110 protein-coding genes, 1 tRNA gene and 1 pseudogene (2 of these 112 running past the window's edge) are annotated in these 114,348 nt (G+C 69.7%); 67 read left to right on the top strand and 45 right to left on the bottom strand.

Annotation, left to right across the window (positions count from 1 at the left end; genetic code table 11):
* Window positions 1-311, top strand: the 3' end of a protein-coding gene (locus KILIM_RS02115; protein WP_051988601.1) for a hypothetical protein. 1,042 nt of this gene lie to the left of the window's left edge; 311 of the gene's 1,353 nt are visible here — the last part of the coding sequence; its start codon lies beyond the left edge, outside the window; it ends in the stop codon at window positions 309-311.
* 1 nt (window position 312) lies between these two features.
* Here the strand turns inward: KILIM_RS02115 and KILIM_RS02120 are convergent, their stop codons facing one another.
* The 5 genes from KILIM_RS02120 to KILIM_RS02140 form a co-directional block, all read right to left on the bottom strand.
* The gene (locus KILIM_RS02120) at window positions 313-1,242 is read right to left on the bottom strand and encodes a hypothetical protein (protein WP_006590962.1); all 930 of its coding nucleotides are present in this window, start codon (window positions 1,240-1,242) and stop codon (window positions 313-315) included.
* Window positions 1,239-2,945 (bottom strand): N-6 DNA methylase, encoded by a 1,707-nt coding sequence (locus KILIM_RS02125; protein WP_051988595.1) that lies wholly within the window; start codon window positions 2,943-2,945, stop codon window positions 1,239-1,241. The genes KILIM_RS02120 and KILIM_RS02125 overlap by 4 nt, the downstream gene beginning before the upstream one ends.
* Before the next feature lie 461 nt (window positions 2,946-3,406).
* Window positions 3,407-3,778 (bottom strand): nuclear transport factor 2 family protein, encoded by a 372-nt coding sequence (locus KILIM_RS02130; protein WP_006590964.1) that lies wholly within the window; start codon window positions 3,776-3,778, stop codon window positions 3,407-3,409.
* Complete coding sequence (locus KILIM_RS02135; RefSeq protein WP_006590965.1) at window positions 3,775-4,425, bottom strand: response regulator; 651 nt, start codon at window positions 4,423-4,425, stop codon at window positions 3,775-3,777. Before KILIM_RS02135 ends, KILIM_RS02130 begins: the two co-directional genes overlap by 4 nt.
* 4 nt (window positions 4,426-4,429) lie before the next feature.
* Window positions 4,430-5,584, bottom strand: a complete 1,155-nt coding sequence (locus KILIM_RS02140) for a sensor histidine kinase (protein ID WP_006590966.1) — start codon at window positions 5,582-5,584, stop codon at window positions 4,430-4,432.
* Window positions 5,585-5,717: 133 nt separating this feature from the next.
* On the opposite strand from KILIM_RS02140, the gene KILIM_RS02145 reads away from it, so the two are divergent.
* Both KILIM_RS02145 and KILIM_RS02150 read left to right on the top strand, forming a co-directional pair.
* Entirely contained in the window at window positions 5,718-6,581 is an 864-nt protein-coding gene (locus KILIM_RS02145) for a CPBP family intramembrane glutamic endopeptidase (RefSeq protein WP_006590967.1), read from the top strand.
* A gap of 136 nt (window positions 6,582-6,717) precedes the next feature.
* Window positions 6,718-7,155: a DUF6326 family protein gene (locus KILIM_RS02150; protein WP_006590968.1), complete on the top strand. Its 438-nt coding sequence runs from the start codon at window positions 6,718-6,720 to the stop codon at window positions 7,153-7,155.
* A gap of 205 nt (window positions 7,156-7,360) precedes the next feature.
* Here the strand turns inward: KILIM_RS02150 and KILIM_RS02155 are convergent, their stop codons facing one another.
* Both KILIM_RS02155 and KILIM_RS02160 read right to left on the bottom strand, forming a co-directional pair.
* Window positions 7,361-8,017 carry a response regulator gene (locus tag KILIM_RS02155; RefSeq protein WP_006590969.1) on the bottom strand — a complete coding sequence of 219 codons (657 nt, stop codon included), beginning with the start codon at window positions 8,015-8,017 and terminating at the stop codon, window positions 7,361-7,363.
* On the bottom strand, window positions 8,014-9,156 hold the full coding sequence (locus tag KILIM_RS02160) for a sensor histidine kinase (protein ID WP_006590970.1): 1,143 nt from the start codon (window positions 9,154-9,156) through the stop codon (window positions 8,014-8,016). Before KILIM_RS02160 ends, KILIM_RS02155 begins: the two co-directional genes overlap by 4 nt.
* Window positions 9,157-9,290: 134 nt before the next feature.
* Between KILIM_RS02160 and KILIM_RS02165 the strand changes: the two genes are divergently transcribed.
* The 5 genes from KILIM_RS02165 (at window position 9,291) to KILIM_RS02185 (ending at window position 12,910) form a co-directional block, all read left to right on the top strand.
* Complete coding sequence (locus tag KILIM_RS02165) at window positions 9,291-10,205, top strand: ABC transporter ATP-binding protein (protein ID WP_006590971.1); 915 nt, start codon at window positions 9,291-9,293, stop codon at window positions 10,203-10,205.
* 65 nt (window positions 10,206-10,270) lie between these two features.
* Window positions 10,271-10,993, top strand: coding sequence for an ABC transporter permease (locus tag KILIM_RS02170; RefSeq protein WP_217997029.1), 723 nt, complete (start codon window positions 10,271-10,273; stop codon window positions 10,991-10,993).
* A 3-nt stretch (window positions 10,994-10,996) separates the two neighbouring features.
* Entirely contained in the window at window positions 10,997-11,497 is a 501-nt protein-coding gene (locus KILIM_RS02175; protein WP_006590973.1) for a hypothetical protein, read from the top strand.
* 142 nt (window positions 11,498-11,639) lie between these two features.
* Window positions 11,640-12,275, top strand: coding sequence for a hypothetical protein (locus KILIM_RS02180; RefSeq protein ID WP_255247591.1), 636 nt, complete (start codon window positions 11,640-11,642; stop codon window positions 12,273-12,275).
* Between the two features lie 155 nt (window positions 12,276-12,430).
* Window positions 12,431-12,910 carry a DUF6326 family protein gene (locus KILIM_RS02185; protein WP_006590975.1) on the top strand — a complete coding sequence of 160 codons (480 nt, stop codon included), beginning with the start codon at window positions 12,431-12,433 and terminating at the stop codon, window positions 12,908-12,910.
* 376 nt (window positions 12,911-13,286) lie between these two features.
* Here KILIM_RS02185 and KILIM_RS02190 read toward each other — a convergent pair whose 3' ends face one another.
* From KILIM_RS02190 to KILIM_RS02205, 4 genes are all read right to left on the bottom strand, one after another.
* Complete coding sequence (locus KILIM_RS02190) at window positions 13,287-13,901, bottom strand: recombinase family protein (protein ID WP_006590976.1); 615 nt, start codon at window positions 13,899-13,901, stop codon at window positions 13,287-13,289.
* A gap of 107 nt (window positions 13,902-14,008) precedes the next feature.
* Window positions 14,009-15,268 carry a TniQ family protein gene (locus KILIM_RS02195; RefSeq protein ID WP_006590977.1) on the bottom strand — a complete coding sequence of 420 codons (1,260 nt, stop codon included), beginning with the start codon at window positions 15,266-15,268 and terminating at the stop codon, window positions 14,009-14,011.
* Window positions 15,265-16,200 (bottom strand): TniB family NTP-binding protein, encoded by a 936-nt coding sequence (locus KILIM_RS02200; RefSeq protein WP_006590978.1) that lies wholly within the window; start codon window positions 16,198-16,200, stop codon window positions 15,265-15,267. Before KILIM_RS02200 ends, KILIM_RS02195 begins: the two co-directional genes overlap by 4 nt.
* Entirely contained in the window at window positions 16,194-18,008 is a 1,815-nt protein-coding gene (locus KILIM_RS02205; RefSeq protein WP_255247592.1) for a TnsB C-terminal domain-containing protein, read from the bottom strand. The genes KILIM_RS02200 and KILIM_RS02205 overlap by 7 nt, the downstream gene beginning before the upstream one ends.
* Window positions 18,009-18,121: 113 nt before the next feature.
* On the opposite strand from KILIM_RS02205, the gene cmtR reads away from it, so the two are divergent.
* Both cmtR and KILIM_RS02215 read left to right on the top strand, forming a co-directional pair.
* Window positions 18,122-18,481, top strand: coding sequence for a Cd(II)/Pb(II)-sensing metalloregulatory transcriptional regulator CmtR (gene cmtR / locus KILIM_RS02210; protein ID WP_006590980.1), 360 nt, complete (start codon window positions 18,122-18,124; stop codon window positions 18,479-18,481).
* Window positions 18,478-19,080, top strand: a complete 603-nt coding sequence (locus tag KILIM_RS02215; protein WP_006590981.1) for a cadmium resistance transporter — start codon at window positions 18,478-18,480, stop codon at window positions 19,078-19,080. The genes cmtR and KILIM_RS02215 overlap by 4 nt, the downstream gene beginning before the upstream one ends.
* Before the next feature lie 246 nt (window positions 19,081-19,326).
* On the opposite strand, the gene merB is transcribed toward KILIM_RS02215, so the two are convergent.
* The 3 genes and pseudogenes from merB to merA form a co-directional block, all read right to left on the bottom strand.
* A complete protein-coding gene (gene merB / locus KILIM_RS02220) occupies window positions 19,327-19,806 on the bottom strand; it encodes an organomercurial lyase MerB (RefSeq protein ID WP_006590982.1) in 480 nt (159 codons plus the stop codon).
* Between the two features lie 12 nt (window positions 19,807-19,818).
* Window positions 19,819-19,985: pseudogene (locus KILIM_RS24835) on the bottom strand (alkylmercury lyase); the annotation flags it as partial.
* Between the two features lie 67 nt (window positions 19,986-20,052).
* On the bottom strand, window positions 20,053-21,477 hold the full coding sequence (gene merA, locus KILIM_RS02225) for a mercury(II) reductase (protein ID WP_006590983.1): 1,425 nt from the start codon (window positions 21,475-21,477) through the stop codon (window positions 20,053-20,055).
* 105 nt (window positions 21,478-21,582) lie between these two features.
* Here merA and KILIM_RS02230 point away from each other — a divergent pair, with 105 nt between their 5' ends.
* Window positions 21,583-21,972, top strand: a complete 390-nt coding sequence (locus KILIM_RS02230; RefSeq protein WP_006590984.1) for a heavy metal-responsive transcriptional regulator — start codon at window positions 21,583-21,585, stop codon at window positions 21,970-21,972.
* Window positions 21,973-22,017: 45 nt separating this feature from the next.
* Here KILIM_RS02230 and KILIM_RS02235 read toward each other — a convergent pair whose 3' ends face one another.
* Complete coding sequence (locus KILIM_RS02235) at window positions 22,018-22,422, bottom strand: hypothetical protein (protein ID WP_006590985.1); 405 nt, start codon at window positions 22,420-22,422, stop codon at window positions 22,018-22,020.
* Window positions 22,422-25,526 carry a Tn3 family transposase gene (locus KILIM_RS02240; protein ID WP_006590986.1) on the bottom strand — a complete coding sequence of 1,035 codons (3,105 nt, stop codon included), beginning with the start codon at window positions 25,524-25,526 and terminating at the stop codon, window positions 22,422-22,424. The genes KILIM_RS02235 and KILIM_RS02240 overlap by 1 nt, the downstream gene beginning before the upstream one ends.
* A gap of 238 nt (window positions 25,527-25,764) precedes the next feature.
* Here KILIM_RS02240 and KILIM_RS02245 point away from each other — a divergent pair, with 238 nt between their 5' ends.
* A complete protein-coding gene (locus tag KILIM_RS02245; protein WP_006590987.1) occupies window positions 25,765-26,217 on the top strand; it encodes a Rieske (2Fe-2S) protein in 453 nt (150 codons plus the stop codon).
* A 108-nt stretch (window positions 26,218-26,325) separates the two neighbouring features.
* Here the strand turns inward: KILIM_RS02245 and KILIM_RS02250 are convergent, their stop codons facing one another.
* From KILIM_RS02250 to KILIM_RS02270, 5 genes are all read right to left on the bottom strand, one after another.
* Complete coding sequence (locus tag KILIM_RS02250; protein ID WP_006590988.1) at window positions 26,326-27,030, bottom strand: ABC transporter ATP-binding protein; 705 nt, start codon at window positions 27,028-27,030, stop codon at window positions 26,326-26,328.
* Window positions 27,031-27,034: 4 nt separating this feature from the next.
* Window positions 27,035-27,925, bottom strand: a complete 891-nt coding sequence (locus KILIM_RS02255; RefSeq protein WP_006590989.1) for an ABC transporter ATP-binding protein — start codon at window positions 27,923-27,925, stop codon at window positions 27,035-27,037.
* Window positions 27,926-27,935: 10 nt separating this feature from the next.
* On the bottom strand, window positions 27,936-29,645 hold the full coding sequence (locus tag KILIM_RS02260) for a branched-chain amino acid ABC transporter permease (RefSeq protein WP_006590990.1): 1,710 nt from the start codon (window positions 29,643-29,645) through the stop codon (window positions 27,936-27,938).
* The gene (locus KILIM_RS02265; RefSeq protein ID WP_006590991.1) at window positions 29,642-30,574 is read right to left on the bottom strand and encodes a branched-chain amino acid ABC transporter permease; all 933 of its coding nucleotides are present in this window, start codon (window positions 30,572-30,574) and stop codon (window positions 29,642-29,644) included. Before KILIM_RS02265 ends, KILIM_RS02260 begins: the two co-directional genes overlap by 4 nt.
* A gap of 99 nt (window positions 30,575-30,673) precedes the next feature.
* Window positions 30,674-31,909 carry a branched-chain amino acid ABC transporter substrate-binding protein gene (locus tag KILIM_RS02270; RefSeq protein ID WP_006590992.1) on the bottom strand — a complete coding sequence of 412 codons (1,236 nt, stop codon included), beginning with the start codon at window positions 31,907-31,909 and terminating at the stop codon, window positions 30,674-30,676.
* A gap of 209 nt (window positions 31,910-32,118) precedes the next feature.
* Here KILIM_RS02270 and uvrC point away from each other — a divergent pair, with 209 nt between their 5' ends.
* The 9 genes from uvrC (at window position 32,119) to KILIM_RS02315 (ending at window position 41,521) form a co-directional block, all read left to right on the top strand.
* On the top strand, window positions 32,119-34,059 hold the full coding sequence (uvrC, locus tag KILIM_RS02275; protein ID WP_006590993.1) for an excinuclease ABC subunit UvrC: 1,941 nt from the start codon (window positions 32,119-32,121) through the stop codon (window positions 34,057-34,059).
* 128 nt (window positions 34,060-34,187) lie between these two features.
* Entirely contained in the window at window positions 34,188-35,108 is a 921-nt protein-coding gene (rapZ, locus tag KILIM_RS02280) for an RNase adapter RapZ (protein ID WP_006590994.1), read from the top strand.
* Window positions 35,105-36,061, top strand: coding sequence for a gluconeogenesis factor YvcK family protein (locus tag KILIM_RS02285; protein WP_006590995.1), 957 nt, complete (start codon window positions 35,105-35,107; stop codon window positions 36,059-36,061). The genes rapZ and KILIM_RS02285 overlap by 4 nt, the downstream gene beginning before the upstream one ends.
* A 162-nt stretch (window positions 36,062-36,223) precedes the next feature.
* Window positions 36,224-37,204, top strand: a complete 981-nt coding sequence (whiA, locus tag KILIM_RS02290; RefSeq protein ID WP_006590996.1) for a DNA-binding protein WhiA — start codon at window positions 36,224-36,226, stop codon at window positions 37,202-37,204.
* Window positions 37,205-37,478: 274 nt separating this feature from the next.
* The gene (gene gap / locus KILIM_RS02295) at window positions 37,479-38,483 is read left to right on the top strand and encodes a type I glyceraldehyde-3-phosphate dehydrogenase (protein ID WP_006590997.1); all 1,005 of its coding nucleotides are present in this window, start codon (window positions 37,479-37,481) and stop codon (window positions 38,481-38,483) included.
* A 172-nt stretch (window positions 38,484-38,655) separates the two neighbouring features.
* A complete protein-coding gene (locus KILIM_RS02300) occupies window positions 38,656-39,864 on the top strand; it encodes a phosphoglycerate kinase (protein WP_006590998.1) in 1,209 nt (402 codons plus the stop codon).
* A gap of 34 nt (window positions 39,865-39,898) precedes the next feature.
* Window positions 39,899-40,681, top strand: coding sequence for a triose-phosphate isomerase (gene tpiA, locus KILIM_RS02305; protein WP_006590999.1), 783 nt, complete (start codon window positions 39,899-39,901; stop codon window positions 40,679-40,681).
* A 156-nt stretch (window positions 40,682-40,837) separates the two neighbouring features.
* A complete protein-coding gene (gene secG, locus KILIM_RS02310; protein ID WP_006591000.1) occupies window positions 40,838-41,080 on the top strand; it encodes a preprotein translocase subunit SecG in 243 nt (80 codons plus the stop codon).
* A gap of 90 nt (window positions 41,081-41,170) precedes the next feature.
* A complete protein-coding gene (locus KILIM_RS02315; RefSeq protein ID WP_006591001.1) occupies window positions 41,171-41,521 on the top strand; it encodes an RNA polymerase-binding protein RbpA in 351 nt (116 codons plus the stop codon).
* Between the two features lie 65 nt (window positions 41,522-41,586).
* Here the strand turns inward: KILIM_RS02315 and KILIM_RS02320 are convergent, their stop codons facing one another.
* From KILIM_RS02320 to tkt, 4 genes are read right to left on the bottom strand one after another with little or no spacing between them, the layout of a single operon-like run.
* Entirely contained in the window at window positions 41,587-42,555 is a 969-nt protein-coding gene (locus KILIM_RS02320; RefSeq protein WP_006591002.1) for a glucose-6-phosphate dehydrogenase assembly protein OpcA, read from the bottom strand.
* The gene (gene zwf, locus KILIM_RS02325) at window positions 42,552-44,096 is read right to left on the bottom strand and encodes a glucose-6-phosphate dehydrogenase (protein ID WP_006591003.1); all 1,545 of its coding nucleotides are present in this window, start codon (window positions 44,094-44,096) and stop codon (window positions 42,552-42,554) included. The genes KILIM_RS02320 and zwf overlap by 4 nt, the downstream gene beginning before the upstream one ends.
* A gap of 11 nt (window positions 44,097-44,107) precedes the next feature.
* A complete protein-coding gene (tal, locus tag KILIM_RS02330) occupies window positions 44,108-45,262 on the bottom strand; it encodes a transaldolase (protein WP_006591004.1) in 1,155 nt (384 codons plus the stop codon).
* 4 nt (window positions 45,263-45,266) lie between these two features.
* Complete coding sequence (tkt, locus tag KILIM_RS02335) at window positions 45,267-47,459, bottom strand: transketolase (RefSeq protein WP_006591005.1); 2,193 nt, start codon at window positions 47,457-47,459, stop codon at window positions 45,267-45,269.
* Between the two features lie 297 nt (window positions 47,460-47,756).
* Here tkt and KILIM_RS02340 point away from each other — a divergent pair, with 297 nt between their 5' ends.
* A complete protein-coding gene (locus KILIM_RS02340) occupies window positions 47,757-48,737 on the top strand; it encodes a heme o synthase (RefSeq protein WP_006591006.1) in 981 nt (326 codons plus the stop codon).
* Window positions 48,738-48,798: 61 nt separating this feature from the next.
* Here KILIM_RS02340 and KILIM_RS02345 read toward each other — a convergent pair whose 3' ends face one another.
* A complete protein-coding gene (locus tag KILIM_RS02345; RefSeq protein WP_006591007.1) occupies window positions 48,799-49,599 on the bottom strand; it encodes an ABC transporter permease in 801 nt (266 codons plus the stop codon).
* Entirely contained in the window at window positions 49,596-50,339 is a 744-nt protein-coding gene (locus KILIM_RS02350) for an ABC transporter ATP-binding protein (RefSeq protein ID WP_006591008.1), read from the bottom strand. Before KILIM_RS02350 ends, KILIM_RS02345 begins: the two co-directional genes overlap by 4 nt.
* Window positions 50,340-50,467: 128 nt before the next feature.
* Between KILIM_RS02350 and KILIM_RS02355 the strand changes: the two genes are divergently transcribed.
* The 10 genes from KILIM_RS02355 to KILIM_RS02400 all read left to right on the top strand — a co-directional run bounded on the left by KILIM_RS02355 (window position 50,468) and on the right by KILIM_RS02400 (window position 59,542).
* The gene (locus tag KILIM_RS02355; protein ID WP_006591009.1) at window positions 50,468-50,992 is read left to right on the top strand and encodes a glycine cleavage system transcriptional repressor; all 525 of its coding nucleotides are present in this window, start codon (window positions 50,468-50,470) and stop codon (window positions 50,990-50,992) included.
* A 122-nt stretch (window positions 50,993-51,114) separates the two neighbouring features.
* Window positions 51,115-51,930 carry a helix-turn-helix transcriptional regulator gene (locus KILIM_RS02360; RefSeq protein WP_006591010.1) on the top strand — a complete coding sequence of 272 codons (816 nt, stop codon included), beginning with the start codon at window positions 51,115-51,117 and terminating at the stop codon, window positions 51,928-51,930.
* Window positions 51,927-53,348, top strand: a complete 1,422-nt coding sequence (gene sufB / locus KILIM_RS02365) for a Fe-S cluster assembly protein SufB (protein WP_006591011.1) — start codon at window positions 51,927-51,929, stop codon at window positions 53,346-53,348. The genes KILIM_RS02360 and sufB overlap by 4 nt, the downstream gene beginning before the upstream one ends.
* Window positions 53,348-54,655, top strand: a complete 1,308-nt coding sequence (gene sufD / locus KILIM_RS02370) for a Fe-S cluster assembly protein SufD (RefSeq protein ID WP_006591012.1) — start codon at window positions 53,348-53,350, stop codon at window positions 54,653-54,655. The genes sufB and sufD overlap by 1 nt, the downstream gene beginning before the upstream one ends.
* Window positions 54,652-54,996, top strand: a complete 345-nt coding sequence (locus tag KILIM_RS02375) for a non-heme iron oxygenase ferredoxin subunit (RefSeq protein WP_006591013.1) — start codon at window positions 54,652-54,654, stop codon at window positions 54,994-54,996. Before sufD ends, KILIM_RS02375 begins: the two co-directional genes overlap by 4 nt.
* Window positions 54,997-55,006: 10 nt before the next feature.
* Window positions 55,007-55,801 carry a Fe-S cluster assembly ATPase SufC gene (gene sufC, locus KILIM_RS02380; protein WP_006591014.1) on the top strand — a complete coding sequence of 265 codons (795 nt, stop codon included), beginning with the start codon at window positions 55,007-55,009 and terminating at the stop codon, window positions 55,799-55,801.
* Window positions 55,802-55,831: 30 nt separating this feature from the next.
* On the top strand, window positions 55,832-57,130 hold the full coding sequence (locus KILIM_RS02385) for an aminotransferase class V-fold PLP-dependent enzyme (RefSeq protein WP_006591015.1): 1,299 nt from the start codon (window positions 55,832-55,834) through the stop codon (window positions 57,128-57,130).
* Window positions 57,131-57,646, top strand: a complete 516-nt coding sequence (sufU, locus tag KILIM_RS02390) for a Fe-S cluster assembly sulfur transfer protein SufU (protein ID WP_006591016.1) — start codon at window positions 57,131-57,133, stop codon at window positions 57,644-57,646.
* Complete coding sequence (locus KILIM_RS02395; protein WP_006591017.1) at window positions 57,643-58,026, top strand: metal-sulfur cluster assembly factor; 384 nt, start codon at window positions 57,643-57,645, stop codon at window positions 58,024-58,026. Before sufU ends, KILIM_RS02395 begins: the two co-directional genes overlap by 4 nt.
* A gap of 19 nt (window positions 58,027-58,045) precedes the next feature.
* Window positions 58,046-59,542 (top strand): long-chain-fatty-acid--CoA ligase, encoded by a 1,497-nt coding sequence (locus KILIM_RS02400; protein WP_006591018.1) that lies wholly within the window; start codon window positions 58,046-58,048, stop codon window positions 59,540-59,542.
* Window positions 59,543-59,671: 129 nt separating this feature from the next.
* Here KILIM_RS02400 and KILIM_RS02405 read toward each other — a convergent pair whose 3' ends face one another.
* The 3 genes from KILIM_RS02405 to ypfJ all read right to left on the bottom strand — a co-directional run bounded on the left by KILIM_RS02405 (window position 59,672) and on the right by ypfJ (window position 62,568).
* Window positions 59,672-60,304, bottom strand: a complete 633-nt coding sequence (locus KILIM_RS02405; protein WP_006591019.1) for an HAD family hydrolase — start codon at window positions 60,302-60,304, stop codon at window positions 59,672-59,674.
* 110 nt (window positions 60,305-60,414) lie between these two features.
* Window positions 60,415-60,912 carry a C40 family peptidase gene (locus tag KILIM_RS02410; RefSeq protein WP_006591020.1) on the bottom strand — a complete coding sequence of 166 codons (498 nt, stop codon included), beginning with the start codon at window positions 60,910-60,912 and terminating at the stop codon, window positions 60,415-60,417.
* Window positions 60,913-61,605: 693 nt separating this feature from the next.
* Window positions 61,606-62,568, bottom strand: coding sequence for a KPN_02809 family neutral zinc metallopeptidase (gene ypfJ, locus KILIM_RS02415; RefSeq protein ID WP_006591021.1), 963 nt, complete (start codon window positions 62,566-62,568; stop codon window positions 61,606-61,608).
* A 162-nt stretch (window positions 62,569-62,730) separates the two neighbouring features.
* Between ypfJ and KILIM_RS02420 the strand changes: the two genes are divergently transcribed.
* From KILIM_RS02420 to KILIM_RS02435, 4 genes are all read left to right on the top strand, one after another.
* Window positions 62,731-64,329: an ABC-F family ATP-binding cassette domain-containing protein gene (locus KILIM_RS02420; protein ID WP_006591022.1), complete on the top strand. Its 1,599-nt coding sequence runs from the start codon at window positions 62,731-62,733 to the stop codon at window positions 64,327-64,329.
* A 144-nt stretch (window positions 64,330-64,473) separates the two neighbouring features.
* On the top strand, window positions 64,474-65,988 hold the full coding sequence (locus KILIM_RS02425) for an alanine/glycine:cation symporter family protein (protein WP_006591023.1): 1,515 nt from the start codon (window positions 64,474-64,476) through the stop codon (window positions 65,986-65,988).
* Between the two features lie 78 nt (window positions 65,989-66,066).
* Window positions 66,067-66,846 (top strand): enoyl-CoA hydratase/isomerase family protein, encoded by a 780-nt coding sequence (locus KILIM_RS02430; RefSeq protein ID WP_006591024.1) that lies wholly within the window; start codon window positions 66,067-66,069, stop codon window positions 66,844-66,846.
* Window positions 66,847-66,852: 6 nt separating this feature from the next.
* Complete coding sequence (locus KILIM_RS02435) at window positions 66,853-68,721, top strand: ABC transporter ATP-binding protein (protein WP_006591025.1); 1,869 nt, start codon at window positions 66,853-66,855, stop codon at window positions 68,719-68,721.
* Between the two features lie 298 nt (window positions 68,722-69,019).
* On the opposite strand, the gene KILIM_RS02440 is transcribed toward KILIM_RS02435, so the two are convergent.
* Window positions 69,020-69,838: an SURF1 family cytochrome oxidase biogenesis protein gene (locus tag KILIM_RS02440; RefSeq protein WP_255247594.1), complete on the bottom strand. Its 819-nt coding sequence runs from the start codon at window positions 69,836-69,838 to the stop codon at window positions 69,020-69,022.
* Between the two features lie 56 nt (window positions 69,839-69,894).
* Between KILIM_RS02440 and moaA the strand changes: the two genes are divergently transcribed.
* Window positions 69,895-70,992 (top strand): GTP 3',8-cyclase MoaA, encoded by a 1,098-nt coding sequence (gene moaA, locus KILIM_RS02445; protein ID WP_006591027.1) that lies wholly within the window; start codon window positions 69,895-69,897, stop codon window positions 70,990-70,992.
* On the opposite strand, the gene KILIM_RS23030 is transcribed toward moaA, so the two are convergent.
* Window positions 70,952-71,380 carry a DUF3099 domain-containing protein gene (locus KILIM_RS23030; RefSeq protein WP_006591028.1) on the bottom strand — a complete coding sequence of 143 codons (429 nt, stop codon included), beginning with the start codon at window positions 71,378-71,380 and terminating at the stop codon, window positions 70,952-70,954. The two genes, moaA and KILIM_RS23030, sit on opposite strands and share 41 nt — an antisense overlap.
* A gap of 190 nt (window positions 71,381-71,570) precedes the next feature.
* On the opposite strand from KILIM_RS23030, the gene KILIM_RS02455 reads away from it, so the two are divergent.
* The 3 genes from KILIM_RS02455 (at window position 71,571) to KILIM_RS02465 (ending at window position 74,113) form a co-directional block, all read left to right on the top strand.
* Window positions 71,571-72,287, top strand: coding sequence for an SDR family oxidoreductase (locus tag KILIM_RS02455; RefSeq protein WP_006591029.1), 717 nt, complete (start codon window positions 71,571-71,573; stop codon window positions 72,285-72,287).
* A 184-nt stretch (window positions 72,288-72,471) separates the two neighbouring features.
* The gene (gene fabI / locus KILIM_RS02460; RefSeq protein ID WP_006591030.1) at window positions 72,472-73,230 is read left to right on the top strand and encodes an enoyl-ACP reductase FabI; all 759 of its coding nucleotides are present in this window, start codon (window positions 72,472-72,474) and stop codon (window positions 73,228-73,230) included.
* A 187-nt stretch (window positions 73,231-73,417) separates the two neighbouring features.
* Window positions 73,418-74,113: a GNAT family N-acetyltransferase gene (locus tag KILIM_RS02465; protein ID WP_006591031.1), complete on the top strand. Its 696-nt coding sequence runs from the start codon at window positions 73,418-73,420 to the stop codon at window positions 74,111-74,113.
* A 74-nt stretch (window positions 74,114-74,187) separates the two neighbouring features.
* Here KILIM_RS02465 and serB read toward each other — a convergent pair whose 3' ends face one another.
* Window positions 74,188-74,889 carry a phosphoserine phosphatase SerB gene (gene serB / locus KILIM_RS02470; protein WP_217997031.1) on the bottom strand — a complete coding sequence of 234 codons (702 nt, stop codon included), beginning with the start codon at window positions 74,887-74,889 and terminating at the stop codon, window positions 74,188-74,190.
* A gap of 64 nt (window positions 74,890-74,953) precedes the next feature.
* Entirely contained in the window at window positions 74,954-76,213 is a 1,260-nt protein-coding gene (gene glgC, locus KILIM_RS02475) for a glucose-1-phosphate adenylyltransferase (protein WP_040561908.1), read from the bottom strand.
* Window positions 76,214-76,420: 207 nt separating this feature from the next.
* On the opposite strand from glgC, the gene glgA reads away from it, so the two are divergent.
* On the top strand, window positions 76,421-77,626 hold the full coding sequence (glgA, locus tag KILIM_RS02480; protein WP_006591034.1) for a glycogen synthase: 1,206 nt from the start codon (window positions 76,421-76,423) through the stop codon (window positions 77,624-77,626).
* Between the two features lie 36 nt (window positions 77,627-77,662).
* Here the strand turns inward: glgA and KILIM_RS21960 are convergent, their stop codons facing one another.
* Window positions 77,663-78,424, bottom strand: a complete 762-nt coding sequence (locus KILIM_RS21960; protein ID WP_006591035.1) for an Rv1486c family protein — start codon at window positions 78,422-78,424, stop codon at window positions 77,663-77,665.
* Between the two features lie 144 nt (window positions 78,425-78,568).
* On the opposite strand from KILIM_RS21960, the gene KILIM_RS02490 reads away from it, so the two are divergent.
* The 5 genes from KILIM_RS02490 (at window position 78,569) to KILIM_RS02510 (ending at window position 83,063) form a co-directional block, all read left to right on the top strand.
* Window positions 78,569-79,369 (top strand): ABC transporter ATP-binding protein, encoded by an 801-nt coding sequence (locus tag KILIM_RS02490; protein ID WP_006591036.1) that lies wholly within the window; start codon window positions 78,569-78,571, stop codon window positions 79,367-79,369.
* Between the two features lie 273 nt (window positions 79,370-79,642).
* Window positions 79,643-80,134: an NfeD family protein gene (locus KILIM_RS02495; RefSeq protein WP_006591037.1), complete on the top strand. Its 492-nt coding sequence runs from the start codon at window positions 79,643-79,645 to the stop codon at window positions 80,132-80,134.
* A gap of 34 nt (window positions 80,135-80,168) precedes the next feature.
* Complete coding sequence (locus KILIM_RS02500) at window positions 80,169-81,398, top strand: SPFH domain-containing protein (RefSeq protein ID WP_006591038.1); 1,230 nt, start codon at window positions 80,169-80,171, stop codon at window positions 81,396-81,398.
* 47 nt (window positions 81,399-81,445) lie between these two features.
* Window positions 81,446-82,213 carry a sulfite exporter TauE/SafE family protein gene (locus KILIM_RS02505; RefSeq protein ID WP_006591039.1) on the top strand — a complete coding sequence of 256 codons (768 nt, stop codon included), beginning with the start codon at window positions 81,446-81,448 and terminating at the stop codon, window positions 82,211-82,213.
* Between the two features lie 10 nt (window positions 82,214-82,223).
* Window positions 82,224-83,063 (top strand): TrmH family RNA methyltransferase, encoded by an 840-nt coding sequence (locus KILIM_RS02510; protein ID WP_006591040.1) that lies wholly within the window; start codon window positions 82,224-82,226, stop codon window positions 83,061-83,063.
* Window positions 83,064-83,159: 96 nt separating this feature from the next.
* On the opposite strand, the gene KILIM_RS02515 is transcribed toward KILIM_RS02510, so the two are convergent.
* Together KILIM_RS02515 and KILIM_RS02520 are read right to left on the bottom strand one after the other, a co-directional pair.
* Window positions 83,160-83,696, bottom strand: a complete 537-nt coding sequence (locus KILIM_RS02515) for a YbhB/YbcL family Raf kinase inhibitor-like protein (RefSeq protein ID WP_006591041.1) — start codon at window positions 83,694-83,696, stop codon at window positions 83,160-83,162.
* 22 nt (window positions 83,697-83,718) lie between these two features.
* Window positions 83,719-84,705, bottom strand: a complete 987-nt coding sequence (locus KILIM_RS02520) for a sugar-binding transcriptional regulator (RefSeq protein ID WP_006591042.1) — start codon at window positions 84,703-84,705, stop codon at window positions 83,719-83,721.
* Between the two features lie 238 nt (window positions 84,706-84,943).
* Here KILIM_RS02520 and KILIM_RS02525 point away from each other — a divergent pair, with 238 nt between their 5' ends.
* The 7 genes from KILIM_RS02525 (at window position 84,944) to KILIM_RS02555 (ending at window position 92,966) form a co-directional block, all read left to right on the top strand.
* On the top strand, window positions 84,944-86,275 hold the full coding sequence (locus KILIM_RS02525) for an ABC transporter substrate-binding protein (RefSeq protein ID WP_006591043.1): 1,332 nt from the start codon (window positions 84,944-84,946) through the stop codon (window positions 86,273-86,275).
* 133 nt (window positions 86,276-86,408) lie between these two features.
* A complete protein-coding gene (locus tag KILIM_RS02530; RefSeq protein ID WP_083875863.1) occupies window positions 86,409-87,290 on the top strand; it encodes a carbohydrate ABC transporter permease in 882 nt (293 codons plus the stop codon).
* A complete protein-coding gene (locus KILIM_RS02535; RefSeq protein ID WP_006591045.1) occupies window positions 87,287-88,156 on the top strand; it encodes a carbohydrate ABC transporter permease in 870 nt (289 codons plus the stop codon). Before KILIM_RS02530 ends, KILIM_RS02535 begins: the two co-directional genes overlap by 4 nt.
* Window positions 88,153-89,640 (top strand): mannitol dehydrogenase family protein, encoded by a 1,488-nt coding sequence (locus KILIM_RS02540; protein WP_006591046.1) that lies wholly within the window; start codon window positions 88,153-88,155, stop codon window positions 89,638-89,640. Before KILIM_RS02535 ends, KILIM_RS02540 begins: the two co-directional genes overlap by 4 nt.
* 3 nt (window positions 89,641-89,643) lie before the next feature.
* Window positions 89,644-90,714 carry a zinc-dependent alcohol dehydrogenase family protein gene (locus tag KILIM_RS02545; protein WP_006591047.1) on the top strand — a complete coding sequence of 357 codons (1,071 nt, stop codon included), beginning with the start codon at window positions 89,644-89,646 and terminating at the stop codon, window positions 90,712-90,714.
* A gap of 126 nt (window positions 90,715-90,840) precedes the next feature.
* Window positions 90,841-92,250, top strand: coding sequence for a xylulokinase (xylB, locus tag KILIM_RS02550; protein ID WP_006591048.1), 1,410 nt, complete (start codon window positions 90,841-90,843; stop codon window positions 92,248-92,250).
* 68 nt (window positions 92,251-92,318) lie between these two features.
* Window positions 92,319-92,966 (top strand): SDR family oxidoreductase, encoded by a 648-nt coding sequence (locus tag KILIM_RS02555; RefSeq protein ID WP_006591049.1) that lies wholly within the window; start codon window positions 92,319-92,321, stop codon window positions 92,964-92,966.
* Between the two features lie 30 nt (window positions 92,967-92,996).
* Here KILIM_RS02555 and KILIM_RS02560 read toward each other — a convergent pair whose 3' ends face one another.
* Window positions 92,997-93,443 carry a DUF3037 domain-containing protein gene (locus KILIM_RS02560; protein ID WP_006591050.1) on the bottom strand — a complete coding sequence of 149 codons (447 nt, stop codon included), beginning with the start codon at window positions 93,441-93,443 and terminating at the stop codon, window positions 92,997-92,999.
* Window positions 93,440-94,288: a HipA family kinase gene (locus KILIM_RS02565; RefSeq protein ID WP_006591051.1), complete on the bottom strand. Its 849-nt coding sequence runs from the start codon at window positions 94,286-94,288 to the stop codon at window positions 93,440-93,442. The genes KILIM_RS02560 and KILIM_RS02565 overlap by 4 nt, the downstream gene beginning before the upstream one ends.
* 49 nt (window positions 94,289-94,337) lie before the next feature.
* Here KILIM_RS02565 and KILIM_RS02570 point away from each other — a divergent pair, with 49 nt between their 5' ends.
* The 4 genes from KILIM_RS02570 (at window position 94,338) to KILIM_RS02585 (ending at window position 98,499) form a co-directional block, all read left to right on the top strand.
* Complete coding sequence (locus tag KILIM_RS02570) at window positions 94,338-95,093, top strand: lysophospholipid acyltransferase family protein (RefSeq protein WP_006591052.1); 756 nt, start codon at window positions 94,338-94,340, stop codon at window positions 95,091-95,093.
* 78 nt (window positions 95,094-95,171) lie between these two features.
* Entirely contained in the window at window positions 95,172-97,337 is a 2,166-nt protein-coding gene (locus KILIM_RS02575; protein ID WP_083875865.1) for a DEAD/DEAH box helicase, read from the top strand.
* Window positions 97,338-97,599: 262 nt separating this feature from the next.
* Complete coding sequence (locus KILIM_RS02580) at window positions 97,600-98,004, top strand: PRC-barrel domain-containing protein (RefSeq protein WP_006591054.1); 405 nt, start codon at window positions 97,600-97,602, stop codon at window positions 98,002-98,004.
* 60 nt (window positions 98,005-98,064) lie between these two features.
* Entirely contained in the window at window positions 98,065-98,499 is a 435-nt protein-coding gene (locus tag KILIM_RS02585; protein WP_006591055.1) for a PRC-barrel domain-containing protein, read from the top strand.
* A 40-nt stretch (window positions 98,500-98,539) separates the two neighbouring features.
* Here the strand turns inward: KILIM_RS02585 and galK are convergent, their stop codons facing one another.
* Window positions 98,540-99,706: a galactokinase gene (galK, locus tag KILIM_RS02590; protein ID WP_006591056.1), complete on the bottom strand. Its 1,167-nt coding sequence runs from the start codon at window positions 99,704-99,706 to the stop codon at window positions 98,540-98,542.
* Entirely contained in the window at window positions 99,703-100,656 is a 954-nt protein-coding gene (gene galE, locus KILIM_RS02595) for a UDP-glucose 4-epimerase GalE (RefSeq protein WP_006591057.1), read from the bottom strand. Before galE ends, galK begins: the two co-directional genes overlap by 4 nt.
* A gap of 200 nt (window positions 100,657-100,856) precedes the next feature.
* Between galE and KILIM_RS02600 the strand changes: the two genes are divergently transcribed.
* Window positions 100,857-100,944, top strand: a tRNA-Leu gene (locus tag KILIM_RS02600).
* A 33-nt stretch (window positions 100,945-100,977) separates the two neighbouring features.
* On the opposite strand, the gene KILIM_RS02605 is transcribed toward KILIM_RS02600, so the two are convergent.
* Window positions 100,978-101,979, bottom strand: coding sequence for a threonine dehydratase (locus KILIM_RS02605; RefSeq protein WP_006591058.1), 1,002 nt, complete (start codon window positions 101,977-101,979; stop codon window positions 100,978-100,980).
* A gap of 210 nt (window positions 101,980-102,189) precedes the next feature.
* Between KILIM_RS02605 and KILIM_RS24565 the strand changes: the two genes are divergently transcribed.
* Together KILIM_RS24565 and KILIM_RS02615 are read left to right on the top strand one after the other, a co-directional pair.
* Window positions 102,190-103,917 (top strand): AbgT family transporter, encoded by a 1,728-nt coding sequence (locus KILIM_RS24565; protein ID WP_006591059.1) that lies wholly within the window; start codon window positions 102,190-102,192, stop codon window positions 103,915-103,917.
* A 167-nt stretch (window positions 103,918-104,084) separates the two neighbouring features.
* Window positions 104,085-104,486 (top strand): hypothetical protein, encoded by a 402-nt coding sequence (locus tag KILIM_RS02615; protein WP_006591060.1) that lies wholly within the window; start codon window positions 104,085-104,087, stop codon window positions 104,484-104,486.
* A 125-nt stretch (window positions 104,487-104,611) separates the two neighbouring features.
* Here KILIM_RS02615 and KILIM_RS25325 read toward each other — a convergent pair whose 3' ends face one another.
* On the bottom strand, window positions 104,612-104,926 hold the full coding sequence (locus tag KILIM_RS25325) for a DUF5703 family protein (RefSeq protein ID WP_006591061.1): 315 nt from the start codon (window positions 104,924-104,926) through the stop codon (window positions 104,612-104,614).
* On the opposite strand from KILIM_RS25325, the gene KILIM_RS24455 reads away from it, so the two are divergent.
* Window positions 104,925-105,350: a hypothetical protein gene (locus tag KILIM_RS24455; protein ID WP_006591062.1), complete on the top strand. Its 426-nt coding sequence runs from the start codon at window positions 104,925-104,927 to the stop codon at window positions 105,348-105,350. The genes KILIM_RS25325 and KILIM_RS24455 overlap by 2 nt on opposite strands.
* Before the next feature lie 110 nt (window positions 105,351-105,460).
* Window positions 105,461-106,309: an undecaprenyl-diphosphate phosphatase gene (locus KILIM_RS02630; protein WP_006591063.1), complete on the top strand. Its 849-nt coding sequence runs from the start codon at window positions 105,461-105,463 to the stop codon at window positions 106,307-106,309.
* Between the two features lie 47 nt (window positions 106,310-106,356).
* Here KILIM_RS02630 and corA read toward each other — a convergent pair whose 3' ends face one another.
* Window positions 106,357-107,331 carry a magnesium/cobalt transporter CorA gene (gene corA, locus KILIM_RS02635; RefSeq protein ID WP_006591064.1) on the bottom strand — a complete coding sequence of 325 codons (975 nt, stop codon included), beginning with the start codon at window positions 107,329-107,331 and terminating at the stop codon, window positions 106,357-106,359.
* Between the two features lie 64 nt (window positions 107,332-107,395).
* Here corA and KILIM_RS02640 point away from each other — a divergent pair, with 64 nt between their 5' ends.
* The 4 genes from KILIM_RS02640 (at window position 107,396) to mshC (ending at window position 111,129) form a co-directional block, all read left to right on the top strand.
* Window positions 107,396-108,109, top strand: a complete 714-nt coding sequence (locus tag KILIM_RS02640; protein WP_006591065.1) for an MSMEG_4193 family putative phosphomutase — start codon at window positions 107,396-107,398, stop codon at window positions 108,107-108,109.
* Between the two features lie 37 nt (window positions 108,110-108,146).
* Entirely contained in the window at window positions 108,147-108,713 is a 567-nt protein-coding gene (locus KILIM_RS02645; protein WP_006591066.1) for a DUF3090 domain-containing protein, read from the top strand.
* A gap of 1 nt (window position 108,714) precedes the next feature.
* On the top strand, window positions 108,715-109,701 hold the full coding sequence (locus KILIM_RS02650) for an SCO1664 family protein (protein ID WP_006591067.1): 987 nt from the start codon (window positions 108,715-108,717) through the stop codon (window positions 109,699-109,701).
* Window positions 109,702-109,794: 93 nt separating this feature from the next.
* Window positions 109,795-111,129, top strand: coding sequence for a cysteine--1-D-myo-inosityl 2-amino-2-deoxy-alpha-D-glucopyranoside ligase (mshC, locus tag KILIM_RS02655; RefSeq protein ID WP_040561913.1), 1,335 nt, complete (start codon window positions 109,795-109,797; stop codon window positions 111,127-111,129).
* Between the two features lie 3 nt (window positions 111,130-111,132).
* On the opposite strand, the gene KILIM_RS02660 is transcribed toward mshC, so the two are convergent.
* A complete protein-coding gene (locus KILIM_RS02660; RefSeq protein ID WP_006591069.1) occupies window positions 111,133-111,984 on the bottom strand; it encodes a PAC2 family protein in 852 nt (283 codons plus the stop codon).
* 308 nt (window positions 111,985-112,292) lie between these two features.
* Between KILIM_RS02660 and metH the strand changes: the two genes are divergently transcribed.
* On the top strand, window positions 112,293-114,348 hold the 5' portion of the coding sequence (gene metH, locus KILIM_RS02665) for a methionine synthase (RefSeq protein ID WP_040561915.1). 1,517 nt of this gene lie beyond the right edge of the window; the window shows 2,056 of its 3,573 coding nt (coding positions 1-2,056); it begins with the start codon at window positions 112,293-112,295; its stop codon lies beyond the right edge, outside the window.

Consider the following 114,348-nt stretch of genomic DNA (forward strand, 5'->3'; position numbering starts at 1 on the left):
AGGCCTTCCTGGGTAACCAGTACGGCGTCAGCTGGGCAGCGGTCGAGCACTACGAGGCGATGCTGCGGCGACTCGACTCGCGGCAAGCGGGTATGGCGCTGCGGACCTTCACCCTCCCCACCGTCTCCGCCCAGCTGTGGTCGACAGTCGGTCAGTCTCGGTGGGCGGCGCTGCTGGACATCCTCGCCCCGAAGCTCACAGCGCCGGTCGACCGGGCCCTGATGCAGGCTATCCGCGCGTTCACCTCGACCCCCGACAAGTTGGCCAGCGACACCAAGATCAAGAAGCTGGTCGCCGCGGCTCGGGCGTGAACTAGCGCAGCGTGCCGGTCTCCTCGGTGTCGTCGGTGGTGCCCTGCGGCTCCGGTACGGCCAGGTCGCGCCGCTCGCGAAGCTCTCGAACTCGTGGGTGGTGCACGACGGGGGTGACGTCGAGCACCTGGTGGATCATGGCGTCGAGGAACTGGTCAGGGCGCAGCGCCGGGGGCACGTCGTCGACGTTGACGGTGACGACACGCTCCTCGGCCGGCAGGGCGTCGTCCCAGTGGGCCAGCGCAAGCCCGGTGGCTGTGTAGCCGCCGCGGCCGTCGGTGTCGCGCAGCTTGCTCATCATGTCCTTGGTGCGTTCCCACGCTTCCCTTTCCGTGGTGAGGATCGTGTCGCGTTGGAGGAAGAAGAACCCGGTCGCGGCGAGCGGGTAGCGGCCGCGGAGGTTGGCCGCGTCGCCGTAGGCCTCCTCGAACCTGTTGGGCAGGTTCTTGCCGAAGGACGAGACCTGCGCCTTGGTGCTCAGCAACAGCTCAGGACCGCGGTCCCAGCGCGCGATGCAGACGTCGATCTGCTTGTAGTACGCCCGGCCCAGGACCCGGGCGTCGGACGGCGCGACGGTGGTGATGCGCTCGAGGTGGGGTCGCACCTGCTCGCTCAGACCCTTGGGGAGCTTGTCGACGAAGAGCACGAGGTCGCGGGGCAGTACTCGCGGCCGGGTGGCCCGCGGCCACACCTCGTCGACGAGGAAGCCGGCCCGTCGCAGCTCGTGTGCGAGCCAGGCGTCGATGCCCTTGGCGAACCGGCCCGACTCGGACACGCTGCCGCTTCGGATCGGGTAGGTCAGCAGTCTGCCGAGCAGGTCGTAGTCGGGCCCGTACCGGGGGACCTCGTCTTCGGCATGGAGCCACGGGTCACTGGTGGGCGTCGTCGCCAGTGCGGCGTCGAACGCGCTGAACGCGTCTTCCTTGCTCACGCCTGGTCCTGCGCACGCCGTGACAGCGCCATTGCGTGCGGTGAGACACGGTCCTTAGCTTTCGTGCCGCGTGCCCGTCGGCGAGCGGCGAGCATGGCGTACGCCTGCTCGAGGTCGCTGATGCCGGCCGCGTCAAGAGCCGAGCTGTCATGGAGGATCACCTGGTCGACGAGCCGCACGGCATCCAGGAGCCGGCCGGCGCGCAGGTGGTCGCGTACGCGCGGGCGCACGGCGCGCAGCGCGTCGGCACACTCCAGCACACCCGCCGGTGACGGCACCGGCAGGTCGTCGGCTTCGCGGGGCTCCAGCTTGAGCATCCCGCCCCCGTACGCGCGGCCAACGATCTCTGCGCCGACAAGCGTGACGGAGTTCAAGGACGTCAGCGGCAGCAGCTCGCGGCCGAGCACCCGATGCTCGTCAGTCAGGTAGACGCCGTGCACGCTGTTGAGGTGGTGCGCGCCGGCCGTGTTCGTCGTCAGGCGCGGGGTGTCAGCGTTCATGTAGGTCAGGAGCAGGTCGGCGGGCACGACCAGCGGGACGCGCCACCACGGGCTGCGCACGCGGCACTTGTAGGCAGCGTCGACGCCCTCTTCCTCGCCCTGCTGGATGTAGGCCTGGGCCGCAGGGCTGGGATCAGCGGGCGGGCGAAACAGGAGGGTGGCGGACCCCTCGCGGCCGAGTTCCGCGCGCATGTGCGCAGTGAATGACAGACCGCGCAGGTGGCGACTCCCGGGCGGGCTGAGGGGAAGCAGCTCGTCGTCAGCCAGGCCGAGCCTCGCAGCCTGTGCCGGCGTCAGGGTGAAGAACTTGTTCGCACCGGTCACCATCCCCAGGGTCGTCTCACCCCAGGTGTGCAACGTCGAGAAGCCCGCACCGGTGGTCGCGGCCGCATACGCCGCAGCGCTGGCGGTCGGCAGGAGAGCCGAGGTCCATTTGCCGCTCGTGCTCGTGGGCGTCCAGACCGCGGCTGTTTCGGGGTCAAGTTCGGCCAGTGCGTCAGCGTCCTGCACTTGGAGCAGTTCGCAATGATCGGTTCCTCCGCTGCCCTCTGCGAGCAGGAGTACCACGTCCTCGAGCACACCGGGGAACACGCGCTCGGTGAACAGCACGAGCCGGACACGGGCGAAGCGGCGCATCAGGAACTCGCGGACCTGTGCGGCGTAGTTCACTGACAGCAGCTCGGCGGGCAGAACGAGGCCGAGTCGGCCACCCGGCTTCAGGAACAGCGCGGAGTGCACGGTGAACGCCGCCCACGACGAGGCCAAGCCGGTGAGGGCAACGCCGGCGCGTAGCGCCGCGCGACGTGATGCCGCGCGGTCGGCACCAGCGAAGTCCTGGTAGCGCATGTACGGGGGGTTTCCGATCACAGCGTCGTACGAGGGCTCCGGCTCGACGGCGAAGAAGTCACTCACGCGAACCCGGGCGGACGCGCCAGCAGCACGCAACACGGCGCGCGCCACATGGGCTGATGCCGCATGCAGCTCGACCCCATCAAGCCGTGTAGGCCCGACCGACGGGAAGGTCTGGACCCGCTCGTGCGCGGCGAGCAGGAACGCGGCCTCACCACAGGACGGCTCGAGCACGCAATCTGCTGCGCTCCGCACAGCCCAACGGGCCACGTAGGCGGCGACCTCCGGTGGGGTGAAGAACGCCCCCCTCGCCTTCCTCAGGGCGTCTGTGTCGACGTGCTCGACGGTACTCACCGTCGCAGTCTCCCCCACCACGGCTGCCGCCCGGGCCGCACGGCGTGATTACGGACGATCGTGTCGCTGAGGGCTCGTCTCTGAGAAGCTCGCGGCCGTCGCGCTCGGCTACCAGAACCAGCACTCGACCTCCACAACATGGACCGCCTCAGGGCGCCCTACCTGCCCGCGACCGACCTACGCCGCAATTTCTGAGGTGTTTCTCTGGGGTGTACCCCACTGCAACACCTCGGCTCGCGCTCACGACACCGTCGCGTGTGACTGGCAGCGGTAGGTGGCGGTGTTCTCACTGCGCTATCTGGCGGTGCACTGGCCAGGCGGGCGGAGGCGTTTCGTAAGCCGATCCCCTTGCGGTGATCTGACACTCAGGGTCGCGTTCACCGCGGTTGACGGCACAGGGGAAGTGCTGTCCGGACCGAGGTCCCGACGCAACGACCGCGTCCGGGCTCACACCCGGCGCCTCAGCGAGGGGCGTACGTCGCGGCGATGACACGCCACCGGCTGTCTTGGTGGACCCACAGCCGGGTGTAGCGCAGCCGCGCGACCGTCTCCGTGCCGTCGTGGATCGCCTCCACGGTGGCGATGAGGTCGGTCACACCCGTCTTGCCCTCGTCTCGGACGGTGACCGCCTCCTCCTCGAGCCGGAGGATCCGGAGCGACCCGGACCGGTAGGTGTCGAGATCGTCCGCCTTGGTGAAGAGCGCGCCGTCGGGGCCGGCTCCGACGACCCGCGGGTGCAGGAGGGCATCCAGTGCGTCGAGGTCTCCGCAGCGCTGTGCTGCATGGAGGTGGCGCTCGGCGTCCACGAGGTCCATGGCGTCCTTCCCTGTCATCGAGTCTCGAACACGTGGTGGTGGTAGGCCAGGACGATCGCTTGGGCGCGATCCCTGACCTGGAGCTTGCGCAGGAGTCGGGTGACGTGCGTCTTGACGGTGGTGTCGCTGATGAAGAGCTCGCGCCCGATCTCGGCATTGGAAAGACCGGCGGCGATGAGCCGGAAGACCTCGAGCTCCCGGGAGGTAAGGGTGTCGAGCGCGGGTGGTCGTGGCTCTCGACGGTCCTTGGTGAAGTGAGCGATGAGGCTGCGGGTCACCGAGGGGGACAGCAAGGCGTCTCCGGCCGCGATCGTGCGCACCGCGGCGATGAGCTGCTCGGGAGGCTCGTCCTTGAGGACGAAACCGCTGGCACCGGCACGCAGGGCCTCGTACACAAGGTCATCGTGGTTGAACGTGGTCAGGATGAGGACTCTCGCGTCATCGTCGGCGGCGAAGATTCGGCGAGTCGCCTCGAGGCCGTCCATCTCGGGCATCCGGATGTCCATGAGGACGACGTCCGGTCGGTAGCGGGCAGCGCGTACGACGGCGTCGATGCCGTTGCTCGCCTCGGCGACCACCTCGATGTCCGGCTCCACGTCGAGCAGCATGCGCAAACCCGCGCGGACCATCCCCTGGTCGTCGACGATCAACGCCTTGATGCTCACGCCGTCAGCCCGGGCCCAGCGGGAGTCGTGCGCGCAAGGCGAAGCCACCGGTCTCCCTGGCGCCCGCAGTCATGCTCCCCCCGTAGAGCGCGACCCGTTCGCGGATCCCGACCAAGCCGTGACCGAGGCCGTCCGTCGCGGCCGGTCCGTCGCCGTTGTCCCGTACCTCCAGCTCGAGGCCATCGGTGCTGTAGCGCAGGTGGACCTCGGCATAGTGGGTGTGGGCGTGCTTGATGACGTTGGTGAGGCCTTCCTGGGTGATGCGGTAGGCCGAGACCGCCAGTCCGGGCGGGAGATCGACGGCCTCGCCATGGACGTGCAGATCGGTGTCCAGCCCGGCAGCGCGCACCGAGGCCAGTAGCGCGACAATCTCTCCGAGGCCGGGTTGGGGGGCGAGGTCGAGAGGCTCGCCCTCGTGGCGCATGGCGTCCAGCAGCCTGCGCATCTCGGTCAGCGCCTCCCGGCCGGCCTCCTCGACATTGCGCAGGGCCTCCCGGCTCGTGCTGTCCTCGAGGGGCAGCCGGTGCCTCAGTGCCCCCACCTGCAGGACCATCACGCTCACAGCGTGGGCGACCACGTCGTGCAGCTCGCGAGCGATTCGGGCTCGCTCCTCAGCCACTGCCACCCGCGCCTCGTTGCGACGCTGCAACTCCGCTCTGTCCGCGCGCTCCTCCGCGGCCTGGGTCTGCTCGGTGCGGGCGTGCAGTGCGAACCCCACCAGCCACCCCGCGGCGAAGAGTCCGGGGATGAAGAACAGATCGCCCGGAGTGTGGGTCGGGTCCTGGTAGGCCACGGTCGCCGCTGAGGCCACCACGACGGCGAGCCCCGCACGGGCCTGGCTCCGGTCTCGCAGGTCACCCAGGAGCACGGCGGAGATCATGCCCACGATGGAGAGAGAGGCTTGGCCGACGATCAACGAGCCGTCGACCAGAGAGAGGACGGCGCTCGACAACCACGCACCTGCCGGGATTACGAAGGGCGCTCGACGGCGAAGCGTAAGCGCCAGGATCATGACGATGACCGCGACAGCGTGCAGCACGCCCGCGACGTCGTCAGTGCTGGTCGGGCGCGTCGTGAGAGTCAGGGCGGCCCCGGTCGCCAAGCACACGAGGACCGCGTCCAAGCCATGGTCGAGGAGGAACGCCCGCAGTCGCCGCACCCGGCCAAACTATCGCCGTCGCCGGCGCCCCAGCGTCCTACGTTGGTAGGACGCCGTCTCCTCGGGTGGTCGTATCCAGGCGACGGCGTTCGGAGGACGCGCCGGACCCTGTTCACTTCCTAGCGTCGTCGGCATGGACCTGCCTCAGGAGCCGATGACCCGCGACGACGGGACAGGGCTCATAGCCGCTGCCCCCGGACAGATGAGACTAGGACCTGGTGCCACCGTCACGCCGGGTCCTGCTCACGCACGTGACCTGCCATCGATCCCGCAGTACTCGCTCCGCCGCGTCCTCGGCACGTGGGCTGCGGCAGCCCTGCCGATGGCGGCGCTGGCCTGGGTGGGGGCTCCCCTCCTGGCCGACGCGTTCGAGGGACCGAGCGCCTGGCCCCGCGCGATCCTGGTCTGTCTCACCTCGGGCCTGGTGTGGCAGTTCGCCCTCGTGCTGGGCGCCCTGCGCCATGAGCAGGGGACGCTAAGTTGGTCGGTAGCCAAGGAGACGTTGTGGCTGCGGCCGCCGCGTAACCCCCGCAACGGACGCCGCGGCGGTCGACTCTGGTGGCTCCTCGTCCCGCTGGTCGTGCTCGTGGCCGCCACCGAGGAACTGCCGAGCCTCCCATCACCGGACGACCGCGACCTCGGGGCGTTCCTTCAATCCAGCGCAGGCCAAGACTTCCTGCTGGGCAACTGGCCTTGGTTCGCGTTGATCCTCACCATGATGATCTTCAACACCGTCCTGGGGGAGGAACTCCTGTTCCGCGGCCTGCTGCTGCCCCGCATGCGAGAAGCCTTCGGCCGAGGGAACTGGGCTGCCAATGGCGTCCTGTTCGCCGCTTACCACCTCCACACCCCATGGGCAATCCCGACCAGTCTCCTGGACGCGTTCCTCATCTCCTACCCCGCCAGTCGCTACCAGAGCGCACTGATCGGCATCTGCGTGCACAGCGTCCAGACCATCGTGCTGGGAGCCCTCACGCTGCTCCTGGTGCTGGGTTGAGCGGTCCCGTGCGTCTAGCCACAGGTCCAGTCCGGCTGCTTGTGGCAGCGGACGGGGACGTCGAGAACCAGGTCGACCTTCACCCTCGGTGCACGTGCACCGCACCCGCACCTCCTCGAAAGGAATCATCCCCGTCATGTCCAACGCCCCCGCCCTGCCGCCGCCCACCGCGCCCGTTCCGACCTACGAACCGCTCGACCGCCGATTGGTCCTCAGCGGTCTGTGGACCGCGATGCTGTTCGTGTTTGCTTACGTCGACATCTTCGGCTTCTTCCGCGCCGACGTGATCAACGGCGCCCTGGCCGGCGAGGTGGCGGGACCGGGGTTCGCAGTCGACCAGACCTTCCTGGTCCTCACGACGCTGTACATCCTGATCCCGAGCCTGATGGTGGCTGGGTGCCTCCTGCTCCCGCACCGACCCAATCGACTCGCGAACCTCGCGCTGGCGCCGACCTACGCGCTCACCATCGTCGGCGGGATGGTGGGCGAGACATGGGTGTACTACCTGATCGGTAGCAGTGTCGAGCTGGTGCTGCTCGTGACGATCGCCCGTGTCGCGCACCGCTGGCGCTGAACCTCGGTGACCGGAGCGGCTTGAGTCACCTCGCGTGCCTCCGCGGCCCACGCCTGGCAGGCAATCGGTGCGGTCACTCACCAAGATCGCATACCGATGGGCTCGCGGACCAACCCGAGGGTCCCGTACTGGTCATGCTCCGCGTGACAAGCGCCTCCTGGCGGCCCCGCACTTGGCTCGGCGCGGTGGCGTGCGATGGTCAGTTCTAGTGCCCCACCCGTCCGGTCTCATAGGCCCACATGGCGATCTCGACTCTGTTGCGTACGCCGATCTTGGTCAGCAGGCTCGCGACGTGGGTCTTGACGGTAGTCAGGCTGATGAACAAGTCGGCGGCGATCTCGGCGTTGGTACGGCCGCGGGCCACCAGCCGCAGCACTTCCTCCTCACGCTGTGTGAGCGGCTCGACCGGTTGCTCCGGGGTCGTGGCCGGTGACCCGGCCGCGAGAGTCGCGAGCAGTCGTCGCGTGATGTTCGGTGCGATGAGGGCATCGCCGATGGCAGCAGCGTGAACCGCCTGGACGAGTAACTCCGGCCCGGCGTCCTTGAGGAGGAACCCTCGCGCGCCGGCTCGCAGGGCCCCGTGGACGTATTCGTCCAAGTCGAACGTGGTGATGACCACGATCGCCATGGGGTCGGCGACACCGCGCCCTGCCAGGCGTTCGGTCACCTCGATGCCGTCCAGCCCCGGCATGCGGATGTCGACCAGGCAGACGTCGGGACGCAACTGCTGTGCAAACTCGACGGCGGACGTGCCGTCCGCGGCCTGGCCGACCACCTCGATGTCGGGCTGGGCGTCCAGGATCATCGTCAGGCCAGTGCGTACGAGGTCTTGGTCGTCGGCCACCAACACGCGCACCGTCATCGTGAGAGCTCCTTGGGCAGTTCGGCGTCGACGATCCATCCGCCGTCGGGAGCGGGTCCGGCGTGCAGGGTGCCGCCGAGCAGCTGAGCGCGCTCCGACATCCCCACCAGGCCGAAGCCGTGGGTCGTCGCGCGGGCCGGCTCGGGGTGGCCGTCGTCGCTAACCCGCAGCCGGACGGCGGAGGCACTCTGGGTCACCGAGACCTGCACACGCGTGGCGCCCCGCGCGTGGCGCAGAGCGTTGGTCACCGACTCCTGTGCGATCCGATAGATGGCCGCGTCGACCTGGGGTCGAAGGTCGGACAGGTCGCCAGCCACCTCGACGTCGATGACGGGGCTCGGCTCACGGCGGGCCAGGGCGGCCAGGTCGGCGCTGCGTGGCTGTGGTGCGTACTCCGCGGGCTGCCCGTCGCGCAGCACCCGCACCATCGCTCGCATCTCGGCCAAGGTCCGCGTCGCCTCGGCCTCGACGACGGCGAGTGCCTCGAGCGCCGCTTCGGGCCGCTGCGAGGCTACGGCCCGACCGGCCTGTGCCTGCAGAGTGATCGCGGAGACGTGGTGGGCGACCGAGTCGTGCAGTTCGCGGGCCAGATCGACGCGTTCCTGGTTGCGGATTTGCTCGCGTGCGCGGCGCTCACTCTCGGCTCGAAGGCGCAACGCTGCACCGCTGGCCACGGCGGCTGCGAGGATGCCGAGGCCACCGAAGGCCTCAGCCAGACCGGTGTAGTCGGTGAGGATGCTCACTGCGGCGGCGAGGACTGCCACCACCAGACCGATCACGATCTGACGACCCGACCCCCAGCGGGTCAACGAGTGGGCGAGAACAAGCACAAAGACCATCGTGGCAAGACCGACGCCGGATTCACCGGCGAAGGAGCCGACCAGCCCGAGGGCCGTGCCCACGCCGAATCCCACGATGACGGTGACCAGGGGGTGCGTACGCCGCCACAGCAGCACCGGTGCAAGAGTCAGCGCGACGATCGTCACGACCGGCCGCCAGCTGATGCCCGGACCGAGAGTGCCCTCAAGGAGGGACGACACCATGACGGCCGCCACCAGTGCCCAGTCGCGCCGCCCGCGTGCCGGCGGGTCTGAGGCGGGCGGCTCTTTCCAGAGCGAGCGCAGGGCGTGAGTGAGCACACCCGCAGACTAGAGATCGCGGAACGCAGCGCAGATCGGCCCAAAGAACGAGTCGATGCTCGTCCTCATGGCCGGGAGAGGACCGCCCTCGATGCCGATGCTGCGCGCGCCGGATCCCCGTGACGCTTCTGGTCATGATCACCGTGGACCACCTCACCAAGACCTATCGCGGCGTGAGCGCCGTGGACGATGTCTCGTTCAGCGCCCACCCGGGCCGCGTGACCGGATTCCTGGGGCCCAATGGGGCTGGCAAGTCGACGACGATGCGGATCATGCTCGGGCTGAGCCCCGCGACCTCCGGCACGGTGGAGGTCCTCGGTGGCCGATACGCCGACCTGCCCAACCCGGGCCTGGAGATCGGCGCACTCCTCGACGCCTCGGCCCAGCACGTCGGACGCACGGGCAGGGAGATCCTCACCATCGCGGCGCGCACCATGGGTCAGCCGACGCTCCGGGTGACCCAGATGCTCAGCCGGGTGTCGCTGACGGAGAAGGAGGCGGATCGAAGGGTCCGCCACTACTCCCTGGGCATGCGGCAGCGCCTCGGCATCGCTACCGCACTCATCGGTGACCCGGCCGTCCTGATCCTCGATGAACCAGCCAACGGTCTGGACCCTGCCGGTATCCGCTGGATGCGTGAACTGTTGCGTGAGTACGCCGATCAGGGTGGGACGGTGCTGCTGTCCTCGCACCTCTTGCACGAGATCGAGGTCGTCGCAGACGACCTCATCGTGATCGGCAACGGCCGGATCGTCGCTCAGGGCACCAAGGAGGAACTGCTGTCAGCGGCCGGGACGGTCGTGTCCTGCGACGACAACACCCTGCTGGCAGCTGCCCTGTCCGAAGCCGGCATCGACGCCTCGCGGTCACTCCGGGGTGCGCTCCACGTCCATGCCGAACCTCACCACGTCGGCCAAGTCGCTCTCGCAGCCGGCGTCGCGCTGTGCGAACTGCGCTCCGCCGACAGCGCCGGCCTGGAGCAGCTCTTCCTCGAGCTCACCGCAGACTCACAGCGCGAGAATGGCGTCTCTGAAGGACTGGTCGCGTGAGCGCCCCGGCGAGGGCGCATGCTCGCCCACCCGTGACTCCCATCCCTCTGGGCCGCATCATTGGCGTGGAGCTGCGCAAGATGTTTGACACGCGCTCGGGCTTCTGGCTGCTGATGAGCATTGGCGTCCTCTCGGTCGTCGCCACCGTCGCGGTCATCGTGTTCGCCCCGGACAGGGATGTGAACTACCTGACCTTCGCGTCGGCGCTCGGCTTTCCGATGTCGGTGATCCTGCCCATGATCGCGATCCTCGGCGTCACCAGCGAATGGAGCCAGCGCAGCGGACTGACGACCTTCACGCTCGTGCCCAGTCGAGCGAAGGTGATCAGCGCCAAGGCGATCGCGACCCTCGTCGTCGGCGTCACCTCCATGCTCTTGGCGGGCGTATTCGGGGCGGTCGGCAACCTGGCCGGTTCGGCCATCGTCGGCACCGACACCGTGTGGAACATCGGACTGGCCGTCGCTGCGCAGATCATCCTCGGCAACCTGGTCGGTATGGCCATCGGTTTCACCCTGGGAGTGGTGTTCCGCAATTCTCCTGCGGCCATCGTCGGCTACTTCGTGCTGTCCTTTGTACTCCCCGGCGTCCTCATCCTGCTGGCACAAGTCAGGGAATGGTTCGCTGATCTCCAGCCGTGGATCGACTGGAGCGTCACGCAAGAGATGCTGTTCACGGGCGAGATCTCGTCGGCACAGGAATGGACTCAGCTCGCATCGACCACCGCGATCTGGATCATCGTGCCCCTCGCCGCCGGCCTGACCCTGCTTCGTCGATCAGAGGTGAAGTAGCCGATGTCCCTTCACTTCTCGGCTCGCGTCCTCACCCTCCGAATCGTCGCACGTGGTCGACTCAGCCTCGCGCTGGCGGTGCTGGCCTGCTCGGCGGCATTCCTGACAGCCGGGTGTGCCAGTGCCGTCTCGGGCCGGGTCGGTGTCGCGGTGGACGACCGGGGGCAGCCCGTGCTCGTGGTGATCTCGTGTGATCGAGCCCTCGATGAAGTCATCGTGTCGGACGCCACCGGCGAGATCGGCCGATGGACGGCAGACCCGGCCACGTCAGGGCTGACGACCCTGGATCCCGCCGCTCCGACCCGGCTCTGGCGCGGCGCTGGGATCTCATGGCCGCAGCGGGGCGAGGTCAGCGTCAACGCCGCCTCGACCACCACTGAACTGGACGGCAGCGGAGTGGTCGTCGCACCGCGATGGCTCACGCAGCTCACTGCCGGCCACGTACTGGTCGGCGACTCGGGCGAGACCGTGCCGCGCGATCAATTCGAGAGCACCTGCGACTAGCGGGTCGCGCTGGCTCCCCCAGCCCTGTCGCGACCGATGAAAGGACAGACCCATGCAACCTCACACCACAGGCACCGCCGCCACGAAGGGCCGGCTGGCCGACCCGCATACCTCCTCATCATCACGAGAACGAGTGGTCGGTGTGCTCGCCGTCAGCTTGTTCGCATCGTTGGTGGTCCAGAACGCGGTGGTGATCGCGGCAGGCGCCCCCAGTTATGCCGCTCCGATGACGGAGGTGCTCGCCTTCCACGCGCAGCACCGACCCGCCGTGGCGGTCGCGGTTGGACTGGAGGCGCTCAACCTTCCATTGCTGCTCGGCTTCCTCACTGGCCTTCACGGGCTCGTCAAGCATCGAGAACGAGGGGGCGCGGACTGGTCTCGTCTGGCCATGCTGGCCGGGGCGACCCTGGCAACGGCACTCGCGAGCTACGCCGTGTTGTGGGTCGGTACGACGTTGGCCGCTGACGGTCTCACACAGTCGAGCCCTGCCTTCGAGCTGGCCTGGCGGATGCACGCCGCAGCCTTCGCGCTGTCGCTGCCCGCGCTGGGTACCGTCTTCATCGGTGCTTCGCTCGCTGCGCACTCGGGCGGGGTGACCCCGCGATGGACACGCTGGCTCGGCCTAACCGGCGGATCCCTGCTGATCGCTGCAGGCGCCGGCACTCTCGCGATCGCTGACGGCTCAGCGATCCTGTTCTTGGGGATGCCCGGCTTCTTTGCCTGGTTCGCATGGCTGCTGGTGGCCGGCGTACGCCTGGTGCGGGCAGGAAGCAGGTGAGCGCCTGGCCCTCTGGCGCGGATGGAGTCGACCGTCCAAGCCCCGAGAACCGTCCTTTAGGACGAGCCATCAACGGCCTGCGGGCTGAGGCAGTGACAGGTAGAGACAGACAAGGTTGGTGCATTCACACCACCTATGAGAGAGATGAGGTCACCATGACCACCCAGACAGCAGCACTCGGCGAGTTCGAGAACCCTCGGCTCCCGACCCAGGCCAAGCTCGCGGCAGCTTGGACCAGCTTCATGTTCCTCTACGTCTACGTCGACGTGCTGGGCCTCTATAAGCCCGGATTCGTCGAGGGAATCCTCAAGGGGAGGGTATGGGAGTTCGACATCACCCAGACCTTCGCGGTCAGCGCGCTTGGGGCTTCGGTGATCCCGATTCTGATGATTCTCCTCTCGGCGATGCTCCCGGCCCGAGCCAACCGTACGGTCAACCTCGTCATTGCCGCCTTGATGGTCCCCTGGATGGGGTTCAACCTGGTCGGCGACGAGTGGCTGATCTATCACGGCCTCGGATTCGCGGTCGAGTTCGGCTTGCTCGTGTGTATCCTGCGCTCGGCATGGGCTTGGCCGCGCGTCGCGGCGGCCCCGGCGTACCACGGCTCAATGACGCGTGGGTCTGTCCGCGGCTGACGCCGGAACCGCTCGGCGAGGCGGGGTCTGGACCTCGCCTCGCCGAGCAGTAATCGGTGGTGCGTGTTGGGATCGCGTCGGAGTGTCCGGCGACTTCGCTCATGACTCATGGGAAGACGCCGGCCGCAACTCGTCCCGCACCTACCGAGCCGCGACAAAGTGCCCGAACTGCAGCGGACACCGTCCTTTCCTCCGTGGCGGACGCGTCCGCGGATGAGGCATCCCACGAAGCGCGCGGGGCATCCGCAACAGGAACCTGCTACGGCGGCGGCGCAGGTCAGCGGCGCCACGGCCGTGGACGCTGTCCGTTTGGGCCGTCCGGTGGTGATCGCCGGGACGGGGACGACGTACGGCGCAGCCGCGAACGGTCCTTGCTCTACCGGCGGGTGAGGATCTTGTGGCCGTCGTCGCGGAGTTCGCCGGTGGGTGAGACGTGCCGGTAGAGGGTTTGGCGGGTGACGCCGAGTTCCTTACACAGGTCAGTGACGTTGGTGCCCGGCTTACCCATGGATGCGGCGGCGAGGCGGACCTTAGCGGGGGTCATCTTGAACGGCCGCCCGCCCTTGCGGCCGCGGGCGCGGGCGGCAGCCAGGCCAGCGATGGTGCGCTCGGAGATGAGCTCCCGTTCGTACTCGGCCAGGGCCGCGAAGATGCCGAAGACGAGCTTGCCGGAGGCGGTGGTGGTGTCGATGGCCGCGCCCTGCCCGGTCAGGACCTTCAGTCCGATGCCGCGTTGGGTGAGGTCGTGGACGATGTTGACCAGGTGGCGCAGGTCCCGCCCGAGCCGGTCGAGCTTCCACACCAGCAGCGTGTCGCCGTCCCGGAGGGCTTTCAGGCACGCGGTCAGCTGGGGACGGTCGTCCTTCTTGCCGGAGGCCTTGTCCTCGTACAGGGCGTCCGGGTCGACGCCGGCGGCGAGGAGGGCGTCGCGTTGCAGGTCGGTGGTCTGGGAACCGTCGGCCTTGGAGACCCGCATGTACCCGACCAGCACGAGGGCCTCCCATCCATCACTTATACGACCGTTTGCGTGACACCTTGCAGGACGACTCCCGACCATCGCGCGAGTGTCACTCAATCCGTCACCTATTCTACGTCCCGTCAAGGGTGTTTGTTCAAGAAGTGACAGACATGGGGCGGCCGTTCAAGGTTCGGCTTGCCCTCTGCTTCCGCCAGCGTCCGTGGTAGATGGTGGGCTGGGACGCCGAGGGCGATCAGGTCGTCGCGGACACGGTGGAAGGCCGTCTCGCTGCCAGTCAGGGCGGTGAGGGTGGACAGGAGCTGGTGGGCGGCGGCGGGGTCGTGACGAGCGAGGGCAACCGCCTGCTCGATCGCGTCCCTGGCCTCCTGCCAGTAGTCACGCCCGCGGGGAGGGGGCGGGGTGCCGGCGGGGACGTGCCGGCGGGGTGCGGGCGTCAGCAGCGGGGCCAGAGTGCCGTGGGCGGTGGCCTCGCCGGTTTCGATGAGGTGCAGGGCGGTGGCGGCGGCTTCGAGGAGCATCTGCTGCGCGGGCCAGGGCAGCGCCTCGTAGGGGCGCCAGGGACCTGTGATGCCGGCTCGTGGGGGCTGACCGGCTATCTCCCAGATGAGTTTCATGGTGCGTCGGGAGCCGGTACCCAGCGCCGAGAGCGGGGTGGACAGCTCGTCGATGAGGGTGCGCAGCAGCCGGAGCCACACCCCTGCGTGCACGGGTCGGCGCGGCAGGGGGACGGCGCCGGTGCGTAGGCCCTGGTGGGTGCGGGCGTCCATGGCGACGACGGGAGCCGGTGCTGGGCGGGGGCGGGTGTCCGGCTTCTCCCACGCGACGAAAGCGCCCAGGCCGCCGAAGGCGGCTTCGAGGCGGCAGCTGTGCTGCGGGCAGCTGAGCGTCAGCGGCAGCTGGGACACGAGCGTGAAACCGAAGGTGCCGTCCGCGGCGGTGCCCTGGCAGGTCGGGCAGGCCCGGCGCAGCGGCCCGCGCTTGGGGTCGGTCGGCAACCAAGCCCGCCAGCCGGGCACCTGCCGTCCGGGCCGCTCCGTGGCGGTGAGGAGCACCGAGTCCTGCCGGACGTAGGTGTCGAACGCTGCCCCGGGAACCGGCTCGGGGTCGAGGGAGTCCAGGAGCCAGGGCACCCAGCCGGCGATCGTCATCCGGCGCAGCCGGTCCAGCGGTGTGCCGGTGCGCTCGGCCAGCGCTGGAAGCAGCCACGGTGGCGGGTCCAGGTCCAGGGTTTGCTGATTGGGAAGGTCGGCGCCCGGTGCGGCGAGGTTGTGCCGGAGGAGGTCGTCGACGCTCAGGCCGTACACCTCGGCCAGTCGGTTCAGCCACGAGGTCAGCGCCTCACCCTCACCGGGCGGCGGGTGCAGCGGCCAGCGGGTCATGCCAGTTCGCGTTCGAACATCCGGCGGCGTTCAGTGGGGCCGACGTAGGGCGCCAGGAGCAGGGTGCGTTGGTTGATCGCCTCCTCACCGGACTCGATCGCGGCCACTGCGGCGTCGGTGAGCAGGTGGGTGAGTTCGCCGATCGTGCCCTCGCTGCGGGAGAGCAGGTAACGGGCCATGTCTTCAGTAGCGATCGCCGAGGGTCGGCGCAGCGGGAAGGCGGCGGCGAAGCTGGCCAGCAGCGAACGGGCCTCCTCGTTCGGTTCCCACCGCGGCAGCGTGAACGGCTCAAAGCGGTTCTCCAACTGGTCATCGGAGCGGATCGCCAGGTAGGCCTCCTGGGTGCCGACCCCGACCAACGGGATGCGCAGCTCGTTGCCCAGGAACCGGATCAGGTTGAGGAACTCGCGCCGGGTCTCGCCGCGGCCGGCCAGCAGGTTGTGCAGCTCGTCGATGACCAGGACCCGCACCCCAATCGCGCGCAGCAGCGTCAGGGTGACCTGTTCCAGCTCGGCCAGGCGCTGGCGCGGGCGCAGCGGCGCTCCCAGCGCGGCCAGCAGTGCCACGTAGAACCGGATCACCGAGGGGTCTGAGGGCATCTGCACCGCCAGCACCGGTATCTGTTCACGATCGGCGTTGGAGGTGGGCGGGTGGAGCCGGCGGAACTTCTCGACGATCATCGACTTGCCGTTGTTCGTCGGGCCGATCAGCAGCAGGTTCGGCATCCGTTGCTTGCCCGGCCACGTGTACAGCCTCTCCAGCCGCTCCAGCGCGGCGGTCGCGCGGGAGTAGCCGATCCACCGGTCCGCCCGCACGTGCCGCAACCGCTCGTCCGCTGGCAACCGCGCCACGGCCTGAGCGCTGACATGCAGATGATCCAGGCCATCGCCCTCAGGGTCCTCGCCGACCCAGGAGCCGCCCCCGTTCACCACTGCTCGATCACCTCGAACGGCGCCGCCGACCCCGCATCCGCGGCGCGGGCACTGCTGGCGCCGTCAGCCGGAATGTCGTCGGGCGGAGGTGCGGCGGCAGGCTTGGCTGGCGGGGCACCGCCCGTCCGGCTGCGGCGTTCAGCGTCACGGCGGGCCTTGCGCGTGGCGGAGGCGGCGGTGTCGGTGAGGGTGCGCATCTGCTCGACCATCCGGAACAGCATCTCCTCATCGACCTGCGCCCGGCCCTGCTCGCGGAGTCGCTGCACCGCGGCGCGGTGCTCCCAAACGCTCACCGCCGGATGTGACAGCGTCCGGTAGGGCACCGGCAGGTAGGACGCACCGTCGGGGTCGAGCACCCAGATGCGGCTGATGTCGCGGGGGTCCCGCCGGATCACGAACCGGTCCAGCCGGTCCCGGCGGGCGATCCACGGCTTGAGCGCGTCGCTGAAGTAGCGCACGTGGTTGATGACGAACCCGGTGCGGGTCAGCGTCCGGCGGATCACCGGCAGGAAGTCCACCAGGAACGCCGTCTCGTTGGCCACCATCATCGGTGTCCCGCGCTCGATGCCGGCGGCCCAGCGAGCCTGCGGGGTCTGGCCAGTCGTGCCGTGGACCTGCCCGTGGTAGCTCGCCACCGCCAGAGCCAGCCACTTCTCCAACTCCGCCACCGTCAAGACGGCCCTCGCCTCGGAGTCGTAGCTGCCGCGCTGAGCCGGGTTGGAGAACGTCGTACCGGGCAGCTCGTGGACCATCTCCATCAGCGTGCCGATGACCCGCTCGACGATGCCGCCGTAGTGCGGGCGTCCCGGCGGCCGGTACCGCAACGCGATCCCGTGCTCCTCACAGCCCCGCCGCAGGGCCTCGCTCTTGAACTCCGCGGCGTTATCCAGGTACAGCTCGCCCGGCTTGCCGGCCATCGGCCACGACACCTCGACCCCGAGGCGTTCCAGCCAGGCCCGCTTGTCGGTGACCATGTGCGCCAGGCACAACCCGACCGACAACGCAGAAGGCGCCTCCAACGTGATCACCAGACCCACGATGCACCGGGAGAAGACGTCGATCCCGACCGTCACGTACGGCCGGCCGATCGGCATCCGGTGGCGCTCGTCGACGACGATCAGGTCCACCACGGTGTGGTCGATCTGCACCTGTTCCAGCACCTCGGCGATCGGTGGCACCTGCCCACCGGCGGACTCCAGCGCCCGGGCGGCGTCTGCTCCCTCACGGGCTATCTTCTCGGCGTGTGGGTCAAGGCCGGCGATGCGGCGCACTATCGCGCCGCGTGACGGCACCGGCAGCCCGCGGGCGCGGCAGACCTGCCCGATCTCCCGGTGGACGGCCGCGGTCGTCCTCCGCTGCCGGGTCAGGTAGTGCTTGCGCAGCACCTCCCGGATGACCGCCTCGACTTCGGCCGCCAGCCGCTGCCCGCCGCGTCCACCGCTGGAGCGCCCTGGGATCAGATCGGAGACCACACCGCGTCCCTCACGCCACCGACGCAGCAAGACATAGACCTGCCGTCGCGAGACACCCAGCTGAGCCGCTGCCGCGTTCACCGCCTCTTCACCGGCCGTTCCCGCCTCGGCCAGCGGGCCGATCACCTCTGCCCGGCGCACCGCCAACGTCCACACCTCATCGGGAACGGTCAGCAGGCCGCGCTCAGGAACCCGATCCTCATCGACGGCGTCGTCGTGCACAGGACTATGGAACAACGGACGCATCGTGCACACGGGTACGGACACGCCAGAAGCTCGAAGTCCTGAGCACTCCATGCCCAACGCGCACAGCATCGCGCAGAAGACTTCGGACATTCACATCCTCTCGATCAGTAGCGGTGGTGTCCGGTGAGGGTTCCCCTTACGGGCATGCGATCTGGGCTGACGCCTGTGACCGAGTGTTCAGTGCGCGCTGTATAGTTCAGTCCATGCTGACTATTGCTTCGCGTCTCGACGTGATGAACCGCCTGGGTCGTGCACTGGCCGACCCCACTCGATCCCGGATCATCTTGACCCTGCTCGACCATCCCGCTTACCCGGCGGAACTGGCCCGAGATCTGGACCTGACACGCCCGAACGTGTCCAACCACCTGGCATGCCTGCGCGATTGCGGGATCGTCGTCTCCGAGCCCGAGGGTCGTCGGACACGATATGAGATCGCCGATTCGCACCTGGCGCAGGCGCTGACGGCACTGGTCGATGCCACCCTGGCAGTGGACGAAGACGCCCCGTGCATCGATCCCGCCTGCTCGCTTCCCGGATGCGACGCAGCTGGGGAGGGCGCATGATCCTCACCTCGGTCTTGCAGGCGATGGGCCTGTTCGCAGCGACCAACATCGACGACATCATCGTGCTCTCCCTCTTCTTCGCGCGAGGGGCAGGCCAGCGCGGCACTACCGCCCGCATTCTGGCCGGCCAGTACCTCGGATTCGCCGGCATCCTCGGTGCCGCGGTCCTGGTGACCATCGGTGCCGGAGCATTCCTGCCCTCGGCAGCCATCCCGTACTTCGGTCTCATCCCTCTGGGCCTCGGCCTCTGGGCCGCATGGCAGGCCTGGCGCGGAGACGATGACGACGATGACGACGAGGCCAAGGTTGCCGGCAAGAAGGTCGGCGTGTGGACCGTCGCAGGCGTCACCCTTGCCAACGGCGGCGACAACATCGGCGCCTACACCCCTGTCTTCCTCAGCGTGGAACCTCTCGCAGTAGTCGCCTACTGCATCGTCTTCCTCGCGCTCGTCGTGGTCCTGGTGGCCCTGGCAAAGTTCGTCGCCACCCGCCCCCCGATCGCCGAAGTGCTCGAACGCTGGGAGCACATCCTCTTCCCCATCGTTCTCATCGGCCTCGGAATCGTGATCCTCGTCAGCGGCGGAGCCTTCGGACTCTGACGTAGCGGCAGCGATCCAAACGGCCCCGACCGGGCGCACCCCTCTCGGTTCAGACCGCGACACCTACCTGCAGCCAGTCCTGCGTGATCGCGGCAACAAGACCGCCACGGAGCGCTGCAAAAACCCCGCCACCAAGCGAACGAAGCCACAAGTCCGGCTCCGGCGGCCATGAGCAGGCCGCCGCCCCCTGGTTGGTTGTCGCGGCTGGATGTCATCGGTGGTCTCGCTCTCGTGGTCGGCCGTGTGTCAGCAGCAGTGGCGGGCCTCGGCCCCGGCGTGGTCGGCCCGGAGGCGGCCAAGCAGGCCGGCGGTGAGGGCGGCGCCGAGCTGGAACGCCTCAGCCACCGTGACCACCTCGGCTTCGGGGTGCTCGGCGAGCCAGCCGGCGGCATCCTCGGGGGAGGTGAAGTAGTGCACCTGGTTGCAGAACGAGGAGCGGATAGAGCTGATCTGGTCGGGGTTGACCAGGGACACCGCGGCGGTGGCCGGCTCGAGGCTGGTGACACCGGAGGTGGGGTCGACGGTGACCCGGATCGTGTCACCGCTCGCCGGGGAGGTCGACACGACGGTCGCGGCGCGTTCGAGCAGTGCGGGGAAGATCAGGGTGTCGAGGGCACACCAGGTGTAGAGCTCCTCGCCGGCCACGGTGAACCGGTGCGCGGTGGGACGCAGGGTGAGGCCCTGGCCGACGATCCGGCCCTGGTCGTCGTACTCGGTGTCCGGCACGGCGGCCAGACCACGGCGTACGTCGTCGAGGGGCGGCCCGATGCGGCGGCGAGCTGGTCGAGGGTGACGAGGTCGCCGTCGACGAGCAGCCGCAACAGGGGGATCAGCAGGCCGGGGTCGAGGCCGGTCTCCTCGGAGCGGGTGAGCCGGTCAGTCAGGTCGGTGCTGAGGTTCGACATTGCGATTCCTCCACTTCTGGTAGATGGGTGGCGTGCGCTGTCTGGCGTGCGCTGTCTGGCGTGCGGGTCAGGCGCAGCAGGACAGTTTCGAGACGTCGGTGCTGAAGGCCTTGGCGACGATCCGGATACCCTCGGTCATGGTCAGGTAGGGCGCCCAGGCGTCGGCGACCTCGGTGATGGTCTTGCCCAGGACGTGGACGCCGGCGGCGGCGAGCTCGCCGGCGTCCTTGGCGACCGCGGTCAGGCCGAGGATCTCGCCGGACTCGGCGTTGGCGACCATTTTGATGAACCCGCGGGTGTCGCGGTTGACCAGCGCCCGGGGCACGTAGTCCAGCGGCAGGACCCGGCAGTCGCAGCGGATCCCGGCCGCGAGTACCTGGGCCTCGGTCATCCCGACTGCGCCGATCGCGGGGCTGGTGAACGTCACCCTCGGCAGTCGGGTGTAGTCCACCGACCGGTCGGCGGCGGCGAAGGCGTTCTCGGCGACCAGCGTGCCGTGGGCGGCCGCGACGTAGACGAACTCGGGGTGCCCGGTGACATCGCCGGCGGCCCAGATCCGCGGGTTGGAGGACTGCAGCTGGTCGGTGACCACGATCTCCCCGGCCTCGCCGGTCTTCACCTCCACCGAGTCGAGGTTGAGGCCGTCGGTGACCGGACGCCGTCCCAGCGCAACCAGGACCTGGTCTGCGCGGAACTCCTGCACACCGCCGGACACCTCGGCGATGGCGACAACCTGCCCCGTGGGTGCGTCACGGGCGACCTTGGTTGCGACCGCGCGGCGGACCACCCGGATGCCCTCGGTGGCGAAGACTTCCTGTAGCGTCTTGGAAACCTCCGGCTCCTCCTTCGACGCCAGCCGCGACCGCACCAGCAGGGTCACCTTCGATCCCAGCCGGGCGAACAGTTGGGCCTGCTCCAGCGCCACGTACCCGCCGCCGAGCACCAGCAGCGACTCCGGCACCTCGGTCAGCTCCATCGCCGACGTCGAGGTCAGGTAGCAGACCTCCTCCAGACCCTTCATCGGCGGGGCCCACGGCTTCGCGCCGGTGGCGACCAGATAGTGGGCGGCCTCGATGACCTCGACACTGCCGTCAGGTGCGGTGACGTGGAGCAGCGGCGCGTCCGGGGTGCCCGCGAACGAGGCGTCGCCCTGGCGGACCTGCCAGCCGTAGGAGTCGGCCACGTCGACGTATTTCTCTCCCCGCAGGGCCTCGACCAGGTCCTGCTTGCCGCGGACCAGGCCCGGCATGTCCACCGGTCCCGCGTTGGTGGCGATGCCCGGGAACCGGGTGCTCGCGTCCCCGGCGACGTGGCGTGCCTCAGCGGCAGCGATCAGCGCCTTCGACGGCACGCACCCAGTGTTCACGCACGTGCCGCCGAACGTGCCACGCTCGACCATCACCACCGACTTCCCCAGCCCGGTCGCGCGGATCGCCGCAGCGAACGCTCCGCCACCTGACCCGATCACGGCCAGGTCGTACTCCGAACCCATCGCGATACCTCCCCGGTTGGTTGGGAAACTCATCCGATGCGGCAATACTGGACCTTCCAGTACAGGGGAAGGTCAACTGCGACCTGCAACACATTGGAGAACGAGATGCGGATCGGTGAGCTCGCCGAGACGGCCGGCACGACGACGAAGACCCTTCGGTTCTACGAAGACCAGGGGCTGTTGCTGCCGACCGAGCGCACCGCGGCCGGCTACCGTAACTACACGCCTGAGGCAGTTGCCCGGATCGACTTCATCCACCGGGGCCAGGCGGCCGGGCTCACGCTGGCCCAGATCCGACAGATCCTCGACATCCGCGACCACGGCCAGGCCCCCTGCGGCCACGTGCGCGACCTGCTTGACGCACGCCTGACGGACATCGAGCAACAGCTCGCCCAGCTGACCGCGCTGCGCGACACCATCGCCGAGCTGCGCGACCAAGCGGCCCAGCCCGAACCCGAGTCGTGCAGCGCCGACCAGGTCTGCCGCTACCTGTAACAGTGACCAGATCGACTGACCGCTCCAGTGGGCCCTTGACGTGCGTCAACTCCTAATCACGCCGGCGGCGGGTCGGGAAACATGTCCTGGCGCCGTGATCTTCGCGGCCTGCGTGAGGGACAGGTGCACGACAACCCCGAAGTTGGCGTAGCCGCCGTAGCCGCCGTAGCCGCCGTAGCCGACGTGGACGGCTTCGAACCAGCGCTGCTCAGGCGGAAGTGCCCGGAGCCGGTCGACGAGGTCGCTGGCAGGCCGGTCTGCGGCCTCGTGAGGTTCCCACGGGCCGAGCAGGTCGCGGAGGAGACAGCGGCCTGCACGACCAGTGTCGCTGTGGACCCATCGCACGGCGCGGGTCTCGAGTGCGGTGACCACGACCCGGGCGGGCAGCCGATCCCTTGTGCGTGGCCGCACCGCATACGCCTCGCCGACCGCGATATCGCGGCGGCGCATCAGGCGCTGTCCTCGTCGCCGGCAGCGGGATCACGCAAGGGCCGCAACCCGGCCCCGACCCCGGCAGCGAAGCTGTACCGGCCGAGCATGTTGATGTGGACGTGGCCCAACGGCGACAGCCGGGCGACGTCTTCGTCGGACAGCTCATGCCCGGCAGCGCGCAGACTCGCCACAGCAGCGTCGATGTAGCGGGTGTTCCACAGCACCACGGCGTTGACGACCAGGCCGAGAGCGCCGAGCTGGTCTTCTTGGCCTTCGCGGTAGGACTGGCGCAGCTCACCGCGTTGGCCGTGGAAGATCTTCCGGGCCAGCCGGTGCCGGGATTCCTGCACGGTGAGCTGGCGGTGCACGCTACGCCGGTAACCCTCGTCGACCGGGTCGATCAGCGCCAGCAGGTGCAGCGTCTTGGCGATCCGTCCGTACTCGGCGAACGCCTGCCCAAGGGCGGACGGGTGCCCGTCGCGGCCCAGCATCCGCAGCAGGTCGTAGGCCCGGACCCGGTGGGTGATCAGGGACCCGGCCACCCGAAGCATGTCTGGCCAGTGCGCTCGGATCTTGTCCAGGTTGACCTTGTTCCGGGCGAGTCCGTTCACCAGGCCGTAGTCGCCGGCCGGTGCGCCGGGCAGGTGGGCCCGCCAGAACCGCTGGTCGGAAAGGTCAGCGATTCGCGGGGAGAACCGGTAGCCGAGCATCCGGAACAGCCCGAACACGATGTCGGAGTACGACGCGGTGTCGGTGGCCACCATGTCCGGTTTCGGCCCGGCGTCGAGGTTCAGCAGTGCGTCCAGAATGTGTAGCGAGTCGCGCATCGTGCCCGGTACGACGACGGCGCCGATGCCGGCGACCTGGTCGTTGACCGCGTTCAGCCAGGTCACGCCGCGGCGCAGCCCGAAGTAGCGAGGGCTGGGGGCGGCGTTGATCGTCTGCACCGGCACCACGAACCGCAGCCCGTCGACCGAGGAGATCAAGCCACCGCCCCACAGCTGGGCCACACCGACACCGGCCTGGGCCTCGATGAGCCGGGCGTTGGCCGCAGAGTGGGTCTCGGCGCGCAGGTAGTTCTGGTCGACGTGGGAGAGCCGGTCGCGGGTCAGCGCCGGCACCGCCGGCTTGGTGACCGGGGTCAGTCCCACGTTGCAGGCCTCGGCGACCAGCAGCGCCGCCACGCTCACCGGCAGATCCTCCATCCGGGTGCCGAGTTCACCGACGTGGACGTACTCGTCGAGGAACCCCGTCCACGCCTGCACCTCCAACAACAACTCGGGCAGGTCGACCTGCGGCAGCATCGCTGCGACCGTCGCACGCAGCTCGCTCAGTGAGGATGGTTCCCCGATCGCCTCCAGCCGCTCGACCGAGAGCCGCACCCTGCCCTCGGCTCCGGCCGGCACGATCCGGACGCTGGCATCGGGGCCGGCCGCCTCGAGCCGCTGAGCCAGGGTCTGCCACGCGATGTCCAGCGCGGCGGCCAGATCGGCCAGGTGCTCGTCGACTGGGTCGGTCAGGCCGAGGCCGGTCAGGACCTCGCCGCTGACAGCCTGCCAGGCGGTGCCGTCGAGCAACCGCGCTCGGGGGTCGGCCCAGCGCAGCGACGGGGCCGCGAACACGTCGCGGCGGCGAAGTGCCCGGTGCAGCTGCTCCAGCACGCACAACACGTAGGCGTCACGATCGACCGCACCCGCGGGCAGGTCAGGATTGGTGAACACCGCCCGGCGCCACGCCGGCATCACCACAGCCTCGGCAACGTCGGCATGGGTCAACGGCCGCACCGACGTCCGGCGCCGCGCAAGGTCCGGCAACCGGCGCACCTCCCGCAACAGGTCCTGGCCCGCAGGAGTGGCCTGCAGCGGCAGCGCCTCGGCCAGCGACTCCAGGAACGGACGAACCACGCCGTACTTGGCGGCCAGGGCCTCCCGCATCGCGGCCTCACCCGAATAGTCGTCCGGTACCAGCTCGTCGACCAGGGCCGCGGCAGCGGTGACCTGCTCACGGGGGGCGACCCGCTCGACCACGGCCCACGCCGCCGCGACATCAAGCTGTCCGCCGGCGTCAGCCTCGTCCAGTGCGTCCAGCAACGCCCGCGCCGTACGGGCCAGCGTCACCGAGGCCCTCTCAAGACGCGGCATCCACGCCAGACGCTCCGAGGCCGACGATCGCCTCGCCGCGCTGATCAACCGGGACGCCATCAACACGTCGAACAAGTCCAGCGCATCGTCGACCGCCGCGGTCTCCAACGCCTGAGCCGTGGCCAACAGCGTCGCGGTCCGCCGTGGCTCGGCCAGCAACCTGATAGCCGGCGCCTTCGCGGTCAGCCCGTACCGCGCCAACGTGACCAGACGGCTCGGCGGTACCGTCGGCGTCACCGCAGCCCGCGCACCCACGCTCAACACATCCGAGACCCGGTCCAACGCCGCGGTCATCGCCCTCCCCGACGTCCGCGTCGGTGACCGACGCAGCCGCTCCAACTCCGAGAACCGCTGCCCATCGGCGACCCGGAGCAAGCCCAGCAACCTCCCGGGCATCGCCGGATCTGCACCGGCCGCGGCCGCGGCAAGGGTCCGGTGCATCCGGTCCGTGGCATCCTCTCGGACACTCGCGACCAGTCGCGCCAACACGCTCGCTCCCGGCAGCAGCACCCGATGCCGACGCAGCCACGCCACCGACTGATTGAACAGCGCCAACTGGCCCTCGGTATGGGTCCATGCACGGCCTGCCACGAACTCCCGTAGCCCGGCCGCCACACTGGGGTCGGAGAAGTCCCGGAAGCCGTACAAGTCGCGGATCTCCCGCCGATGCTCATGCTGGGTCGGCAATCGTTCCGTGTAGCGCTTCACCACCGACGGGTCCTCGATCCCCAGCTGAGCCCCGAGGTAGTCCACCACCGTCCACGGCACCTCGAGCGGGTCCGGTAAGAACGTGCCGAGATACCGCACCGTACCCAGCTGCAGCGCGAAGCCCAGCTGGTTGTGGGAGTTCCGTCGCTTCGCGATCAGATCCAGATCCGCGTCGTCGAGGAAGAAGAACCGCTCCAGCTCTGGCCCCGACGGAACACCGTTGAACCGGCCGAACGCCGCCACCTGCTCATCGCTCAAGAACTCCACCGGCATGGGCGAAGAACCTAGCCGTAGGCCAGCCCACCCGGCACCCGCCTAGCGTTCAATCCTGTTCCGATCCTCCTCGACCCCGGACTCCGTTGGCCCCCCGGGGTGTTCCCCGGTCAGAATGGACGGAGAGGTGCCGCGTTCGCGCGGGCCGCTGCACTATGCCCCACAGAGGCCCCACTGTGTCCCTCAGAGGTCCCCACAGGGGCCCCCACAGAGGCCCCCGAAGAGCAGGAGTAGCCCCGTGTCGCTCTCACAGCCCACCCCGGGTCGCCGGCAATTTCTCACCACCGTCGGCTCGCTGGCCGTCGCCGGCCTCAGCATCCCCGTGCTTGCCGCCTGCGGTGGTGGCGGCGCCGACATAGCCTCCGGCTCGTTCCCGTCGGTCAACGCGGAGACGATGAGCGCGATCGCCGCGGCGGTCCAGAAGGGGGAGCCGGCCGTCGGCGAGGCCAAGTTCTTCCCCGACGCGCACATCGTGCTGACCCAGCCGACCGAAGGCTCCTTCGTCGCCCTCTCCAGCACGTGCACCCACGAGGGTGTCACCATCAACCGCTTCTCCGACGGTCAGCTGGTCTGCCCGGCACACGGCAGCCGCTTCGACCCCGCCACCGGTGAGGCCACCCGCGGCCCGGCCCAGGCCGCCCTCCCCAAGCGCACCGTCTCCAAAACCGGCAACACCGTCACCCTCAGCTAACCCCCGCCCGCACTCGAGAGTCCCCCGCCGATAGTCGTACTTTCCGGCGAAAGTCAGAGAAAAGAACTCTGAAGCCCGCCGGAAAGTACGACCATCGGCAATCGTGGGTCAGTCCTCGCCGAGGTAGGCCTTGCGCACTTCGTCGCTCGCGAGCAGGGTCTTACCCGTTCCGGCCAGCACGATCTTGCCGACTTCCAGCACATAGCCGTGGTCGGCGAGGCTGAGGGCGGCTTGGGCGTTCTGCTCGACGAGCAGAATGGTGGTGCCCTGGCTGCGCAGGGTCCGCACGGTGCTCATGATCCGCTTCATCATCAGGGGCGAGAGCCCCATCGACGGCTCGTCGAGCAGCAGCAGGCGCGGGCGGCTCATCATGGCCCGACCCATCGCCAGCATCTGCTGCTCACCGCCGGAGAAGGTGCCCGCCGGCTGGTTGCGCCGCTCCTCCAAGATCGGGAACAGTTCGAACGCCGCGTCGAGGTCGCTCTTGAGCTCCCGATCCTTGCGGCTGTAGGCCCCGAGCATCAGGTTCTCTTCCACGGTCATCCGCGGGAAGATGCGCCGGCCCTCGGGGGAGTGCGCCAGCCCGAGCGTCACGATCTTGTGCGCGGGCATCGTGTCGATGCGCTCACCCTCGAACGTGATCGACCCCGACTCCGGTCGCAGCAGCCCGGAGATGGTGCGCAGCGTGGTCGTCTTGCCGGCGCCGTTCGTGCCGATGAGGCACACCACCTGGCCCTGGTCGACGGTGAAGTCGATGCCCTTGACCGCCTTGATCTTGCCGTACGCGACGACGAGGTCCTTGACCTCCAGCATCTGCTCAGGCCTCCTTCGGGCGGTCGTCGAGGTGCTCGACGATCTCGTCGTGCTCGTGCAACGCCTCCTCGAGGGCCTCGGACTCTTCCGTGTCACCGGTGCCGATGTAGGCCTCGATGACGCGCGGGTCCGACTGCACCTCCTTGGGGGTGCCCTCGATGAGGGCAGCGCCGCGCACCAGGCACAGCACCCGGTCGCACAGGTTGAAGATGAAGCGCATGTCGTGCTCGATGACGACGACGGCCAGGCCGGAGTCGCGGATCTTGAAGATCAGCTGCTCGGCCTCCCGGGTCTCTTGCGGGTTCATGCCCGCCGTCGGCTCGTCGAGCAGCACGACCTTCGGGTCGGTCGCCAACGCCCGCGCGATCTCCAGCCGCCGCTGGTCGCCGTACGGCAGGTTGCGCGCCAGCTGCTCGGTGGTGTGGCCGAGCCCGACGTACTCGAGCAACTCCTGGGCCCGGGCCCGCGTCTCCGCCTCCTCGCGGCGGTACTTGGGCCCGCGCAGGATGGAGGTGAGCGCCTTGGAGGTGGTGCGGCAGTAGCGCCCCACCATGACGTTCTCCAGTGCCGTCATGTTCGCGAACAGCCGGATGTTCTGAAACGTGCGGCTCATCCCGGCGACCACGACCTTGCGCGGCACCGGCGGCAGCACCTGCCCGGCCAGGCGCACCTCGCCCTCCGTGGGCTTGTACATGCCGGTGAGGCAGTTGAAGAACGTCGTCTTGCCGGCGCCGTTGGGGCCGATGAGGCCGACGATCTCGCCCTCGTGCACGGTGAGGTCGACGTGGTCGACGGCCGTGAGACCCCCGAACCGCATGACCACCCCGCGGGCCTCCAGCAGCGGCGCACCCTTGGCCTGGCTCGTCGCAGACGCTGTCTGCGTGCTCGTGCTCATTGCTGCTCCCTCATTGCTGTTCCCGCAGGTGAACCTTTTGGATGTCGGCGGCGAGCTGCTCGTCCTCTTCGTGGAACTCCAGCTTGCGTCGCTTGCTCGCTACCAGCCCCTCGGGCCGGAAGCGCATCATGAGCACGAGCAGCAGTCCGAAGAGCAGCAGTCGGTACTCGCTGAAGAAGCGCAGCTTCTCGGGCAGCAACTTGAGAATGACCGCGCCGATGAGCACACCGCCGACCGTTCCCATACCACCGAGCACGACCGCGGACAGCAGGAAGGCCGACTCCAGGAACTGGTACTGGTCGGGAGTGACGGAGACGTCCTGGTGCGCCTTGATCGACCCGGCGATACCGGCGAGGAAGGCGCCACCGGCGAACGCGAACAGCTTCAGCGCGAACGTGTTGACGCCCATCGCGTCCGCCGCCTTCTCATCTTCGCGGATCGCGACCCAGCCACGGCCGATCCGGCTGTCGTTGAGGCGGACGAACACGAGGATGATGAAGGCCAAAACAATGAGGAGGAGGATGTAGTAGTTCGAGAAGCGAGTGATCGTGAATCCGAAAAGGTCGTGACTCTTACCGAAATCGAAGCCGAAGAAGTTGAGGTCGGGGATGGCCGGGATGCCGTTGGGGCCGTTCGTGAGGTTCGGCCCGTTGTTGCCGTCGAGGTTGAACATCGCGTACCGGAAGATCTCGCCGAAGGCCAAGGTCACGATCGCCAGATAATCGCCGGAGACCCGCAGCGTGGGACTACCGATGATGAGGCCGAGGATGGCGGTGAAGACACCCGCGATGAGGACCGTGACGAAGAACGGCGGGGTCCAGCCGATCGTCGAGAACGCCGACCCCGAGAGGATCGCGCCGACGTAGGCCCCGGAGCCGAGGAACGCGATGTAGCCCAGGTCGAGCAGGCCGGCGAGGCCGACGACGATGTTCAGGCCGATGGCCGTCGCGGCGAAGATGATGACCTGCGTCGCGATCGACATATTCGCGTCCGAACCCTGCTGAGTCAGCGGGAAGGCGAAGGCGGCGACGAAGGCGGCCAGCATCAGCACTCGGGAGTGCCGGGAGGCGACGATGCCGAGCCAATCGAAGAACCGCGCGCCGGCCAGCGCCGCGCAGAGGATGCCGACGGTGCCCAGCAGCAGCACGAATTGCCATGGATCACGCAACGAGAGGGCGTCGGCGGCCAGGAAGAGGAAGGCGCCGACACCGGCGACGATGAGCAGGATTTCGGCCCACGCGGGAAGCCGCACCCCGGTGATGTCGCGGTCGGGTCGATGTGTGCTGAAATGGCCGCCGACTGCGGCCAGTACGGCGCCGAGGAGTACGACCCAGGCTCCCGGGTCAGCGTTGATCAGACCGCCGGCCTCGAGGGTGATGGCCACGAGCACGAGCGCCATGAACGCGGCGGCGCCGAGCCCCAGACGCTGTAGCGCCCTGCCGGCATCGAGGAAGCGCCCGAGCTTGCGCAGCGGCCCGCGCACCGAGAGGGTGAACACGAGGCCGAGCAGCCCGACGAGGATCATCTGGATCTGCAGCGCGCCGGGGTTGAAGTAGAGCGTCAGGTCGCCGAGCACCCGGGGGTTGTAGGACCACGACATGAGCGAGCCGGCGATCATCAGGATCGAGCCGGTCAATGCCAGTGGCCAGGAGAGGCGCCCGAGGCCGGTGCCGCGGGCGTCGGCGGCGGGCTGCTGGGTGGGGGTAGCGGTGGTGCTCATGCCCGGTCCACCACCCGCGCGCCCATGAGGCCCTGGGGCCGGAAGACGAGCACGAGGATCAGCAGGGAGAACGCGAAGACGTCCTTCCAGGTGCCGCCGATGAAGGGGACGCCCGCGGCGAGCGCCTCGGCGACGCCGAGAACCAGCCCGCCGACGACCGCGCCCTGCACGTTGCCGATACCCCCCAGAACCGCGGCGGTGAATGCCTTGAGACCGGCCATGAAGCCCATCCGGAAGTCGATGTTGTTGTTCTGCAACCCGTAGGCAACACCGGCGATACCCGCCAAGGCTGCACCCACGGCGAACGCGATGACGATGACCTTGTCGACGTCGATGCCCATGAGGCGCGCGGTGTCGGGGTCCTGCGAGACGGCCTGCATCGCGCGGCCCTGCTTGGTCTTGTTGATGAACCAGTACAGGAAGATCGAGCAGGCCAGCAGGCAGCCCATGGTGAACAGCGCGGGCCGCTGGATGGTGACATTGCCGATCTCGAAGGCTTGCCCCGTGACGACGTCGATCCGCGGGAAGGGGATCTTCGCCTTGGCGCTGGGGAATCCGGGGATGTCGCCGTAGAAGAGGCGCACGAACTCCTGCAGGAAGATCGAGATACCGATAGCGGTGATGAGGGGCGCCAATCGTGGGGCGCCGCGTAATGGCCGATAGGCCACGCGTTCCATGATGACGGCGGTGAGCACCGAGGCGCCGATTGCGCCGATGAGCATGATCGGCAGAACCCACACGGAGGTGTTGTCGCGGAAGAGGAAATACCAGGTGCTCAGGGAGCCGAAGGCCCCGATCATGAACACCTCGCCGTGGGCGAAGTTGATGAGTTGGACGATGCCGTAGACGACGGTGTAGCCGACCGCGATCAGCGCGTACAGCGACCCGTTGGTCAGTCCGTTGACAAGTTGCTGGGGGATGTCAGCCATGTTCGGGCCTGTCCTCCTGTCGGTCAGTGCACAGAGCGCTCGGGCGGCGGGATTGGGCCCCGCCGCCCGAGCGTGTGCGATATGGAAGGAGGTGTCGAACTACTCGACGGAGCCGGTCTTAGCCGCGACCCACTTCAGACCCTCCACCTTGTAGGCGGTCAGGGTCCGGGTCTTGCTGTCGCCGTACTCGTCGAAGGCGACCTTGCCGGTCACACCCTCGAAGTCGACCTTGCCGACCGCGTCGATGGTGGCCTGCCGGGCGGAGCTGGCGTCGGCCGCGTCCTTCAGCGAGACCTTCAGGCCCTCGATGATGGCGTTGGCGGCGTCGTAGGCGTAGGCGCCGTAGGCGCTGGCGGGGTCGGTGAACCCGGCGGCCTGATAGGCGTCGAGGAACTCCTTGCCCTTGGCCAGTTCGTCGGTGGGGGCACCGACGGACGTCGCCAGGTCGCCGTTGGCGGTGGCGCCGGCCAGGTCGATGAACTTCTGGTCGTAGATGCCGTCACCGCCCATGAGCGGCACGTTGAGCCCGGCGCTCTTCATCTGCTGGCTCAGGGGGCCGGCCTGGGGGTACTCACCGCCGTAGTAGACCAACTCGGGGCTACCACCGCGGATGGCCGTGATGGCGGTCTGGAAGTTGGCGTCCTCCGGGTTGACGGTCGTCGAACCGGTGATCGTGCCGCCCTTGGCTTTGAACTCCTTGGTGAAGGCGTCGACGAGACCCTGACCGTAGGTCTTCTTGTCGTGGATCGTGGCGACCTTCTTGATGCCCTGCTCGATGAGGTACTGGGCCGCGAACGGACCCTGCACGTCGTCGGTGGTGCAGGTGCGGAAGTAGTTGGCGTACGTGCGCTTCGGCGCGTTGGCGAAGTCCGCGCCGCGGGTCAGCGAGGGGCCGGTGTTCGCTGGGGAGACCTGCACGATGTTCGCGCCGGCCAGCACCGGCTGCACGTTCTGGGCGACGGAGCTGTTCAGGGTGCCGACGACACCGACCACTTCGGCGTCACCCGCCAGGGCCGTGGCCGCGTTCTTGCCGGTCTCCGGCTTGGCCTCGTCGTCCTTGGCGTCCATCTGCAGGGTCCACCCCGGGATGGCGCCGGACTCGTTGGCCTGCTTGACGGCAAGGTCGACGGCATTACGGATGCCCAACCCGAGGGCGGACAGATCGCCGGACAGTGGTGCGATGACACCGATCTTGGCGACCTTGGCGGCGCTGTCTCCACCGGCGGTGGAGCCACTGCCGGCGCTGGTGTCTCCCCCTCGGGAGCCACACGCCGACAGAGCCAGGGACGCCGCGAGGATCGTCACGCCGACCCGGACTAGGGAACGCTGAGCCACAGGGACCTCCTGCTAAGTGTTCAGAAATGGGCGGTTGCCCGGTCTCGACCTGCCGGTGACTGCTGCTCACCGGGCGCACCGAGACAAACGCACAAGACTCCTGTGCGAGTGTCAGGACCATAAGTCGACACACCCGCTCCGACCTACTATTTGCGCGCCCCTGTGGCCAGGTCGTTATGTTTCTTGGCGCGCGATCGTAGGGTGTATCGGTGCCCGCTCCCGCCAGTTACCGCCCCCGGCCCGGCGACATCCCGACCGATCCCGGCGTCTATCGGTTCCGCGACAAGGAAGGTCGGGTCATCTACGTCGGGAAGGCGAAATCCCTTCGGGCGCGGCTTTCCTCGTACTTTCAGGACACGGCGGCCCTGCACCCGCGCACGGCGGCCATGGTGACCACCGGAGCCAGCGTCGAGTGGACCGTGGTGGCCAACGAGGTCGAGGCGCTGCAGCTGGAGTACTCCTGGATCAAGGAGTTCGACCCGCGCTTCAACGTCAAGTACCGCGACGACAAGTCCTACCCCTACCTCGCAGTGACGATGGGGGAGGAGTTTCCCCGGGCCCAGGTCATGCGCGGCGCCAAGCGGCGCTCGACCCGATACTTCGGTCCCTACGCGCACGCGTGGGCGATCCGGGAGACGCTCGACACGCTGTTACGGGTGTTCCCCCTACGCACGTGCAGCAACGGGGTGTTCCGGCGGGCCGGGCAGGTGGGCCGCCCCTGCCTGCTGGGGTACATCGACAAGTGTTCGGCACCGTGTGTGGGGCGGGTGAGCGAGGAGGAGCATCGCGCCATCGCGCAGGACTTCTGCGACTTCATGGCCGGCGACACGGGCAAGTTCGTCAAGCGGCTGGAGAAGCGGATGAAGGCCGCCGCCGCCGAGCTGGACTTCGAGGCCGCCGCTCGCCTGCGCGACGACATCGGTGCCCTGGAGAAGGCGTTGGAGCACTCCGCGGTCGTCTTCAACGACGCCACCGACGCCGACGTCTTTGGGCTTGCCGGAGACGAACTGGAGGCCGCGGTGCAGGTTTTCCACGTGCGCGGCGGTCGCATCCGGGGCCAGCGCGGCTGGGTGCTGGAACGTCAGGACGAAGACGATGCGCAGCTGGTCGGGCACCTGCTGGCTCAGGTGTACGGGCCTCGAGCGGCCGGCGACGTGCCCCGCGAGGTGCTCGTGCCGGTGCTGCCCGCCGACGCCGACGCGCTCGGGCCGTGGCTCGGTGAGCTCGCTGGGCGGCGGGTCGACCTGCGGGTGCCGCAACGGGGTGACAAGCGCGCACTCCTGCAGACCGTCGAACGCAACGCAACCCAGTCCCTGGCCCGGCACAAGGTGTCGCGCGCCGGCGACTTGACCAACCGCGGCCGCGCCCTGGAGGAGCTGCGGGAGGCCCTGGAGTTGCCCGAGGCGCCGCTGCGGATCGAGTGCTACGACGTCTCGCACGTGCAGGGCACCGACGTGGTGGCCTCCATGGTCGTGTTCGAAGACGGTCTGCCGCGAAAGTCCGAGTACCGCCGGTTCGCCATCAAGGGGCCCGGCGTCGACGACACGGCGGCCATGCGCGAGGTGCTGACGCGCCGCTTCCGCCAGCAGCGCGCACAGCCCGACGAGACGGCGCAAACCGAGGTCACGCCCGGCATCGACCCGGAGACGGGCCGCCCCCGGCGCTTCGCCTACGCGCCCCAGCTCGTCGTCGTCGATGGTGGGCTGCCGCAGGTCAACGCGGCGCAGGCGGCCCTGGCGGAGGTAGGCGCCACCGACGTCGCCGTGGTCGGGCTGGCCAAGCGGCTGGAGGAACTGTGGCTGCCCGGCGAGGAGTTCCCCGTCGTGCTGCCGCGCACCAGCGAGGGGCTGTTCCTGCTGCAGCGCCTGCGCGACGAGGCGCACCGCTTCGCCATCACCTACCACCGGCAGAAGCGCTCCAAGTCGATGACGGCCAGTGCCCTCGACGCCATTCCCGGTCTCGGTGACGCCCGTCGCCGAGCGCTGCTGAAGTCGTTCCGCACCGTCTCCGCCATCCGCCGCGCCGATCCGCAGGAGCTGCAGGCGGTGCCGGGGATCGGGCCGGCGCTCGCCGCGAGCATCCACGAGGCGCTGGCCGAGCAGCCGTCGGGGGGCGCCGTCAACGTCATGACCGGCGAGGTGACGGACTGAGCGCAGCGGCGCAGGGGTCGGTCCAGGGTCGGCCCAGAGGTTGGCGCAGGATCGCCGAAAGGCGCCGCGGCCTGCGAGGATAGGAGTCCGGGATAGCGATGACGAGCAGCGAAGGCAGGTGCAGGCGGATGACCGAGCAGACTCCCGCTGGCCGTTCGGACGCCTCCGGGGCGCCACAGGGCCACAGCGTCGTCATCCTCACCGGCATGTCCGGGGCGGGGCGCAGCACCGCTGCGCACGCGATGGAGGACCTGGGCTGGTACGTCGTCGACAACCTGCCCCCGCAGATGCTCGCGCCGCTCGTCGAGCTCACAAGCAGCGGAGCCGGTGGCAGGCCTCCCGTGTCGCGGCTGGCGGCCGTCGTCGACGCCCGCAGCGGCGACCTCTTCGACGCCTTTCGGCACGCCGTGGAGGATCTGCGCGCCGCCGGCAGCGAGCCGCGCATCGTGTTCATGGACGCCAACGACGAGACCCTCGTGCGGCGCTTCGAGAGCGTTCGCCGACCGCACCCGCTGCAGGGCGACGGTCGGCTGCTCGACGGCATCCAGAACGAACGCGAGTTGCTCGCCGACCTGCGCGCCGACGCCGATCTCGTCGTCGACACCTCCGGGCTGAACGTGCACCAACTGTCGGCAAAGGTGCGCGACGCGATGGGCGGGCGCGCGGCGAGTGCGCGGCTGCGGATCGCGGTGGTTTCCTTCGGCTTCAAATACGGGGTGCCCCTCGACGCTGACCTCGTGTTCGACATGCGCTTCCTGCCCAATCCGTTCTGGATTCCGGAGCTGCGGCCGTTCACGGGGCGCGATCAGCAGGTCGCCACCTACGTGCTGGAGCGGCCCGGCGCGGCGGAGTTCATCGAGCGGGCGGTCGATCTGCTGGAGACGATGATCGCCGGCTACCTGGCCGAGGGGCGTCGGTACATCACGCTGGCCGTCGGTTGCACGGGCGGCAAGCACCGCTCGGTGGCCATCGCCGAAGAACTGGCCGTGCGGCTGAGCACCGACGAGATCGCGACCCTGCTCTTCCACCGCGACCTGGGGCGCGAATGAGTCGCACGACCGTCGTCGCGCTCGGCGGTGGGCACGGACTGGCGGCGACGCTCGGGGCCCTGCGGCATGTGACCGACGGGCTGACCGCGATCGTCACCGTGGCCGACGACGGCGGCTCCAGCGGGCGGCTGCGCGGCGAGTACGACGTGCTGCCGCCAGGCGATCTGCGGATGGCGCTGGCCGCGCTGTGCGACGACTCCGAGTGGGGGCATCTGTGGCGCGACGCGCTGCAGCACCGCTTTCCCGGCGGCGGCCCGCTCGGCGGGCACGCGCTGGGGAACCTGCTCATCGTCAGCCTGTGGGACCTGTTGGGCGACACGGTCACCGGACTGGAGACGGTGGGGCGGCTGCTCGGGGCCCGCGGGCGGGTGCTGCCGATGGCCGCAGTGCCACTGGAGATCACCGCGCGGGTGCGCGGGGCCGATCCGGCGCACCCTCGGGAGATCGAGTTGGTCCGCGGTCAGGTGGCCGTGGCCAAGTCGCCGGGGGAGGTGCTCAGCATCGCCCTCGATCCACCCGATCCTCCCGTGCATGCCGACACCGTGCAGGCCGTGCTCGACGCCGACTGGGTCGTGCTGGGGCCGGGATCGTGGTTCACCTCGATCATGCCGCACCTGAAGGTGCCCGACCTGGCGCAGGCGCTGCGCACGACTGAGGCCGGCCGCATCCTCACCCTCAACCTGGAGTTGAACACCGGCGAGACGAACGGCTTCTCCGCCGCCGACCACCTGCAGGTGTTCGCCGCGCACGCCCCGCAGATGCGCCTGGATGTCGTGCTCGTCGATCCGAGCGTCGTCGGGTCCAACGGGCAGCGCGAGCAGCTGACCCAGGCGGCGCAGGCGATGGGCGCGCGACTCGTCGTCGCTCCGGTCGCCCAACTCGAGGACGGGCACAAGCACGACACCTTGCGTCTGGCGGCGGCCTATCGCGACATCATCGACGACCGCCGGTGAGCTCGACCGGGTCTAATCCCGGCAAAACGGTCAAAAAGTGCCTCTGATGAGTTGGCGAAGGCTGGAACCTTTCTGGGGTGCAACGGAACTCACGTGCCCCAGGGGTGTGCACGGGCGCGTGCGGTGCCGGCTCGGTGCCGCGGCGATGGCAGGATGACCCTCATGGCGATGACGGCGAAGGTGAAGGACGAGCTGAGTCGGCTCCCGGTGACGAAACCGTGCTGCCGCAAGGCCGAGGTCGCGGCGACCCTGCGGTTCGCCGGGGGTCTGCACATCATCTCCGGGCGCATCGTCATCGAGGCCGAGCTGGACACCGCCAGCGCCGCCCGACGCCTGCGCGCCGCCCTGACCGAGTTGTACGGCGTCAACAGCGAACTCATGGTCATCTCCGCGGGGGGACTGCGTCGCACCAGTCGGTACGTGGTGCGGGTGCAGGAGGGTGGCGAGGCGCTGGCCCGGCAGTCCGGCCTCATCGACGTGCGGGGTCGTCCGGTCCGCGGGCTGCCGCCGCGCGTAGTCAACGGTTCTACCTGCGACGCCGAGGCCGCCTGGCGTGGGGCCTTCCTGGCCCACGGCTCGCTGACCGAGCCGGGCCGCTCCTCCTCGCTGGAGGTCACCTGCCCCGGGCCGGAGGCGGCGTTGGCGATGGTCGGCGCGGCCCGCCGGCTCGAGCTGTCGGCCAAGGCGCGGGAGGTGCGCGGCGTCGACCGGGTCGTCATCCGCGACGGCGACGCCATCGGCGCCATGTTGACCCGGATGGGCGCGCACGACGCGGTGCTGGCCTGGGAGGAGCGCCGGGTGCGCCGGGAGGTGCGCGCGACGGCCAACCGGTTGGCCAACTTCGATGACGCCAACCTGCGCCGCTCCGCGCGGGCCGCGGTGGCCGCCGGCGCCCGGGTCGAGCGGGCGCTGGAGATCCTCGGCGACGAGATCCCCGACCATCTGCGCGAGGCGGGCAATCTGCGCCTGGAGCACAAGCAGGCGAGCCTGGAAGAATTGGGCGCCCTTGCGCAACCGCCGATGACCAAGGATGCCGTCGCGGGCCGCATTCGGCGACTGCTGGCGATGGCCGACAAGCGCGCGCAGGAACAAGGCATCCCAGGTACCGAGGCCGTGCTCACCGAAGAGATGCTCGACGCCTGAGCGGCGACGGGCGTCCAGGGCCGTTGGCCCCGCATCCCACCTGATGTGCCGGGTACGTCTTCGGCCGCGAGATTCTTCGGTGGCTCGATGTTCGCCGGACCCTGGAATCTAATAGGGTCGGGGGTGATCGTACGAGGAGGTACGAGTTCGCCGCGTCGGCACAGCACTGCTCGCAGCCGGCGCACGTGGATGCCTGCACACCCGCGGGGACGACCCGTGGTGTAGCGCAGCGGCGAACACTCTGTCCGAGAACACCTTTCAGGAAGGCTCAGCTGTGACTGTACGTGTGGGTATTAATGGCTTCGGACGTATCGGCCGGAACTTCTTCCGCGCCGTCAAGGACTCCGGCGCCGATGTCGAGATCGTGGCCGTCAACGACCTGACCGACAACAAGACCCTCGCCCACTTGTTGAAGTACGACTCGATCCTCGGCCGTCTCGACGGCGAGGTCACCTACGACGACGACTCCATCACCGTCGACGGGCACAAGATCGCTGCCTGGGCCGAGCGCGACCCGGCCAAGCTGGACTGGAAGAGCGTCGGCGCGGACATCGTCGTCGAGTCCACCGGCTTCTTCACCGACGCGACGAAGGCCAAGGCGCACATCGACGGCGGCGCCAAGAAGGTCATCATCTCCGCCCCGGCGAAGAACGAGGACATCACGATCGTCATGGGCGTCAACGACGACCAGTACGACGGCAGCCAGAACATCATCTCGAACGCCTCGTGCACGACGAACTGCCTCGCGCCGATGGCCAAGGCCCTCAACGACGACCTGGGCATCGTCAAGGGTCTGATGACGACGATCCACGCCTACACGCAGGACCAGAACCTGCAGGACGCGCCGCACAAGGACCTGCGCCGCGCCCGCGCCGCCGCCCTGAACATCGTCCCCACGACGACCGGTGCCGCCAAGGCCGTGGCGCTCGTGCTGCCCGAGCTCAAGGGCAAGCTCGACGGCTACGCGCTGCGCGTTCCCACACCCACGGGCTCGGCGACCGACCTCACCTTCGAGGCCGGCCGTGAGACGACGGTCGAAGAGGTCAACGCGATCGTCAAGAAGGCCGCCGAAGAGGGCCCGCTCAAGGGCTACCTGGTGTACACCGAGGACCCGATCGTCTCCAAGGACATCGAGACCGACCCGGCGTCCTGCATCTTCGACGCCGGCCTGACCAAGGTCATCGGCAACCAGGTCAAGGTCGTCGGCTGGTACGACAACGAGTGGGGCTACTCCAACCGCCTTGTCGACCTCTGCCAGCTCGTCGGCAAGTCGCTCTGAGACGTTCCGCCTCGCTAACTAGGCACATCATCGGCGTGCGCCGGGTGACCGACGTTCCGGTCGCTCGGCGCACGCCGCTTTGTCGGCCCCTGCCCACCGAGTCGTGGCAGCGCTGCGCCGACTCCGATTTCACCGCCCTCGCGGCATCGCAGAACCAGACTTAGGAGTGCTCATGCAGACCACTGACGATCTCCTCGCCGGCGACGTACGCGGCAAGCGCGTGCTCGTGCGCAGCGACCTCAACGTTCCCCTCGACGCCGACCGCAATATCACCGACGACGGCCGCGTGCGCGCCTCGGCCCCCACGATCAAGGCCCTCGCGGATGCCGGCGCCAAGGTCATCGTCGTCGCTCACCTGGGCCGACCCAAGGGCGCCCCGGAGGAGAAGTACTCGCTCCAGCCCGTCGTCGGCCGCCTCTCCGAGCTGGTCGGGCGTGAGGTGAAGTTCGCCGCCGACACCACCGGCCCGTCGGCGCAGGAGGTCGTGGCGTCGCTGTCCGACGGCGATGTCGCCCTGCTGGAGAACCTGCGCTTCAACGCCGGGGAGACGAGCAAGGACGAGACCGAGCGCGGCGCCTTCGCCGACGAGCTGGCCGGCCTGGCCGACGCTTTCGTCTCCGACGGCTTCGGCGTCGTGCACCGCAAGCAGGCGTCGGTCTACGACGTGGCGACCCGCCTGCCGCATTACGCCGGCGCGCTCGTGGGCACCGAGGTCGACGTGCTCAAGCGGCTCACCCAGGACCCGCAGCGCCCGTTCGCCGTCGTGCTCGGCGGTGCGAAGGTCAGCGACAAGCTCGGCGTCATCGCCAACCTGCTCAACGTCGCCGACCGGCTGCTCATCGGCGGCGGCATGGTGTTCACCTTCCTCAAGGCTCAGGGCCACGAGGTCGGCAAGAGCCTGCTGGAGGCCGACCAGATCGACACCGTCAAGGGCTACCTCGAAGAGGCCCAGGCCAAGGGCGTGGAGATCGTGCTGCCGACCGACATCGTCGTGGCGGAGGCGTTCTCCGCGGACTCCCCGCACGAGGTTGTCGCCGCCGACGCGATCCCCGCCGACCAGATGGGCCTGGACATCGGCCCGGAGTCGGCCCAGCTGTTCGCCGACAAGCTCTCCGACACCAAGACGGTCTTCTGGAACGGCCCGATGGGCGCGTTCGAGATGGCGCCCTTCGCCGCCGGCACCAAGGCCGTCGCGCAGGCCCTCGTCGACGTCACCAAGGACGGCGCCCTGACGGTCGTCGGTGGCGGCGACTCCGCTGCGGCCGTCCGCCAGCTCGGTTTCGCCGACTCCGACTTCGGACACATCTCCACCGGTGGCGGCGCCTCGTTGGAGTACCTGGAGGGCAAGACCCTCCCGGGCATCGACATCCTCTCCAAGTGAGCGCCGCTCACCCGATCACCGACGAAAGGCAACGATGAGCCAGCGCACTCCGCTCATGGCGGGCAACTGGAAGATGAACCTCGACCACACCGAGGCCACGCACCTGATGCAGAAGCTCGACTGGACGCTGAAGGACGCCAAGCACGACTACTCGGCCGTCGAGGTCGCCGTGCTGCCGCCGTTCACCGACCTGCGCACCGTGCAGACCCTCGTCGAGGGCGACAAGCTCGACATCAAGTACGGCGCGCAGGACCTGTCGCCGCACGACTCGGGCGCCTACACCGGCGACATCTCCGGGGCGTTCCTGGCCAAGCTCGGCTGCACCTACGTGGCCGTCGGCCACAGCGAGCGCCGCGAAGGCCACGGCGAGACCGACGAGTTGCTCAACGCCAAGGTCAAGGCCGCCTACAAGCACGGGCTCATCCCGATCCTGTGCTGCGGTGAGGCCCTCGAGGTGCGCAAGGCGGGCGGCCAGGTCGCCCACGTGCTCGCGCAGATCGAGGCCGACCTCGACGGGCTGCCCGCCGAGCAGGCCAAAGACATCGTCATCGCCTACGAGCCCATCTGGGCCATCGGCACCGGCGAGGTCGCGACCCCGGAGGATGCCCAGGAGGTGTGTGAGGCGATCCGCGGCAAGCTCGCCGAGCTCTACGGCCAGGAGCTGGCCGACGGCGTGCGCATCCTCTACGGCGGCTCGGTGAAGTCGAGCAATGTCGCCGACATCATGGCCAAGCCGGATGTCGACGGCGCCCTCGTCGGCGGTGCCTCGCTGAAGGCCGAGGAGTTCGCCGGCATCGCCGGGTTCCAGCGCAGCTGAAGGTAGTTCGCACCCCAGCGCCGGCCCCGGTCGCACGTGAGCACCCGGGCCGGCGCGTGGGTCGCGTTGCATCGACCCCCGGGTCGGTGCAGTATCCTGATGGTCGGCCATGCCCGGAGATCCCGTGCACTCCGACGACGAAACGAGTTCCCCACCGTGGACGTGTTGCACATCGCCCTTCAGGTCATGCTCGTGGTGACCGGTCTGTTCCTCGTGCTGCTCATTCTCATGCACAAGGGTCAAGGCGGCGGTATGTCGGAGATGTTCGGCGGCAGCATGCAGAGCACCATGGGCGGGTCCTCGGTGGCAGAACGAAACCTCAACCGCATCACGATCACGGTGGCCCTCGTGTGGCTCGCCTGCATCGTCGGTCTGGGACTGCTGACGCGCTTCGCCTGAGACAGGGGTTTCGCCCCCGTCGATCACCGCATGCGCACCGGTCCGCTGCGATATCGTGGTGCGATCGGCTGCGCAAGGGACTGGTGAAACATGGCCGGATCTAACGTCATTCGTGGAAGTCGCGTCGGTGCTGGACCGATGGGGGAGGCCGAGCGCGGCGACGCCGCCCCCCGGCTGACCGTCTCGTACTGGTGCGCCCGCGGTCACGAGACCGCCCCGAGCTTCGCCATCGAAGAAGGCGCGACCGTGCCCGAGCAGTGGGACTGCCCCCGGTGCGGTCTGCCGGCCGGGCGTGACCAACAGAACCCGCCCGAGCCGCTGCGCAACGAGCCGTACAAGACGCACTTGGCGTACGTGAAAGAGCGGCGCACCGACGCTGACGGGCAGAATCTGCTCGACGAGGCACTGAGCGCCCTGCGCACGCGCCGCGGTCGCGGCTGACGCTCGACACAGGCTGCGGCGTGCGGGGAAGAACCCCGCACGCCGCAGCCTCTCTGAGCGGGTGGCTACGGCTGGGGCTCGACGGGTCCGGCCGACTGCGCGCCGCCGCCACGCTTGGCCGCCGACAACCGCGGCAGCCCGTCGCGCAGCGTGCGTTCGTAGACCTCGTCGGCGTCGAGGCGGGCCAGCTCGTCGGCCAGGCACTCGGCGTCGGAGCGCCGCGCCAACGCCAGTCGCCGCATCGGCTGGCCCACCTGCTCCAGGGTGGCCACCGAGCCGTCGGGCCGGTCGAGGTCGACCGACCCCGAGGGGCGCTGCAACCGAACCCCGATGATGCCCGTGCCAGGTCGAGTGTGCTCTCGGGTCACCGGGGCATCGAGGTAGGTGGCGAGCCAGGCGGCGAGCAGGTCGCAGGCGGCCGAGTCTTGGCCGCCGGTGACCGTGATGGCGGTGACCGGTTCGAAGGGCGGCTGATCGAGGGCGGCCGCGAGCAGGCCGCGCCACTTCGTCGTGCGCGTCCACGAGAGGTCGGTGTCACCAGGGGTGTACGTCTTCGCGCGACCCAGAATCGACTTCGTCGGGTCCACCGAGTGCTCCGCGTCGGTGATCCGACGCGACGCGAGGGAGCCCACGGGGTCTGCGGCGGCGTTCTTCGGACCGTTCTGCGGCCACCACGCGACGATGGGGGAGTCGGTGAGCAGCAGCGGCAACACCACCGACTCCCCGTGCCGGGTCAGCTCGCCGTAGAGGCGCAACACGACGACCTCGCTGGCGCCGGCGTCTCCGCCGACCCTGATCTGCGCGTCGATGCGGTTGGCGGCGCGGCGGTTGCCGGTCACGAGGCACACGATGCGGCTGGGGTGTTGGCGGGTCGCATCACCGGCGACGTGCAGCACGGTCTCGGCGCCGTGCTCGTCGGTGATCGCGACGAGCGTGAGAACCCGCCCCAGCGCCATCGACCCGACGTCGTCGCGCAGTTGCACGAGCTTCTTGGTCACGGCCTGCACGCTGGTGGCCGGCAGGTCGACGATCACGGCATCCTCCAGTGGCGTCCGTCACGGGCCAGCATGTCGTCGCTGGACTGCGGTCCCCACAACCCGGATTCGTAGGCCTGCGGGCTGTGCTTCTCACGCGCCCAGGCCTGAGTGACCGGGTCGAGGATCTGCCACGACAACTCGACCTCCTCGTGCCGCGGAAACAGCGGCGGGTCGCCGAGCAACACGTCGAGGATGAGTCGTTCGTAGGCCTCGGGGCTGGACTCGGTGAAGGCGCGGCCGTAGCCGAAGTCCATCGTCACGTCGCGCACCTCCATCGAGGGGCCGGGCACCTTGGAGCCGAACCGGATCGTCACGCCCTCGTCGGGCTGTACCCGGATGACGATGGCGTTCTTGCCGAGCTCCTCGGTGTCGGTGGCGGAGAAGGGTAGATGCGGGGCCTTCTTGAAGACGACAGCGATCTCCGTGACGCGTTTGGCCAGCCGTTTGCCGGTGCGCAGGTAGAACGGCACTCCGGCCCAGCGCCGGTTCTCCACGGCGAGCTTGAGCGCCGCGTAGGTCTCCGTGGTGGAGCCGGGGTCGACGCCGTGTTCCTGCAGGTAGCCCATCACCTTGTCGCCGCCCTGCCAGCCCGCGGCGTATTGACCGCGGGCGGTCGCCTCGGTGACATCTCCGGCCAGGCGCACGCAGGAGAGCACCTTCTCCTTCTCGGCGCGCAGGTGGACGGCGTCGAAGGCCACGGGCTCTTCCATGGCGGTCAGCGCCAGGAGTTGTAGCAGGTGATTCTGGATGACGTCGCGGGCGGCGCCGATGCCGTCGTAGTAGCCGGCGCGACCGCTGATGCCGATGTCCTCGGCCATCGTGATCTGCACGTGGTCGACGTAGTTGCCGTTCCAGATGGGCTCGTACATCTGGTTCGCGAAGCGCATCGCCAGCAGGTTCTGCACCGTCTCTTTGCCGAGGTAGTGGTCGATGCGGAAGACGGAGTCGGGGGCGAACACCGACTCCACGATGTCATTGAGGGCGCGCGCGCTCTCGAGGTCGTGACCGAACGGTTTCTCGATGACGACCCGGCGCCACGCATCGCCTTGCGGTGCCGCCAGGCCGCTGCGTTGTAGCTGCTGGCACACCTGGCCGAAGCTGCCAGGCGGGATGGACAGGTAGAAGGCGTGGTTGCCGCCGGTGCCCCGCTCCGCGTCGAGCGCGAGCAGGGTCTGCGCGAGGTCGTCGAACGCGGCGTCGTCGTCGAAGGTGCCCTGCACGAACCGCAAGCCCTCGCACAGTTGCCGCCAGACGTCCTCCCGGTAGGGAGTGCGGGCGTACTGGCGGACCGACTCGTGCACGACCTCGGCGAAGTCCTCGTGATCCCAGTCGCGGCGGGCGAAGCCGACCAGCGCGAAACCCGGCGGCAGCAGGCCCCGGTTGGCCAGGTCGTAGATCGCGGGCATGAGCTTCTTGCGGGCCAGGTCGCCGGTGATGCCGAACATCACCATGCTGCACGGCCCGGCGATTCGCGGCAGTCGCTTGTCCCGCGGATCCCGCAGCGGGTTGAGGCCCGGGCCGATCACGACCCCTGTCATCTCGGTTCCCGTCATTCGGCGCCGGCCCGCTGCAACTCGCCGTCGACGGACTCCAGCAATTCCTCCCAGGAGGCCTCGAACTTGGTCAGGCCCTCCTGCTCGAGTTGCTCCACCACCTGGGTGTAGGAGATGCCCAGGCGCTCCAGGTCGTCCAGCGTCGACGCCGATTGCTCGTACTGACCGACGATCGTGTCGCCGGTGACCTCGCCGTGGTCGGCGACCGCCTGCAACGTCTTCTCCGGCATGGTGTTGACCGTCTCGGGAGCGATGAGCTCGGTGACGTACATGGTGTCGGGATACTCGGGGTTCTTCACACCGGTCGAGGCCCACAGCGGACGCTGCTTGTGCGCCCCGTCGTCGCCCAGGTTGGCCCACCGCGGCGTCGAGAACACCTCCTCGAACGCCTGATAGGCGAGCCGGGCGTTCGCGATGCCGGCCTTGCCCGCCAATGCTCGGGCCTGGTCGGCGTGCTCACCGTCGGCCAGCTGCTGCAAGCGCTGGTCGACCTCGGAGTCGACCCGAGAGACGAAGAACGAGGCCACCGAGTGGATGCGGGACAGGTCCCGCCCGTGCTCGCGGGCCTGCTCCAGACCGGTCAGATAGGCGTTCATCACCCCGCGGTAGCGGTCGATGCCGAAGATGAGGGTCACGTTGACGTTGATGCCTTCGGCGATCGCCTCGGCGATTGCCGGTAGCCCTTCGACGGTCGCCGGGATCTTGATCATGACGTTGGGCCGGTCCACCGACTGCCACAGGCGCCGGGCCATGTCGAGAGTGCCCTGTTTGTCGCGCGCGAGCCGCGGGTCGACCTCGATCGAGACCCGGCCGTCGACGCCGTCGGTGGCGTCGAAGACCGGACGCAGCACGTCGCAGGCGTCCTGCACGTCGCGAGTGGTGAGGGCCCAGACCGCCGACTCGACGTCGGCGCCCTCGGCCGCCAGTTGCGCGACCTGCTGGTCGTAGGCGCCGCCCTGGGTGAGGGCCGCCGCGAAGATCGTGGGATTCGTCGTGACGCCCACGACCCCCAGCTCCGCCACCTTGCGGCCGAGTTCGCCGGAGGTGAGCATCGGGCGGTTCAAGTCGTCCAGCCAGATCGAGACGCCCGCCCGGGCGACATCCGCCAACCGCGGGTTGGCCGATGCCTGCCCGGGTGTGTTTGCTGTCATCGGCTCAGTTGCCTTCCTCAAAGGTGGCGGTGGCGACGACCGGCGCGTCGCCTCCCGGAACGGCGTCGGAGACGCGGGCCAGCGACGCCTCGGCGGCGGCCACGACGGCCTCGGCGGTGAATCCGAACTCCTGGAACAGTCGCTTGCCGTCCGCGGAGGCGCCGAAGTGGTCGATGGCCACGATCTTGCCCGCGTCGCCGACGAACTCGCGCCAGCCCAGCGACGAGCCGGCCTCGACGCTGACCCGGGCGCGAACGGCCGCCGGCAGCACCTGCTCCTGGTAGGCGGCGTCCTGCTCGGCGAACCACTCGACGCACGGCATCGAGACGACCCGGGCGGCCACGCCCTGCGTCTCGAGCGTCGCGGCGGCGGTCACGGCGATCGAAACCTCGGAGCCGGTGGCGATGAGGATGACGTCGGGCGTGCTCTTCGATCCCTCCACCAGCACGTAGGCGCCCTTGGCGACGCCGTCGGCACCGGCCATCGTGGAGCGGTCGAGCACGGGCAACGCCTGACGGGACAGGATCATCCCGGTGGGCCGGCCGTGGCGCGCCAGTACCTGCTTCCACACCTGGGCGGTCTCGTTGGCGTCGGCCGGGCGCACGATGTCGAGGCCGGGGATGGCGCGCAGCGAGGCCAGGTGCTCGATCGGCTGGTGGGTGGGTCCGTCTTCCCCGAGGCCGATGGAGTCGTGGGTCCACACGTAGATCGCGTCGCACTGCTGGATGGCGCCCAGGCGCACGGCGGGCCGCATGTAGTCGGAGAACACGAGGAACGTGCCGCCGTAGGGCCGGGTCAGGCCCTCCAGCGCGATGCCGTTGAGGATCATGCCCATGGCGTTTTCCCGCACCCCGAAGTGCAGCGTGCGGCCGTAGGGGTTGCCGCGCCACATGGCGGTCTGGCGGTCGTCGGGCAGGAACGACGGCTGGCCAGCCATCGTCGTGTTGTTGGACTCGGCCAGGTCGGCCGAGCCGCCCCACAGCTCGGGCATGACGTCGGCCAGCGCGGTGAGCACCTTTCCGCTGGCGGCGCGGGTCGCGATGCCCTTCTCGTCGGCCTCCCACGACGGCAGAGCCGCGTCCAAGCCCGCCGGCAGCTGCCCCGCCTGCACCCGCTCCAGCAGCTGGGAGCCCTCGGGGTTGGCCTGCTGCCACGCGGCGAACTGCTCGTTCCAGGCCTGCCGGTGCAGGCGGCTGCGCTCGGCGCGGGCCTTGCGGACCGCTGCGAGCATCTCCTCATCGACCTCGAAGGTCTGCTCGGGGTCGAAGCCGAGCTCTCGCTTCAGGCCCTTGACCTCGTCGTCGCCGAGCGCCGAGCCGTGTGACTTGCCGGTGCCCTGCGCCTTGGGAGAGGGCCACGCGATGACCGTGCGCAGCATGATGAACGTGGGCTTGTCGAGAACCTTCTTGCCCTCCTCGATGGCCGCGAAGAGCGCGTCGACATCCTCGACGTAGGTGGGGCTCGTGGTGCCGTGATTGGTGCGCCACTCCACGACCCGCACGTCCCAGCCGTACGCCTCGTAGCGCTTGGGGACGTCCTCGGAGAAGGAGATGTCGGTGTCGTCCTCGATCGAGATCTGGTTCTGATCGAAGATCAGCGTGACGTTGCCCAACTGCTGCGTGCCGGCCAGGGAGCTGGCCTCGCTGGCGACGCCCTCCATCATGCAGCCGTCGCCGGCGACGATGTAGACGTGGTGGTCGAAGACGCTCTCGCCGGGTGCGGCGGCCGGGTCGTAGAGACCGCGCTGGCGACGCTGGGCCATCGCCATGCCGATGCCGGTGGCGACGCCGGAGCCCAGCGGGCCGGTCGTGAGGTCGATCCCCTGCGTGTGGTGCACCTCGGGGTGCCCGGGAGTCTTGCTGCCCCAGGTGCGCAACGAGGAGATGTCGGACTTCTCCAGGAAGCCGTCGAAGAACAACTGGATGTACTGGGTGAGGCTCGAGTGGCCGTTGGAGAGCACGAACCGGTCGCGGCCCAGCCAGTGCGGGTCGGCGACGTCGTGCACGATGACGTTCTGGTAGAGCAGGTAGGCCAGCGGCGCCAGGCTGATGGCGGTGCCGGGGTGACCGTTGCCGGTCTTTTGCACCGCGTCGGCGGCGAGCACGCGCGCGGTGTCTACCGCACGAACATCCGTGTCGGTCCAGCCGAGGGACTCGGCTTTGGGCGGCGACACGTTGCGGGTGGTCTGATCTGCCACGATGGGTGCTCCTCTCGGGCTCCGCCGCGCTGGTCGTGCGGAGCCAAAGGCCCGGGACGACGGGGGTGACGGCGGGTGGACGATGTCAGGCTCGACACTAACGGTGTGGACCGACAAGGTGCACCGGGGAGTTGCTGCCGTGCACGGACACGGCAGCACCGGACTTGCTACGGTCACGGGAGCGCTTTGCCCTTAGACTGGCCGGGTTCTCGCCGGTGCCGCGTCAGCCCAGGGCATTCCCGCAGCCGCCGGTGAGCGTCTCGACTCGGCCGACCGCCGCCTGAAGCAAAGGACACCGTGACCGCACTTCAGCCACGCCACAGTCCCTCGCTCGACGCGTCTGCGCCCGGGGGCCCGGCGTCGATCCTCGTGCCGCGGCGGGCCAGCGTGTCCGACTACATCTCGTTGACGAAGCCGCGGATCATCGAGCTGCTGCTCGTCACGACCTTTCCCGTGATGTTCCTCGCGCAGCGCGGGGTGCCCCCGGTCGGCCTTATCGTGGCCACCCTCGTGGGCGGCACGCTGTCGGCGGCCAGCGCCAACGTCTTCAACTGCTACTTCGACCGCGACATCGACCGGCTCATGCATCGCACCGAGCGGCGGCCGCTGGCCACCGGACTCATCGAGCCGGGGCGGGCGCTGGTCTTCGCGTTCGTGCTGGGCATCGCCTCGGTGCTCATCCTCGGCTTCGCGGTCAACTGGCTGTCGGCCGGCCTGTCGCTGGCCGCCATCGGTCTGTACGTCATCTTCTACACGCTGATGCTCAAGCGCCGGACCAGCCAGAACATCGTTTGGGGCGGGGTGGCCGGCTGCATACCGGTGCTCATCGGGTGGAGCGCGGTGACCAACTCACTGGCGTGGGCGCCCGTCGTGTTGTTCCTCGTCGTGTTCTTCTGGACGCCCCCGCACTACTGGCCGCTGTCGATGCGGTTCAAGGACGACTACGCGGCGGCGGGGGTGCCGATGTTGCCGGTCGTCGAACAAGACATCACCGTCGCCCGCCAGATCGTGCTCTACACATGGGCCACCGTGGCGGTCTCCCTCGTCTTGGTACCCGTCGGCGGCATGGGCTGGATCTACCTGGTCACCGCCGTGCTCGCCGGTCTGGTCTTCGCCCACGAGGCGCACGTGCTGCTGCGCCGCGCCGGAGCACCGGAGAATCGCACGCTGGCCTCCTTGCGGCCCATGCGGCTGTTCCACTTCTCGATCAGCTACCTGACGATCCTCTTCGTCGCGGTCGCCGTCGACCCCCTGCTGCACCTGCCGCTGCCGTTCTGAGCGCCGGCCCGCCCTAGCAACGCGGGGCCCAGTCGGTCGGCCACCGCCACCAATCGGCGGCTCAGTCTGACCAGCGGAAGTAGCGCAGGGCGAGTGCGGTGCCGAGCAGCCCCCATGCCAGCAGCACCAGGGCGGCACCGGCGTCGAAGTGACCAAGGTGCAGGGCGCCACGCAGACCGTCGGCCAGGGCGCCGGAGGGGAGCAGCTCGGCGATCGTGCCGAGCCCGGCGGGCATGGCCTGCGGCGGGATGAGGACGCCACCCAGTGCCAGCAACAGCACCCACACGAGGTTCGCCAGCGCCAGCACCGCTTCGGCGCGCAGCGCCCCGGCCAGCAGCAGCGCCAGCGCGACGAAGACCCACGACCCCAGGAGCCAGAAAAGAGTCGCCACCGGCAGACCGATCAGGCTCGGGCGCCAACCCAACGCCAGGCCGAGGCCCGCCAGCACGACGAATTGCACGACGGCGACCGCCAGCACCGCCAGACCCTTGCCGGCGAGCAGACCCGCCCGGCCCAGCGGGCTGACGCCCAGCAGCCGCAGCACCCCGTAGCGGCGATCGAAGCCCGTCGAGATCGCCTGACCCGTGAAGGCGGTCGAGAGCACGGCCAAGGCCAGCACCCCCGGCACCGCGACATCGATGCGCTCACCCGGCCCCAGCGACGGGGCCTGCGATAACGCCAGGCCCACCAGCGCCAGGGCCGGCAAGATCAGCGCCACGAGCAGCTGCTCGCCGTTGCGCAGCAGCGTGCTGGTCTCGAACCGCGCCTGCGCGAGCACCCGGCGAGCGAACGGAGCAGGCCCGATCGGCCCCGCCGGATCCGCCGCGACGGGGGCAGCGGAGGAGGGGGTGCGGTTGGTCATGAGTCCTCCGAATTGCCGGTCAGGGCGAAGTAGGTGGCCTCCAGGCTCGCGCCGGGCGGCACGACCTGGGCCAAGGTGCCCTGCGCCACCGCTTTGCCCGAGGCGACGATGACGACGTCGTCGGCCAGCCGCTCGGCCTCCTCGAAAGAGTGCGTGGTGACGATGAGCGTGCGTCCGGCGTCGCGCTGCTCGCGCAGCAACCGCCAGGTCTCCAGGCGGGCGTGGGGGTCGAGTCCCGCGGTCGGCTCGTCGAGGAAGGCCACCTCCGGGCGCCCCAGCAGCGCCGCCGCCAGGGCGACCTTCTGTCGTTGGCCACCGGAGAGCCGGCGTACCGGCGTCCTCTCGAAGGGGCCGATGGCCAGGCGGTCGATCCACTCCGAGGCCACCCGCTGGGGGGTTTGCGCGCCGGCGTACAGCCGCGCCAGGTGCTCCAAGAGTCGACGGGCGCCCACCGTGTTCGGCAGTCCACCGTCCTGCAGCATGACCCCGACCCGCGCCCGGTGCCCGGCCTCCGCCCGCCAGGGATCCTCGGCCAGCACGCGCACACTGCCCGCGTCCGGGCGCAGCAGCCCGAGCAGACAGGCGATGGCGGTCGTCTTGCCGGCGCCGTTAGGGCCCAGGATCGTGGTGATGCGTGCCCGGCGCGCTCGCAGCGACATGTCGTCGACCGCGAGGCACGAACCGAAACGTTTGACCAGACCCTCGACGACCACCGGCGCCGGCTCGTCGTCGGCCGGCACCGCGCGCTGACCTGGTGCAGACGGATCTCGGTGGTCGGTGGGCACGACGCGATCCTAGAGGAATCGCCGCGTTCGACCGGCGCCCCCGGGGGCCGCCGGGTTCGCGCGCCGACCGGTAGCATGACGGCGTGACAACACTGGTGTTGACCGTCATCGGAGACGATCGTGCGGGGCTCGTCAGCGCCCTGTCGGAGGCCGTTGCCGCCGCCGGCGGCAACTGGGAGCAAAGTCATTTGGCCGAGTTGGCCGGCAAGTTCGCCGGCATCATCCTCGTCACTGCACCCGCCGACAAGGCCGGTGCGGTCGCCGATCGCCTGCGGGCCGTCGACGGTGCCCTCGAGGTCGTCGTGCAAGAGGGCGAGGTGCAGGATGTCGGCGCGCAGCCGTCCGTCGGTCGCGAGCTGGTCGTCGAGCTCGTCGGCAACGACAGCCCCGGCATCGTGCGGGAGATCTCCGGCGTGCTGCACCGCCACGACGTCAGCATCGGCGGCATGACCTCGGACACCCGCGACGCCCCGATGTCCGGTGGGCGGCTCTTCGAGGCGCGGATCACGGCCGTGGTGCCCGATCAGCTCGACACCGCCGATCTGCGGGCTGATCTGGAGAAGCTCGCGGGCGAACTGCTCGTCGATCTCGAGCTCGCCGACGCCTGAGCGCCCCACTCGAGGGAGCCCACGGCAGGAGTAGGTCGAAAAACACCTGGTCAACTGCCCGCAGGCAGAGGTAAGGCCGACCTTACTAGCTGACTCCCAGGCAATTAGGCAAGAATGCCCTTGTGTTTATCGGCGACTTGGCATCCGAGCGGCGTGCGGAGACCCTCCGCGACGCCGAGGGGCCCCGTGCGCCGACCGACGAGGGCACCCGGGCGCGCGTGCTCGGGCACGTGCTGCGACTCGGTCCGGTGACGGCCGCGGAGTTGGCGCATCGCCTCGACCTGACCCCCACGGCCGTGCGCCGGCACCTGGAGTGGCTGACCGACTCGGGTGACATCGCGCCGTCCGAGACCGCAGCCAGCGGCACGCGTCGCGGGCGGGGCCGCCCGGCACGCCACTACGTCGTCACCCCGGCCGGCCACCGTCGGCTCGACTCCGACTCCGCCGACATCGCCACCCAGGCGTTGCGCTTCCTGGCCCGGCACTCCGGACCGGCGGCCGTGGAGGAGTTCGCCCGCGAGCGCTTCGCGGCACTCGAGGAGCGATACGCGGTCGCGGTCCGGCAGGCGGGCGACGATCCGCGCGCCCGCGTCGACGCGCTGGCTCGCGAGCTGACCGCCGACGGATTCGCGGCGACGGCGCGGCCGGTGGGAATCGACACTCCCCTCGAAGGCGTTCAACTATGCCAAGGGCATTGCCCGATGCACCGCGTCGCCGCCGAGTTTCCGCAGCTGTGCGACGCCGAGACCCAGGCGTTCGCGCGGCTGCTCGGAGTGCACGTGCAGCGACTGGCTACGCTCTCCGGCGGCGAACACGTCTGCACGACGTTCGTGCCGAGCGCGCCCGAGTCGAGCACGCGCCGCGACTCCCGCGATCACCGGGACTCCCACGACCACCACAACCACAGCAGCACGCAGGACGAAAGGACACCGCGATGAGCACGAACATCGAGGAGCTCAACCCGGGCCTGAAGGACCTCGGGCGCTACGAGTACGGCTGGCATGACGCCGACGCGGCCGGTGCGTCCGCGCGGCGCGGTCTCAACGAGGGTGTCGTGCTCGACATCTCCGACCGTAAGAGCGAGCCGACCTGGATGCGCGACCTGCGCCTCAAGGCCCTGCGCTTGTTCGGCAAGAAGCCGATGCCGCACTGGGGCAGCGACCTGTCGGGCATCGACTTCGACAACATCAAGTACTTCGTGAAGTCCACCGAGAAGCAGGCCACGAGCTGGGAGGACCTGCCCGAGGACATCAAGAACACCTACGACCGCCTCGGCATCCCGGAGGCGGAGAAGCAGCGCCTCGTCGCGGGCGTCGCCGCCCAGTACGAGTCGGAGGTCGTCTACCACCAGATCCGCGAGGACCTGGAGGAGAAGGGCGTCATCTTCGTCGACACGGACACGGGCCTGCGCGAGCACGAAGAGCTCTTCAAGGAGTACTTCGGCTCGGTCATCCCGCCCGGTGACAACAAGTTCGCCGCGCTGAACACGGCCGTCTGGTCCGGTGGCTCGTTCATCTACGTGCCGCCGGGCGTGCACGTCGACATCCCGCTGCAGGCCTACTTCCGCATCAACACCGAGAACATGGGCCAGTTCGAGCGCACGCTGATCATCGCCGACGAGGGCTCCTACGTGCACTACGTCGAGGGCTGCACGGCGCCGATCTACAAGTCCGACAGCCTGCACTCCGCGGTCGTCGAGATCGTCGTCAAGAAGGGCGCCCGCGTGCGCTACACGACGATCCAGAACTGGTCGAACAACGTCTACAACCTCGTCACCAAGCGCGCGACCTGCGAGGCCGGCGCGACGATGGAGTGGGTCGACGGCAACATCGGCTCCAAGGTGACGATGAAGTACCCGGCGGTCTTCCTGCTCGGCGAGCACGCCAAGGGCGAGACCCTGTCGATCGCCTTCGCCGGCGAGGGCCAGCATCAGGACGCGGGCGCCAAGATGGTGCACGCCGCGCCGCACACCTCCAGCTCGATCGTCTCCAAGTCGGTCGCGCGCGGCGGTGGCCGCACCTCCTACCGGGGTCTGGTGCAGATCATGGAGGGCGCCGAGCACTCCAAGTCCTCGGTGGTCTGCGACGCGCTGCTGGTCGACAACATCAGCCGCTCCGACACCTACCCCTACGTCGACGTCCGCGAGGACGACGTCCAGATGGGCCATGAGGCGACGGTCAGCCGCGTCAGCGACGACCAGCTCTTCTACCTCATGTCCCGGGGCATGAGCGAGGAGGAGGCGATGGCGATGATCGTGCGCGGCTTCGTCGAGCCGATCGCCCGCGAGTTGCCCATGGAGTACGCGCTCGAGCTCAACCGCCTCATCGAACTGCAGATGGAAGGAGCGGTCGGCTGATGCCGTTGGTCAGCAAGGAAACTGAAGTTGGGCTGCCCGTCGACGCCGGTGACAAGGCGCTCCTGGGCACTCCCGGTAGCGACGCTGCCTTGTCGAACGTGCAGGCGAGCGACGCCTTCGCGCACGCCGTTCCCGAGCAGTCGCGGGCGCAACGAGCCACCTCGTTCGACCCCGCCGACTTCGCGGTGCCGACGGGCCGGGAGGAGGAGTGGCGGTTCACCCCCGTCGACCGGCTGCAGCCGTTGTTCGCCGACGGCCAGGGCAGCGGCCACCTCGACTGGCAGTCACAGTTGCCGGAGGGCGTGACCTCCGAGACGATCAGCGCGGCCAAGGCCCGTGAGCTGACGCTCATGAGCCCGGCCGACCGGCCCGCCGCGCTGGCGTTCGCGCGCAGCGGCGGTGCCGTGCAGGTGGACATCCCGAACGACGCCGATGTCACCGAGCCGATCCGCATCGACCTGCGCGGCACCGACGGTGCCCAGGCCGGCGACCCGGTGTTCGGGCACCTCATCGTCACGGCCGGCCGGCACAGCCGGGCCACCGTCGTCATCGCGCACTCCGGGCGCGCCGACTACTCCGAGCTGCTGTCGGTCATCACCGGCGACGGCGCCGAGCTGTCGGTCGTGAGCCTGCAGGAGTGGGACGACGAGGCGCTGCACCTGGGCCAGCAGGACGTGGTCGTCGGGCGCGATGCGACCGTGCGGCACATCGCGGTGACCCTGGGCGGCAAGGTCGTGCGGCTGTGCGTCAACGCGCGGTACGCCGGCCCGGGCGGCACCTTCCAGGGGCTCGGCGTGTACTTCGCCGACGCCGGGCAAGATCTGGAGCATCGCCTGTTCGTCGATCACGAGGCGCCGCGCTGCACCTCCGACGTCGAGTACAAGGGCGCGCTGCAGGGCGAGACCGCGCACACCGTGTGGGTCGGCGACGTGCTGATCCGCGCGGAGGCCGAGGGTACCCAGACGTACGAGCTGAACCGCAACCTCGTGCTCACCGACGGCGCCCGCGCCGACTCGGTGCCCAACCTGGAGATCGAGACCGGGCAGATCGAGGGAGCCGGGCACGCCTCGGCGACCGGCCGATTCGACGACGAGCAGCTGTTCTACCTGCGCAGCCGCGGCATCCCCGAGAGCGAGGCGCGCCGGCTGGTCGTGCGCGGCTTCTTCGCCGCGATCGTCGCGCGTATCGGCATCCCCGAGGTCGTCGAGCACCTCATGGCGGCCATCGACGCCGAGCTGGAGACCTCCATGGGCGCCGACGCCGACGACAAGGCGGTTCGCGAGGTCGTGCAGGAGGCCACTTCGTGAGCCTGCCCGCCACCTACGAGCTGGTCTGCGGGCTGGAGGAGTTGCCGCAGGTCGGTGCCGCGCTGGCTGAGATCGGCGGCGAGAAGGTCGCCATGGTGCGCACCGCCGACGGCACCGTGCACGCCGTGCAGGACACCTGCACGCACGGCGCCGTGAGCTTGTCCGAGGGCGAGGTCGAGGGCTGCGCGATCGAGTGCTGGCTGCACGGTTCGCGGTTCGACCTGCGCACCGGCAAGCCGCTGACCCCGCCGGCGACCGTCCCCATCCGTGTCTATTCCGTGAAGATCGAGGGCACCGACGTGTACGTCTCCGTCGCGCCCTCCGCGGCCGAAGAGAACTGAGAGAACCTTTATGTCCACGTTGGAAATCAAGGACCTGCACGTCAGCGTCGAGACCGAGAACGGCCCCAAGGAGATCCTCAAGGGCGTCGACCTGACGGTCCGCTCGGGCGAGACGCACGCGATCATGGGCCCGAACGGCTCCGGCAAGTCGACGCTGGCCTACAGCATCGCGGGCCACCCCAAGTACCAGATCACCTCCGGCACGGTCACCCTCGACGGTGCAGACGTGCTGGCCATGGGCGTGGACGAGCGCGCCCAGGCCGGACTGTTCCTCGCGATGCAGTACCCGGTCGAGGTGCCGGGCGTGTCGGTGAGCAACTTCCTGCGCACCGCCAAGACCGCCATCGACGGCGAGGCGCCCAAGCTGCGGCACTGGGTCAAGGACGTCAAGGCGGCGATGGGTCGCCTCAAGATGGACTCGACCTTCGCCGAGCGCGACGTCAACGCGGGCTTCTCCGGCGGAGAGAAGAAGCGCCACGAGATCCTGCAGATGGAGCTGCTCAAGCCGAAGGTCGCGATCCTCGACGAGACCGACTCGGGCCTCGACATCGACGCGCTGCGCGTCGTCTCCGAGGGCGTCAACCGCGCCAAGGACGAGAACGACCTCGGGGTGCTGCTGATCACGCACTACACGCGGATCCTGCAGTACATCAAGCCCGACTTCGTGCACGTCTTCGTCGACGGTCGCGTCGCGGCCCAAGGCGGCCCCGAGCTGGCCGACCAGCTCGAGGCGGAGGGCTACGACAAGTACCTGCCCGGCGACGTCAGCGAGCCGGCCGCCCAGAGCGAGCCCGTCACCGCCTGATCACGCTCGACAACAGACCGGAGGTGTGAGGTGTCGGCCTTTACCGACCGCGAGCTCGCAGCCGTACGCGCGGACTTTCCCATCCTGTCGCGCGCGGCGGCTGCGGGGCGGCCGCTGGTCTACCTGGACTCAGGGGCCACCTCGCAGAAGCCGCGCGTGGTGCTCGACGCCGAGCGCGAGTTCTACGAGCAGCACAACGCCGCCGTGCACCGGGGCGCGCACCTGCTGGCCGAGGAGGCGACCGACGCCTTTGAGTCCGCCCGCGCCCGGGTCGCCGCGTTCATCGGCGCCCCGGCCCGCGAGGTGGTGTTCACCCGTAACGGCACCGAGGCCATCAACCTCGTGGCCTACGCGCTGAGCAACGCCGGCGCCCCCGGCGCACTCGACGGCGTCGACCCCGCGATCGCCGAGCGACTGCGGATCGGGCCCGGCGACGAGATCGTCGTGACGGTCATGGAGCACCACGCCAACCTCGTGCCGTGGCAGGAGCTGGCGCGGCGCACCGGGGCGACTCTGCGCTGGGTCGGCCTGAGTGATGACGGCCGGCTCGACCTCGACGCCTACGACGACGTGCTCGGCGAACGCACGAAGGTCGTGGCCTTCACGCACGTCAGCAACGTGCTCGGCACGGTCAACGATGTGCCGGCCATCGCGGCCAAGGCGCGGGCGGTCGGGGCGTTGACCGTGCTCGACGCGTGCCAGTCGGTGCCGCACTTCGCGGTCGACGTCCGCGAGCTGGGTGTCGACTTCCTGGCGTTCACCGGGCACAAGCTGCTCGGCCCGCTCGGCATCGGCGTGCTGTGGGGCCGCTACGAGCTGTTGGAGGCGATGCCCCCCTATGTCACCGGAGGCTCGATGATCGAGTTGGTGACGATGGAGGGCTCGACGTACGCCCCGCCGCCGCAACGCTTCGAGGCCGGGGTGCCGATGGCCGCGCAGGCCGTCGGGCTCGCCGCCGCCTGCGACTATCTCAGCGAATTGGGCATGGACCGGATCGAGGCCCATGATCGCGAGCTCGTCGGATACACCCTCAAGCTGCTGGGGGAGCGGGGCTGGGTCCGCACGCTGGGCCCGAGCGATCCGGGCGTACACGCCGGGGCCGTGGCCTTCACCGTCGAAGGGGTGCACCCGCACGACGTGGGCCAGATCCTCGACCACGAGGGCGTCGCGGTGCGCACCGGTCACCACTGCGCCTGGCCGTTGCACCGGGAGCTGCGCATCCCCGCGAGCACCCGCGCCAGCTTCTCCGTCTACACGACCCCGGCCGAGATCGACGCCCTGGTCGCGGCGCTGGACCGGGTCCCCCAGGTGATGAAGGTGGCGGTGTAGATGGACCTGTACCAAGAGCTGATCCTCGACCACAGCAAGCGCCCGCATCACGCCGGGCTGCGCGAGCCGTACGACGCGCAGACCCACCACATCAACCCCACCTGCGGCGATGAGGTGACGCTGCGGGTGCACGTGACCCCGACGGGCCAGGGTGACCCGCCCGACCGAAGCGCGACCGTCACGGATGTCGGCTACGACGCGATCGGCTGCTCGATCTCCGTCGCGGCGGCCTCGATCCTGGCCGAGGAGGTCATCGGCCACACCGTGGGCGAGGCGCTCGCGACTCAGGAGGCGATGCGCGCGATGCTCACCAGCCGCGGCACCGACCCCGGCGACGAGGAGGTCATCGGCGACGGGGTCGCGCTGGCCGGCGTCTCGAAGTATCCGGCGCGCGTCAAGTGCGCGTTGCTGCCCTGGTCGGCCTTCACCGACGCCCTCGTGCGAGCCGGCGTCGACATCGCCTCGCCCGAAACCGCCCCGCCCCAGACCGCTACGCCCCAGGAGGCGACATCATGACCGAACAGAACACTGTGGAAACGGTGGAGACTGCGGGGACGCCGCCCACCGCTCCGGCTCAAGGCCCGACGCCCGCCAACGCCGCGGACATCGAGGAGGCGATGCGCGACGTGGTCGACCCCGAGTTGGGGATCAACGTCGTCGACCTCGGCCTCGTCTACGGGGTGAGCGTCGACGGCGACGGCCACGCGATCGTCGACATGACGCTGACTTCGGCCGCGTGCCCGCTGACCGACGTCATCGAGGACCAGACCGCCCAGGCGCTGGACGACATCGTCACCTCGCATCGCATCAACTGGGTGTGGATGCCGCCGTGGGGCCCGGACAAGATCACCGAGGACGGCCGCGACCAGCTGCGGGCCCTCGGCTTCAACGTCTGAGCACGAAGGGGGTCACGTGATGGCGAATCTTGCCGAGAATCTGGCGGCCAGCGCGCAACGCAGCCCAGCGGCCCTGGCGCTGCGGCAGGATGAGCAGACACTGACCTTCGCGCAGCTCGATGGTGCGGCGGCGGCGTTCGCCGGCTACCTGACCCAGCGGGGGATCGGTGCGGGCGATCGGGTGGGGCTGTCGCTGCCCAACGTTCCCGCGTACGCCATCGTCTACTATGGCGCGCTACGGATCGGCGCGATCGTCGTGCCGATGAATCCGCTGTTCAAGACGCGCGAGGTGGCCTACTACCTACAGGATTCGGGCGCCTGCCTGCTCGTCGGCATGGCCGGTGATGCCGCGACCGGCGCCCAGGAGGCCGGCACCGACTTCCTGGACGTCACCACGCTGCCGCAGGTGCTCGCCGACGCTACCCCGCATCCGCAGGTGGTCGACCGACCCGGCGAGAGCACCGCGGTGATCCTGTATACGTCGGGAACGACGGGCAAGCCCAAGGGCGCCGAGCTGACGCACGCCAACCTGCAGACGAATCTGGAGGTCAGCGGTCGCACGCTGCTCGAGGTCACCGCCGCCGACGTCATCATGGGCTGCCTGCCGCTGTTCCATGTGTTCGGTATGACGTGCGCTCTCAACGTCGCTGTCGACACCGGGGCGACACTGACGATGATCCCGCGGTTCGATCCGGTCAAGGCTCTCGAGGTGATCAGCCGCGACGGCGTCACCGTCTTCGAGGGCGTGCCGACCATGTACGGCGCGATGCTGGCCGCCGCCAAGTCGGCGGGTGCCCACGGTGGGGACCCGTACGACCTGAGCGCGCTGCGGGTGTGCATCAGCGGCGGCTCGTCGATGCCGTTGGAGCTCATGCGCGCCTTCGAGGAGCAGTTCGACTGCGTGATTCTCGAGGGTTACGGGCTGTCGGAGACCTCGCCGGTCGCCACGTTCAACCACCCGAACAAGGAGCGCAAGCCCGGCACCGTCGGCACCGCGATCGAGGGGGTGCGGGTGCGCTGCGTCGATCCCGGCGGCAACGACGTGCCGACGGGGGAGATCGGCGAGATCGTCATCGCCGGGCACAACATCATGCGCGGCTACTGGAATCGCCCCGACGCGACCGCGGAGGCGATCCGCGACGGGTGGTTCCACTCCGGTGACCTGGGACGCATGGACGAGGAGGGGTACGTCTCCATCGTCGACCGCACGAAGGACATGATCATTCGCGGTGGCTACAACGTGTACCCCCGCGAGATCGAAGAGGTGCTTTACGAGCACCCCGCCATCGCCGAGGCCGCGGTCGTCGGCATCCCGCACGAGACGCTCGGTGAGGAGATCCGCGCCTACGCCGTGCTGACGCCCGGGCAGAGCGCCACCCCGGAAGAGATCACGGAGTTCGTCAAGGAGCGCGTCGCCGCCTACAAGTACCCCCGCAGCGTGCGCCTGGTCGAGGCACTGCCCAAGGGCGCCACCGGCAAGATCCTCAAGCGCGAGCTTCCCCGCGACGCGGACTGAGACGCGGCGGCGACTGAACGGGCCCACGCGACCCTCATCGAGCGGAACAAACAAAGCTCCGCGGGCGACGGATCCCCATCCGTCGCCCGCGGAGCGGTGTCCGGGCGCCCCCTGAGCGGCCGGACGATCTTAGGGGCGCGCCTGGGCGTACCAGGCGGCGAATTCGGTGAGTGACTCAAGGACGACGTCGGCGCCCGCTGCGCGCAGGGCGGCCTCGTCGTTGGCGCCGGTGGTGACGCCGACGGCTACGGCGTCGGCGGCGTGGGCGGCGTGGATGTCGCCGGGGTGGTCGCCGACGTAGACCCAGGCGCCCTCTGCCAGCAACGCGGTGGCCTTGTCGAGGGCGAAGAGGCTGCCGTGGACGGCGTCGAGCTCGTCGGCGAGCCCGGCCTCGGTGACGGCGCCCCGGCCCATCCACTCGATCTTGGCCGTGACGACGATGGCGCGGTCTCCGGCGGCCCGCACCGCTTGCAGGGCCGCGAGCGCACCGGGCATCGCCGGAGACTGCGGGGCCTGTGGACGGTGGTAGTGGTCGCGATAGGCGGCCACGAATGCTGGGGTGTCCAGCGCGGGCGCCAAGGCGGCGACCTTGTCGGCGAGGGGGATGCCGAGGTGCGGCACGATCGCCTCCGCCGGGATGGAGGCGCCGAGGTCGGCGAACGCGTTGACCGCGGAGGCCAGGATGCGCTCCCGGGTGTCCACGAGCGTCAGGTCGAGGTCGAACCCGACCGCGCGGGTGTCCGCCGCGTTCGGTATGTCCATTTCCTCTGCCTAACGGGTGGTCGCCGTGACCCGCGGAGGGCGGGATCACGGCGACCGGTCGTGCGGGGCGACCCTTACGGGGTCGCGGCGTTGCTCAGGGCTGCGTCAGCTCAGCGGACGCGGCCGTAGGAGGCGCCGCCGCGGACCGAGGACAACTTGACGACGTCGCCGGTGCGCGGGGAGTGCCACATCTTGCCGTTGCCGGCGTAGATGCCGACGTGGTGCTTGTTGCGGCCGCCGTAGAAGACGAGGTCGCCGGGGCGGGCCTGGCCGCGCGAGATCTTCTTGCTGGCGCGGTACTGCTGGTTCGCGGTACGGGGCAGGCTCTTGCCCACGCGCTTGAAGGTCCACGAGGTGAAGCCGGAGCAGTCGAAGCGGTTCGGGCCCGCGGCGCCGTAGCGGTACGGGGTGCCCTTCTTGGAGGCCGCGATGCGCAGCACCGAGCGGGCCTGCGCGCTGGAGAGGCCGGTCTGAACGGAGACCGAGGTGGGGGCCGCGGGGGCGGCCTGAGCGACCGGCGCCGAGACGGAGGCGATGCCTCCGCTGAGGCCGACGGCGAGCACGCCGGTTGCAAGGAGGCGTGCGGGGGCAGCAGAAAGCAGCTTCATGAGATGTGTATCCAGGGAGGCGCTTACGAGGCATGACCTGTCGGATTCGAAGACCTGGACGTCTTCGGCCCGCGTCGCGCACGTCGCTGCCCATGGAGGGGGTTGTTGACGTGCCGCGGGCTTCACCCCAAGGACGCCACGATTTGATGAGAATCGCGCGCCCGGTGTTGCTGGGTGCACCGCTCCTACCACCCACACATTTCTGTGCGAAGTTTGACCGCTCGTGGTGGTAGGACTCAGCGTCACGAGACGGTGGACCGGATCAGGGGTTCCGAGCCGTTAGCCAACGTAGGGCAGTCGATAACGATCCTGCAAAGTCGCGGGGCCCCTTGTGAACTTTGTCACAAGCTTTGCCCGGAACCCGACGCGAGACGGCGCCCTCGAGTCCGGATATATCGGGTCCTTGACCTGCGGGATAGCTACGGCACCGGGCAATTTGCCCAGTGGTGGCGCCCCGCGCAGCGGATCACGAGCACCCCTCCCGAACGGTCCACATGCTGGACACAGGAAGTTTACAGGATTGCCTCAGGTGGGCCGGAACGGGATACGGGCAGCCCGTGAGATCCGCAGGACGGTCCGCCTGGCCCCGGTAAACCACGGGATCGGACACGTTCGAGCCCGTTCGGACGGGGCAACCCCCAGTGCCCGTGGGTTTCGTCACCCACTGGCTCCCGCCGGCCTCCACTGGGCGGCTCAGAGCTGGTCGGCGTTGAGGGTGTTGCACGAGTTGATCGACTGGGAGTTGTAGCCGTTCATGAACCACTTGCGGCGCTGTTCGCTGGTGCCGTGCGTGAAGTTCTCGGGGCTGACCCGACCCTGGGTCCGCTCCTGGATGTGGTCGTCACCGACCGCGCTGGCCGCCGAAAGGGCGGAGTCGATGTCCTTCTGAGTCAGCGGCTGCAGCAGGGTGTTGCCCGCGGAGTCCTTCGTCGTCTGGGCGTCTTTGGCCCACATTCCAGCGAAGCAGTCGGCCAGCAGCTCGATCCGTACGCCGCCGCTCTCCGGGCCCCGGGGGTCCTGCTGGGCCTCGTTCAGCAGACCGAGTTGGTCCTGCAGCGCGTGCCCGTACTCGTGCGCGACCACGTACATCTGCGCCAGGTTGCCGCCGTCGGCACCGAACTGACTGCTGAGGATCTTGAAGAAGTCGGCGTCGATGTACACCTTCTGGTCCAGCGGGCAGTAGAACGGCCCGACCTGATTGCTCGCGGTGCCGCACGCCGACTGGGTCTGACCCTGGTAGAGCACGGTTTCGGTCATGCGCCACTGGCGCTGGTTGTTGGACTGCTCCGGCAGCTCGCGCTTCCAGTAGTCCTGCACGCTGTTCACCGTGCCGATGACGCGACACTCGACATCCCGGTTGGCGTCGGCGCCCGTCTGGCACCGGGCGAACCGATTGTTGTCGATCGAACCGCCTCCGGTCACCGAGTCGTTGCGGCCGAAGATGTCGCCCGGTTGGGTCTGCTCCTGAGGTGCCGGTGCGGGGGCAGGGGAACTGCCGCCGCCCAGCCCGTCACCGAAGAACAGGAAGAGCAGCAACACGATGACCGACAGGCAGCCACCTCCGCCGCCGATGACCATGCCGCCCGGGCGGAAGCCGCCGCCCCCGCCGCCCGATACCTGGGAGGTGTCGAGCCGGGCGTTGTCGTTGAAGGTCATGGGGCCCTCCTGGTGCCTCGTGCCGGGGTCGCGGTCGCACCCCGGCGGGTGCCGGGGCGCGGCGGGCCGACACGTAAACTATGCAACGGCCGCTTCCGCCGGTGGGTGACCGCTGCGCCCCACCAGGTCTTCCTCTTTCCCCGTTCTGTGCAGGAGCATGTCGTGATTACCGCCACCGGCGTCGAACTGCGTGCTGGCTCGCGCCTCCTGCTCTCCGATGCCACGTTTCGGGTCGGGCCGGGTGACCGCGTCGGACTCGTCGGCCGTAATGGCGCCGGCAAGACGACGCTGACCAAGGCGATGGCCGGCTGGACCCAACCCGCAGGCGGGTCGATCACGACCAGCGGGGAGATCGGCTACCTGCCGCAGGACCCCCGCGATGGCGACCTCGACATGATCGCCCGCGCCCGCATTCTCTCCGCCCGCGGTCTGGACGAGATCGTGCGCCGCATGCGCGACACCGAGGGTGCGATGGCCAGCGCCGACGCGCAGACACACGAGCGCGCCATGGAGCGCTACCCCAAGCTGCAGGCCCGGTTCGAGGCGGCGGGCGGGTACGCCGCGGAGTCGGAGGCGGCGACGATCGCCGCAGCGTTGGGGTTGGACGACCGGGTTCTGGGTCAGCCGCTGCGCACCCTCTCCGGTGGTCAAAGGCGCCGCGTGGAGCTGAGCCGCATCCTCTTCTCCGGTGCCGCCTCGCTGCTGCTCGACGAGCCGACCAACCACCTCGACGCGGACTCCATCGTCTGGCTGCGCGACTGGCTCAAGGTGTACAAGGGCGGCCTCGTCGTCATCAGCCACGACGTGGCCCTGCTCGACCAGGTCGTCAACCGCGTCTTTCACCTCGACGCCAATCGCGCTGAGATCGACCAGTACAACGTCGGCTGGACCACCTACCTGACGCAGCGGGAGACCGACGAGAAGCGACGCCGTCGCGAGCGGGACAACGCGCAGAAGAAGGCCGCGGCGCTGCAGAGCCAGGCCGACAAGATGCGCGCGAAGGCGACGAAGGCGGTGGCCGCCCAGAACATGGCCCGCCGGGCCGAGCGCCTGCTCGCCGGAGTGGAGGGGGTGCGGCAGGTCGACAAGGTCGCCAAGCTGCGCTTCCCCGACCCGGCGCCGTGCGGGCGCACCCCCCTGACCGCCACCGGGCTGTCCCGTTCGTACGGATCGCTGGAGGTGTTCACGGACGTCGACCTCGCGATCGACCGCGGCGCCAAGGTCGTCGTGCTCGGCCTCAACGGCGCGGGTAAGACGACACTGCTGCGCATCCTCGCCGGCATCGACGCCCCCGACACCGGGCGGGTGGAGGCGGGGCACGGCCTCAAGCTCGGCTACTACGCCCAGGAGCACGAGAACCTCGACATCGAGCGCACGGTGCTGGAGAACATGAAGAGCGCCGCCCCCGACCTGGGGGAGACAGAGGTACGCAAGGTGCTCGGTAGCTTCCTCTTCTCCGGCGACGACGTCGACAAGCCCGCCGGGGTGCTCTCCGGCGGGGAGAAGACCCGACTGTCGTTGGCCACGCTCGTCGTGAGTAGCGCCAACGTGTTGCTGCTCGACGAGCCGACGAACAACCTCGACCCGGCCAGCCGCGAGGAGATCCTCTCGGCGCTGCGCAACTACGCGGGCGCGGTGGTGCTCGTCAGCCACGACGAGGGCGCGGTTCAGGCGCTGCACCCCGAGCGAGTGCTGCTGCTGCCCGACGGGGTGGAAGACCTTTTCGGCCCGGATTATCTCGATCTGGTCACGCTCGCCTAGGCGCGTGCGGCGCGCCCGAGAGGTCGCCGCGAAGGTCATTGCCCGGCAGCACCGCTGGCGCTACTGTGACGCCGTTGCGGGGCTGTGCACCGATGCCGTCGGGCCGGCCCTTCCCTCGTGTCTCCTCCAAGAAAGGGGCGAGCCGTGCTCGATGAATGGGCGAAGACCATCAACGGCATCGTGTGGTCGGATGCGCTCATTGCGCTGTGTCTGCTCACCGGTCTGTACTTCTCGCTGCGGATGCGGTTCGTGCAGGTGCGCCTCTTCGGCGACATGCTGCGCCAGATGCGCGCCGGAGAATCATCGGAGTCCGGAGTCTCGTCCTTCCAGGCGCTGGCCATGAGTCTGGCCGGTCGCGTCGGCACCGGAAATATCGCCGGTGTCGCGACCGCGATCGCCTTCGGTGGGCCGGGCGCGGTGTTCTGGATGTGGATGATGGCCTTCCTCGGGGCCTCGTCCTCCTTCATCGAATGCACCTTGGGGCAGATCTACAAGGAGCGCGACGCGGGCGGTGAGTATCGCGGCGGGCCGGCCTTCTACATCGAGAAGGGCCTGGGGATGCGCTGGTACGGGCTGTTGTTCGCCCTGGTCACCGTCATGGCGATGGGCATCCTGCTGCCCGGCATCCAGTCCAACGGCATCACCGCGGCGGCCGACCACGCCTGGGGCCTGGACCCGCGGATCGCGACCATCGGCATCATCATCATGCTGGCGTTCATCGTCGTCGGCGGCGTCAAGCGCATCGCGATCTTCGCCTCGCTCGTCGTGCCGTTCATGGCGATCCTCTACATCGCGATGACCGTCATCGTGTTGGTGCTCAACGCCTCGATGATCCCCGAGGTGCTGGCGCTCATCCTGCGCAGCGCCTTCGGGATGGACGCCGCGTTCGGCGCGATCATCGGCCTGGCCGTGCAGTGGGGCGTCAAACGCGGCATCTACTCCAACGAAGCCGGTCAGGGCACCGGCCCGCACGCCGCCGCCGCCGCCGAGGTCTCGCACCCCGCCAAGCAGGGCCTCGTGCAGGCCTTCGCCGTGTACGTCGACACGCTGCTCATCTGCTCGGCGACGGCGTTCATGATCCTGTCCACCGACATGTACCAGGTGTACTCGGGCGGCTCGACGGACTCCGAGGTGCTCTACACCGGCGACGCGGCGGTCGCGGGCGCAGCGGTCGGCCCGGCCTACACGCAGGCCGCGCTCGACACGGTGCACAACGGCCTGGGTGGCCCCTTCGTGGCGATCGCCCTGTTCTTCTTCGCGTTCACCACGATCGTGGCCTACTACTACATGGCCGAGACCAACCTCATCTACCTCACCCGCGGGATGTCGGATCGCACCCGCGAGGTGCTGCTGCGGCTGCTGCAGCTCGCGCTGCTCATCACCACCGCCGTCGGTGCGCTGCGCACCTCCGATGCGGCCTGGACCGTCGGTGACATCGGCGTGGGCCTCATGGCCTGGCTCAACCTCATCGCGATCATCATTCTGCAAAAGCCCGCCCTCATCGCCCTCGAGGATTACGAGCGGCAGCGCAAGGAGGGCATCGACCCGCAGTTCGACCCCCGGCCCCTGGGCATCAAGAACGCGCCGTTCTGGGAGGAGCGCGCCCGGGCCCGTGAGGACGGCGCCGGGGCTGTCACCGGCGGCGACGAACAAGCCTGATTCGCGGTGCCGACAGCTACCCCGCGGAGCGCGACAGCGATCGCGCCCGCGGGGTAGCTGTCGCTTAGCCTGCCGGGTATGAGTGAAGCAACAGGTGCGGGCGTGCCGCTGCGGGTGAGTCACGACGGGGCCGTCACGTGGGTGCGGCTCGACGAGCCGCGGCGGATGAACCCGCAGAGCCCGGCGCTGTGGGCCGAGTTGGCCTCGGTGGCGCGGGAACTGCCACAGGAGACGCGTGCGGTCGTGTTGTGCGCGTCGGGTCCGTCGTTTTCCGCCGGTCTCGATCGACGGACCCTGACCGCGGCCGGCCTGACCGAGCTCTTCGGGGACACCGCCGAGCCGGAGGCGATCGCCGCCCAGATCGCCGGCTACCAGGAGGCGTTCACGGCCTGGCGCGAGAGTCCGGCGCTCGTCGTGGCGGCGGTGCAGGGCCACGCGATCGGCGCCGGTTTTCAACTGGCGCTGGCCGCTGACCTGCGCATCGTCGCCGACGACGTGTCGTTCTGCATGGGCGAGATCCTCGTCGGTCTCGTGCCCGATCTGGGCGGTACCGGGCGGCTCGTCGACATCCTCGGGCCCGACCGCGCGCTGGAGATCTGCCTGACCGGTCGTCGTATCGGCGCCGACGAGGCGGTCGCCCTCGGCCTGGCGACGCTGGCTGTGCCCGCGGCCGAACTCGACTCCACGGTCGGCGATCTGCTGGAGGCGGTGCTGGCGGCCGACCCGGCCGCGGTGGGGGAGTTGCTGCCGTTGCTGCGCGGCGCCACCGGCCGCGACCGTGCTGGGCAGTTGGCCGCCGAACGGGCCGCCCAGTCGCGGCTGCTCGCGGCGCGACTGGCGACGCTGCGGGGGGAGTAGCGCCGGATGACGATGGGCAGCGGCTTCATGACGATGCGCTCGATGTCGCGGGTCGACTCGATGCGCGGCGCCCGCCTGAAGCCGGGCACGTTGCGGCGCGTCATCCGGTACGCCGCCCCGTACAAGCGCCGGATGGCGTTCTTTCTCGCGCTCGTCATCGCCGGGTCGATGCTCGTCGTGGCGGCGCCGCTCATTCTGCAGCGGATCGTCGACGACGGGATCATGGCGCAGAACACGACGCTGGTCATCTGGTTGGCGCTGCTCGTCGCCGCCCTGGCCCTGCTCGAGGCGCTGCTGGGGGTGTGGCAGCGGCGCACCAGCGCGCTCATCGGCGAGGGGCTCATCTACGACCTGCGCGGCGAGGTCTTCGCGCACGTGCTCTCCCAGCCCATCGCGTTCTTCACCCGCACCCAGACCGGCGCGCTGGTGTCCCGGCTCAACACCGACGTCATCGGCGCGCAGCAGGCGTTCACCTCGACACTGTCCGGGGTGGTCAGCAATGTCGTCTCGCTCGTGCTGCTGCTGGCGGCGATGGCGAGCCTGAGCTGGCCGTTGACGCTGGCGAGCCTGGCGTTGCTGCCGATCTTCCTCCTGCCCGCCCGGCTCGTCGGGCGCCGCCTGGCGGGCCTGACCCACGAGTCGATGAACCTCAACGCCGATCTCGGCACGCGGATGACCGAGCGGTTCAACGTCGCCGGCGCCCTGTTGGTCAAGCTCTTCGGCAATCCCGGCCGCGAGCACGCCGGCTATGCGCGGCGGGCGGCCGCCGTCCGCGACGTCGGCGTCGAGATCGCGATGAACCGGCAGCTGTTTCTCACGGGCCTGACGCTCATCGCGGCGCTGGCGACCGCCCTCGTCTACGGCGTCGGTGGGGTGGGGGCCGCCCAAGGCCAGATGACGGTCGGCACCCTGCTGGCGTTGACGGCACTGCTGGCGCGGCTGTACACGCCGCTGACCGCCCTGTCGACGGTGCGGGTCGACGTCATGACCGCGCTGGTCTCGTTCGAGCGCGTCTTCGAAGTGCTCGACCTGCGTCCGCTCGTGCGCGACCCCGAGCAGCCCCGCGCGCTGCCCGCAGGGTCGCTGAGCCTGGAGTTGGAGCACGCCGACTTCGCGTATCCGGGCGCCGACGAGATCTCGCTGGCGTCGCTGGAAAGCACCGCGACCGGCGACCGGCGCGGTGGCTCCCAGGTGCTGCACGACGTGAACCTGGCCGTGCGGCCGGGGCAGCTCGTCGCTCTCGTCGGACCGAGCGGCGCGGGCAAGACGACGGTGACCAGTCTCGTGTCGCGGCTGTACGACGTGACGGGCGGCGCGGTGCGCATCGGCGGCGTCGACGTGCGCGAGGTGACCCAGGCCGACCTGCACGACGCGGTCGGCGTGGTCACGCAGGAGGCGCACCTGTTTCACGACACCATCCGCGCCAACCTCGACTACGCCCGCCCCGGGGTCAGTGAGGGCGAGATGGTGCAGGCGCTGCAGGCCGCGCAGGTGTGGTCGCTGGTGCAGGGCCTGTCGGAGGGGCTCGACACGGTCGTGGGGGACCGCGGCCACCGGCTCTCCGGTGGGGAGAAGCAGCGGCTGGCGATCGCACGGCTGCTGCTCAAGGCGCCGGGCCTGGTGATTCTCGACGAGGCCACCGCGCACCTGGATTCGGAGTCCGAGGCCGCGGTCCAACGGGCCCTGGACACCGCCCTCTCCGGTCGCACCGCCCTCGTCATCGCCCACCGCCTGGCGACCGTGCGCGGTGCCGACCTCATCGTGGTGCTGGCCGACGGCCGCGTCGTGCAGACCGGCCGCCACGACGAATTGCTCGCCGCCGGCGGCCTCTACGCCACCCTCTACCGCACCCAATTCGCCGGTAGCGGCGAATGAACACGCGTGATCGGCGAGAGCACGCCTGAGCTGGCACGGGCGCAACACCGGGGTCTACTTTCTGGCCTTCTCGGCTACCTCACCCGACTGGGTGAGATTCGCCGACCCGCGTGTTGCCTTACCGCCAGATTGGCCTCGAACCACCGTCAGGATACGTGTCGTCGACGGGCGGGCCGCGGAACGTAGCGACTTCTCAACGCACTCGGGGAGCTTTCGGAGCGAGCGTCGAGCCGCTGACCTGGGAGTTCGTGATCGGGCTGTTCTGCGAGTACGTCGAGAAGTCGCTACGTCCGAGGGCTCAGGCGTCTTCCTCGTCCCAGATGCGCACCTTCTTGGGCTTGGCGGCCTTCTCGCGGCGCCGCCGCTCGCTCTGCCCGGTGGCGTCCAGCCACTCGCGGCGGACGTAGACGACGACGAGTACGAAGCCCACCGGGGCGGCCAGCCACCACTGCAGCGCGTAGGCGAAGTGCGGGCCGGTGCCGGTGTCCGGGGGCAGCAGCGCCTGCGGGCGCGCCGGCGGTGTGCCCGACCCGTCGTTCTCCGCGTCCAGCACCACGTAGGCCGGGCGCACCGCGGTGCCCAGTTGGCGCTCGGCTTCGGGCAGGTCGATGGAGCCCAACTGGCCCTGCGGCAGGCCGCGGTTCAGGGCGTCCTCGCCGGGGCGCAGCCAACCGGTGACCGTGACGTGGCCGGTCGGGGCCGCCGGTACCTGGGGCAGGATGTCGGCGCGCTCAGCGTTCGGCACCCAGCCTCGGTCGACGAGGATCGTGCTGCCGTCGTCCAGGCGCAGGGGCACCAGCACCTCGTAGCCGTAGACGATGTTCTGCGGCCGGTTACGCACCATGAGCTGGTCGGCGGGGGAGTAGGTGCCGGTCGCCACCACCCGCCGCCACACCTGATCCGCAGGTAGCTGCGAGTCGGGGCCCGGGAGCACCTGCGCCAAGGGCACCGGTGCCGCCGCGTAATACTGCTCGACCAGGTGGGCTCGCTCCGCCTTGTAGGCGTGCCGCGAGTACTGCCACCGGCCCAGAAAGACGCAGGCCGTCGCGAACAACGCGGCGACCGCCAACGCCGCCAACCAGCGGCGCGTCAGCAGAACCCGGAACACTCCTGACACTCCTGCGAGGCTACCCGCCGCGCGCGCCGGCGGCGCAAGGCGCCTATCGTGGCCGGATGACGCAGCCCATCCCGCTCGGCATGCCGGAGCTCCCCGGTCGGCGCGACCGAGCCGACGGGCCCGCGGTCGGCGCCGACCCGCCCGAGGGCGATGTCGTGGCGCTGCGCGACGGGGCCTTGGTCGACACCTTCGGGCGCGTCGCCCGTGACCTGCGGGTCTCGCTGACCGACCACTGCAATCTGCGCTGCACCTACTGCATGCCCGCCGAGGGCCTGGCGTGGATGGCCAAACCGCAGATGCTCACCGACGAAGAACTGCTTCGGGTCGTCGGCATCTTCGTGGAGCTCGGCGTGCGCCAGGTGCGACTCACCGGCGGAGAGCCGCTGCTGCGACGATCACTGGTCGAGGTCGTGGCCGGGATCGCTGCCTTGACCCCGCGGCCGATGATTGCGATGACGAGCAATGGTGTCGGGCTGGCCCGAAAAGCGGAGGCGCTGGCGCAGGCCGGGCTGGACCGCGTCAACATCAGCCTCGACACGATCGACAAGCAGACGTTCGCGACCCTGACCCGGCGCGACCGCCTCGACGACGTCGTCGCCGGTCTGGCCGCCGCCGCAGACGCCGGTCTGACGCCGGTGAAGGTCAACGCGGTCGCGATGCGCGGCGTCAACGACCACCACGTCACCGACCTGCTCGAGTGGTGTCTGCAGCGCGGCTACGAGCTGCGCTTCATCGAGCAGATGCCGTTGGACGCCCAACACCAGTGGCAGCGCGACGCGATGGCGACGGCCGACGAGGTGCGCGAGCGACTCTCGCAACGGTTCACGCTCACCCCGGCGCAGGGGCGGGGCAGCGCGCCCGCGGAGCGCTACCTCATCGACGGCGGCCCGGCGACCGTCGGCATCATCGCCAGCGTCTCCGCGCCCTTCTGCGCCGCGTGCGATCGGGTGCGCCTGACCGCCGACGGCATGGTGCGCAACTGCCTGTTCTCCCGCGGCGAGATGGATCTGCGCGGCCCCCTGCGCGAGGGCGCCGGCGATCGGGAGCTGGTGCGACTCATCCGCGGGGAGATGTGGCGCAAGGCCCGCGGCCACGGCATCGGCGCCCCCGACTTCACCCAGCCGGCCCGCCCGATGAGCTCGATCGGGGGTTGACCGCGCCGGAGGGTCCGGCCTCGAGCATTCGATAGGGGGCTTGGATGTCGGTGGTCTCCAGGCGCCGGTCGACGGCGTTGGCGAAGACGACCGCCGGATAGGGCAGCACCGCGGCGGCGACGACGCATAGCCACGCCAGCCACGTCCACGACGTCGTCACCGCGAACACGCCGGCCAGGGCGAAGCACACCGTGCGGATGCCCATGGAGATCAGGTAGTTGCGCAACCGCTTGTTCTGGTCGACCCGCGGCGACAGCGCGGCCCCGGTGATCGAATGCACGGGTCGGGTCGGTGCGCGTCTGCCCTGGCGACCGCCGGACCCGGCAGCCGGGCCCTTCGGTCGGGAGCGATGCAGCGTTGCGCGCACCACGTCAGCGTAGGTCACCACCCGAACCACCGCGAGAGCTACCGGCCGGTAGTGCACTAGGTTCGGCGAAGGCGCACGCCGATGGCCGGCCGACCCAGCACGGGCCAGCCTCCAGCAGCCCTCCAGCAGCCCTCCAGCAGCCCCCCAGCAGCCCCCCAGCAGCCCCCAGCAGCCCCCCAGCAAGCCTGACGCAGATTGGACTCCTTGGCGCATGAGTAGCACCCCTCGCACCGCATTGGTCACCGGCGGCAACCGCGGCATCGGCCTGGCGATCGCGCACGCGCTGCGCGACGCCGGCGACAGGGTCGTCGTCGGCTGCCGAAGCGGGCAGGCGCCCGACGACTTCGAGGCCGTGCCCCTGGAGGTGACGGATACGGCCTCGGTCGACGCCGCCTTCACCGCCGCGGCCGAGCTGACCGGCAACCAGGTCGAGATCCTCGTGGCCAACGCCGGCATCACCCGCGACCAGCTGCTCATGCGCATGTCGGATGACGACATCGACGCGGTGCTCGACACCAACCTCGTGGGCGCGATCCGTTGCGCCCGGCGCGCCTCCAAGGGCATGTTGCGGCTCAAGCGCGGCCGGCTCATCTTCGTCTCCAGCGTCGTCGGGCTGTACGGATCGCCGGGTCAGGTCAACTACGCGGCGAGCAAGTCCGGGCTCGTGGGCGTGGCGCGCAGCATCTCGCGCGAACTCGGCGGCCGCGGCATCACCGCCAACGTCGTGGCCCCTGGCTTCATCGAGACGGCCATGACCGAGGAGCTTCCGGCCGACCTCAAGAAGCAGTACCAGGGCGCCATCCCCGCCGGGCGGTTCGGTGCCGTGGCGGAGGTCGCGGCGGCCGTGCGCTTCCTCGCCTCCCCGGAGGCCTCCTACGTCACCGGCGCCGTCATCCCCGTCGACGGGGGCCTGGGGATGGGGCACTGAAGCTCCCCTGCGTCACCACCGCGGTGACGCGGGGGAGGACCGGGCGCGCCGCGGGCTGGTGCGGTGCCGCGGGCCGATATCCTCCTGACGCGGCACGTCCCGCGCAACCTTTGACCACTCGAACACCGCTGGCCCGCGCAACCCTGCGATTGAACCCTGCGAAAGCTCGGAAGGAACAACCCACATGGCTCTGCTGGAGGGCAAGAAGATCCTCGTCACCGGCGTCCTGACGGAGGCGTCCATCGCCTTCCACGTCGCTCGTCTCGCGCAGGAGCAGGGCGCCAAGGTCGTGCTCACCTCGTTCGGACGGACGATGAAGATCACCACGGCGATCGCCCGGCGCCTGCCGGAGGCGGCCCCGGTCGTCGAACTCGACGTGGCCAACCCCGAGCACTTCGCGGCGCTACCGGACGCGCTGCGCGAGCACGTCGACTCCCTCGACGGGGCGCTGCACTCCATCGGGTTCGCCCCGCGGGCCGCGTTCGATTTCATGGGGGCCGCGTGGGAAGACGTCGCGCCGGCGCTGCAGATCTCGGCCTACTCCCTCAAGGACCTCGGCAAGGCGTGCGAGCCCCTGATGGGCCCCGGCAGTTCGATCGTCGGCCTGACGCTCGACGCGACGGTCGCCTGGAACGGCTACGACTGGATGGGGGTGGCCAAGGCCGCGTTCGAGTCGACCAACCGGTACCTGGCTCGTGACCTGGGCCCGAAGGGCATCCGCTGCAACCTCGTGGCCGCAGGCCCGATCCGCACGACCGCGGCCAACTCCATCCCGGCGTTCTCGCGGTTCGCCGAGTGGGGCGATCACTCCCCGCTGGGTTGGGATATCGCCGACCCGAAGCCCGCCGCGATGGCGTGCGTCGCGCTCATGAGCGACTGGTTCCCGGCCACGACCGGCGAGATCGTGCACGTCGACGGCGGCTTCCACTCCCTGGGCGGCTGACGCGCGGGCGGTCCGCGGGCGGTTGAGGCTGGTCGCGTCGTCCACAGCGCACGTTCTTCCGAAAACCTATTGTCGCAATGCTGTTCGCCGATAGGCCGGCAGAGTGCCCACAGGGGCCTCCGCCGACCGCTCGCCTTCGTCACGCTCTCGCGGTCGCCAGCCGCCGCAGGGGTCGAAGGAGCCGCCGTTGAGCACCGACTCACCCGTGTGGACTCCTGCGCGGCACCCGCTGGCCCGGATGCTGCGGGAGGCCGCTGCGGGTGCCTATCCGCCGGCCGACGGCGGCTGGTTGCGGGTGTCCCCGTGGAAGCAGGACCTGCAGGCGATCCTGTCGTTCACGGGTCGCGCGGTGCTGGCGGTCTCCTATGACGTGCCGGACTCGCGGCTGGAGGATCTGGGTCTGAGCGGCTGGGACGGCGCGTTCGCGCGGGTCCTCGTCGATCTGGCGGGCCCGACGGGGTGGATCGACTCACTCGACGTGCTGTTGCTCGGCACCGGTCGTGGCGCCAACGACGGCGGCCACGGTGGCCTCGTGGCCCGCCCCGACCTGGCCAAACATCCGCGGGCGGAGTATGCCCGGCGGGTCCGCACCGACGTGCAGGTACTCGGCCGCCCGGAGACCGATCGCAACGATGTCGTCATCCTCGCCCACGGCGTGGCGGGCCTACGCGAGATCAGCGGCGAGGTCGACCCGGCCCACCGCGGCCACGGCGCCGGCGCCGAACTCATGGGACTGGCTTTGGGCGCGGTCCCCGAGAACGAGGTCGTCGTCGCCTCCGTCGCCCCCGGCAACGCCGCCAGCCTGCGCGCCTGCCTGCGCGCCGGCATGGAGCCCGTCGGCAGCATCCAACTGTTCAGTAGCCGGCCCGAACACCGCCTCTGACGCGCCGCTCGAATCCTCTCGAGGCCCTCTCGAAGCGCCGTCGACGACCGACGTGTTCGGCGCCGCCGCGACGCTCAGGGGCGGTCGATGGCCAGGGCGTCGAGAACCAGGCGCAGGTCGGGGCGGTCGATGACGATGTCGGCGGCCTCGCGCAGCACGGGTTTGGCGCAGAAGGCGATGCCGGTGCCGGCGACGCTCAGCATGTCGAGGTCGTTGGCGCCGTCCCCGACGGCCACCGTGTTCTCTACCGGGATGCCCAGCCGTTGCGCCAGCTCCACCAGGGTCGCGGCCTTGACGCGGCGATCCACGACGCGACCCGCGACTCGACCGGTGAACCGGCCGTCGGCCACCTCGAACCGGTTGGCGACCACGTGACCGATCCCCATCCGCGCGGCCAGGGGGGTCACGACCTCCTCGAAGCCGCCGGAGACCAACGCGAGGGTGTGCCCCCCGGCGGCCAGTCCGGCGACGAATTCGGCGGCGCCCTCGGTGAGGCGCACCTCGCGTCGGACGTCGTGGATCACCTCGACCGGTAGCCCCGCCAGCGCCTTGACGCGGGCATGCAGGCTCTGGGTGAAGTCCAGCTCGCCGCGCATCGCCGCGGCCGTCACCTTGGCGACCTGCTCCTCGACGCCGGCGTGCCGGGCGAACAGCTCGATGACCTCGTCGCGGATGAACGTGGAGTCGACATCGCTGACGACGAGCACAGGGCCGGGCCGCCGGGTGGCGGCCGGCCCTGTGCCGTGCTGCGTACTGGGGCTGGCTGACGTGCTCACACCCACCAACCTAACGCGCGTCAGGCCCGCACCCGCGCCGCCCCAGACCCCGCGCGAAGGGGTTTTACACCTTCGTAATGACCGTGCCCTTGGGCACCACGACGATGCCGGCCTCGCTGACGTGGTAGCCGCGCGCCCGATCGGCCTCGACGTCGATACCGACCTCCGCCCCCGTCTCCACGACGACGTTCTTGTCGAGAATCGCGTTTCGCACGAAGGCATTACGCGCGATCGAGACGTTGTCCAGCAGCACCGAGTCGAGCACTCGCGCGTAGCTGTGCACCCGCACGTTCGGGGAGAGCACCGACCCCTCGACCATCGACCCGGAGACGATGCAGCCGGGGGAGATCGCGGAGTTCAGCGCCTGCCCGATGCGGCCCTCCTCGTTGTGCACGAACTTCGCCGGCGCCGAACTCGAGCTGGTGCTCGTGAAGATCGGCCAGGCGTCGTTGTAGAGGTTGAACACGGGCTCCAAGTGGATGAGGTCGCGGTTGGCCTCGTAGTAGGAGTCGATCGTCCCGACATCACGCCAGTAGGCCCGGTCGCGGTCCGTGGCGCCGGGGATGACGTTGTTGTTGAAGTCGTAGACCCAGCCGTCGCCCTTGTTGACGAAGAACGGCACGATGTCGCCGCCCATGTCGTGCTTGCTGTCGTCGTTCTGGGCGTCCTGACTGACGACGTCACGCAACACGTCGGCGTCGAAGACATAGTTGCCCATCGAAGCCAGCACCTCGTCGGGGGAGTCCGGCAGGCCGATGGCGTCGGTCGGCTTCTCGCGCCAGCGCCCGATCTTACGCACGTCGTTGGTGTCGACCTCGATGACACCGAACTGGTCGGCCAGCGAGATCGGCTGGCGGATCGCCGCCACGGTGATGCCCGCGTTGGTGTCGATGTGCTGCTGCACCATCTGGGAGAAGTCCATGCGGTACACGTGGTCGGCACCCACGACAACGACGATGTCGGGCTTCTCGTCGTCGATCGCGTTCAGGCTCTGGTAGATCGCGTCGGCGCTGCCCATGTACCACGACTTGTTGACGCGCTGTTGAGCCGGGATCGGCGCGACATAGTTGCCCAGCAGGGTGCTCATGCGCCAGGTCCGCGTGACGTGACGGTCGAGACTGTGCGACTTGTACTGCGTCAGCACCACAACCTTGAGGTACCCGGAGTTGACGACGTTACTGAGGGCGAAGTCGACGAGGCGGTAGATGCCGCCGAACGGGACCGCGGGCTTGGCGCGATCGGCGGTCAGGGGCATGAGCCGCTTACCCTCACCGCCCGCCAACACGATGGCCAGGACTTTAGGGGGACGAGATAGGGGCCTCATGCGTGCAACGTACCGCCCAGGAGGGCGCCCGCGGCGGGTGAGCGCGCGGGATTCCCACGCCCTGAGCGAACCGTCTCGACACCCGGCCGCCGCCGCTCGCTTCCGACTCGTTCCGGCCTTGTCCAGCTGTCTGCGCCGTGCTCGCGGGGCGTGATCGTGGCCCCCGCTAGAGCCCGTGGGAGACCGCGGCGCGACTAGGGTGCCAACGTGCGCGTAGACATTCTGTCCAAGGAGTATCCCCCGGCCGTCTACGGCGGCGCGGGCGTCCATGTCGAAGAACTCGTGCGGGCGCTGCGGGCCCGCGGCGACGTCGACGTCCAGGTGCGTGCCTTCGGTGCGCCCCGCGACGAACCCGGCACCACCGGCTACCCCGACCTGCCCGAGTTGGCGCAGGCCAATGCGGCGTTGCAGACCCTCGGCGTCGACGTGACGATGGCCGCCGACTGCGAGGGAGCCGACCTGCTGCACTCGCACACCTGGTACGCCAACATGGCCGGCCATCTGGGCGCGCTGCTGGCCGGCGCCCCGCACGTCATCTCGGCGCACAGCCTGGAGCCGCTGCGGCCGTGGAAGGCCGAGCAGCTCGGCGGCGGCTACCGCGTGTCGTCCTGGGTGGAGAAGACGGCGTACGAGGCTGCGGCGGGCGTCATCGCCGTCAGTCACGGCATGAAGGCCGACATTCTCAAGTGCTACCCGAGCATCGATCCGGCCAAGGTCGCCGTCGTGCACAACGGCATCGACTCCACCGACTGGCAGCCCGACACCTCCGACGCGGCCAAGGACGTGTGCCGCCAGTACGGCATGGATCCCGACAAGCCCTCGATTCTGTTCGTCGGTCGCATCACCCGGCAGAAGGGCTTGCCGCACCTGTTGCGCGCCGCCCATCAGCTGCCTCCGGACGTGCAGGTCGTGCTCTGCGCCGGTGCCCCCGACACCCCCGAGATCAAGGCGGAGGTCGAGGGGCTCATGGATGAGCTGCGTCAGACCCGCGACGGCGTCGTCATGATCGCCGAGCACCTGCCGCGCGCCAAGGTCATCGCCCTGGAGTCGCACGCCACCGTCTTCGCCTGCCCCTCGGTATACGAGCCGCTGGGCATCGTCAACCTCGAGGCGATGGCCTGCGACGCGGCGGTCGTCGCCACGCGCACGGGCGGCATTCCGGAGGTCGTGGTCGACGGTGAGACCGGATGGCTCGTCGACATCGAGCAGCGCGACGACGGCACCGGCACCCCGTTGGACCCGGCGAAGTTCGAGAACGACCTCGCCGCCGCCCTCACCGAGGCGGTCAGCGACCCGGCCCGCGCCCGCGCCATGGGCCAGGCGGGTCGCAGGCGCGCCGTCGAGCAGTTCAGCTGGTCGGCCATCGGTGACCGCACCATGGCGGTCTACCAGGAGGTGTTGGCCCGCAGCTGACGTGCCGCGGACCACGGTGCGCCCCGGGTGCGACGCTCAGTCGTCGCGGCCGGGGCGTAGCCCTGCCAGGTGCAGGGCCGCGACGTTGATGCCGCGGGTCAGGGCGTGGTGGGCGGCGGCGGCCAGGCGACGCAGGTGCTGCTGGCGGGCCGCGATGCCGGCCGCGTTCGTGCCGTCGTCGGGGGAGTCGGTTGCCAACCTCGCCAGGTCCGCGACCCCTGCTGCCAGATCGATGAGCCGCGCGGCCGGTGGCGGCAGGCCCGCCGGCAACGCCCACGTCGGGGTGCCCAGGCGCGCGGCCGCGCCGTCGGCCAGGCCACGCGAGGCCCACGGCACCGCCAGGCCCGACAACGCCTGCGTCGCCTCTGCCATGGCCCGCGAAAGGTCCCGCTCCGCCTGACGGCTGGACCAAGCATCCAGCACATGCGGCGCCACCGGGTCGCTGTCGTGATGGCGCCACGTCACCGACACGCCCCGGTCCCCGGGGGGACCGTATTCCTCGACGAGCGGCACCAGGCCGCCCCCGAGGCCGGGAACGAAGACGCACTCCCCGGCCGCCAGGGCCGCCTCGCGCAGGTCGCCGCCGCCGGGAGCGTCGCCATAGTCACCCGGGCGCGGCAACGCCATGAGCACGACCCGCTCACCCAGAGAGCTGCATGTCTCCAGCCACGTGCGCGCGCCCGTCGCGTGATCGGCGTCGGGAGCGCTGGCCTCGATAGCGGTGTCGACGTCGACCCGGCCCGTCAACAGGCACGTGCCCCACAACGACATCCGAGCACTCGCGGGCAGTTCGGGCATTGCGTCATCGTACGGCCGAGTACGGTGCCCGGCCTCACGTCGCCGAACACCCCGGGCCCGCACCGTCGCGCGGCAGGGCCGGTGCCTTAGGGTCTGGGTCATGGATCGCCACGACGAGTGCGAAGCCGGCTGCGAGGAGAACTCATGAGCGATGTCCTGGAGTTCGCCGGGGTCAGCGTCGTCCGTGGCGGCAACACGCTGCTCGACTCCATCGACTGGGAGGTCGAGGAGGGACAGCGCTGGGTGATTCTCGGCCCCAACGGCGCCGGCAAGACGACCCTGCTGCAGCTCGCGGCCGCCCGCATGCACCCCACCACCGGGGTCGCCGGTGTACTCGGTGAGGTGCTCGGCGCGGTCGACGTCTTCGAGTTGCGCCCGCGTATCGGCCTGGCCAGCTCCTCGATCGCCGAGCGGCTGCCGGCCGACGAGCGGGTGCACGACATCGTCGTCACCGCCTCCTACGGCGTCGTCGGCCGCTGGCGGGAGCGCTACGACGAGCTCGATCTGGCCCGCGCGACCGAGCTGCTCACCGCCCTGGGTGCCGGGCACTTGGCGGACCGGCGCTTCGGCACGCTGTCCGAAGGGGAGCGTAAGCGGGTCCAGATCGCCCGAGCGCTCATGACCGACCCCGAGCTCATGCTCCTGGACGAACCGGCGGCGGGCCTCGACCTCGGCGGGCGCGAAGACCTCCTCGCACGCCTGGGGGCCCTCGCCGAGGATCTCGACGCTCCGGCACTCGTGCTCGTCACCCACCACGTCGAGGAGATCCCGCCGGGCTTCACCGACGTACTGCTGCTGCGCGAGGGCAGGATCGTCGCTGCCGGCCCGATCGAGATCACGCTCACGGAGGCGAACCTCAGCGAGACCTTCGCCGTGCCGCTGGTCTTGGAGCAGCACGGGCAGCGCTACTCGGCGCGGGCCAAGGGAGCCCAGTCCGAGAGTTGAGCTGCAGGGCGATCACCCCGCCGGCCCGACGCGCCATCGGGGCCGCGGCCGCGCTCGCAGATTCAGTGGGTGTCAACCGCCATCCGCGGCGATGATGGAACCAGTGACGTGCGCCACCCGTCGCACCGTTAACGTCTGACACAGGCGAATCGGCGAAAAGCGTCCCATTCGCACGTATTGTCTCGAAGCTTGCGGCTATCGCTTGGCCCGGCTCGGGTGACGTGTCAGGCACGGTGTCGATGACATGAGATGACAACTGGAGGGAGAGGCGACATGCCGGAGTGGCTGCAAGGAAACGAGTGGGCCGCCTGGTTGGGCGTCGCTCTGATCCTGGGCGTCGTCGAGGCCGCCACCGTCGACTTCGTGTTTCTCATGCTCGCCGGAGGTGCACTGGCCGCGGGCGCCACGGCCCTCATCGGCTTCGGCTTCGGGGTGCAAGTCATCGTCGGGGTCATCGTCTCGATCGGGTTGCTCGGTGTCGTGCGGCCCATCGCCAAGCGGCACCTGTCGAAGTCCACAGACCACCCGGCCATCGGCACGGCCCGCTACATCGGCCAGGTGGGTCGGGCCGTCGAGCCCATCGGCGAGCAGCACGGGTTGCTCATCATCGACGGCGACACGTGGACCGCGCGGATCGCCCCAGGAGACACCCCCATCCCGGCGGACGCGCCGGGGCGGATCACCGCTGTCGACGGAGCCGTGCTCGTCGTGACGGCGGCCTCGCCGGTGCAGGACCTGCCGCGCCGCGAGCTCGAGAACGATTAAGTCAACCGAACAGTCAACAGGGAGGACCCGCACTATGGACGTCGGCTTGATTCTGCTCCTACTGGTGTTGCTCTTCGCGGTCGTCGTGGTCGTGCGCGCGGTGCGCATCGTGCCGCAACAGACCTCGCAGATCGTCGAGCGACTCGGAAAGTACTCGCGCACCCTCGACCCGGGCATCCACCTGCTGGTGCCCTTCGTCGACAAGGTCCGCGCGAACATCGACCTGCGCGAGCAGGTCGTCAGCTTCCCGCCGCAGCCGGTGATCACGAGCGACAACCTTGTCGTCAACATCGACACGGTCATCTACTACGCGGTGACCGACGCCAAGGATGCGGTGTACGAGATCGCCAACTTCATTCAGGGCATCGAGCAGCTGACCGTCACCACGCTGCGTAACGTCATCGGCTCCATGGACCTGGAGCAGACGCTGACGAGCCGCGATCAGATCAACGGCCAGCTGCGTGGGGTGCTCGACGAGGCCACCGGCCGTTGGGGCATCCGCGTCGCCCGCGTCGAGCTGAAGGCCATCGACCCGCCGCACAGCGTGCAGGACTCGATGGAGAAGCAGATGCGCGCCGAGCGCGACCGCCGCGCCACGATCCTGACGGCCGAGGGTGTCAAGGCCGCCGCGATCCTGACGGCCGAGGGTGAGAAGCAGAGCCAGATTCTGCGGGCCGAGGGTTCGGCCCAGTCCCGCATCCTCGAGGCCCAAGGCCAGGCCCGCGCGATCCAGCAGGTCTTCGACGCCATCCACCGCGGCAAGCCCGACCAGAAGCTGCTCGCCTACCAGTACCTGCAGGTGCTGCCGCAGCTGGCCCGCGGCGACGCCAACAAGATGTGGATCGTGCCCGGCGAGTTCACCGAGGCGCTCAAGGGCTTCGGCTCCGCATTCGGCAACACCGGCGGCAGCGCCCCGTTCCAGTTCGGCGACGACGACAGCGAGCCGTGGACGCCGGACGACACCCCGGACGACCTCGACGACTCGCCCTTCGGTAACACGTCGCTGAAAGACCCCTCCGTGGCCTTGGCCGAGGCCCGCGACGAGGCCGCCAAGTCGGTGGCCGAGGCCGAAGGGGTCGCCACACGGCCGGGCAAGGGTGGCCGCGCGGGCGGCAGCGGTGCTCGTCCCGCGCTGAGCGCCCAGCCCGACCAGCCCGGCGTCGACCCGTCGACCCAACCCGGCCTGGCCTCTCCCATCCCGCCGATGCCGCAGACCCCGGAAGGGGCCCCGCAGCAGGCACCAGAGGGTGAGCAGCGCAGCTGACAACCCTCGCTCGTCGAGATCCACCCCGGCACCCGTAGGGTGTCGGGGTGGATTTATGGCAGGCCCTGGCGATCCTGGCCGCAGGTGTGGTGGCCGGGACGATCAACACCATCGTCGGCTCCGGGTCGCTGGTGACCTTCCCGACGCTGCTGTTCCTCGGTTTCCCGCCGCTCGTGGCGAACATGAGCAACAACATCGGGCTCGTGCCCGGTGGCGTCAGCGGCACCCACGGCTACCGGCGCGAACTCGAACGGGCGCTGCCACTGGTGCGCCGCTTCGTCCCGGCCTCGCTCATCGGCGGGATCATCGGCGCGCTCCTACTGCTCGTACTGCCGGAGTCGGTGTTCGACGCCGTGGTGCCCGTGCTCATCGGCGTGGGGGTGCTGCTCGTCATCGTGGGCCCGACCCTGCAGCGCCGCGCCGCCAAGGCCCAGGCCACGACGCAGACGCGCGGGCGGCGGGTGCTCATCTGGGTGCTCGTCATGCTGACGGGGGTCTACGGCGGGTATTTCGGGGCCGCTCAGGGCATCATCCTCATCGGCATTCTCAGCACGCTGCTGGTCGCCGAGCTGCAGGTGCTCAACGGGCTGAAGAACCTGCTGGCGCTCGTCGTGAACTTCGTTGCCGCCACCGTGTTCATCATCATGCGCACCGACCAGATCCACTGGGGCGCAGTCGCGCTCATCGGTTTTGGCAGCCTCATCGGCGGCGTCATCGGCGCCCGGGTCGGCCGACGCCTGCCGCCGGTCGTGCTGCGCACCATCATCATCGTCGTCGGAGTCATCGCCATCGCCCGCATGACGGTCTTCGCCTGAGAGGGAGTCCGTGCCGATCACCATCACCGACCCGGCCGACGAGCGGGTCGCCGACTACCTGCGGCTGACCGACATGGCGCTGCGCACTCGCCTCGAGCCGGCCAACGGGCTCTACCTCGCCGAGAGCGAGAAGGTGATCCGTCGCGCGCTGACCGCCGGGCACCGGCCTCGCTCCTATCTCATGGCGCCGCGCTGGCTGGACGACCTCGCCGACCTCGTCGCCGAGGCGCAGGCGCAGGGGGTGCCGGTCTACGTGGGCGAGCACGACGTCATCCGGGCTCTCACCGGGTTTCACCTGCACCGTGGGGCGCTGGCCTCGATGCACCGGCCCGTGCTGCCGAGCGTGAGCGAGGTGATCGCGCAGGCCTCGGGCGGCCGGGGGCGCGGTGCCCCCGGGGGTCGGGCGCGGATCGCCGTCTTCGAGAACCTTGTCGACCACACGAACGTCGGCGCGGCCTTCCGGTCGGCCGCGGCGCTCGGCGTCGACGCCGTGCTCGTCACCCCCCAATGCGCCGATCCGTTCTACCGGCGCTCCATCCGCGTCTCGATGGGCACGGTCTTTCAGGTGCCGTGGACGCGCATCGACCCCTGGCCCGGTGCCATCACGCTGTTGCAGGAGAATGGATACGTGGTGGCGGGGCTGACCCTGGCCGACGACGCGATGACCCTCGATGAACTCGTCGCGCACGACCATCCGCGCCTGGCGCTCGTCTTCGGCGCCGAGGGCGACGGACTGGCGCCACGGACCAGCGCCGCGGTGGACGTCCGCGTGAAGATCCCGATGACCGGCGGCGTCGACTCGCTCAACGTCGCGGCGTCGTCAGCCGTCGCCTTCTACGCCACCCGCTGAACACCCGCCGAAAGTCATACTTTGCGGCGAAGTTCAGAGCTTTCTCTGACCCTCGACTGAAGGTATGACTTTCGGCGGGTCTGGGGTTGGTGGAGATCAGCCTTCGATCTCGTAGGTGCCGGTCAGGGTGGCGCGGCCGATGACGTGGGCCAGCATCATGAAGGACGCCTTGGCGGGGCTGGTGCCGGGCTCGATGCCCAGCTCCGCCGTGTCCAGGGCGTGCACGGCGAAGATGTAGCGGTGCGGCCGGTCGCCGGGAGGCGGGGCGGCGCCGCCGAAGTCGTGGCTGCCGAAGTCGTTGGGGAGTTGCAGCACCTGCCCCGGCATCGACCCGCCGCCGATGTGTCCCGCACCCTCTTCGACCCCGCCGGCCGTGCCGTCGATCCCGACGACGAACCAGTGCCAGAAGCCAGAGGGTGTCGGTGCGTCCGGGTCGTAGCAGGAGAGCACGAACGACTTGGTGCCCTCGGGGGCACCGGACCAGCTCAGGGCGGGGGAGATGTTGTCTTCGCCGAAGGAGTGCTTGGCCGGCAACGCCTCGCCGTCGGCGAACTCGGGGCTGGTGAGCTCGAACGAAGCCGTCTGCGGCAGAAGGGAGTAGGGGTCGGGTGCCTGAGGACGATCGAGGTTCATACCAGCCAACCCTAGCCGGGCGTCAGCCGTCCAGCAGGACGCGGGCCAGGGCCGAATCGATGACGAGGGAGTCGACGATGCCCGCAGCGACGGCGGCGCGCACCGCCGGTGCCTTGGCCGCCCCCAGCACGATGCCGCAGGTGTGCGGGATCGCCAGCAGCGCCTCCTCGCCGACGTTGACGACCCGGCGCGCCAGTTCGGGGCGCACGATCGTGCCGGCGGCGTCGAAGAAGACCCCGCACACCTCTCCGATGGCGCCGCTGGCCTGCACCTGCGCCCGCGCCTTCGGTGATACCGCGTCGAAGATCGTCGAGGTGTGCTGCCCCCAGAAGCCGATGCCGACGACGCCGCGGGTGACCCGCTGGGCCTGCTCGAGAGCCTGTGCGACGGACTTCTGGCGCAGCACCGCCCGCGCCGCCTCTTCGTCGTCGACGATGAGCGGCGCATAGAACACGTGCCCCTTGGTGCCCGCGAGGCGGGCGGCCTGCACGACGCTCTCGACCGGGCTGGCGTCGTCGTCCGGCAGCACCGCCGTGCCGCACAGTTGCACGACCTCCACGGGAGGCAGGCTGGTCAGCTGGCCGACCATCGCGTACACCTCCCGCGCCCACGTCATGCCGAGCACGTCGCCGGGCACGACGACCTCCGAGACGTAGGCGGCGGCCGAGGCGGCCAGGCGGCGACGCGCGTCGCCCAGGGAATCGGTGCCGGTCTCCACGACGAGGCACTCGTGCAGCCCCAACTGCTGCGCCAGGCGGGTCGAGAGGTCGAGATCGAGGTCGCCCGTCGGGGAGATCTCGATCCGCACGAGCCCGGTCCGCAACGCCTCGTCGAGCAACCGGGCGACCTTGAAGCGGCTCAGGCCCAAGTCCTTGGCGATGTCGACCTTCGAGACACCTTCGAGGTAGAACCGGCGGGCCACCGTGCCCATGAGCACGTAGTGCAGGGGCCCCCCGGCGCTGCCCGCGCCGGCGCCCGCACTCGGGCTCGCACTCGCAGAATCGCTCATTTGAACCCACTCCCGCTCGTACGTGCAGTGCGATCACTGTAGGGCGATGACCTCAGGTGCGCGACGGGCTCCAGGTCACCGTCTGATTACGGCTGGACACAAGGGTGTTTCGGGATGTTGACAACGAGGTATCCGGAGCACTTGAATGCACAGGCATCAACTCAGATGTGCATTGTCGCGCTCATCTGAGCAACCTCAATGAGGAGGACCTGTGTCGAGGACACGACTTCGGACGACGGTGGCCGTGGCGGTCGCAGCTGCCACGACCGTCGGCCTCAGCGGCTGCGCCGGCTTCGGCGGGGGCGGGCTCGCCGGGCGCGACGACACCAACGCCGTCAACGTGCTCATGGTCAACAACCCGCAGATGGTGGACCTGCAGCGGCTGACGTCGCGGTTCACCCAGGAGACGGGGATCACCGTCAACTACACGGTGCTGCCGGAGAACGACGTGCGCGCCAAGATCAGCCAGGAGTTCAGCGCCCAGGCCGGCCTGTATGACGTCGCCTCGCTGAGCAACTTCGAGATCCCCATCTACGGCCGGGCCGGCTGGGTCGCCCCGCTCAACGACTTCATCGCCGCCGATTCGGGCTTCGACCAGGACGACATCATGGACTCGATGCAGCAGTCGCTGTCGGTCGACGGCACGGTGTACGGCCAGCCCTTCTACGGCGAATCCAGCTTCCTCATGTACCGCAAGGACCTCACCGACGCCAAGGGCATCACGGTGCCGAGCAACCCCACGTGGGACCAGGTCGCCGAGCTGGCGGCCCAACTCGACGGTGCCGAGCCCGGCATGAAGGGCATCTGCCTGCGCGGTATGCCCGGCTGGGGGCAGGTCTTCGCGCCCCTGACCACGGTCGTCAACACCTTCGGCGGCACCTGGTTCGACGCGAACTGGGCCCCGCAGGTCAACGCGGCGCCCTTCAAGGACGCCGTGAACTTCTACGTCACCCTGCTCAAGGAGCACGGACAGGCCGGCGCCGCTCAGTCCGGCTTCACCGAGTGCCTCAACGCGATGGTCACCGGCCGCACGGCGATGTGGTACGACGCCACCTCGGCGGCGGGTTCGCTGGAGGCGGAGGGTTCCCAGTACCGCGGCAAGTTCGGCTATGTGGCTGCGCCCGTCAAGGAGACCCAGAGCTCGGGCTGGCTGTACACGTGGGCCTGGGCGATCCAGAACGGCAGCCCGCGCAAGGATGCGGCGTGGAAGTTCATCTCGTGGGCCTCGGGCAAGGACTACGAGAAGCTCGTGGGCCAGCAGGTCGGCTGGGCCAATGTGCCTGCCGGCAAGCGCGCGTCGACGTACCAGATCCCGGAGTACCTGCAGGTGGCGAGCGCCTTCGCGGAGCCGACCAAACTGGCCATCGAGAACGCCGACCCGAACAACCCCGGTGTCCAGCCGCGCCCGGCTCCCGGCATCCAGTTTGTCGGCATCCCCGAGTTCCCGGCGCTGGGCACCCGCGTCAGCCAGGACATCAGCGCGGTCATCGCCGGTCAGATGAGCGTCGACGAGGCGCTCGACCGCGGCCAGGCCGCCGCCGAGCTCGTGGCCAGCAGGTATCAGAAGTGATCGCCGTGATTGCGCGCGCTGTGCGCGCCGACCAATCCCCCAGGACCGACCGTGAGCGAGGCCAGCTGTGAGCCCTGTCGCCCAGAACCCGACGAAGAACCCGCTGGCCACCGGGCCGGCCACCGAGTCACGCATGCAGCGCTCCGGGGCGTGGGCGCGACGTATGCCGCTGCTGCCGGCGCTCATCATCGTCATCCTGATGACGCAGATCCCGTTCCTGGCGACGATCGTCATCTCGATGATGAACTGGAACGCGTACTACCCCGACGACATCCACTTCGCCGGGTTCCAGAACTTCGGCATCGTGCTGGCCGACCCCGAGGCCCGCAGCGCCATCTTCGTCACGATCCTGCTCACCGTGGCGGTCGTCGGCTTCTCGCTGCTCATCGGACTGGGTATCGCGTTGCTGCTGGACCGGTCCTTCCCGGGCCGGGGCATCGTGCGAACGATGATGATCACGCCGTTCCTGCTCGTGCCGATCGCCGCCGCGCTGCTGTGGAAGCACGCGATCTACAACCCGGTGTACGGCTTGCTCAACGGCACGCTGACATGGATCTTCGGTGAGGGCGCGCCCCAGCCGGACTGGATCAGTCAATGGCCGTTCTGGGCGATCGTCGCCGCGATCGTGTGGCAGTGGACCCCGTTCATGATGCTCATCCTGCTCGCCGGCCTGCAGAGCCGGCCGCTGGACGTCGTCGAGGCAGCCCGCATCGACGGAGCCAGCAGCTGGCAGATCTTCACGAACATGACGCTGCCGCACCTGCGCCCGTTCATCGAGCTGGCCGGTCTGCTCGGCGCGATCAACATCGTGCAGAACTTCGACCACGTCTTCACGATCACCGGTGGTGCGCTCGGCACCGCGAACCTGCCGTACTTCATCTACCAGACCTTCTACGTCGCCCAGGACTACGGCGTCGCGTCCGCCGCCGGCGTCATCGTCGTCCTCGGCACCATCATCATCGCGACGTTCGCCCTGCGCACCGTGCTGAGCCTCTTCAAGGAGGAGACCCGATGAGCATGACCTCGACCGGCCAGAAGACGTCCACTGGTCTGGAGATCCGGCAACGCAAGACGCCGAAGTCCGACATTTTGCTCGGGCTGCTGGCGTGGGCCATCGGCCTCATCTTCATCACCCCGATGTTCTGGATGGTGCTGACGGCCTTCCACCGGGAGACAGACGCGGCGACCAACCCGCCCTCGCTGTTCGCCCCGATCGTGCTCGACGGGTTCAAGGCCTTCTTCGGCGCCAACCCGTGGCCCTACCTGGCCAACTCGCTGATGGCCAGCGTCGTCTCCACGATCCTGGTGCTGCTGCTGGCCTTCCCGGCCGCCTACGCGCTGAGCATCCGTCCCGTGGCCAAGTGGAGCGACGTGCTCTTCTTCTTCCTGTCCACCAAGTTCATGCCGATCGTCGCGGCGCTGCTGCCGCTGTTCCTCTTCGCGGTGCGTACCAACCTGCTGGACAACATCTGGCTGCTCATCCTCTTCTACACGGTGATGAACCTGCCGATCGCGATCTGGATGCTGCGCAGCTTCCTCGCGGAGGTGCCGGTGGAAATGCTCGAGGCCGCGGAGGTCGACGGTGCGGGCCTCATCCGCACCATGCGTGAGGTCATCGCTCCGGTCGTCATGCCCGGCATCGCGGCCGCCGCGCTCATCTGCTTCATCTTCAGCTGGAACGAACTCCTCTTCGCCCGCGTGCTCACCGGTACGGTGGCACAGACGGCGCCGGTCTTCCTGACGGGCTTCGTCACCAGCCAGGGCCTGTTCCTCGCGCAGGTGTGCGCGGCCTCCCTCGTCGTCTCGCTGCCGGTGCTCATCGCCGGTTTCGCCGCGCAGGACAAGCTCGTCCAGGGTCTGTCGATGGGAGCCGTCAAGTGAGTGCAGTCGCACTGTCGCAAGCAACGCTGCAAGAGATCGGAGCCGCCGGCAAGGTCGCGGTGCCGAGTTACGACCGGAGCGCGGTCACCCCCGGCATCGTGCACGTCGGGGTCGGTGGGTTCTTCCGAGCGCACCAGGCGATGTACCTCGATCGCCTGATGAACGAGGGCAAGGCGCTCGACTACGGCATCGTCGGGGTCGCCGCCCTGCCGCACGACAAGCGCATCTACGACGCGATGTCCGCGCAGGACGGGCTGTACACCCTCCTGCAGAAGCACCCGGACGGGCACATGGAGGCGCGGGTCATCGGCTCCATGCTGTCGGTGCTCTTCGCTCCCGACGACCCGCAGGCCGTCGTCGACCGCATGGCCGACCCGAGCACCAAGATCGTCGCGCTGACGATCACCGAGGGCGGCTACCTCGTCGACCAGGTGACCGGTGAATTCCGGGCCGACCACCCCAGCATCCAGGCCGACCTGGAGCCGGGGGCGACGCCGAGCACGACCTTCGGGTTCATCGTCGCGGCGCTGGCCAAGCGGCGGGAGGCGGGTCAGGCGCCGTTCACCGTGCAGTCCAGCGACAACCTGCCCGGCAACGGCGACGTGGCCAAGAAGATGATCTGCGCGTTCGCGCGGCTCATCGATTCCGACCTGGGCGCCTGGATCGAGGCCGAGGTCGCCTTCCCGAACGCGATGGTCGACCGCATCACGCCGGTGACCACACCGGAGGACATCGAGCTGATCGCCGACGAGTTCGGCGTGGCCGACCAGTGGCCGGTCGTCTGCGAGCCGTTCACCCAATGGGTCATCGAGGACCACTTCCCGGCCGGGCGACCGGCCTGGGAGGACGCGGGGGCCCAGCTCGTCGACGACGTCATCCCGTACGAGCTGATGAAACTGCGGCTGCTCAACGCCAGCCACCAGGCGCTGTGCTACCTGGGCTTCCTCTCCGGCTACGAGTACGCCCACGAGGTCTGCTCGGACGAGTTGTTCCGCGCGTTCCTGCTGCGCTACATGGAGCGCGAGGGCAGCCCCACGTTGCCGGAGGTGCCCGGGGTCGACCTCGACGCCTATCGGCACGAGCTCATCGACCGGTTCGCCAACCCCGCGGTGCGCGATCACCTGTCCCGGCTGTGCCTGGAGTCCTCCGACCGCATCCCCAAGTGGCTGGTGCCGGTCATCAAGGAGAACCTCGCGGCAGGCGGCGAGATCGACGTGGCCGCGCTCGTCGTCGCGTCGTGGACCCGGTACGCCGAGGGCGTCGACGAGGACGGCAACGCGATCGACGTGCGCGACAACGACAAGGAACGGGTGATGGCGGCCGCGCAGGCCAGCAAGACCGACCCCGTCGCGTTCCTGCGCATGGAGGACTACTTCGGCGACCTCGCCGACGACGAGCGCTTCACCGCCGCGTACACCGCGCACCTGGCCTCGCTGCGAGAGCGCGGCGCCCGGGCGACCTTGACCGAGTTTATGGAGGGATAGTTCGTGACCGACACGCTTCCGGAGTCGATGGCGGGGGTCCGCCTGCCGGGTAACAGCACCGTCGAGCCGGTCACCGTGCCGGTACCCGTGCCGGGCGCGCGTCAGGTGCTGCTGAAGACCAAGGCCTCGTCGATCTGCGGCAGCGACATTCGCGCGATCTACCGCGAGCACCTCGGCCACGGCGCGGAGGCCTACCAGGGCGTCATCGCCGGGCACGAGCCGTGCGGGCAGGTCGTCGCTGTCGGTGCGGGCGTGCGGCGGATGTCGGTCGGAGACCGCGTCGTGGTCTACCACATCGCCGGCTGCGGGGTCTGCGAGGAGTGCCGCCGCGGCTACGAGGTGGGCTGCCACGAGCCGTTCCGCGCCGCGCATGGCTGGCAGCGTGACGGCGGGCACGCGGACTACATCCTCGTGGAGGAGGACAGCTGCATTCTGCTGCCCGAGCCGCTGACCTATGTCGACGGAGCGCTGGTCTCGTGCGGCTTCGGCACCGCCTACGAGGGCCTGCTCAAGGCCGGCGTCGGCGGGCGTGACCGGCTGCTCGTCACCGGCCTGGGACCGGTGGGCCTGGCGACGGCGATGCTCGGTCGGGCGCTCGGCGCGACGTTCGTCGTCGGCTCGGACATCAACGAGGGGCGGCGTCAGCAGGCCCTCGACCTCGGCCTCGTGGATGTCGCCGTGGCACCGGAAGATCTCGACGCGGCGGTCGCCGAGGCCACCGACGGGTTGGGGTGCGAGGTCGCCATCGACTGCTCCGGCAACGCCTCCGCGCGGCACGGCGCGCTGCGCAACACCCGCGCGTGGGGCAGGTGCGCCTTCGTCGGGGAGGGCGGCGACGTGAGCTTCGCCGTCTCCGACCTGCTAATCCACAAGCAGATCACGCTGTACGGCTCGTGGGTCACCTCCGTACGCAACATGGAGGATCTGCTCGAGCAGCTCGTGCGCTGGCAGCTGCATCCGGAGGTCGTCGTGACCCACCGGATGCCGCTGTCGGAGGCGTCGCGCGCCTACGAGATCGCCGACTCCGGCGAGGGCGGCAAGGTGTGCATCGTCTTCGACGAGGACGGCGAATGAGCCGCCGGGCGACGTTAGGCTGACCGGGCGAAGGAGGCCGGTGTCCGATCCGGTCGGACACCGGCCTCGCCGCGCCAGCAGTTCACCCACGGGACGCGGGCGTCCCGTCGACGCAGGAGGAATCCGTTGTCCCAGAGCCTCGTTGCGGGAGTCGACTCCAGTACCCAGTCGACGAAGATCGTCGTGTGCGACGCCGAAACCGGTGCGGTGGTGCGCTCGGGGCGCGCCGGACATCCCGATGCCACGGCGGTCGACCCGCAGCGCTGGTGGGAGGCGTTCGAACAGGCCGGCGCCGATGGGCTGCTCGAGGGGGTGGAGGCGATCGCCGTCGGGGGCCAACAGCACGGCATGGTCGCCATGGACGCCGACGGGCGCGTGCTGCACGACGCGCTGTTGTGGAACGACACCCGTTCGGCCAAGGAGACCACCGACCTGACCAGCGAACTCGGTGGCCCGCAGGCGTGGGTCGACGCCGTGGGGCTCGTGCCCGGCACCTCGTTCACCCTGACCAAGCTGCGCTGGTTGCGCGACCACGAGCCGGAGGTGGCCGAGCAGGTGGCCGACGTGGTGCTGCCGCACGACTGGCTGACCGGGCGGATCCTGGCCGACGGCGGCGCCCGGCCGTCGCAGTGGGTCACCGACCGCGGTGACGCCTCGGGCACCTTGTACTTCTCGGCCTCCAGCAACGAGTACCGCACGGACTTGTTGGAGCTGGGCCTCGGGCGGGTGTGCGGGGTGCCGCGGGTCGCGGCGCCGAGCGAGATCGTGGGCCGCACCGCCTCCGGGATGATCGTGGGGCCCGGGACCGGCGACAACATGGGCGCCGCGCTGGGGCTGGGCCTGGGCGCGGGGCAGGCCGTGGTCTCACTGGGCACGAGCGGAACCGTGTTCGCGGTGAGCGACACCCCACCGGCCGATCCCTCTGGGGCGATCGCCGGTTTCGCCGACGCGACCGGGCGGCAATTGCCGCTGATGTGCACGCTGAACGCCGCGCGGGTGTTGGTGGCCGCCGCCACGATGCTGCGGGTCGAGCTCGATGAGCTGTCGCGGCTGGCGCTGGCGGCGCAGCCGGGCGCCGGGGGCCTGAGCCTGCTGCCGTATTTGGACGGGGAACGGACCCCGGCGTTGCCGCAAGCCACCGGCACCCTCGGGGGGCTGTCTCGCACGAACGCGACGCCGCAGAACCTCGCGCGGGCCGCGGTCGAGGGGATGCTGTGCAACCTCGCCGACGGCGTCGATGCGCTGCGTCAACAGGGCTCCCCTGTCGAGAAGGTGCTGCTCATCGGCGGGGCCGCGATGTCCCCGGCCGTGCGGGCCGTGGCCGCCGACCTGTTCGGCGTGCCCGTCGCGGTGCCCGCGGCGGGCGAGTACGTCGGTATCGGCGCGGCCCGGCAGGCGGCCTGGGCGCTCTCGGGGGCCGACGCCCCGCCGCAGTGGGAGCGCACCATCGAGGCCGAGACCGAGCCCGGCAACGCCGAGGCGTCCGCCGAACTGCGCGAGCGCTACGCGGCCCTGCGGGTGGGCCTGCACGGCTGACCCCTCGAGGCGGGCTGTGGTTGGGTTGATGGCTGACGGCTGATTCCCTACCTCGAGGAGCGCTTCCAATGTCCGACATCCTCATCATCGGTGGCCACGGCAAGGTGGCGTTACGGCTCGCCCCGCTGCTGGTTCAGGCGGGTCATCAGGTGACCTCGGTCATCCGCAACCCGGACCACGGTGCCGATGTCGAAGCCACCGGCGCGACCGCGCTGCTGTTCGACATCGAGAGCGCCGACACCGCCGCGATCGCCGACATCATCCGCGGCCAGGATGCGCTCGTGTGGAGCGCCGGGGCCGGCGGCGGGAGCCCGGAGCGCACCTACGCCGTCGATCGGGACGCGGCGATCCGCTCGATGGAGGCCGCCCACGCCGCGGGTGTGCCGCGGTACGTGATGGTCTCCTACATCGGTGCCGGACCGGACCACGGAGTGCCGCGGGACAATCCGTTCTTCGCCTATGCCGACGCCAAGACCGCCGCCGACGCCCACCTGCGCGGCAGCGAGCTCGACTACACGATCCTGGGCCCCGGGACGCTGACGGTGGAGCCCCCCAGCGGGCGCATCGACGTGGGCCGGTTCTCCGATGGCACCAACACCTCCCGCGACAACGTCGCCCAGGTCATCGCCGCCGTGCTCGAGGAGCCGGCGACCATCGGGCGCACCATCGACTTCCGCGACGGCCAGACCCCCATCGAGCAGGCCATCCTCGGCTGAGCCGAGGGGGTGAGGGCCGGGCGGCTGGGGTCAGGGCAGCAGCACGTGGCGGGTCATGAGGTGGGCCAGCGTCGCCGTCAGCGGATCGACGTCGTGGTCGCTCTCGGGGTCGCCCGCACCCGACCCGTGGGGTGTACGCAGGCACACGCCGCCGTGGACCGGGCCCGGCTGCACGAGCGTGCTGCGTGGCGCGGCGAGCCAGCCGAAGAGCGCGCCGCGGCGACGGGCGCGGGCCATCCCGGCCGATCCGCCTCCGGTCGCGGTGGCCTGGAGGTGATCGAGGGCCAGGCGCAGGGCATCGAGGTCGAGGCGCGGGTCGAGGGCGCGCAGCCGATCGGCGTCGACATGCCAGGCGACCGCGAGGGCGTCGAGATCTTCGGCGTAGAGCACGACCCCGACATTGAGAAACTCCTCCCGCTCGGGCCGGGGCACGGCGCGCAGCAGAAAGTACTGGTAGGGGATGGGCTGCTCGCTCATCGGCGCCCACCGCCCGCCGTCGCCGGTCCGGGCAGCCACGCCTGCGGGGCCTCGATGCGGGCGCGCAGGTGCTCGACGTAGGCGGTGCGCAGGGCCTGCTCGTCGGGCAACGTCTGCGTCGGCTCCAGCCACTGCGCCGGGACCGCGCCGACCACACGCTCAAGTGTGCGGTCATCGAGGCGGGCGGCGAGCTCGGCGTGCCGTGCGCCGGGGTCGGGCGCCAGGTCCCGCAGCACGTGCCGGTCGGCGTCGAACCGCTGCGCGGCGAACCGCTGGGGGTTCGGCGGCCGCGACGGCCAGCCGTGGTGGAAGTACAGCGCAGCGCCGTGGTCGATGAGCCAGGTGTTGCGGTGCCAGACGAGCAGATTCGGGTTGTCCCAGGTGCGGTCGACGTTGGCGGTCAGCGCGTCGAGCCACAGGATCGCCTCCGCCTGGTCGGCAGCGGCGGGCCGGGAGCCGTCGTAACCGAAGGCGCCCGGCAGGTAGTCGACACCCAGGTTGAGCCCGGGGGAGGCGTTGAGCAGGTCCTGCACCTCCTCGTCCGCCTCGTACTTGGCGATGGCTGCCGGCAGCTCGATGCCGACCAGATCGGGCACGGGCAGGTCCAAGGCCCGCGCGAGGCCGGCGACGATGACCTCGGCGACGAGCACCTTGACGCCCTGACCGGCTCCGGTGAACTTGGTGACGTACATGCCCAAGTCATCGGCCTCGACCAGGCCGGGCAGGGAGCCGCCCTCGCGGAACGGCACCACGTAGCGGGTCGCGGTGACCCGCCGCAGGTCGGCGCCGAGAGCCGTGTCGGAGGCCGAGTCGAGAGCCGAGTTGGGAGTCGAGTCGGGAGGCATGGCGCCAGGGTAGCCAGCCGCGCCGCACCCGCCGTTACGCTGGGCGGCTATGGAGCCGGTCTACACCCCAGTCATCGGATTCGCCCGCGCGTTGTTCGCGGCGGAGGGCCTGAAGTTCACGGTGACGGGCGCGGAGCACGTCCCGCGCACCGGCGGCGGGGTCGTGGTCATGAACCACCTCTCCTACCTGGACTTCGCCTACGCAGGGCTGGCGGCGCGCCCGAGCAAACGGGTCATCCGGTTCATGTGCAAGGACACGATCTTCGAGCACCCGGTGGCCGGGCCGCTCATGCGCGGCATGAAGCACATCCCGGTCGACCGCGAGAGCGGTAGCGCGTCGTTTCGGGCGGCGCTGTCGGCGCTGAAGTCCGGGGAGCTCGTCGGGGTCTTTCCGGAGGCGACGATCTCGCGGTCGTTCGAGCTCAAGGAGTTCAAGACCGGGGCGATCCGGATGGCGCAAGCTGCGCGCGTGCCGATTCTGCCGGTCGTGCTGTGGGGCTCGCAGCGGGTGTGGACCAAGGGTCGCCCCAAGCACCTCGGCCGCACCAACGTGCCGATCACCCTCAGCGTCGGCGAGCCCATCCACGTCGCCAAGACCGACAAAGCTGCCGTGGTCGAGCAGGAGCTTCGGGCACGGATGCAGCAGATGCTGGACGCCGCCCAGGCCGTCTACCCGCCACTGAGCGGTGACGACCTGGTGTACCTGCCCGCCCGCCTGGGCGGTCGTGCCCCGACCCTGGAGGAGGCGACGCAGCTCGACGCGGCCGACGTCGCCGCCCGTCGCGCCGCCAAGGGACTGGCCTGAGCCGGTTAGCGCCCTGGCCTGCGCTTTCCGTCTCGATCGGCAAGCTTGTCGGTGCCCGCGGGTAGCGTGCGGCTCGTGATGGGGAGTCAGATCGACGGTCAGAAGCAGGTCCTTGACGAGAGTCAGAACTCGAACTTGAGCCCGCAGTTACCGGAGGCCGAACGCGAGCGGGCGCAGGTGGTGCTGCATGCCCTGGCCGGGCCCGGGGCGCGGCTGCGGGCCGACCAGGAGCGGGCAGTCGCGGCGTTGCTGCTGCCCGCGGCGCGGGTGCTCGTCGTGCAGGCCACCGGTTGGGGCAAATCGGCGGTGTACTGGGTGGCGACCGCCCTGCGTCGTGCCCAGGGGGCCGGCCCGACGCTCGTCGTGTCGCCATTGCTGGCGCTCATGCGCGACCAGGTGGCCGCGGCGCAGCGGGCGGGCCTGCGCGCGGTCACGGTGAATTCGGGCAATGTCGAGCAGTGGTCGGCGATCGAGGAGGCGCTGCGCGCCGACGAGGTCGACGTGCTGCTGGTCTCGCCGGAGCGACTGGCCAATCCCGGCTTCGGGCGCCGCGTGTTGCAGCACCTCGCGGGGCGGCTGGGATTGCTCGTCGTCGACGAGGCGCACGCCGTCTCGGACTGGGGTCACGACTTTCGACCCGACTACCGGCGGGTCGCCGACGTGCTGCGCGACCTGAATCCGCAGACTCCGGTGCTGGCGACGACGGCCACGGCCAACGCCCGCGTCACCGCCGACGTCGCCGCTCAACTGGGGCAGACGCTCGTGCTGCGCGGCCCGCTGTCGCGCGCCTCCCTGTCGCTGGCGGTCGTTGAGCCGATGGCGCCGCTGGACCGTTACGCCTGGGTCGCCGAGCATCTTCCGCGGCTGCCCGGCTCGGGCATCATCTACATGCTGACCGTGGCCGACACCGCGCGCCTCGTCGAGGCGATCCGCGCCGTGCACGGAGACGAGCTGCCGGTCGCGGCCTACTCCGGGCAGTTGCCGGTGGATGAGCGCGAGGCGCTGGAAGACGCGTTACGCGCGAACCGGCTCAAGGCGCTGGTCGCGACGTCGGCGCTGGGGATGGGTTACGACAAGCCGGACCTGGGCTTCGTGGTGCACGTCGGCTCACCACCGTCTCCGGTCGCGTACTACCAGCAGGTCGGGCGCGCCGGGCGGGCCATCGATCACGCCGCGGTCGCCGTCTTGCCGTCCGGCGCCGACGCGGGCGTGTGGGACTACTACGCCACCTCGACCCTGCCCGACGAGGGGCAGTGCCGTCGGCTGCTCGAGGCTCTGGCGGGCCAGGAGCAGCCCCAGTCGGTCGTTGTCCTCGAGGCGCAGACGGGCCTGCGCCGCGGACGGGTCGAGTTGCTGCTCAAGCAGTTGGCGGTCGAGCGGGTCGTCAGCCGCGAGACCGACGGCTGGGTGGCCACCGGGGTGCAGTGGACCTACGACGCCGCGCACTACGAGGGCATCCTGGCCGGTCGGCGCCGCGAGGCCGCCATCATGACCGACTACCTCGCCGGCCGTTCCTGCCTCATGGAGTTGCTCGCCCTGGCGCTCGACGACCCCGACGCCGGGCCCTGCGGGCGGTGCAGCGTGTGCACCGGCGGCCTCCCGCAAGGGTGGACGCAGCGGCCGGGCGCCGCGACGGTCGCGACCGTCGGCGCGGTGCTGCGGGGCCAGCACACCGTGTTGGAGCCGCGGCGGATGTGGCCCGGCGGGCGCAGCGGGCTGCGCGGGCGGATCGCCGCGGGTGAGGCCGCGCAGGAGGGTCGGGTCCTCGTGCACGCCGACGCGCCCGAGTGGCTGCAGGTGCGACAGGGCGCTCTGACGCGCGACGCGCCACCTCCTGCCGAGCTGCTCGACGCGGCGGTCAACGCGCTGGTCGCCTGGCGTGGGCAGTGGCCGCAGCGGCCGGAGGTCGTCGTCGACCTGGCGGCGGCGGGCCTGAGTCAGGTCGCGGCCGGGGTCGCCGACCATTGTGCGACGGTGGGCCGGCTGGAGCGCGCCTCCTGGCCCGCGCCGGAGGGTGCCGCCGGCGTCGAGGCGGACCGGGAGCTCGCTGGACCCGACCAGGTGGCCCGGTGGCTGGAGGTGCTTGCGCCACCGCAGCGCCTCGTCGAGGTGGTCGCCGGGCGCACAGTGCTGCTGGTCGTGGACGCGACCGTCTCGGGGTGGCCGGTCACCATCGCCGCACGGGCCCTGCGGCGCGCCGGGGCGGGCGACATCCTCCCGCTCCTCGTGCACCGCCGGGTGTGACCCAAAGCACATACGCCGGTTCGTCTCGCCGAACCGCCCGACAGGCGGATGCTCGGCTGCGGGCGCGCGAGCATTCGGATCAGATCGGAGTCGAAGGCAACGCCTTCAGGTCATTGACCGGGCAGAGTCGGCGCTTTCGGGCCGTCAGCGTGCATGAGGTCGGCCGCCCGGGGGCATGGGAAGGGGTATCGGAGAGCGCCTTTCGAAGGGCGCTGATCCAGGAAACTGACGACCGTCGACCGCTCACGCGAAAGGGAGCAGCATGTTCGCCAGCAACCCCAGCCAGCAGAACCTACGACAGTTGTACGACGCCGACGTCATCGACGAGACCGGAGACAAGGTCGGCGGCGTAGGGCAGGTCTACCTCGATGATGTCACCGGTAACCCCACATGGGTGACCGTGCGCACGGGCCTGCTCGGTAGCACCGAGACCTTTGCGCCGCTCGACGGGGCGAGCATGGTCGACGGCAACATCCAGGTGGCCTACCGCAAGGACTTCATCGCGGAGGCGCCCGGCATCGACGCCGAGCACAGCCTGACCCCAGAGATGGAGGGGGAGCTGTACTCCTACTACGACATCCGCACCCTCGCCGATGAAGCGGAGGTAACCGACGAAGCGCAGCCCACAGATCAAACCGCCGCGGCCGCCGCGAACGAACCTCGCTGACCTGCGGGTCGAACGCAGGCGACGCCGGGCCCTCCAACCACCGCTCGACCAAGGAGTGCAATGTTCGGGACCAACATGACCCAAGAGGACCTTCGCGAGCTGTACGACGCCAACGTCGTCGACGAGAGCGGAGACAAGATCGGTGGCGTCGGGCAGATCTACCTGGACGACCAGACCGAGCGCCCCACGTGGGCCACGGTCAAGACCGGCCTGTTCGGCACCAAGGAGACGTTCGTGCCGCTGGCCGAGGCCTCCCTCGACGGTGCGGACATCCGCGTGCCCTACTCGAAGGACTTCGTCAAGGACGCACCCCAGATCGATGCCGACCACCACATCACAGCGCAAGAAGAGGACGAGTTGTACGGCTACTACCAAACCGCTGCAGGTGACGTCCGCCTGCGCAAGCACGAGCGAGCCGGCGGGCAGGCCGAGTCCAGGGAGCGGGCCGGCACCGCGGAGCAGGCCGGCGACGACGAGGAACGCGCGAACGGCTGACGCGGTCGGCCGCTCCTGGCCCCTGCTCGGACGTGCTGACTCACGTCAAGCGGGTGGCGCCCTGTTCGGCCTGGGTGACGAACGGCGCGGGTGATGTCCACCCTCGCTCCGAGTAGGCCTGCCGCACGGCGTCGGCTACCGCCTCCGCACCGGCCGGCCCTTGCGCTGCCACGAGGGCGATGATCGAGCCGCCGAAACCGCCTCCGGTCATGCGAGCACCGACCGCGCCGGCCGCCAAGGCGGCGTCAACGGCGACGTCGACGTGCGGCACGGTGATCTCGAAGTCGTCGCGCATCGAGGCGTGCGAGGCGGTCAGGAGCGGCCCGATCTCGCGCGGGTCGGCCCCGGAGCCCAGGATGTCGACGACGGTCAGCACCCGGTCGTCCTCGGTCACGACGTGCCGGGCGCGCTTGCGCAGCGTGTCATCGCTCAGCTTGGCCAGGGCGTCGTCGAGCTCGTCGCCGCTGATGTCGCGCAGCGCCGTCACCCCCAGCTGCCGCGCGGCCTCCTCGCAGTCGCGGCGCCGGGCCGCGTACTCGCCGTCGACGAGTGCGTGCGGGGCGCGGGTGTCGATGACGAGCAACGCCAGCCCGGAGCCGGAGAGGTCGAACGGCACGTTGCGCACGTCCAGCGTGCGGGTGTCGATGAACACGAGCTGTCCGGGCTTGCCGTGCATGGAGGCCATCTGGTCCATGACGCCGCATGGCATGCCGACGTAGTCGTTCTCGGCGCGCTGAGCCAGGAGGGCGATCTGCGTGGCATCGAGGTCGATACCGGCCAGGCCGGCCGCGGCCGAGGCGACCGCACACTCGATGGCGGCCGACGACGACAGGCTGGCGCCCAGGGGAACAGTGGAGTCGACGACGAGGTCGACGTCGCCGACGTCGTGTCCGGCCTCGCGCAGGGCCCACAGCACGCCCGCGACGTAGGCGGCCCAGCCCTCGACGGCTCCGGGGGTCAGGTCGGCGGCGGTAAACCGGATCGTCTCGCCGGGTCGCTGCGCCGAGGTCACGCTCGACTGCGCCCCGGTGGCCGGCGCCGCGGCGACGACGCATCGCTGCCGGATGGCCAACGGCAGCACGAAGCCCTCGTTGTAGTCCGTGTGTTCGCCGATGAGGTTGACCCGCCCAGGGGCGGCCCACACCCCTGCCGGAGCGCGGCCGTGCAGCTCCTCGAACAACTGCGCCGCGTGCTCCTGCTCGCTCATCGGCCCGACTCCTGCATGAACCCCCAGGCGTCGCTGACGATCTCCCGCAGGCCCAACTCCGGCTGCCAACCCAGCTGCTCGAGGGCGCGGGCGGAGCTGGCGACGAGCGTTGCCGGGTCGCCGGGGCGGCGAGGGTGCTCGTCGGCCGGCAGCTCATGACCGGTGACCTCGCGGCACGCGGCGAGCACGTCGTTGACCGAGTAGCCGGTGCCCGAGCCCAGGTTGAAGATGCGGTGGGTGCCGGGGCTGCTGGTTGCCAGCGCGAGCAGGTGGGCGCGGCCGAGGTCGACGACGTGCAGGTAGTCGCGCACCGCGGTGCCGTCGGGGGTGGGGTAGTCGGTGCCGAACACGGCCGCCCGATCGCGTTGCCCGGCAGGCACCTTCAGCAAGTTGGGGATGAGGTGGGTCTCGATGGCGTGCCGCTCACCGAAGCGGCCGCGGGCGCCGCCGACGTTGAAGTACCGCAGCGAGGTAGCGCCGAGCCCGTGCGCCTTGGCGTAGTCGGTGAGCATCATGTCGACGGCGAGCTTGCTGTGGCCGTAGGGGTTGATGGGGGAGGGCGTGACGTCCTCGGTGATCGGGGAGACGTCGGGCTCGCCGTAGCAGGCCGCGGTGGAGGAGAACACGAACCGCTCGATACCGTGCCCGCGGACCGCCTCCAGCAGCGCGTGCGAACCGACGACATTGTTCTCCCAGTACAGCTCGGGTTTCTCGACCGACTCCCCGACGAGCGATTTGGCGGCGAAGTGCAACACGCCATCGACGTCGGGACTCAAGAAGTCGGCCGCGTCGTGGATGCGCGCCTGCACGAACTGCGCGCCGTCGGGCACCGCGTCGCGGTGGCCGGTGGACAGGTCGTCGACGACCGTCACCTCGTGGCCGTCGTCGAGCAGTTGCGACGTGACGACCGAGCCGATGTAGCCGGCGCCTCCGGTCACGACGAGTTTCATACAGTGCCTTCCCTCGGATGCTTGCGTGTGCTGAGTGGGTGCGGCTGCGACCTGCGCTGCCAGCGGTCACGGCCACTCTATCCGCCGCCCACCAGCCGACACGTTCCCGGATTTCGCCGCCCCCGGGCAGCCCTGCTAGTGTTCAATGTCGTTGCCGACGGCCGCCACCAGGGCTCCTGGAAGGTCGCGGCGCTCACCTTGTCCGGGTGGCGGAATGGCAGACGCGCTAGCTTGAGGTGCTAGTGCCCTTTATCGGGCGTGGGGGTTCAAGTCCCCCTCCGGACACCAGCATCTTCGCAGGCCACGACCGCTATCTGCGGGTCAGGCGGGCCAGACTTCGCATTCAGCCTCATGCAGCGCGCGGGTCAACAGGTCGAAGTCGGCGTTGGCTCCCGTGTGCACGATCGCCACGTTGCGCCCCGCCACCCTCTCCCGCTCGGCCAGGAACCCGGCGAGGGCCAGGGAGCCGGCCGGTTCGGCCAGGTTGTGGGTGGCGCGGTACATCAACGCCATGGCGGCCAGGGCCTGCTCGTCGCTGACCTGCACGATGCGGGCCGCGCCGGCGCAGATGATGCGGACCGCGTCGGCATCCGGAACCCTGCAGGCGACGCCGTCGACCAGGGTGTCCGCTCGCTCGGTGGTCACCGGCTCGCCCGCATCGAAGCTCAGGGCGTACGCCGGAGCCCCCGTGGCAACGACGCCGACGATCTGCGTCGCGCGGCCCAGCAGGTCGCGGACGGCGATCTGTGCGCAGATGCCCGAGCCCATCCCCACCGGCACGTAGATCACGTCGAGGTCGGGCACCGCCTCGTGCAACTCGGCCGCCAGCGTCGCCACGCCCTCCACCAGCCAAGGGTGGAAGGAGGGGACGGCGAGCAGCCCGCGCTCGCGCGCCAAAGTCATCGAGTGCTCCCGCGCGGCCTGGAAGTCCTCGCCGTGCACCACCAGCTCGGCGCCGTACGCCCGCATGGCGGCGTTCTTGTCGGGACTGTTGCCCTGCGGCACCACGATCGTCACCGGCACCCCGAAGGTCGCACCGCCCAGAGCGAGCGACTGCCCGTGATTGCCGCGCGTCGCCGACACCAGGCCGGCAACCTGACCGTGCTCGGCCAGCAACCGCTCGACGTAGTTCAGGCCACCGCGGACCTTGAACGCACCCGTCGGATTGTTGCCCTCGTGCTTCACCCACGTCGGCGTGCCGGTCGACTCCTCCAACAGCGGCCAGCGACGAGCCGGTGTCGGCCGCACCTGCCGACCCACCCGCTCCCGCACCGCGGCCAAAGCCGCAGCGGACAGATCGAACTGCGAGTCGAGTTCGGACACGGTCTTCTCCTTCATCGATGCCGGTGCTTGCAGCGTACGGTCCGTCGGTGGCGCCGATCCCTGCGATCTGATCGGGCGCCCCCACGAGAACACGGGAGACACCGTTCACCCGCCAGATTGGGTGCCTCGCCTCATGGGCGCCTGCGCGAGGGACGGGTACCGTCGCCAGCATTGCCCGGAGAGTGGACCCCGCGATGTCTGGAGGTAGCAGTGTCCGATCAGCAGGTCTCGGAGAAGGAATCTCCCCCGCAGACGCGCAAGCGCGGGTTCGTCCAGCGGAGTCTGGACTGGATCGAGAAGGCCGGTAACGCGCTGCCCCACCCGGTGTCGCTGTTCGCCATCCTCGCCGTGCTGGTCCTCATCGTCTCGGCCGTCATGTCGGCGTCCGGGGTCACGGTGCAGTCCCCGGTGGTGGGCGAGGGCGAGATCGGTGTCAAGAACCTGCTCGACGCCGAGGGCATCGAGTACCTCTTCACGACCCTCGTCGCCAACTTCATCGGGTTCGCACCCCTGGGCGTCGTGCTGGCCACCATGATCGGCATCGGCATCGCCGAACACACCGGCCTCATCAGCGCCGCGCTCCGGGGCTTCGTGCTCGCCGTGCCGCGCACGCTCATCACCTTCGGCATCGTCTTCGCCGCCATCATGTCCAGCGTCGCCTCCGACGCCGGCTATGTGGTGCTGCCGCCCCTTGCGGCCATGATCTACGCCGCGATGGGCCGACACCCGCTGGCCGGTCTGGCCACCGCCTTCGCCGGCGTCTCCGCAGGCTTCAGCGCCAACCTGCTGCTGTCCGGCACCGACGTGCTGCTGGGAGAGCTGACGATCCAGGCGGCGCAGACCATCGATCCCGCGTACGCCGAGCAGATGAACCTGGCGATGAACTACTACTTCATCATCGCCTCCACGTTCTTCCTCGCGATCGTCGGAACGGTCGTCGGCCAGTACTACGTCGAGCCCCGGCTCGGCCCGTACCACGGCCCGTCGCTCGTCTCCGGTGCGGCCCCCGAGGCCGCGGCCGAGACCGAGCAGGTGCCGCGCGGCACCAGCACCTCGACGAAGAGCGCCGACGACGCCGCCGAGATCGCAGATGCGGCCGGCGATGCGGACGGCGCGGGGAAGGCCGACCCCGCCGAGTCTTCGGAAGAGGCCGAAGTGCAGTCTCTGGCGCTGACCCCGCTGGAGAAGAAGGGCATGCTCTGGGCGGGGATCTCCCTCGCGCTGACCTGCGTGGCCATCGCGCTGCTCGTGGTGCCGCAGAACGCCCCGCTGCGGGCGGACGACGGCGGCATCGTGCAGTCGCCGTTCATGAGCTCGCTGGTGGTCATCATCATCATCGCGTTCTTCGTGCCCGGCCTGGTCTACGGCATCGTCGTCGGCAAGATCAAGAAGGACGACGACGCGGTCGACATGATGACCAAGACGATGTCGGCGATGGCCCTGTTCGTCGTCCTGGCCTTCACCGCCGGCCAGTTCATCGCCTGGTTCAACGAGTCCAACCTCGCCACGTTCATGGCCGTCTACGGCGCGGAGTTCCTCGAAGGCATCAACCTCACCGGCTTCCCGCTGGTGCTGATGTTCATCCTCATCGTCGCGTTCATCAACCTGTTCATCGGCAGCGCATCGGCCAAGTGGGCGATCCTCGCGCCGGTCTTCGTGCCGATCATGATGCAGCTGGGCTACAGCCCCGAGCTAACCCAGATGGCCTACCGAGTGGCCGACTCCGGCACCAACGTCATCTCGCCGCTGCTGCCCTACTTCGCGCTGATCATCGCCTTCGCCCAGCGCTACGACAAGGGCCTGCGCATCGGCTCGCTCATCGCCGTGATGCTGCCCTTCTCGATCGCCTACCTCGTCTCCTGGACGGTCATGCTGGTGCTGTGGATGCTCGCCGGCATCCCCTTGGGCCCCAACGCACCGATCCTCTACCAGCCGTAACGCAGGCCCCAATAGCAGGACCAACGGGGGCTCGCCACGCAAACCGACCGCAAGGCGCAACGCCTGCGGGACGCTCGCGTGGCGAGCCCCCACGTTCGTGTCGGACGCCACCCAAAGGGCACGCTTGCACCCTGTCGGGAGACCACGGACCCCCCTATGCTCGGGGCATGAAGCGCTCCCACACTCTTGTCGTCGCCGCCCTGCTCGCACCCGGGCTCCTCGCGGGATGTAGCTCCCTGGGTTCAGCGGGCCCGTCGCCGCAGCAGACCGCGACGGTCACCGTCACCGAGACCCCTGCCGCCGCGCAGATCTCGGAGGAATGCAACGCCGCCCTCGACCAGGCCGACGCTGCCATCAGCGCCGACAGTGCGCTCGCGGAGGATGTGCCGCAGGTGCTCAGCGCCCTGCAGGAGGCCGTTGCCGCCGCCGGGCGGATGGACGTCAACGGCGTCACCGAGCAGACCCGCGTTCTCGAGGGCATGGACCTGCAGACCAAGGCGACCCAGGCGCAGGATGCGGCCCGCAAGTACCAGGAGGCCGTGGCCAAGTGTCGTGAGCTGCGCCAGTAGGCGCAAGCGCACCGGATTACCTGGACGCCCCCTGGATATGGAGCGTGGCCGGTCCGCCGCCGATCATCGGTGGCGGACCGGCCTGTCGCTTCCGGGGGTAGTGCCGCCCGGCCGTCGAAGGCCGCTCAGGCGGTGCGGCGTACGCGGATGATCTTGCGGCGCAACACAGCCCGCCGGGCGCCGCCGAAGTACAGCCGCATCCGCTGCAACTCCCACTGCTCGTACTCCGCGTATTCGGACAGCACGCGACGGGCCTCCGCGCGGGTCGTCTGGCGCGGAAAGTTCAACGTTCGGTACTCGTACTCCACCATCGTTGGACCATTGTCGGTCATCCACCAGCGTCGGTGGAACCGCGAGAAGTTGGGCCTGGTGCGCGGGATCGGCGGCGCGGGGCATTTCTTGGTGCCGAGGACGCGCCCGACAAGGTAGTTTCGACCCATGAGCGCTGACCCGCGGGCCGCCCTGGCCGCCTTCGTCTCCTCCCTCGAGCGCCACCTCGAGGCGGCGTCGTCCCGACGAGGTGAGAACGACCCGGCCGTCGTGGCCGCCTATCAAGACGTCGCGGAGGCCTTCGACCGCTACGAGGACGCGCTCATGGACGCCTACGAAGAGGTCACACCGCTGGAGATCTACAGCGATGAGGAGGACGACGACCTCGACGACGAGGACGACGACTTCGACGAGGACTTCGACGACGAAGACGAGGACGCAGAGCCGTACGTCGGGCTCGACGACGAGGACTTCGAGGACGATTCCGACGACGACGATTCCGACGAAGACGACGACGCGGACGAGGAATCCGACGGCGAAGACAGCGACAACGGGGCGCGCAAACCCACGGGTGCCGGTCGCCCCCGCCGCTGACTTCAGCGACACGAGCCGGACGTTCGGCTCGCACTCAGCGACCGCCGGTAGCTTGCGAAAAGGCGTGGCCGCTCCGGCCACGCCTTTTCCGCGCGTGAAAGGGTCGCCGGGTGTACCTGTCGTATCTCGATGCCATCATCCTGGGCATCGTCGAGGGCCTCACCGAATACTTGCCCGTCTCCTCAACGGGCCACCTGACGATCACCCAGAAGCTCCTGGGCCTGCAGATCGACAACCCGACCGTCACCGGTTACACGGCGACCATCCAGATCGGGGCGATCGCGGCGACCCTCATCTACTTCTGGAAAGACATCGTCAGGCTCTTTCTGGCCTGGACCGGTGGGCTGCGTGACAAAGAGTCCCGCACGCACGACTACACGTTGGCCTGGGCCGTCGTCATCGGCTCCATCCCCATCGGCATCGTCGGCTTCCTCGGCCGGCACATCATCGAGGGTGCGCTGCGCTCCCTGTGGGTCGTCGCCGGGGCGCTGCTGGCGTGGAGCGTCGTCATGTGGATCGCCGAGATCGTCTACTCCCGCAAGGTGGCCGCCGGCGCCGAGCGTGCCGAAGACGATGTGACGATCCGCGACGGCGTGATTCTCGGGCTCGTGCAGTGCTTCTCGCTGATCCCCGGCGTCTCCCGCTCCGGGGCGACGATCTCGGCCGGGCTGCTGGCGGGCATCAACCGGGTCGTCGCCACCCGCCTGTCGTTCTTCATGGCCATCCCCGCGCTCACCGCCGCCGGGCTGTTCGGGCTGCGGGAGGTCGACACGAACATCATCGGCTGGGGCCCGATGGCCCTCGGCATTCTCGTGTCGTTCGTCGTCGCCTACGCCTCCATCGCGTGGCTGTTGCGATTCGTCGCGACCAACTCGCTGCGCGCGTTCATCTACTACCGCATCGTGCTCGGCACCGTGCTGCTCGCGCTGCTGGGCACGGGAGTCATGACCGCCACCTGACCCGCGCCTCCGTTCGGCGCGCAACGGGCCTGCGACCGACAAACGCTCTAGAGCCAACCCGAGCGTCGGAAGAGCACGTACAAGAGCACGACGACGCCCGCCATCAGGCCTAGCGACAGGTAGTACCCGTACTCCCAGTGCAGTTCGGGCATGAAGTCGAAGTTCTGGCCGTAGACGCCGGCGATCATCGTCGGCACCGCAGCCATCGCCACCCACGCCGAGATCTTGCGCATGTCGTTGTTCTGCTGCACCGACACCTGCGCCAGGTACGCCGCCAGAATGTCGGACAGGAGTCGGTCGTACGCCTCGGCGTGGTCGACGACCTGCAGGAGGTGGTCGAGCACGTCGTTGTAGAACGGCCGCAGCTTCTTGGGCAGCTGCACTCGCGTCTCCCCGGTGACGAGCCGACGCAACGGGATGACGAGGGGCAGGGCGCCGCGCTTGAACTCCAGCACCTCGCGTTTGAGTTGGTAGATCTCCTGGCCGGTGACCGTGCGGTCCCCCGCGAAGATCGCCTCCTCGATGTTCTCCAGGTCTTCCAACAGCTGTAGATCGATCGCGCGGTAGGTGTCGACGATGTGGTCGAGCACAGCGTGCAGCACCGCGAGCGGCCCCATACCCAGCAGGCCCGACTCGGCCTCCAATCGGTGGCGCACCCCGTCGAGCGGGTTGACCTCACCGCGGCGGACCGTCAGCACGAACTGGTCGCCGACGAAGAGCATCAGCTCGCCGGTCTCGACATCGCTGGTCGCCTCCACGTAGCGCAGCGTCTTGAGGACCACGAACATCGACTCCTCGTAGATGTCGATCTTCGGGCGCTGATTGCCCAGTACCGCGTCCTCCACCGCCAGCGGATGCAGCCGCAGTTCGTGGTTGATCTCCGCGAACTCGGCGTCGGTCGGGTCCTTGACCCCGATCCACAGGAAGCCGTTGCCCGATTCGCGGAGCCGCTCCAACTCGGCGCTGGGATGTCCGCAGGCCAGGCGCTGTCCGTCGTGGTAGACGGCCTTGTCGACGATCACGATCAATTGTCACCACAGTCGCGGTCGTCTCGGGGCCGATGCACCGGCTGCGTACAGTGGTGGGGTGCCGATCTGCCTGCTCGTGCGCCACGGCCGCACCTCCGCCAACGTCGCCGGCATCCTGGCCGGCTGGACCCCGGGGGTCGACCTCGACGACCAGGGCCAGGCCGGCGCCCGAGCGCTGGGGGAGCGGTTGGCGGGGCTGCCCCTGCGGCTCGTGGCCACCAGCCCGCTGGAACGCTGTCGACAGACCGCCGAACTCATCACGCACCCGGGCGCGCCCGTGCAGATCGTCGACGATCTCGGGGAGTGTCGCTACGGCGCGTGGACCGGGCGGTCCCTGCAGGACCTGGCCAAGGAGCCGCTGTGGCGGGTCGTGCAAGACCAGCCCAGTGCCGCGGTCTTTCCCGACGGGCCGGACTTTCCCGGCGAGAGCATCGCGGCCATGTCGTCGCGGGCCGTCGCGGCGGTGCGCTCGCTCGACACGGCGGTGCGCGCCGAGCACGGCGAGGGGGCGCTGTGGGTGGCCGTCAGCCACGGAGACGTCATCAAGGCGATCCTCGCCGATGCCGCCGGCGCCCATCTGGACGCCTTCCAGCGGTTCGTCGCCGGGCCCGCCTCCCTGTCCGTCGTGCGCTACAGCCCCGGGCGCACGTTCGTCGAGCGAGTCAACGACACCGGCGCCGACCTGAGCCGCCTCGTGCCCGCCGCGCCCTCCGAGACGCCGGAGCCCGGGGCTGGAGCCACGGCAGATGCCGCGGTCGGCGGCGGGGTCTGAGACAAACCGGACGCCTCGCGCGGGCTAAGGTCGGGGGATGGCATTGATCGCCTTCGACCCGCCCGACCGCTTCGTCACCGGCACCGTCGGTCCGCCCGGGCAGCGGCAGTTCTTTCTGCAGGCCACCGGCTCGGGCCGGACGACGACGGTCGCGGTCGAGAAGTCGCAGGTTCAGGTACTGGCCGACCGAGTCAACGACCTGCTCGACTCCTTCGCCGGCGGCGCCGCCACCGAACAGGCCGCCGCCCGCCACACCGACAACGCGCCGCTCGACACTCCCATCGAGGAGGAGTTCGCCGTCGGCACCATGGGTCTGAGCTGGGACCCCGAGCGCGAGCGCCTCGTCATCGACTGCCACGCCGCCGGCGACGCCTTCGACACCGCCGAGGCCATCGAAGGCATGGAAGGCCAGGAGGAGGTGGACCCGGCCACCGATCCGCGCCAACTCGTGCTGCGGGTGGTGCTCGACCCCGCCGTGGCCCGCGCCTTCGCGCGGCGCAGCGTCTCGGTGGTCTCCGCGGGCCGTCCCCCCTGCCCCTTCTGCTCCCTGCCGCTCGATCCCGAGGGGCACGTGTGCGCGCGCGCCAACGGGTACAAGCGCTGACGTGAACGCCCCGGCCGTGTTTCCGCCGCCCTCGCCGCGCACACCCGAGCCCGAGCACGGCACTCCGGGCGTGCCGTTGGACGCCGCGGCGCAGCGGTTGCATGCCCGGCTGCGCACCGCCGGGCTGACCGTGCTCGGGCAGTTGCTCGACTCCTCCAACACCACGCTGCTGTCGCGTCTGGAGGACTGCGACGACAGCGACGACAGCGAGCACGTCATCTACAAACCGGTCGCGGGGGAGCGGCCGCTGTGGGACTTTCCGGACGGTCACCTGGCCTACCGCGAAGTGGCGACGTGGTTGGTCGCGACCGCCGGTGGGTGGGACGTCGTGCCGCCGACCGTGTGGCGCGACGGGCCGTTCGGGCCCGGGTCGGTGCAGCGCTGGGTGACGGCCGTTCCGACAGATGCGCCCTCCGACTCACCGGAGGAGGAGGGTGAGTTCTCCTCAGGCGAGGAGCACGCGCCGGGGGAGGAGATCGAGGTCGACACCGACGTCGAACGCAGCGACCGGTTCGTCGGGCTGTTCGACCCGGCCGCGTTGCCGCAGGGGTGGCTGCCGGTGCTCTCCGGGCGCCTGGCCGCCGGCGGGCACGTCGTCGTGGCCCACGCCGATCGAGCCGACCTGCGCTCGGTGGCCGTGCTCGACGCCGCGATCAACAACAGCGACCGCAAGGGCTCGCACCTGCTGACCGGACTCGACGGGCGGCTGTGGTGCATCGATCACGGGGTGACGTTGCACCAGGAAGACAAACTGCGGACCGTGCTGTGGGGGTGGGCAGGGCAGCCGATCCCGGAGGCCGATCTGGAGCGGCTCGAGCGTCTGCGGGTGGCACTGGAGCCGTCGTCGGCGCTCGCGGCTCGGCTGGGCGAATTGTTGACTCGCGTCGAGGCCGCCGCGTTGCGCCGCCGGGTGCGGGACCTGTTGACGACGCAACGGCATCCGATGCCCTCGCCGGACTGGCCCTGCGTGCCCTGGCCTGCGCTGTAGGCGCGGGAGTCCCAGTGCGGTAGGGGCTTGTGGTGTCCACGCTTGGGGCACCGGCCGTCAGAGGCGCCGGGCTGCGGCGGCTACGCTGGCGCGGTGAGATCCTGGACCCACCCGGTCGTCCCCGACCTATCCGCCCACGGCACTGGGACACCCCCGAGGGTCTTCGACTCCTCGCGGCGGGCGCTGACCGTGATCGAGCCGGACTCCGGCGCATCCTCGACGTCCGACTCCCGCTTCGCAGCGGCTGAGTCGACTGGGGCTGGGGCTGGGGCTGGGGCGGCAGAGGCGCGCGAGGTCGGGCTGTACGTCTGCGGCATCACGCCCTACGACGCGACCCACATGGGGCACGCGGCGACCTACGTGACGTTCGACGTGCTGCACCGCGTGCTGCTCGACGCCGGTCGCCAGGTGCACTACGTGCAGAACGTCACCGACGTCGACGACCCGCTGCTCGAGCGGGCCAAGCGCGACGGCATCGACTGGGTTGCCCTGGCGCAGCGCGAGATTCAGTTGTTCCGCGACGACATGGAGGCGTTGGCTGTCATTCCGCCGGCGCAGTACCTGGGCGTCGTCGAGAGCATCGAGTCGATCGCGCAGGGTGTGCTGGCCTTGCTGGCGAACGGGTCGGCGTACGAGGTGGCTGCGCCGGACGCGCTGGTCGACGGCGCGGCCGACATCTACCTCGACCTGACGTCCAAGCCGAGTTTCGGGTCGGTGAGTCGGTTCGACCGCGCCGAGATGCTTGCCGTGTACGCCGATCGCGGCGGTGACCCGGAGCGCCCGGGCAAGCGCGACGCGCTCGACCCGTTGCTGTGGCGCGCCGCGCGCGCGGACGAGCCGTCGTGGGCGGCGCCGGGGCTGCCCGATGGCCGGCCCGGGTGGCACATCGAATGCACGTGCATCGCCGTCGACCACCTCGGCACGACGTTCGACGTGCAAGGCGGCGGCGTCGACCTCGTGTTCCCGCATCACGAGATGAGCGCCGTGCAGGCCGAGGGGCTGTATGGGCCGGGCGCCTTCGCGCGCGTCTACGTGCACCAAGAGATGGTGGGCCTGGACGGCGAGAAGATGAGCAAATCGAAGGGCAACCTCGTGCTCGTCTCCAAGCTGCGCAGGGAGGGCGTCGACCCGATGGCCGTGCGCCTCGTGCTCCTGGACCACCACTACCGCACCCCGTGGAGCTGGACCGACGAGTCCCTGGCCGCCGCCCAGCAGCGCCTCGCCACCTGGCGCGAGGGCGTCGAGCAGGTATCGACCGACCAGGCCACCCGCCTCCTGGCCGACCTGCGCGCCCTCCTGGCGGACGACCTCGACACTCCCGCCGCCCTGGCCGCCGTCGACGCCTGCATGCTCGCCCGAGACGGCGACGGCACCGGCGCTCAGCAGGCCCGCGACTCCGTGGCCGCTCTGCTAGGCATCGCCCTGTAGGGACTACGGGTTGGGGTCGTCGCGGCGGCGCAGGTATCGCTCGAACTCGCGGGCGATGGCGTCGCCGCTGGCTTCGGGGTGCTCAGCCGTGTCCGTGGCCTGCTCCAGGGCCTGGACGTACTCGGCCACCTCGTCGTCGCTGGCGGCGAGCTCGTCGACGCCGCGCTCCCACGCCTTGGACAGCTCTTCGAGGTCGCCGCGGTTCACGCGCAGGTCGAGCAGGTCCTCGACGTGGTCGAGGAGCGCCAGGGCCGCCTTCGGAGAGGGAGTGCCGCCGGCGTAGTGCGGCACCGACACCCACGCGGAGACGGTCGGGATCTGCGCCTGGTGAGCGGCGTCGGCCAAGACCCCGACGATGCCGGTCGGCCCCTCGTACGTGCTGGGCTCCAGGTCGAGAGTGTGCGTCAGCACCGCGTCCTCGGAGAACACCCCGACCGGCAGCGGGCGGGTGTGCGGGACGTCGGCCAGCAGGGCGCCCAGGCACACGACCATCGTGGCGTCGACGTCGTCGGCCAGCGCCAGCAGCTCGACGACGAACGAACGCCACCGCGTGGAGGGCTCGATGCCCTGGATCAGCAGGATGTCGCGGCCGGCCCGCTCCTTGGCGGCGTGCAGCACCCGAGTCGTCGGCCACGTGATGCGCCGTACGCCGTCGGGCGCAACGCCCACCCGCGGCCGGTTGACCTGAAAGTCGTAGTACTCCTCAGGGTCGATCGCGGCGATCGGCTGGGCGTCCCACACCTGCGCGAGGTGATCGACGACGCAGGTCGCGGCCTCGCCGGCGTCGTTCCACCCTTCGAAAGCCGCGATGACGACGGGATCCTGCAGGTCGGGTAGGTCGTCGACCTCGATCACCGAGCCGCCTCCTGGTCAGTCCCCCGATCGACCGCACCGGTGGAGCACGGCGCGGGCTGGGTGCGTGTACGCATCCCTCCACAGTACGCATCGTCACCGCGCATGCCTCGTTGGCGGCCTCTGGAGGCTCGGCGCGGGCGGCGGGCCTCGGTGTCCTGCCGGCTTCCGGCCGGCTCGACGGTTGCGCTCCCTGCCGTGGGGCGCGGTTGCGACCGCAACGGTCGGCAGCGAGAGCAACCGTCGCTCTGGGGGTGGACGGGCGGTCGATACCATGGGGGGTCTTTGCCTACGAGAAGAAAGCCGAGTCTGTGAGCAGCCGCTCCGAATCTCCCGCGCGACCCGACCTGAGAAGCCTGCTGAACCGCCGCGTCATCGTGGCGGACGGCGCGATGGGCACGATGCTCCAGGCCGCGGACCCCTCCCTGGAGGACTTTCAGAACCTCGAGGGCTGTAACGAGATCCTCAACGTCACCCGTCCAGACATTGTGCGGTCGGTGCACGCCGAGTATCTGCAGGTCGGGGTCGACGCGATCGAGACCAACACGTTCGGCGCGAACCTGGCCAATCTCGGCGAGTACGACATCCCCGAGCGTATCTACGAGCTGGCCGAGGCGGGGGCCCGCATCGCTCGTGAGGTCGCGGACGAGTACAGCACGCCGGACAAGCCGCGGTTCGTGCTCGGCTCCATCGGCCCGGGCACCAAGCTGCCGTCGCTGCTGCACGCCCCCTACGCCGTGCTGCGCGACGCCTACGAGCAGTGCGCGATCGGCCTCATCGACGGCGGCGCCGACGCTCTGCTCGTCGAGACCAGCCAGGACCTGCTGCAGGCCAAGGCCGCGATCGTCGGCTGCAAGCGGGCGCTGGCCGACCGCGGCGCCGACCTGCCGATCATCGCCAGCGTGACGATCGAGACGACCGGCACGATGCTCATGGGCTCCGAGATCGGCGCGGCGCTGACGGCCTTGGAGCCGCTGGGCATCGACGTCATCGGCCTCAACTGCGCCACGGGCCCCGCCGAGATGAGCGAGCACCTTCGCCACCTGGCCACGCACGCCCGCGTCCCGATCAGCTGCCTGCCCAACGCGGGCCTGCCGCAGCTGGGCAAGGACGGCGCGCACTACCCCCTGACTCCGGCCGAGCTGGCCGCCGCGCACACCCAGTTCGTGCGCGACTACGGCCTGGCGCTCGTCGGCGGCTGCTGCGGCACGACCCCCGAGCACCTCAAGGCGGTCGTCGAGGCCGTCGGCGGGCAGGAGGTCGCGCCGCGCACGCCCGTCGAGGAGGCGGGGGTCGCCAGCTTGTACACGGCGGTGCCGTTCCGTCAGGACGCCTCCTACCTGTCGATCGGGGAGCGGACGAACGCCAACGGCTCCAAGGCATTTCGGGTGGCGATGCTGGAGCAGCGCTGGGACGACTGCGTCGAGATCGCCAAGGACATGACCCGTGAGGGCGCGCACCTGCTCGACGTGTGCGTCGACTACGTGGGCCGTGACGGCGCCGGCGACATGAGCGAACTCGTCTCTCGGTTGGCGACCTCGTCGACGCTGCCGCTCGTGCTCGACTCCACCGAGCCGGCCGTCGTCGAGGCGGGGTTGGAGCGGCTCGGCGGGCGTGCGGTCATCAACTCGGTCAACTACGAGGACGGCGACGGGCCGGGCTCCCGGTTCGCGAAGATGACGGCCCTGGCCACCGAGCATGGCGCCGCGCTGGTCGCGTTGACGATCGACGAGGAGGGGCAGGCGCGCACCGCCGAGAAGAAGGTCGCGATCGCCTCCCGGCTCATCGACTCCCTCGTCGAGATGGGCTTCCGCGTCGAGGACATCATCGTCGACGCGCTCACCTTCCCCATCGCCACCGGGCAGGAGGAGACGCGCCGCGACGGCATCGAGACGATCGAGGCGATCCGCGAGATCACCACCAAGTACCCCGGCGTACAGACGACGCTCGGAGTCTCGAACGTGAGCTTCGGCCTCAAGCCGGCGGCCCGCGTGGTGCTCAACTCGGTGTTCCTCGACGAGGCCGCGAAGGCCGGTCTGAGCAGCGCTATCGTCAACTCGGCGAAGATCCTCCCCGTCGCGCGGATCCCGGAGGACCAGCTCAAGGTCGCCCTCGACCTCGTCTGGGACCGGCGCGAATTCGACGACGCGGGGGAGTGCACCTACGACCCGCTGGCGCGGATGCTGGAGCTCTTCGAAGGCGTCGACTCGGCCTCCCTCAAGGCGTCGCGGGCCGCGGAGCTGGAGGCGTTGCCGCTGGGCGAGCGGCTGCAGCGCCGCATCATCGACGGTGAGCGCAACGGCCTGGAGGCGGACCTCGACGAGGCGCTGTCCGACGGCACCCGGGCCCTCGACATCATCAACGATC

Source organism: Kineosphaera limosa NBRC 100340 (genome assembly GCF_000298215.1).
Classification (GTDB): Bacteria; Actinomycetota; Actinomycetes; order Actinomycetales; family Dermatophilaceae; genus Kineosphaera; species Kineosphaera limosa.

Coding starts and splice junctions, on each gene's coding strand:
- KILIM_RS02130 (WP_006590964.1), bottom strand. CDS start 3,778: ATGACAGGGAAGGACGCCATGGACCTCGTGGACGCCGAGCGCCACCTC.
- KILIM_RS02145 (WP_006590967.1), top strand. CDS start 5,718: ATGGACCTGCCTCAGGAGCCGATGACCCGCGACGACGGGACAGGGCTC.
- KILIM_RS02150 (WP_006590968.1), top strand. CDS start 6,718: ATGTCCAACGCCCCCGCCCTGCCGCCGCCCACCGCGCCCGTTCCGACC.
- KILIM_RS02155 (WP_006590969.1), bottom strand. CDS start 8,017: ATGACGGTGCGCGTGTTGGTGGCCGACGACCAAGACCTCGTACGCACT.
- KILIM_RS02165 (WP_006590971.1), top strand. CDS start 9,291: ATGATCACCGTGGACCACCTCACCAAGACCTATCGCGGCGTGAGCGCC.
- KILIM_RS02175 (WP_006590973.1), top strand. CDS start 10,997: ATGTCCCTTCACTTCTCGGCTCGCGTCCTCACCCTCCGAATCGTCGCA.
- KILIM_RS02185 (WP_006590975.1), top strand. CDS start 12,431: ATGACCACCCAGACAGCAGCACTCGGCGAGTTCGAGAACCCTCGGCTC.
- KILIM_RS02195 (WP_006590977.1), bottom strand. CDS start 15,268: ATGACCCGCTGGCCGCTGCACCCGCCGCCCGGTGAGGGTGAGGCGCTG.
- KILIM_RS02205 (WP_255247592.1), bottom strand. CDS start 18,008: ATGTCCGAAGTCTTCTGCGCGATGCTGTGCGCGTTGGGCATGGAGTGC.
- cmtR (WP_006590980.1), top strand. CDS start 18,122: ATGCTGACTATTGCTTCGCGTCTCGACGTGATGAACCGCCTGGGTCGT.
- KILIM_RS02215 (WP_006590981.1), top strand. CDS start 18,478: ATGATCCTCACCTCGGTCTTGCAGGCGATGGGCCTGTTCGCAGCGACC.
- merA (WP_006590983.1), bottom strand. CDS start 21,477: ATGGGTTCGGAGTACGACCTGGCCGTGATCGGGTCAGGTGGCGGAGCG.
- KILIM_RS02230 (WP_006590984.1), top strand. CDS start 21,583: ATGCGGATCGGTGAGCTCGCCGAGACGGCCGGCACGACGACGAAGACC.
- KILIM_RS02235 (WP_006590985.1), bottom strand. CDS start 22,422: ATGCGCCGCCGCGATATCGCGGTCGGCGAGGCGTATGCGGTGCGGCCA.
- KILIM_RS02240 (WP_006590986.1), bottom strand. CDS start 25,526: ATGCCGGTGGAGTTCTTGAGCGATGAGCAGGTGGCGGCGTTCGGCCGG.
- KILIM_RS02250 (WP_006590988.1), bottom strand. CDS start 27,030: ATGCTGGAGGTCAAGGACCTCGTCGTCGCGTACGGCAAGATCAAGGCG.
- KILIM_RS02255 (WP_006590989.1), bottom strand. CDS start 27,925: ATGAGCACGAGCACGCAGACAGCGTCTGCGACGAGCCAGGCCAAGGGT.
- KILIM_RS02260 (WP_006590990.1), bottom strand. CDS start 29,645: ATGAGCACCACCGCTACCCCCACCCAGCAGCCCGCCGCCGACGCCCGC.
- KILIM_RS02265 (WP_006590991.1), bottom strand. CDS start 30,574: ATGGCTGACATCCCCCAGCAACTTGTCAACGGACTGACCAACGGGTCG.
- rapZ (WP_006590994.1), top strand. CDS start 34,188: ATGACCGAGCAGACTCCCGCTGGCCGTTCGGACGCCTCCGGGGCGCCA.
- KILIM_RS02285 (WP_006590995.1), top strand. CDS start 35,105: ATGAGTCGCACGACCGTCGTCGCGCTCGGCGGTGGGCACGGACTGGCG.
- whiA (WP_006590996.1), top strand. CDS start 36,224: ATGGCGATGACGGCGAAGGTGAAGGACGAGCTGAGTCGGCTCCCGGTG.
- KILIM_RS02300 (WP_006590998.1), top strand. CDS start 38,656: ATGCAGACCACTGACGATCTCCTCGCCGGCGACGTACGCGGCAAGCGC.
- tpiA (WP_006590999.1), top strand. CDS start 39,899: ATGAGCCAGCGCACTCCGCTCATGGCGGGCAACTGGAAGATGAACCTC.
- KILIM_RS02315 (WP_006591001.1), top strand. CDS start 41,171: ATGGCCGGATCTAACGTCATTCGTGGAAGTCGCGTCGGTGCTGGACCG.
- zwf (WP_006591003.1), bottom strand. CDS start 44,096: ATGACAGGGGTCGTGATCGGCCCGGGCCTCAACCCGCTGCGGGATCCG.
- tal (WP_006591004.1), bottom strand. CDS start 45,262: ATGACAGCAAACACACCCGGGCAGGCATCGGCCAACCCGCGGTTGGCG.
- KILIM_RS02345 (WP_006591007.1), bottom strand. CDS start 49,599: ATGACCAACCGCACCCCCTCCTCCGCTGCCCCCGTCGCGGCGGATCCG.
- sufB (WP_006591011.1), top strand. CDS start 51,927: ATGAGCACGAACATCGAGGAGCTCAACCCGGGCCTGAAGGACCTCGGG.
- sufD (WP_006591012.1), top strand. CDS start 53,348: ATGCCGTTGGTCAGCAAGGAAACTGAAGTTGGGCTGCCCGTCGACGCC.
- sufC (WP_006591014.1), top strand. CDS start 55,007: ATGTCCACGTTGGAAATCAAGGACCTGCACGTCAGCGTCGAGACCGAG.
- sufU (WP_006591016.1), top strand. CDS start 57,131: ATGGACCTGTACCAAGAGCTGATCCTCGACCACAGCAAGCGCCCGCAT.
- KILIM_RS02395 (WP_006591017.1), top strand. CDS start 57,643: ATGACCGAACAGAACACTGTGGAAACGGTGGAGACTGCGGGGACGCCG.
- KILIM_RS02400 (WP_006591018.1), top strand. CDS start 58,046: ATGGCGAATCTTGCCGAGAATCTGGCGGCCAGCGCGCAACGCAGCCCA.
- KILIM_RS02405 (WP_006591019.1), bottom strand. CDS start 60,304: ATGGACATACCGAACGCGGCGGACACCCGCGCGGTCGGGTTCGACCTC.
- KILIM_RS02410 (WP_006591020.1), bottom strand. CDS start 60,912: ATGAAGCTGCTTTCTGCTGCCCCCGCACGCCTCCTTGCAACCGGCGTG.
- ypfJ (WP_006591021.1), bottom strand. CDS start 62,568: ATGACCTTCAACGACAACGCCCGGCTCGACACCTCCCAGGTATCGGGC.
- KILIM_RS02430 (WP_006591024.1), top strand. CDS start 66,067: ATGAGTGAAGCAACAGGTGCGGGCGTGCCGCTGCGGGTGAGTCACGAC.
- KILIM_RS02435 (WP_006591025.1), top strand. CDS start 66,853: ATGACGATGGGCAGCGGCTTCATGACGATGCGCTCGATGTCGCGGGTC.
- moaA (WP_006591027.1), top strand. CDS start 69,895: ATGACGCAGCCCATCCCGCTCGGCATGCCGGAGCTCCCCGGTCGGCGC.
- KILIM_RS02455 (WP_006591029.1), top strand. CDS start 71,571: ATGAGTAGCACCCCTCGCACCGCATTGGTCACCGGCGGCAACCGCGGC.
- fabI (WP_006591030.1), top strand. CDS start 72,472: ATGGCTCTGCTGGAGGGCAAGAAGATCCTCGTCACCGGCGTCCTGACG.
- glgC (WP_040561908.1), bottom strand. CDS start 76,213: ATGAGGCCCCTATCTCGTCCCCCTAAAGTCCTGGCCATCGTGTTGGCG.
- KILIM_RS21960 (WP_006591035.1), bottom strand. CDS start 78,424: ATGCCCGAACTGCCCGCGAGTGCTCGGATGTCGTTGTGGGGCACGTGC.
- KILIM_RS02490 (WP_006591036.1), top strand. CDS start 78,569: ATGAGCGATGTCCTGGAGTTCGCCGGGGTCAGCGTCGTCCGTGGCGGC.
- KILIM_RS02495 (WP_006591037.1), top strand. CDS start 79,643: ATGCCGGAGTGGCTGCAAGGAAACGAGTGGGCCGCCTGGTTGGGCGTC.
- KILIM_RS02500 (WP_006591038.1), top strand. CDS start 80,169: ATGGACGTCGGCTTGATTCTGCTCCTACTGGTGTTGCTCTTCGCGGTC.
- KILIM_RS02515 (WP_006591041.1), bottom strand. CDS start 83,696: ATGAACCTCGATCGTCCTCAGGCACCCGACCCCTACTCCCTTCTGCCG.
- KILIM_RS02520 (WP_006591042.1), bottom strand. CDS start 84,705: ATGAGCGATTCTGCGAGTGCGAGCCCGAGTGCGGGCGCCGGCGCGGGC.
- KILIM_RS02530 (WP_083875863.1), top strand. CDS start 86,409: ATGCAGCGCTCCGGGGCGTGGGCGCGACGTATGCCGCTGCTGCCGGCG.
- KILIM_RS02535 (WP_006591045.1), top strand. CDS start 87,287: ATGAGCATGACCTCGACCGGCCAGAAGACGTCCACTGGTCTGGAGATC.
- KILIM_RS02555 (WP_006591049.1), top strand. CDS start 92,319: ATGTCCGACATCCTCATCATCGGTGGCCACGGCAAGGTGGCGTTACGG.
- KILIM_RS02560 (WP_006591050.1), bottom strand. CDS start 93,443: ATGAGCGAGCAGCCCATCCCCTACCAGTACTTTCTGCTGCGCGCCGTG.
- KILIM_RS02565 (WP_006591051.1), bottom strand. CDS start 94,288: ATGCCTCCCGACTCGACTCCCAACTCGGCTCTCGACTCGGCCTCCGAC.
- KILIM_RS02570 (WP_006591052.1), top strand. CDS start 94,338: ATGGAGCCGGTCTACACCCCAGTCATCGGATTCGCCCGCGCGTTGTTC.
- KILIM_RS02575 (WP_083875865.1), top strand. CDS start 95,172: ATGGGGAGTCAGATCGACGGTCAGAAGCAGGTCCTTGACGAGAGTCAG.
- KILIM_RS02580 (WP_006591054.1), top strand. CDS start 97,600: ATGTTCGCCAGCAACCCCAGCCAGCAGAACCTACGACAGTTGTACGAC.
- KILIM_RS02585 (WP_006591055.1), top strand. CDS start 98,065: ATGTTCGGGACCAACATGACCCAAGAGGACCTTCGCGAGCTGTACGAC.
- galK (WP_006591056.1), bottom strand. CDS start 99,706: ATGAGCGAGCAGGAGCACGCGGCGCAGTTGTTCGAGGAGCTGCACGGC.
- galE (WP_006591057.1), bottom strand. CDS start 100,656: ATGAAACTCGTCGTGACCGGAGGCGCCGGCTACATCGGCTCGGTCGTC.
- KILIM_RS02615 (WP_006591060.1), top strand. CDS start 104,085: ATGAAGCGCTCCCACACTCTTGTCGTCGCCGCCCTGCTCGCACCCGGG.
- KILIM_RS24455 (WP_006591062.1), top strand. CDS start 104,925: ATGAGCGCTGACCCGCGGGCCGCCCTGGCCGCCTTCGTCTCCTCCCTC.
- KILIM_RS25325 (WP_006591061.1), bottom strand. CDS start 104,926: ATGGGTCGAAACTACCTTGTCGGGCGCGTCCTCGGCACCAAGAAATGC.
- KILIM_RS02645 (WP_006591066.1), top strand. CDS start 108,147: ATGGCATTGATCGCCTTCGACCCGCCCGACCGCTTCGTCACCGGCACC.